We start from the raw sequence: 89213 nt of genomic DNA, 5'->3' as shown, positions 1-89213 counted from the left end.
AATACTGGCGAAGCTGCACAGACTTTGGAGGCCGAGGACACTTGGAAATATTGGAACGGGCTCTGCATGATGAGGTGCGCCATCAAGCGCAGAGCTTAGGGTAAATTTGTGGGGATTCCTCAGGGTCAGACCACATTTAGTGCTCCGCCAGAAAAATAGTGATCTGACCCCATTTTCCTTTTCCCCTTAATGAAGCTGAAGGCTGCCCAGTGGACGTCGAAGACGGATAAAATCGGCATGTTTTATCCATTGATTTGATAGCGCTGCGCCCCCTTTTTCACCGATTTAATTCAATAGTTTTTCTATGAGTCCTGGCAAACCAATAGATACAAAACCTCGCTCACGATCATCAAACTCACCGACCTGCTTAATAAGCAACCCTTTTTGTTCACACACACAACAACAAAGACCGAAATCCTCAGACAAATTTCCAGACCATCCAATATTAAGAGCACTTTGCACCTTAAAATTCTTTGGCAATGCTACGATATACGAACAACGTTCATCAACAACCACATCAATTACAGTTGCGATAGATAGCTCTGAAAGGCGTAAAGCTCCAAAAAATTTTAGCTTCCCAGCAGCCTCAACGACAGATTCATATGAATCATTGCCCAAAACTACATTTCCTCGAAATTTCAGCGCTCCCCACAATTTTCGATAGCGCACGATTCTCATGTCAGGCTGCCAAGCAGAGTTACCTAAAAACAACCAAACATTATAATCAGGCATGTTCTTATTGATCAGACTATAAACAAAGCCCAGCACACCAATCAGCGCCCCCTTTAAAACATCACTTACTAAAAAGCTAGCTGCCGATAGTACTAACTCAGAATACTCTGACGCATAAATAGTGCCAATCACTTCGTTAATCATCGAAATATCTGGTGTACTTACAACTTTAATATTAGTAGTCATAGTGTTTTCCAGAAAAACAGGAAAAATAGGGGTCAGACCACGTTTAGTACTCCGCCAGAAGAATAGTGGTCTGACCCCATTTTTCGGAAAATTTATTTTGACGGGTTTTTGAAAAACGTGATCTACCCACTACTTCATCGTAAAGACCAGTCATGTATTGATATGAAATTGATAACTTGTTCTGGCGCATCTTCCAAGGAAGCCCTGTAATCTGTAACAAAACTAATCCCCATCAATATGCTCCCATTTTTTTAAAAGGAAGTCATCATCTGCATCATTAAACAAAACATCAAACTCCATTTCTAATACCCGAAGATCATCCCCCACGCTGACACTATTAAATTTTCCACGATACCCTTCACCTACGGGAGTTCTATAAAGCCTCCCACTACTTTCGAAGTACAGCGAGACCGCCTCATTCATAAATCGATATGAAGATATAAACTCGTTACCGAAACCGACCCTTCTCCTAATTCCGACCCAATAGTTATTTTTAAGAAGAAATGTCACGAACAGCTACTTCCGGACCATACCACTCAACTTCCCCAATTTTTTCGCTAACACTGGAAAACGATTCACCTAAAGAGAATCCTGCTGCTGACACACCTGAAACAATGTCAGAGTACAAATCAGGGAATAAATTTCTCATAAATATCGCCTGCTACCTTTCCAGCAAAACCTGTTGTTTTTGCACAAACTAAACCTTTAGCGAAACAGAAAAAGCCGGACCGAGTTCGCTTCTCAAACTTTCAGCTAATCGCTCTCCCTCTCGCTTGAATTCTCGCTCTAATTCTTCACTCTTGAATCCAGAGTTTGGAGGGTAATCTGCATCCAATGTTTCATCGTACATATTGGCCCACTTTGATAGACGCAGCTGGAGCTCTTTAGAGATAGGAAGGTCGCAAGGATCTATGTCCCCATACTCGTCAGGGGACATATTCCAAAGTGGGTGACACTGATAATCAGCCATCAACTTTATCTTTTTCACTTAGCACTCCCTCTTGGATTTGCACCGACAACAAAGCCGTTGTCGCCAACAGTCACAGCAATTCGTTGCGGCTGTCCATTAATGATTAACTCATAAACTGGGCGCCCAACTCCTGAGCCTTGATAACCAACAAGCTTACCCTCAGAAACCGCCTTCATTACCACGCCCGGAATCTGAGCCTCAGACACACCCATCTGAGCAAATTGGCTGCCATGCTCCTCAATAATGTGCTGCAACCCAGCTTTTGAGTTTCCAGTCTCTAGAAATACAACTTTCCCGCTAGAGCTGCGAGTCGTTGCAATGACATTCTCTGGGATAAATTTCACACTATTAGCAGTTAACTCATCAAGCAAGGGTGTGTTCAGTGTGCCTTTTGCCCCCCCCCACCACAAGCCGACCTAATACAGCCGCCAGCCCCGCACCTGTGAGCTCACCGGCCATAAAATAGGCCCAAGCCTTGACGAACTCATTAGCCGGTTGAACCCCTTCAAAACCTTGCCCTCGGGCCAGCTCCAGCTGTGCTTGGGCAATTTGGTCGTTAGTGGCACCTTTTTCTACCATGTCCTTTGCCAGAGTAGTCGCCGCTGATCCGTATTCACTTAAACCTGGTGGCAGATGCTCCAGAAAATTGTATTGCGTCAGGTTCTGCGCAACCCAAGCCCCAGTTTGCAAGCTCTGCGCATCAGCATCGCCCTGTACCGATGCAGCAAGTACACCGACCACCTGCGAATTCATGACCAGCAAACGTTTCTTCTGGTCATCGGGCATGTCGGCGTAGTTCTTGTAGAGGCTATCTACCAATGCCTCATTCACGCCAGCTGCCAGAGCGCCCGTGCGGAAATCCCCTCCCGAGGCCTCAGCCGCCAACCCGCCCATCACTGCATGTAGCCCGATCTTGGCGATGCCCCCATCGGCCAAGTGACCTCTGGTGGTATCGCCAATCAGGTTGAAACCGTAGGCAGCGAATGCATTGGCCAAGCTATTTTGCAACGCATCACCCAGGCGGCCCTCCCCTCCGAGCGCTCGATCCAGCAATACGGACGTACCGTTTTGCAGTACCTGGTTAGTCGTGAACTGCCCCACGCCTTGCCAAGTGCTCAACGGACTTACGGTCGCAACCGCACCTGAGTTGGGTAGTGCTGTGGAAGTACCGGTCTGAGTGCCGGTCCATTTGTCATATACACCAGCAGTCAAGCCAGCCGTGACGCCGGATACTACATAGCCCCTCATCGCGTCGCTGGAAGTCACATCCTTGAAGACGGTGCTCAGGTTGCCCCGGTTATTGATGGCGCTGATCGTAGCGTTACTCGCCATGCCACCAGCCACGACGCTGCCCGCAGCATTGGCCCAGCCTGCAGCAGACACGGCGGTAGAAGCAGCCGTGGCACTAGCCATCGACGTCCCCACCCCCGCAGAGGCAATTACACCGCTGGCGGCCCCCATCGTGAAGTACGTAACAATGATCGCAATGATGATTTGTGCGCCGGCGCCTAAGCCTGAATTGCTATATTTGAAACTGTCGTGCAGTTCTTTAACCTGGCGCCAATCCACGTCCCCACGCTTCTCGGCCTCTTTTAACCAAGCCAGTTGCGGGTCGGCCTTGACCATCACATCAATCGTCTGGCTAACCGTACTTTGATCGATCTGCTTGATGTCAATTTTCAAGCCATCGACGGCTTTGATCACGACGCTACCTTCTGCAATCATCTGCGTCTGGCGTAACGTCTCGTCGGTGTTGCCCTTGCCTTTGGAACTCGTCCACGCCAAGTCACCTTTGCTCTTGGTGTGGCTCTCATCATGCAGATCCTTCACCGCCTCAAACGTCACCGCCCCACCACTGACAATCGCAATATCACCGCCACTGTCGAGCTTCGCCGCCTGATACTTCTGATCCCCACCACTTTCCAGTGTCAGGTCACCCCCCGTCTTGATCTCGCTGCCGACATTCTTCACATCGGTCACTTCATCCCGTTGGGTCTTCTTGCTGCCCCACCCGCCTTTCTTGCTCATGTCATACAGCGAGTAGTTACTGTCTTGCGCGGCCAGCAGTTGCAGTTCGTTGTCGGCGTGCACGTAGGCTTCGTTACCTGCGCTGATTTTGCTCGCGACCAGGGTCAGGTCGGTGCCGGCCACGGCGATCAGGTCGCCGCCGGCTTTGAGTTCGGCGCTTTGTTGGGTGACGCTGTCCAGTTGGGTGGTGGTTTTGGTCTGGCCTTTTTTGCCTTTGGAGTAGTCGTGCTGTTCGTTGGCGGCAGCGGCCAGGGTCAGGTTTTCGCCGGCTTTGACGCTCAGGTCTTTGGCCGCGCTGACGGTGCTGGCGACCACGGCGATGTCGCGTCGGGCATCGATGGCCAGATTGCCGCCCACCTCCACGCTGGAGCCGTGTTGCAGCAGGGTTTGTTCAGTGCTTTTGACCCGGCGGCGCTGGTAGGCGGCGCTGTCTTCTTCGGTCTGGCTGGCGATCACTACGTCGCGGCCCGCGGTCACGCTGGCGTTGCCGCCAGCCTTGAGATTGCTGCCTACGTTGAGCACATCCCGGCCGGCGTTGAGCCTCAAGGTATCGGTAGCTTCGAAGCGCGAGGCGTCGCTGACCACGTCGTCGCGCAGTTGGAATCGCTCGCCGTCACGCTTGAAGGTGGTGACGGTGCGCTCGTTGATGATGTCGCCGGTCGCGGCCGTGGCGCTGATGTCGCGGCCGGTGATGATGCCGCCACGGCTGTTGCGGATCGAGTCGGTGGCGAGCATTTCCAGGCGGTTGCCGGCTTGCATCAGGCCGCTGTTGTCGATGTTGCCGGCGACCATGCTCAGGTTGTTGGTGGCGCGCAGGGTGCCGCTGTTGTGCAGGTCGCCGCCGCTGATCAGGCTCACGTCCTGGCCCTGGATCAGCGCGCCGTTGGGGGCCAGTCGGTTGTTGGCCTGGGCCAGGTAGAGCACCGGGGTCAGGACTTTCTCGCCGTTGACCTCGGCCTCTTCCATCCAGACGATGTCGTGGGTCAGCGCCGCTACTTGCTCGGCGGTCAGCGATACGCCGAGTTGCAGGTTGAGCGAGTCCTTGTAGGAGATGGCGTTGTCCATCAGGTAGCGGAACAGCGCGTCGTCGCTGGCGAGACCGTTGATGTAGCGCTGGCCGGACGGTCGGAAAACTGGATCATTTTTGAAGACGTATTGCCGTGATCACGAGCTTCGGACTTTTCCCACGAACTGACGAGGTTGAGCCATAGGAACTAACTTGGCTAGGATTCCCCGTCGCAGTAAATCCTGTGGCCGGGTGTCGCAACCTGAAGTAGTCTGAGGCGCGGTAGCGCCATAGCTCTGTAGCAGGCGCTTTTTTTATGCCTGCTTACCGCATCTATGGTGGACCGTGTGAGGCGGGCTTTTGCCCGGCCGGTACCCTCGGACACCGGTTTGCGACCCTCGCACGGTCCACCACCCACTCGTGTCGCAACGAAGGTGGTGGCTCTTAACTGTCTGAGGATCGAGTGGATGTTTTCTACAAATCGAAACTGTCGAGTTATTGAAGTAAAAGTCGTGATGAGATGTTCGCGCTCTGCCGTTAACGCTCGTTCAATGTGTGGTGCATAGGAGTGTCGCTCATGAACACGCAAATATATGATGACGATTTTCCTACCAGTGTTTTCAATGTGAGGCCAGGCTTGAGCTCCGAAGAAGCATTAGTGAATGCGAGTGAGCTTTTGGCTTCGGCATCAGCAATGGCGAATGAACAAGCGTTTTCCTCAAGCGGATCACAGCGACTTCAAACCTTTGGTTTGGCCCAGCTAATCGAAAGCGCGCACCTTCTAGTGAACGATGCTTTGAAAAAAGCAAACCCAGTAACCCCCTGATTATTAATAGAGAAAAAGAGATGAGGGTAGGTTACCCAGTTTTACTCGACATCGTGACCTACCCCATCCTCCACTTAAACTTAAACAATTGAATCACTTACAAAAAAATGTCGTCTTATAGACTATCCGCCTTGGCTAACCATCAGCTAGCAGGCACAAAAAAATAAACCCACGTTATTAAAGAGCTAATCGCCAACAAACCAACCAAATAAACCCGTCCACTTTCTCGTTATTAAACCTATATACACGAATAGTAACTTTCCACACCAACAAGTAAATTCTTAATTTTATTTTTCTCAACAAACGCCTCTTTTATATCAAAATTCACTATTCGCTCCCAATGACACCCACCCTTTCCGTCTTGCTGCAACTTACTGTGCCTTGCACCAAGAACCCTGACCAAGTCATTATTCGAAACAGCAAAAACAACACATCCGGAGTCATTTATATTCTCCGTTGACGCTTGAAATTTGTAATCCTGCTCAAACTCCTCAGACTCATCTTCACCTATTAGTTCTGGGGCGATCATTCCGAGCATGCAGCTGAAAGCAGATTTAATATCTTTTTCAAAAATATCTTTATTATCCTGAAATAAATACAACGGATTCGAATCGTCAAGCAGCGAATAAACATCAACCCAAAGTGTTGACGTGTTTATTTCTTCCGGAAAAAAACACCCATCAATACAGAAATGAAATACTCCATTTTTGGATGTACTATCGCCCCACTCTGGAACGTACTGTATCAGAATCGCAAAGTTATGCGGGTCACCAAATATCATTTCCTCACCTCCCCTTACCGCCGACACCTAGCTGCTTTTTAATGTCATTCGGAATATCACTTTTATTGAGCGGATTTCTCAAGTCACCTGTGCTGCCATTCCAATGAAACTCCCCGTTCGTACCTTCAAATCGATGAACGCCCCCAACGTCATCCACACCATATCGAACTTCTTTATTATTGTAAACTTTCGAGCTCGGAATAGAACTCTCAAAAATATCAATCGAGTTCTTTGGTTCGATTCCCGCATTTGCTCTATTACCGTCGCCACCTAGAGTGTGTTTAGGGTTTGATTTATAGTTCAAGCCATTGGATGCGACCTTTGAGTCCGGTACTGGCAAAGCACTCCCTTTACCTTTTCCAGCCCCAGGCTTAATAGCCACCACACCGACACCGGCTTTAACACCTTCAGCAGCCAGAGTTTCCAAAGCTCCGCCGTCTGCAGCCTTTATCTCCGCCGCAATTATGTTCGTCGCAGACAAATTACTGTCAATAAAGCTACCAACCGCAAGCGCCGCCCCTCCTTTCCCCTGCGCTCTTAACTGACTGACTAATTCAACTAGCTTTTGATCATCGCTTACAAGCGATGCAGAAGTAGACTTACAAACATCTGGTGTCTGAGTACAAATTGCACTCAACTGTTCGTTTCGCTCCTGATCGAGTTGAATATATCGGTTCCGAACCTCTCTTTTCTCTTCTTCTGTTTTCTTGCTATCAACCTCCTCAAGCATCTTTTCTACTTCGTGATGAAGCAGATAGTTGTACTGCGTAGCATTCTTCGCAACCCAACTACCTTTCTCCAGCTTGGCCGCATCTGCATCCTTCTGCCCTGCCGCAGCCAGCACACCGACGATCTGCGAACTCATCGTCAGCAATTCATCGTTACCTTTGACCAGCGTATCCAGATGAGTAACCAGCGCCTCATTCGCCCCCGCTGACAGCGCACCGGTTTTGAAGTCGCCGCCCGTAGCCTCAGCCAGCAAACCACCCACCATCGCGTGAATCGCAATCTTGGGCGCCGAACCATCGGCAACTACATTTTGGGTGTAATTCCCCACCAGGTTGAAACTGGCTGCCGCCAACGTGTTGAAGAGCGCACTTTTCAGCGCATCGCTGGCACTGCCACCCTGCCCCAGCGCCTTGCTCAACAGCATGGATGTGCCGCTTTGCAGTGTTTGGTTGGCGGCAAATTTACCAACACCGCTCCAAGTGTTCAGTAGACCCGGTGTCGTAACTTTCCCGGTAATTGTGTTTGTTTGAGTACCAGTCCAGTCACCAAAATAAGCAGCGGTCATGCCAGCAGTGACGCCAGCAATCACATACCCCTTCATCGCATCCGAAGAAGTCACGTCCTTGAGCACCGCGCCCAAGTTGCCACGGTTGTTAACAACACTGACCGTAGCGTTAGTCGCCGCTCCCGCTGCCACCGCCCCAGCTCCGGCGGCCACCCCTACGCCCGCCCCTGCACTGGCAGCCGCACCAGCAGCCAACGGCCCAACCACCGCCGCCATCACAATCGCAATAATGATCTGCGACGCCGGCCCCAACCCCGAGTTGCTGTACTTGAAGCTGTCATGAATCTCCTTGACCTGCCTCCAGTCCACATCCCCACGCGCTTCGGCCTCTTTGATCCAGGCCAACTGCGGATCAGCCTTGACCATCGCATCAATCGATTGGCTGACGGTTTGCTGGTTGACCTGCCTGACGTCGATCTTCAGACCTTCCACCGCCTTGATCGCGATATTTCCCTCAGCCACCATTTGGGTCTGGCGCAGGGCCTCATCGGTATTGCCTTTACCTTTTGACGATGTCCAGAACGCATCTCCCTTGCTCTTCTCATGACTCTCCTGATGCAGATCCTTCACCGCCTCAAACGTCACCGCCCCACCACTGACAATCGCAATATCACCGCCACTGTCGAGCTTCGCCGCCTGATACTTCTGATCCCCACCACTTTCCAGCGTCAGGTCACCCCCCGTCTTGATCTCGCTGCCGACATTCTTCACATCGGTCACTTCATCCCGTTGGGTCTTCTTGCTGCCCCACCCGCCTTTCTTGCTCATGTCATACAGCGAGTAGTTACTGTCTTGCGCGGCCAGCAGTTGCAGTTCGTTGTCGGCGTGCACGTAGGCTTCGTTACCTGCGCTGATTTTGCTCGCGACCAGGGTCAGGTCGGTGCCGGCCACGGCGATCAGGTCGCCGCCGGCTTTGAGTTCGGCGCTTTGTTGGGTGACGCTGTCCAGTTGGGTGGTGGTTTTGGTCTGGCCTTTTTTGCCTTTGGAGTAGTCGTGCTGTTCGTTGGCGGCAGCGGCCAGGGTCAGGTTTTCGCCGGCTTTGACGCTCAGGTCTTTGGCCGCGCTGACGGTGCTGGCGACCACGGCGATGTCGCGTCGGGCATCGATGGCCAGATTGCCGCCCACCTCCACGCTGGAGCCGTGTTGCAGCAGGGTTTGTTCAGTGCTTTTGACCCGGCGGCGCTGGTAGGCGGCGCTGTCTTCTTCGGTCTGGCTGGCGATCACTACGTCGCGGCCGGCGGTCACGCTGGCGTTGCCGCCAGCCTTGAGATTGCTGCCTACGTTGAGCACATCCCGGCCGGCGTTGAGCCTCAAGGTATCGGTAGCTTCGAAGCGCGAGGCGTCGCTGACCACGTCGTCGCGCAGTTGGAATCGCTCGCCGTCACGCTTGAAGGTGGTGACGGTGCGCTCGTTGATGATGTCGCCGGTCGCGGCCGTGGCGCTGATGTCGCGGCCGGTGATGATGCCGCCACGGCTGTTGCGGATCGAGTCGGTGGCGAGCATTTCCAGGCGGTTGCCGGCTTGCATCAGGCCGCTGTTGTCGATGTTGCCGGCGACCATGCTCAGGTTGTTGGTGGCGCGCAGGGTGCCGCTGTTGTGCAGGTCGCCGCCGCTGATCAGGCTCACGTCCTGGCCCTGGATCAGCGCGCCGTTGGGGGCCAGTCGGTTGTTGGCCTGAGCCAGATAGAGCACGGGGGTCAGGACTTTTTCGCCGTTGACCTCGGCTTCTTCCATCCAGACGATGTCGTGGGTCAGCGCCGCCACTTGCTCGGCGGTCAGCGATACGCCCAGTTGCAGGTTGAGCGAGTCCTTGTAGGAGATGGCGTTGTCCATCAGGTAGCGGAACAGCGCGTCGTCGCTGGCGAGGCCGTTGATGTAGCGTTGGCCGGTGCGCGCCACCACGGCTTCGCGGATCAGGCGTTGCTCGTAGAGGCCGTCGCCCAGGCGCTTCCAACTGGCGTCGGGGTTGTAGCCGAGTTTGCCGAGCAGGTAGTCGGAGCTCATGAACTGCTTGAGGTCAGTGAGCGCCGGGTTGGTTTCGATCAGGTATTTATGGCTGTTATCCACCGGGGCAATGTCCGGCACACCCTGCACGCGGGTGACCGAAGGCGCGCGGCTGTCCAGCACCAACGGGCCCTGGCCACTGACCGCGCCGCTGACCGGCTGGCCATCGAGGCTGAAGCCGCGTTCTTGCACGGCGCTGTAGTCGAGGGTTTTCTCGCGCTCGGCGGCGCTGACCACTCGCCCGTTCACGCTGAAGTCAGCGCTGCCGGTGGCGGTTTTACCCGCTGCGCCGGCCTTCGCGGCCTGGCCGCTGAGGCGGAACAAACCGTTCTGACTGGTCGGCAAACTGAAGCCCGGCAAGGTCACCGGATTGACCTGACGCTGGGCCAGGTCCGGCGGCAGTTGCGCAGTAATCGCCGGTTTGACCGTGGAGGCAAATACGTCGGAGTTGGTGTTGCGGTTTTGCGCCGGCGTATTGATATCCGTGGCGTTGGCGCGGATCACGCTGTTGTTGATTTGCTGCGTGGCGTTAACGGTGACGGAACCGGCCGCCTGAATAACAGCGGCGGCAATCACACGTCCGGCGGTGGCGACGACATAGCTGGAGTCGTTGTAGAAGGTACCGATCCCGTCCCTCAGCTTGGCGATGGTCATTTCGCCGGGACGGTAGTCGGCCGAGTTGGGGTTGTTGTAGAGGTTGAACTGATCCCTGCGAGTGATAAACGTGTTGTAGACGCTGTCGTTGCGGGTATAGAACTCCGAGTCGAAGTGGCGATCTTCGCCACCTGCCGCGCCTGTGTTGTTCAGTACACCGGTATCGATCTGGATATTGCCCGCAGCCGAGATTGAGCTGTAGAGGTTGTCGACGGTTTGCGCGCCAACGGTCAGGCCTGCACCCGATGAGATGTACGCCGTGGGGGAACTGCCGGTGACGACGTCCTCGTAGCGCTCAACCGAGCGGAAGTGCACTTCACAGCCCTTGCCGTCACAGAAGTCGTCGTAGTAGGTGTCGAAGCTGCCCGACACCAGTTTCATTTCGGTGCTGAACTGGTCGCGGCGGTTGCTCAGGGTGTCGGCCAGCAAACGCATGTTGCCGGTGCTTTCCAGGGTGCCGGAGACGTTTTCGATCAGGACGCTGCGCCCGTTGGCGTCGTCGCGGGCGATGTCGAGGCCGCCCAGGCTGTAGACGTCGCCATAGCGGTTGCTGAAATCATTGACGCGCAACGTCATGTCGTTGCCGCTGAAGACCAGGCCCTTGTCGTTGAGCAGGTGAGTGGCGTTCAGGCGGACCTTTCCAGCGCCGCCCAGGGTGCCGTAGTTGTTCAAGGTGGTGGCGTTGACGGTCAGGTCGCCGATGGCGGTCAGGCGCCCGCGATTGTTGAGGGTGGTGCTGTTGATCTGGGTAAGTGCGCCGCCGGCAATGCGTGCGTTATCGCCTAGGTCCATGCGGGCGCTGGTGAGGCTCATGGCGCCCAGGCTGCTGACCCGGCCGTTGCCGCTGTAGCCACCGGTCAGTGTCAGGTTGAAGGTGCCATCGCTGGCCAGCAAGCCTTCGTTGGTCCAGGTGCCGCCGACGCCGGTCAGGCTTTGTGCGCCCAGCAACTGGCCGCTGGCGGTCTGGGTGAACTCGCCGATGTCGAGGTTCAGGCGGGCGGCCTGAATCACGCTGCTGTTGGTCCACTTGGCGGCCGTGATGTCCAGTTGGCCGCTGGTGACGAAGCTGCCGCCGGCACGGGTGACCTGGTCGGACGTCAGGTCGAATGTGCCGCTGCCGGTATGCACGATGCGCCCGCCGTTGTTGTCCAGGCTGGCCGCTTGCAGGTCGAGCGATTCGTTGGCGCTTTCCAGCGCACCGAGGCGGTTATCGAACAGCCCCAGTGTGCTGATGCGGGTGGAACCGGTGCGGCCCATGGCCCGCAGGGTACCGCCCACGTTGCTGATGGTTTGCGCGGCGAGGCCCAGGGTATCGTCGCTTTCGATCAGGCCAAAGCGGTTGCTCAGGGCGCCTGTCAGGCCGAAGTCGATAGTACGCGCGCCGACCTTGCCGCCGTTGCCGGCAGCCGTGCCCTGGTTATCGAAATCCTGGGCCGTGACTTTGAGCAAGGTGTCGGCATACACACCGCCACCCTGGTTATTCAAGGTGCTGGTGACGATACGGTTTTCACCGCCGAGGGCCGACAGGTGCCCCAGTTGGTTGAGCAAGCCGCCGTTGGCGGTGATGTCCAGCGATTGCGCCTGGGTGATCCCGCTGCCGTTGTCGAACAGGCCGCTGACCAGTTTGATCCAGCCCTTGCTGCTGTTGAGTATCCCGCCGGCGCTGTTGACCACACTTGCGGTTTGCAGGTCCAGGTTGCCACTGAGGCTGTCGACCCGGCCACCCTGGTTGTTCAGGTCGCCACTCAGACGTAGCCGGTTATCGACTTGGCTTTGCAGCGTGCCCTTCTGGTTATTCAGGGTACGGGCAGCCAGATCGAGCTTGCCCTTCTGGCTGAAAATCAGGCCGTCCTGCTGGTTGTTGATGTCACCGGCCAACAGCTTGATCACCAGGTCTTTCTGGCTGGCGAGGGTGCCTTTATCGCGGTTATCCAGATCGTCGGCGAGGGTCAGGTCGAGTCGGTCCTGGCTGACCAGTTGGCCGCCCCGGTTATCCAGGCTCGACGCGTTCAGCAGCAAGGCTGCGCCACTGGCCAGACGGGCGTTGTTGGCGTTGATCAGCGCACCGCTGAGGGTGCCTTCCAGGGTGCCCTGGCTGATCAGTTGACCGGCGCTGTTGTCCAGGCTTTGGCCAACCAGGGTGATGCTGGCAGCACTGATCTGGCCGCCACGGTTGAGGATTTCACTCTGGGCATGGTTGAAACCCAGGTGCTGACCGGCGGAAATCAAGCCGCCGTTGCTGTTGTCCAGGCGCCCGGCGACGGTGAGGCTGACATCCGCCTGGCCTGAGATGATCCCTTGATCATTGTTCAGGCCGGCCGCGCTGATGGTTTGCTTGCCCTGACTGACCAGGGCACCTGCCGCGTGGTTATCCAGCGTGCCGGTGAGCGTGGTGAGCAGGGTCCCGCTCTTGCTCGACAACGTACCCTCGGCGCTGTTGTCCAGGCTGCCCCCGACGACCGTCAGGCCATTCCAGCCGGAGATCAAACCCTTGTCAGCGTTGACCACGGCATCCGCTTCGAGACGCAATTGATCGGCACTGAGGATGACCCCGCGATCACCGTTATCAATGCGCTTGGCGGCCACGCTGAACGCCGTCTGGCTGGAGATTTCGCCTTGTTCACGGTTGGTCAGGTTGGCCAGGCGCGCGAAGGTCAACGGTCCATTGGCGCTGATCAAGCCCCCACTGTTGTCCAGATCGCCGCCTTGCAGGTCGAGGCTCACGGCGCGTTCGCCGATCAAGCGGCCCTGGCGCTGGATCAGCTTCTGGATCGTGAGTTTCAAGTCGCCCTTGGACGAGATTTCTCCGCCCTGGCTTGAGTCCACACGCTGGCCTGCCAGGGTGAGATCGCTTTGGCTGTTGATCAGGCCCGCACTGTTGTCGAGGTTGCCGACGGTCAGGTTCAAGGCTTGCTGGCTGCCGATCACGCCACTGCGGTTATCCACATCGGCAGCGGTCACCGTCAGGCTGCCATCGCTGACCAGTTGCCCGCCCTGGCGGTTATCCAGCGCGCCGGTATTGAGAGTCTGCAGCGTGCCGGCCGAGAGACGGCCCTTGTCGCTGTTGTTCAATGAGCCTGAGGTTGTAGTAAGCGCAGTGGCAGCGGAAATCAGCCCCTGATTATGGTTGTCCAGAAGGCCTGTGACCTTCAGGTCCAGCGCGCCACGGCTGGCGAGGGCGCCACCGGCCTGGTTGTCCAGGCTATCGGCATCCACCTGCAAGAGGTGCTTGGCTGACAACACACCTTCGACGCTGTTATCCAGCGCCTTGGCGATGCGCACCTGAAGGCTGTCGCCACTGATGACTTTGCCGCCCCGGTTGTTCAGCGCGTCGGCCGTCAACAGGAAGGATTGGGTGCTGGAAATCTCGCCGCCCTGGCTGTTGTCGACGCTGCCCAGGTTGCTCAGCAGCAATTGGCCGGGGGTCGCAATCAACCCGTGGTCGCGGTTGATCAGTTGCCCATGGTTCAAGTCCAGGTCGATGCTGGTATTGCTGACCAGCTCGCCACGGTCATGCTGGTCGAGCCCGGTCAGGGTGGCCTTGACCGTGGACTTGGCAAAGATCGAACCTTGCTGGCTGTTGTCCAGTTGCCCGGCATTGAGGGTGATGCCGGCGTCACTGCTGATGCTGCCGCGCTGGCTGTTGTCCAGACCCGCGCTGCGCAAGTCAACCTGTTGCTTGGCGCTGATCACACCGCCCTGGCTGTTGTTCAGCACAGCGCTCACCAAGGTGGCCGTGCCATCGGCCAGCAGTTTGCCCGCCTGATTGTTCAGTTGGCCGTCCGTTGTGATCGACAGCGCGTTGGCGGCGGACAGAATGCCGCCCTGGCGGTTGTCCAGCGCGCCAGCCTTCACCGTTAACGCGCCTTCACTGAGCAAGGTGCCTTGGTCATGGTTGAACAGGTCACCGGTCAGGTTGATGTTCAGGTCTTTCTGGCTGGTGATGCGCCCGCCCAAGCTGTTATCCAGTTGACCGCCGTTCAGTACGAGGCCCTCGCGTCCCGCCAGCAGGCCTTTGCTCTGGTTGAGCAGGCGTTGCACGGTCAGGCTCAAGCCGCTGTCACCAATCACCTTGCCGGCGTTGTTGTTCAACTGGTCGGCCACCAGCAGCACCTTGGCCTGGCTGGAGATCTCGCCTTGCTGGTTGAGCACGGTTTGGCTGCGCAAATCAACGCCGTTGGTGGCGGCAATGAGACCGCCGTTGCGGTTGTCCACCGAGGTGCCAGTAAGGCTCAGCACGCCTTCGCTGACCAACTCACCCGCTTGCTGGTTGAGCACGCCGACGGTGGCCTGCAGATCACCCTTGGCACTGATTCGACCTGCGCCGTTTTCCAGATGGTTGGCATTGAGCGTCAACCGGCTATCACTGCTCAGTTGGCCGCCATTGCTGTTGTCGACGCTGCCACCGGTCAGGGTCAACGCCCCATCAGCGATCACCAGGCCGCCCTGGTTGGCCAGGGTATCGCCGTGCAGCGCCAGGGTGGTTTTACTCGATACCAGCCCAGCCTGGGCGTTGTTCAGCTGACCGACCTGAACCTGCTGGGCCGCTTGGCTGACCAGGTTGCCTTGATTGTGATTGTCGAGCAGCCCGGCGATGGTCGCGGTCAGGTTGCCCTGGCTGGCGACGGAGCCTTGGTCGCTGTTGTCCAGGCTTGCGGCTTGCACCGTCAGCAGGCTGGTGGCGGAAAAAATCCCCAGGCGGTTATCAATGGCGCCACTGGCGGTCACGTTGAGTTGGCTGCCCAGCAGTTTGCCGGAACGGTTATCCAGCGACGTGGCGCTAAGGGTGGTTTGCCGGGCGGAGATTTCGCCCGCCCGGTTGCTCAATGGCCCGGCGGTTAGCTGGGCCTGCTGTTGGCTCGCGACCAAGCCGTTATCGTTGGTCAATTGCCCGGCTTTGAGCGTCAGGTTGTTGAGGCCTATGACTCGGCCGTTCTGGTTATCCAGTGCAGCTGTCACCGTGACGTCGGTGCTGTTATCGCTGTGCACCAAGCCAGCCGCGCGGTTATCCAGGCCGGTGGCATTGACCTTGAGCGCGTCGGCGCCCAGAACCCGGCCGCCCCGGTTATCGAACTGGCCTGCGCTGGCCACGGTTTTCACACCGCTCAAGGTGCCGCCCTGGTTATCCAGGGTTTGTGCAGCGGCGACCGTCAGGGTGCGACTGGCAACCACGCTTTGGCTGTTTTTCAGGCTCGCCGTCGTCAGGTTGACGTCGCCGCTGGTATTGCGGCTTTCATCGGCATTCACGCCGGCCTCGATGATGCCGTTGTTGATCACCTGCCCGCTGCTGGTCAGGCTGATGCTGTCGCGTGCGGCGAGGCTTTTCTGGTTGCTCAAGCCTGTGGTCGTTTGCGCATCGATTCGGGTACCGGCATACACCGCGCCCGTGGCGTCAAGCTGGTCGGCCTTGATCACCACCGCTTCGCTGGCCTTGGCATTGACCAGGCTCAAGCGCCCATTGGCATCGAGCTGGATGTCGCCACCACTGGCGGCCAGGGTGCCGTCGAGCTTCACGCCCACACCGGCTTCGGTGCCCACCAGTTTGATCGCGCCGGCATACATGCCGCCCAGGGCCGACGAGTCGATCGCCAGCTCGGGTTTGGCGCTGCCGTCGTCGGCGCGCGGCGTGGTGTTCAGGCTTTGTGCATCGACGTCGTTGCGCCCGGCGATGACGTTGAGTTCGCGGGCGTTGATTTGTGCGTTGATCTTGGCCGAGCGGGTGATGATGTCGAAGCGGTCGACGTTGCTGGCGTTCAAGCCTTCGCCGTCAATGGTCACGGCGCCGCCATCGACCTGGTAGCTTTTCAGCTGGCCGGTTGGGTCGATGATGGGTTTGCCGGTGGTGAGGGTGACGTTGGGCGTGTTGATAAAGCCGCAACCGGCGCAGGTAATCCCGTACGGGTTGGCGACGATAACTTTGGCCGACTGCCCCGCCACTTCGGTGTAGCCGCGCAACTGACTGGCGCTGCCGCCGTTGACTTCGTTAAGAATGACGCTGGCCGCGCCGCCCTTGAGGTTGGGGTTGCCGACAATGATCCCGCCCAGTTGGGTGTTTTGCAGCGCGCCGTTGGCGTTGTTGAGAATCACGCCGTTGGGGCCGACGTTGTACTGCTGGAACTGGTTATGGGACAGGCCCGCGCCGTTCGGCGTGGCAATGTTCACCACCGGCACGCCGTTGCCCGCCGCGCCCACGGTAGTGCCCGGCGCGCTGACCACAATGCCCTCGGCCTGGGCCAGCAGCGGCTGCCAGAACAGCGCGTTGGCGAGGATCAACGCCAGCCCGCGCTTGGGCAAACCGAAGAACGCGTTTCGCGGCTTCAGCGCGGCGGAAGGTTGGCGGGCCAGGAAGGCAAATTGTCGAACGTCCATTTTCAGTTTCTCGCTGCGGCGCAACGTTGAATTACAGGAAGAAATCCAGGCGGAAGTAGATCGGCGCTTCGCGCTCGGTGACGACTCCGGGTCTTTCCAGCGAGTGGGCAAAGGTCACGCTGGTGCTGACGTTCTTGCCACGGGCGAACAGCTCCAGTGAGTTGCTGGACACGCGGCCGTGAACGTTGTCGTTGTAGCGGTCGTTGCGGATCACGCCCTGGTCGTAGCCGACGCTGGCGCCGTATTCGAAGAAGGCCGGGCGCATCCAGTCGAGGGTCACCGGGCGCGCCCAGCGCACTTCGTTGCGCCAGTAGCCGCCGCTGTCGCCGGTCAGCAACTGGTCTTTGAAACCGCGCACCGAAGCCGAGCCGCCGAGGCTCATGCGCTGGGGCGAGAACAGCGGGTCTTCACTGCGTTGGCCGGTGGCCAGGCTGCTGAAGCTGAACGACTCGCCCCACAGGCTGAACGGTTGCAGGTAGCTGACGGTGGCGGTGTATTTGCGGTAGCGCGAGTTCGGCTGACGGCGGCCGAAGGCGTCGCGCTCTTCCTGCGACTGGGCATCGAGCAGGCCGATCCCGCTTTGCATGCCCAGGTCCAGGTTGACGAAGGCCGTACCGATACGCCGACCGTGGTTGACGCCCAGTTGCAGTTCGCTGAGGCGGTTGCTGCTGGGCGCGGTGCGCACGTCGAGGATGTAGTTGTTGGTGCGCAGGTGCGCCAGGCCGACGTTGACCGAGGTCTTGCTCACGTCATCGCGGTGAATCACCCGTTCGGCGCGCAGTTGGTGGTTCTGGTTGTCGCCGTCCTGCTTGTATTTGAAGTCGTCGGTCACGCCGAAGGTGCGGTAATCGCTCTCGCTGTAGGTGTAGCTGAAGTTCCACCAACCCCACGGCACGTTGTAATAGAGCATGGTGTTTTTCGAGGTTTTCTGGTGGTCGCTGATGGCGTCGTGGCCACCGCGCAGAATCAACTGGTCGCCCAGGCCCAGCGGGCTGTCCCATTCAAGGCCGGCGCCCCATTGCTGTTCGCCGGTGCTCTTCTGGCCATCGTTATTGCGCGACAAGCTGGCGCGCCAGGGCTTTTGCGCGGCGTTCTTGACCACCACGTCGCTGCCGCCGACTTGCTTGCCGGGGGTCAGTTCCATTTGCGCCTGTTTGGACGGCAGGCGGTTGAGCTGGTCCACCAGTTGCTCGATTTCGCGCAGGTTCAGCGCTTCGCCGACCTTGCCGGGAAAGGCCATGGCCAGTTCGCGTTCGGTCACGGTGCTGCCTTCGGCGCTGCGCAAGGCTTCGAGCTTGCCTTCCACCACCAGCACTTGCAGGTGACCGGTGGAGAGGTCTTGCTGCGGCAGGTAGGCGCGGCTGGTGACGCGGCCTTTGCCGAGGTAGTAGTCGGTGATGGCTTTAAGCAGGTCGTTGAGCTGGGACACGCCCAGGCACTGGCCGATATAAGGCTTGAGCAGGCGCTCGCGCTCGGAGGCCGGCAGGCTGTCGGCGCCTTTGAGTTCGATGTCCTTGATCGGGAAGCAACGGGTGTCGGCGGGCGCGCTGGGCGCCTCGGGTTTGGCCGCTTTGCCGGGCAGGTCCTTGAGTTCTTCAAGGCGCCGCTGTTGCTCTTCGAGCAGGCGGTTCTGCCGATCGCGGATCAGGTCCTGGTCCCCGGGCGTGGGGGCGGCGAATGCGCTGTTCAGGCTCAGGCAAGTGAGCAGGAAGGCGCCCAGCAGCCGAGTCCATGGCAGGAGGAAATACATGTTCGATCCGTCGATTTACAAAGGGTGGCAAATTAACATCGAAGCATGCGTCAGCCAATATCCCGACTGTTTTATCGGTAGATGCCTTGAACCCAACTAACGAACTGATTTTTAAGCGAAATTTTATAAAGTATGGGTATTTTTCCTTACGATTCCGATAGACGGTAGCGATGAGCTAACTGAATGAGCAACGCTAACGCGCTGAGCGTCGTATCAGATGCTTTCTAAAAAGGGCTTCTCAGTTAAGCAAAAACACCATCAACGCATTGTCATTCAACCGCCCCTGAAAGCTCGGCGCCAGCGGCTCGAGGGGCGATTCCTTCAACAACGCCGCGTCCTTGCGCGGCACAATCACCCAGGATGGCCGGGGCAATGCAGCGAGCTTTTCCAGTTCATTACGCCCGACGAAAAACGGTTGCTCATCGTGATCCAGATTCATCATGTAGCGCACCGCCCAGGTGTCCCGACCCAGGTCGACAAAGACCAGAGGGCCCGGCTGCGCATCCCTTAGCGCCTCCACCTGGCTGACAAACTGCCGGGTATCGAACTGAAGATCCTTGGCCGGTTCGACTACGGTGATCAGTAGCAACCACTGCGCCGCCAGGGCGATCCCACTGAGCCAAATCAACCGCCCGGGCCGACGCCACGCCAGCAGCGCCGCCACTTGCATCAGTACCAGCACACCGATCAATAACGGCATCGAAACATCAGGCCAGTAGCCATGCTTGTGCCAGGCATGCCGGCACGCAAACAGCACCACCACGCCCAGCGCCGGCAGCGCCACGACCAGCCCCTCGTAGCAGCGGCGCACGCCAACCAGCCAGCCTTGCGCCTGGAGCAGGCCATAGGCCGCGACAGCGGCAAACATCGGCACCATGGGCAGGATGTAATAGGCACGCTTGAAATGCGGCACTGACAGGCCGAGCAAAATCATCAAGCCGCACGCGCCGAGGCGCATCAGCAATTGCACATCATCACTGACCCAGCGCTGCGCCCAGCGATGACGCAGTGCGATCAACGTCGCCAGGGCCAACGGCACCACCGGGAAGTACCGGTACAAACTCAGCTGGAAGTAGAAGTAAAACGGCTCGCCGGACTCATCCAGCCGCCCGCCGACCTGCATCTTGAACACCTCATCGGCAAAGGCATCGCCACCACTGATTCGGGCGAGCTTCATCAGCACCCACCAGCACGCCGCCAGCAACACCAACCCGACAACGCCGTGAACCAGCACCTGACTGACCCGCTCCCCCGGCCGGCCCAGCGCCCAGTACACACATGTCACGCCACACACCTCGATCAACCCCAACGGCCCACGAATCGCGAAGGCCAGGACAAACAAGGGGAAAACCGCGAGCTGCCTGAACCGCGAGCCCAACCGTTCACCACTGTGCAACAGGTAGAAACTGCCGACACACAGCAGCGCAACCATCTGGTCCAGGCACACCGAGCGCGACTTTTCGAGCAGTTGGGTGGTGAGCAGAGTAAGCAGCACCGTCAGTAATGCCCAAGGCCGGCTGGACGGTGCCAGCAGGCGATAGATCAAGGCAACCACCCCGGCCGAAGCGAGCGCGGTGGGCAGCACATTCGCCAGATGGTTCGGCGCGTCAAACAACCGGGCGAAGACAAAACTGAAGAACGTCGCGGTGCCGGGATAATCCGCGTACGGCTGGCCGTAAGTGGTGGGAAAAAGACTCGCGCCGTGGCGAAACATTTCCTGCAGGAACAACGCCCATCGCCCGTCGAAGCCCTGAGGCTGCTGATCCCAGATACCCAGGGTGAACAGCAATAAGGCGATCAGAAAGATGCCCAGTGACTCCAGGCGAAAGCGGTTGCGATGATCCATCGGGTGACCTGTCAGGTGGGAAGCGCGGGCTTATGGTGCCGACCGCGCCCCTGAACAGCGTCTGAACAAACCTGCAAATTCATGCGTTACCGACTGGCGGGCCATACCAGGGCCGGGATCAGGCGGATGTAGATCAACTGCGCAACCAGTTCGACCAATGTTTGCAGGATGACCGCCGTCGCGGCCAACCCGCGCACGCCTTCAGGCAAAGCCAGCGCCAGGGGCAGCACCACCAGTGAATTGCGGGTGGATGCGCTGAACGTCACCGCACGCGCCGTTGCCGCCGGCAGCGCGAACAGCCGCGCGGCCAACATGCCCATCAGCGGCGCCAGCAGCACAAAGCCCGCATAGATGGGCAGCACCGGCAGCAATGCGCTGATATCCCGGATCACGGATGCGATCTGCGACCCAATCACCACAAACAGCACGAGGACCATCGCCGGGACCGGCAACCAGGCCCATACGCTGTTCCACCGGCTGATCAGCGTTGACCTTCGTGCGAAAAATGCAGTCGTCGCAGCCAGCACCATCGGCAGCGCAATCAACAATAGGAACGCTTCGATAAACGGCGCGGCCGCAATCACCACCGTTGATTGCGCTCCCAACATCAAACCCAGGTACACCGGCAGCAGTGCCAACTGCACCAATAACAGTAACGGCGTGGCCGCCAGCATCAACCGCGAGTCACCTTTGCCAATGTGGGTAAATACCACCACGTAATCGATACACGGCGTCAGCAATACCAGCAACGCGCCCACCAACAGCGCGGGATGCCCCAACAGGCCACGAGTCAGTGTCCATACCAGCAAGGGCACCAAGATGAAATTGGCCAGCAGCAACGCCAGCATAAAGCGCTGGCTACCCCAGCCGCGGCGCAGGTCGAGAAAAGGGATTTGCAGGAACATCGCGTACATCAATACCGCGATGCCGGGCGTGACGAGCGCGCTGAGGCCCTGGACAAAAGACGGCGCGAATACACCACAGAGCGCGGCCAGCAGGATGGCTGCAACGTAGAGAGGAATCTGGTTGTGCTCAAGGGTGTCGCGGGTCATGAAGACGCTCTGGCAAGTTGCAAAGGCCAAGCCTATTCATCTATTGCCCGGTGGTCGAGTTGGATGCGCGAGCAAACCTGCTTGGGATTTCTCCCAACCTGCGCTTCAATAACTGCCCCAACCCCAAGGACGTTACGCCCATGGCCTCGCCAAACAAGCAGCAAAAACGCGCCCAGCGGGCAAAAACCAAGGCTAAGCAAAACCGTACCCAGCGTGCCGTCGCAACCAAGCCGGATGCATTTGCCGGCGACGACAGCCGTATCGACCTTGAGTCAGTGGACTTGACCGAACTGTTCGTCGAGATGCGCACCGCCGGCGAAATCAGCCAGCAGGCGCTGTGCGCGGTATTCCTGGCACACCCGCTGCTGGCGCTGGTGCTGGAGCAGGAAGGCGAAGAGGAAGCGACCGACTTTATCCTGGCGGCGCTGATTGAATATCGGCAATGGGCCACTGACAGCGATGACGAGGCCGCCGCGTTGGCGTGGATCGAATCGCCGCAGTTCCAGGCGGACTACGTAGCAGCATCCCAAGCGCTGACAAATTCAGCAGACTGACACATACAAAATGTGGGAGGGGGCTTGCCCCCGATAGCGGTGGGTCAGTTAACAAATGATTGACTGACACACCGCCATCGGGGGCAAGCCCCCTCCCACATTTTGATCTACATTTTGTCAGTTCAGTACGGGAGCGCCGACTCTCCGGGCCTTGCGGCGACTGGCAACAAACAACCCCGCCAACACCACCAGCAAGCTCAGAATGCCCGTCGCGATGATTTCGACCCAACGGGCTTCCAGGAACAGCTCACCCGCCGCCGTACATTGGCGTGGATCGAATCGCCGCAGTTCCAGGCAGACTACGTCGCCGCATCCCAGGCGCTGACAAATTCAGCAGACTGACACATACAAAATGTGGGAGGGGGCTTGCCCCGATAGCGGTGGGTCAGTTAACAAATGATTGACTGACACACCGTCATCGGGGGCAAGCCCCCTCCCACATTTTGATCTACATCTTGTCAGTTCAGTACGGGAGCGCCGACTCTCCGGGCCTTGCGGCGACTGGCAACAAACAACCCCGCCAACACCACCAGCAAGCTCAGAATGCCCGTCGCGATGATTTCGACCCGATGGGCTTCCTGGAACAGCATGATGGTCAACGTGCCGACGATAAACACCATCACCGCGTAGGTCAGGCCCGGGAACAGCCACATCTTGAAGACGATCTTCTCACCCGCCGCCGTACGCTTCTGACGCATGCGCAATTGCGACACTGCAATCACCAGGTACACCAGCAAGGCAATCGCGCCGGAACTGGCCAGCAGAAATTCAAACACCGCCGCCGGTGCCACATAGTTGGCAAATACCGCCAGGAACGCAGCGCCGGTGGACAGCAGCACCGCCCAGTAAGGCGTACCGCTTTTATTGGTGCGCTTGGCCACAGCCGGCGCATCACCACGACGACCCAGGGAGAACAGCATGCGCGAGGCGGTGTACAGCGCCGAGTTGAGGCAACTGGTCACGGCCACCAATACCACCAGATCGACGATCAGCTTGGCATTCGGAATGCCCATGCGCTCGAGCACGGTCTGGTAGGAACCTACGGCAGCCAGTGTCGGATCATTCCAAGGCACCAAGGACACAACGATGAAGATCGACAAGAGATAGAACAAACCAATCCGCCAGATCACCGAGTTGGTGGCCTTGGTGATTTGCTGGCCGGGGTTCTTCGACTCCGCGGCGGCAATGGTGACGATCTCAGTGCCCATGAACGAGAACATGGTGGTCAGGATCGCCGCCAGCACCGCGCCCATGCCGTTGGGCATAAAGCCCTGGGTGTCGAACAGATGCGATACGCCGCTGACCTGGCTGGTGGGCAAAAAGCCGAAAATCGCCGCCAGGCCAAGGATGACGAAGCCCACGATCGCCACGACCTTGATCAGCGCAAACCAGAACTCGAACTCACCGTAGTTCTTCACGCTGAACAGGTTGGTTGCGGTCAGCAGCAAGGTAATGATCAGGGTAAAGGCCCAGATCGCCACGTCGGGGAACCAGGCATTCAGGATGGTCGCCGCCGCGTTGGCTTCCAGCGGAATCACCAGCACCCAGAACCACCAGTACAACCAGCCGATAGTGAAACCGGCCCAGTGGCCGATTGCCCGGTCGGCGTACGTGGAGAACGAGCCTGTGTCCGGCGACGCAACCGCCATTTCGGCGAGCATGCGCATCACCAGTACCACCAGCGTACCGGCAGCCGCATAGGCCAACAGCACGGCCGGGCCGGCGGCGGCAATCGCGTGGCCGGAGCCGACAAACAAACCGGCGCCGATGACGCCGGCAATCGACAGCATGGTGACATGCCGCGGTTTGAGCCCCTGTTCGAGGTCATTGGAGCTTTGCGTACTACTCATTGACACACCTTTGCGAGGAATTGCGAAAACGGTTCGCCTGGCCTGCGGTCTTTCTCGTGAAAAGAAACCAACAGCGCGTTCTTTATTTTTTACGCAAGATTTGCGCCAAAATGTAACAGAGGCACAGTTGACGCGGGCTGTAGGAAAGTTCGGCAGTGATCGCAAGTCTTTGAGAACAATGGCATTCCGCTATAGCGTTACCGTGCGACTCACCCTGCAGACGAAAGGGCGCACCAAAAACACACACAAAAAGTGCGTGACGCTCCATAAAAGCGCTGATAGGCGCCGTTTGCCCGGTTAACCCTTCCAACCCCTGCCCAAAGCTGGCACCATCGCGCCCTTTTTACGCGAAGCCTGTGGATGCCCCGGGTTCAAACGTCTGTTCGGTTGTTGATGGCGCGACACGCCGCTGTGCCGATGCGACACCCTGCCGCAGACCACCCATTAACCGTCCGCAGCGCTGTTGGCTGTCATCCAAACGCTATGCTAGCTTGGCGCCTCGCCAGGAAGGCGGCCCAACAGCGAAGATCGCAACGAACACAATGAGGACCGCACATGGCCGAGGCCACGCCCGCGCTTGAAATCCGCAACTTGCATAAACGCTATGGTGAGCTGGAGGTACTCAAAGGTATCTCGCTGACCGCTCGCGACGGCGATGTGATCTCGATCCTGGGTTCCTCAGGCTCCGGCAAGTCCACCTTCCTGCGCTGCATCAACCTGCTGGAAAACCCGCACCAGGGGCAGATCCTGGTGGCCGGTGAAGAACTCAAGCTCAAGGCCGCGAAAAACGGCGAATTGTTTGCCGCCGACGGCAAGCAGATCAATCGCCTGCGCAGCGAAATCGGTTTTGTGTTTCAAAATTTCAACCTGTGGCCGCACATGAGCATCCTCGACAACATCATCGAGGCCCCCCGCCGTGTACTCGGCCAGAGCAAGTCCGACGCAATAGAAGTGGCGGAGGCCCTGCTGGCCAAGGTGGGCATCGCTGACAAGCGCCACGCCTACCCGGCGCAACTGTCCGGCGGTCAGCAACAACGCGCCGCCATTGCGCGTACGTTGGCCATGCAGCCTAAAGTCATTCTGTTCGATGAACCGACGTCGGCGCTTGACCCGGAAATGGTCCAGGAAGTACTTAATGTGATCCGCGCGCTGGCCGAAGAAGGCCGCACCATGCTGCTGGTCACCCACGAAATGGGCTTCGCCCGCCAAGTGTCCAGCGAAGTGGTGTTTCTGCACCAGGGCCTGGTCGAAGAGCAAGGATCGCCACAGCAGGTGTTCGACAACCCGCTTTCGGCGCGCTGCAAACAATTCATGTCCAGCAACCGCTAACGGAGCAACATGCATGCAGACCTATAAAAAATTCCTTCTGGCCGCGGCCGTCTCGATGGCGTTCAGCGCCACGGCCATGGCAGAAACCTTGAAGATGGGGATCGAAGCGGCCTACCCGCCCTTCAACAATAAAGACGCCAGCGGCAACGTGGTCGGTTTCGACAAGGACATCGGCGACGCCCTGTGCGCCAAGATGAAAGTCGAGAAGTGCGAAGTGTATGTGTCCGACTGGGACGGCATCATCCCGGCCCTGAACGCCAAGAAGTTCGACTTCCTGGTGTCCTCGCTGTCCATCACCGATGAGCGCAAGCAGGCCGTCGACTTCACCGACCCCTACTACTCCAACAAACTGCAGTTCATTGCGCCCAAAGCCACGGCGGACTTCAAGCCCGACGCCGCCTACCTCAAAGGCAAGGTGATCGGTGCACAACGTGCCACGCTGGCCGGTACCTACTTGGAAGACAAACTGCCGGACACCGAGGCCAAGCTGTATGACACCCAGGAAAACGCCTACCTCGACCTGACGTCCGGCCGTCTCGACGGCATCCTGGCCGACAAATACGTGCAGTACGAGTGGCTCAAGAGCAAAGACGGTTCGGCCTATGAATTCAAGGGCGACCCGGTTGTAGAGAGCGACAAGATCGGTATCGCCGTACGCAAGGGCGACCCGCTGCGCGAGCGCCTGAACAAAGCCCTGGCAGAGATCAAGGCAGACGGCACCTACAAGAAGATCAACGACAAGTACTTCCCGTTCAGCATCGAATGATCTGAACGGCCTGCCCGGCGCGCTCACCTGAGCGCGTCGGCTTTCAGCAATGCCTGCCGCGATATGAAAACACCATGAATTTCGATCTCTACGGATTCGGCCCGGCGCTTGCCGCCGGCGCGCTGATGACCGTCAAACTGGCGCTCACGGCCCTGTGCCTGGGGCTGGTGCTGGGCCTGGCCGGCGCCTTGGCCAAGACTTCGCCGTACAAGCCGCTGCAATGGCTGGGCGGTGCTTATTCGACCATCGTTCGCGGCATTCCCGAATTGCTGTGGGTGCTGCTGATTTATTTCGGCACCGTCAACCTGATGCGTGCCCTCGGGGAGTTCTTTGGTAACCCTGACCTGTCCCTGAGCGCCTTTGCCGCCGGCGTCATCGCCCTGGGCCTGTGCTTTGGCGCCTATGCCACGGAAGTGTTCCGCGGCGCGATCCTCGCCATTCCCAAGGGACACCGCGAAGCCGGTGTGGCATTGGGGCTGTCGAAAATCCGGATTTTCACGCGGCTGATCATGCCGCAGATGTGGCGCATCGCCCTGCCGGGCCTGGGCAACCTGTTCATGATCCTGATGAAGGACACTGCGCTAGTGTCAGTGATCGGCCTGGAAGAAATCATGCGCCACGCGCAGATCGGCGTGACCGTGACCAAGCAGCCGTTCACCTTCTTCATGGTCGCCGCATTCATGTACCTGGGCCTGACCGTGCTGGCCATGACCGGCATGCACTTCCTGGAAAAACGCGCCGCCCGCGGCTTTGCAAGGAGCGCCCAATGAGCGGTGATTACAGCTGGCTGTCGCATTTTGACCTGGGCCTGAACTGGGCCGTGATCATCAAGTGGCTGCCCAAATTGGCCCAAGGCGCAACCCTGACCCTGGAGCTGGTGGCGATCGCCGTGATTGCTGGCCTGTTGCTGGCAATCCCGCTCGGCATCGCTCGGTCTTCGCGCCGCTGGTATGTAAGCGCCCTGCCCTATGCCTACATTTTCTTCTTCCGTGGCACGCCGCTGCTGGTGCAGTTGTTCCTGGTCTATTACGGCCTGGCGCAGTTTGACGCCGTACGCCACAGCTTCATGTGGCCCTACCTGCGCGACCCGTTCTGGTGCGCCACCGCCACCATGACCCTGCACACCGCCGCCTATATCGCTGAAATCCTGCGCGGTGCGATCCAGGCCATTCCCCCGGGCGAGATCGAAGCCGCTCGCGCCCTGGGCATGTCCAGGCCCAAGACGCTGTTCTATATCATCCTGCCCCGCGCCTCGCGAATCGGCCTGCCGGCCTATAGCAACGAAGTGATCCTGATGCTCAAGGCCAGCGCCCTGGCCAGCACCGTGACCTTGCTGGAACTGACCGGCATGGCCCGGACCATCATCGCGCGCACCTACCTGCCGGTGGAGATCTTCTTCGCGGCCGGGCTGTTCTACCTGTTGATGGCCTATGTGCTGGTGCGCGGTTTCAAACTGCTGGAAAAATGGCTACGCGTCGATGCGTGCCAAGGACGTTGAGGCACGCTTCCAGGCACTGGATGCGTTCCTGATCGAGCATCAAGGGCTGTGGCGACCACGGCCCTTTACCCATCTGCAATTACCCTGGGAAACCGAGCACCCCGCGTTATCGCAGTGGCTACGCCAGCGCTCGCTGGACGATGCCGAGGCCAGTCACAATCATCCCCACGACCTGTCGGCGCCCGCACCTTTTCCACAACTGGCGGCCCAGGCCCTGCGGCTCAGTGCTGTGGATAAGTTGCCGACACACGCGCTTGCACCCGCAGGCCATCGCCTGAATGTCGACGTTCCGGGCCGTAAATGGCAGCAGATCGAAGCCTTCGGCGCCGCCCTGAATTTTGCCGTAACGCCCAACCACTGGCTGGACTGGTGCGCCGGCAAAGGCCACCTCGGCCGCCGCCTGCTGCAACCCGGCCAACAGCTGACCTGCCTGGAATATGACCCGGCCCTGATTGCCTCAGGCAAAGCCTTGAGTGACCACCACGGCTTGCCCGCCACCCATAGCCTGCAGGACGTGATGGCAGAGGTGGCGATCAGTCTCGAACACACGCCAGTTGCCCTGCATGCCTGCGGCGAACTCCACGTGCGCATGCTCCAACTGGCCAGCGCTGCCGGCTGCAAACAACTGGCGCTGGCGCCGTGCTGCTATAACCGCATCAACGCCGACCACTATCAAGCGCTGTCCGCCCCCGGGCGCGCCTCCGGCCTGCAGCTGTCAGTCGATGACCTGGGCCTGCCACTGAGCGAAACCGTCACCGCCGGCAACCGCGTACGCCGGCAACGCGATACCTCCATGGCCCGGCGCCTGGGCTTCGACCGCCTGCAACGGCAACTGCGCGGTTGCGACGACTACCTGCCCACACCCTCCCTGCCCGCCAAATGGCTGGAAAAATCCTTCGCTGAATATTGCCGGGAACTGGCAAGCCTCAAGGGTTTATCCACAGGCGATCAGGATTGGCTGGCGCTGGAAGCCCACGGCTGGCGTCGCCTGGCCGAAGTGCGAAACCTGGAATTGGTCAGGGGCCTGTTTCGTCGTCCGCTGGAATTGTGGCTGGTGCTGGATCGGGCCCTGTTCCTGATGGAGCAAGGCTACAACGTCGAGTTGGGCAGCTTCTGTGAACCGACACTCACACCACGCAACTTGATGGTGCTGGCCCAGCGCGATTAAGGGGCAAAAATTCCTACAGCGCCCTGTGGATAACTCTGTTGATGAATTCTTTACGGAGGCTGTAATTATCAGCGCTACAGACCAAAAGCAGCACTGGTCATTTTTTGTTCACACAATAAAACGCACACAAAACAGGCAGTTGCAGCGTGTTGAGAACGGCTCAACAAATTGGCTGTGGCGTGAGTACTGTTACCAACCGATTGTGCATAAGCATCTGGGCTAAACCGTATAAACCGCGCTTTCATGCAGTTTTTTCGGCGCTTTCAACAGGAGGCATAGCGCATTGAGATCGTCACTGGCGAGCCGCTTTGTCACGTTACCCAAACAGGTCTGCCGCAAAGGCCAACGCCTGCTGGCGAGAAATTTTGGGTGAACGGTGATTAGTCAATTTTACGACCTTTCGACGTACCTCTTCTGTGCGGCTTTCAAGCGGTGAAAATGTGGAAAAACTACGGGGATCACAAAAAACCGCCGTGTTTGCAAAAATAGTCAGAATTCAGGGGTTTACAGAACCTTTTCAGTCGCTATAATCGTCGCCCTAACACGCCGGTATAGCTCAGTTGGTAGAGCAACTGACTTGTAATCAGTAGGTCCCGGGTTCGACTCCTGGTGCCGGCACCATATAAGACGAAGCCCCTGCAGAAATGCAGGGGCTTTGTTGTTTCTGGGATATTCATCCTCGATCCCCCCTTCCCGCTTCACCTCCCGTCCCTTTGAATCCCCCCTTTTTGCGCCACAATTTCAGATTTCATCCTTTATGCTAAATTATGTGCTGGCAATAATTATGGCGTATCCATAAAAAAGGATAATTGCATGAGCAGCATATTTCAGCGCCCTGAACTGGCCGAGTCGATGGCAAACCAGCTTCTCAATCCAGGCGTATTAGATGAAGGTCTGCGCTCGGGTCTCTTTCTGTCCGGCCTGCGCCGTACAGGTAAAACGACCTTCCTGCGCAGCGACCTCATCCCCGCTCTGGAAGCAGCAGGCGCACTGGTGATTTACGTCGACCTCTGGAGCGACACGCTGGCCAACCCGGCGACGCTCGTGCACAACGCCATCCACAAAACCCTCAAAGAACTGCAAACGCCGGGCTCTTCAATCCTGGAAACGCTCAAGCGCGTCAGCAATGTCGATCTAGGCGCAGCAGGATTCAAGTTCGGTTTCAAACTCGACAGCATCGGCAACCCCGACGGCCCCACATTGGCGCAAGCACTCACAGAGGTTGTCGACCAAGCGAAGACCGATCTCGTGCTGATCATCGACGAGGTGCAACATGCCATTTCCTCCGACGATGGCAACCAACTGCTCCTGGCACTCAAAGCTGCGCGTGATGCAATCAACCCACGCCCGAATACGCCGGGCTACTTCCTCTTTATCGGCACAGGCTCCCACAGAGCCCAGTTCAGCGAGCTGACCGCCAAACGCAACCAAGCGTTTTCCGGTGCGACATCGGCCGCGTACCCGCTGCTAAAGGGCGACTACGTGGAATTCCTGCTCAACCGACTGGCAATGCCGGTGAAGAAGGAAAAGCTCCCCTCACTTGGGGCCGCAGTCGAAGCCTTCAATACCCTAGGCAATCGACCTGAAGAAATGCTCAAGGCATTGCGTCAACTCTTGCAGCAGGACGGTGAACCCGATGTTTTCCTACCCGTAATCGCCAGCACCTTACGCTCGGCAGCAGCGAGTATTGAACTTGAAAAAGTCGAACAACTGGGCAGCCTGGCTCAGGCGATTTTCAACAAGATCGCGTCTGCGGAACGCGATGCTCGGGGGATTTTCTCTACTGATGCGGCGGCGGAATATTCCAAGACGGTAGGTCGCGAAGTGCGGGTTGAAGAAATTCAACCCGTGGTGATTGCGCTGGTGGCGGAGAACATCATCATGCGGCGCGGGCATGGGATTTATGCGATTACGGATCAGTTTGTTCAGGAAATTTGGTTGGAGGAGCGGGCGTTGATTGAGGGGCGGTAGGGATAAGAAAGTGGAGCTGTCACCTTTAGTCCCCAGCAAAGTGAGCGTACGTTCTCGAAATCTCGCTGGCCCGCTTGCCCAAGAGACTCCGTCCAAGCAGGGCTGTAAAGGCGCCATGCTGAATGGACCTCACCTAATCTAAAGCCCACGCAACTGTCTGTGGAAAACTACAGATTTCCATCGCTGAGTAATTTAATCCACAGCTGCAGAACTCCCAAAAGTTCGAGCCTTAACTCGAATTATCCACAGGCGTAGAAAAGATCGGGCAAAGCGCTGTCGTTGACAGCAACCCAGGTAGCCAGAACCTTTAAGGCTACGCCACACCGTGGTGGTTCTCCCAAAGTGCGATTAGCGTCCGGCGGCTCGCACGGTCACAGCGATGTGATGGATGCCTACTTCTACCTGAGTGCCACTGCGGCAACTCATCCCCCTTCATCGCTGCCCTGCAGCAACCTATCCACTTGGCCATAGCGATGCAGATGATGGTGCCGCGGCCCACGGAATGGACTGCACCTGACTGACAGTCAGGCATGTCCCGGTCATCGCACCACTGCCTTCACCCGACTCAGGATCTCGCGGCGTTGGTCTCGTCAGCCAATGCAGCCTCCACCCGCCCACTTCTTCGCAAGTGTTCAGGAGGCCAGATCATGAGATGCCCAAGCTCCCGGTCGTAAAGAGCCGTCAGTCCCGCGTTAGTGGACAACCCTCACAGGTCGCAGGGGCCTTGATCCCTGATAACACTCAACATCCGTGGCGGGATGACGTGGGGAAGATTTTAAAAGTTTTGGCTTCGAGAGGAGTTCGATCATGGCGTTGGTCGGTAGACGGGATGGGCGCAATTTTGGCTATGGACGGCAACTGAGTTATGCGGGGCCGCAAGCGCTGAAAGATCTGTTTGGCGGTGGGCATTACGGGACGGTCAAAGCGCACAGTGATCGCTGGCAGGCGTTTGTTCGGTGGTGTCGGTCGGAGGATGGACCAGGATTTAACGGTGCACGACAAATTGATCGGCAGACCTTGCTGGACTACGCCAGGTATCTGCGGCGGCAAGTCGAACAAGGAGCTATCGGCATCGCGACCGCGCAAAATCGATTGTCCAGCGTGAATCGAACCATGGCCGCGCTTCGCGGTGATCAGTCCGTGAAAGTACCGAGCCCAAGCAAGGCATTGGGAATGCAACGGGCGAGTGTTCGTCGCTCAGTGCCGCAAGGCCAAGACCGCAAATACGTTAAGCGGATCGTTGAAGAGCTTCGCGAACATCAGCAGCCGCGCGCTGCCGCCATCGTTCAGTTAGCGCGAGCCTCCGGCATGCGTTTGCGTGAGGCGATTTTGGCCGATCTTCCTCGACTGAAACGCGAAGCAGAGAAACACGGGAGGATCAACATCCAGGACGGCACAAAAGGTGGGCGCAGCGGAGCCAAAGCAGCTCGCTGGATCATGGTGGATGACCATGTACGCGAAGCACTCAGATATGCCGAGCAGGTCTTACCGCATGGCAGCCACAACCTACTGGCACCGAACGAGAGCTACCTCGATTTCCAGCAACGCGTCGTACGCCCCGCCCGAGACGTCCTCCATACGCACAACCTCAAAGGCTTCGACGTTATCGACCAACAGTCACAGAACGTGTCGTTGCTCATCACTAGCCAGCACCCCAAAGAGAAATGTTATGACTTGTTTTCCGACCCAACAATTGCCGACGCGATTCTTGACCGTATCGTTCACAAATTTCACGTCATCGAGCTAAAAGGCGAATCGATGCGAAGGATCAAAAGTCGTAGACGCACGTAAATGACTCTGACGCGAGCCTTTACTGGTCAACGTGAATGCAAATGGGTAAGTCGAATGCAAAAGTTTGGTCAAATACAATGCAATTGATTGTTTTTAATGAATTTTTATTTAAGATGGAGCCATCTTTGCCATGGTATTTCTGGTCTCATCGTCCGTTTTTGCGGCGTTATCAGAACGGATCAGGGCCACCTTCAACGCCAGTAAAAGTGATTTCAGGTGGTTCTCCCTCTCTCTGCCATCCGAACTGATAAAGCAGCCATTGGTAAATGCCTTCCTGACGATCAGCTATGAGCAAAAGCGTCCATCCAACCCGTAGCAGTAGGTTCGCGTTTTCTTCACTGCGGATACTGGTGAATTTAGTCGTCTTGTCGATGCTCATCTGGCACCCTCATACTGAGACCATTGATGAAAGATAGCCTTGAACCCGCCTGAGCACATCCTAGCGGTTCGGGTTATGAGTCCATCCTCCGTCGTTAGCAGTTCGGTTACGGGGCACATAATTCAAACCGCTTAAAAATAACTATCACTTAAAATTTGGAGTTTTATGATAGCAGTCATTACAGGGGCCACTGGGGGCTACGGAAATGCACTATGCCGCCAAGCAAAGCTTTGTGGATATACCGTCGTCGGCATAAGCAAATCACCAGAAAAACTTTCTCAACTGAAAAATTCAAATTTAGCAGATGAAACATTCACGCTGGATTATTTGTCGAAAGACTTGGACGGCAATCTTATTAAACTAGAAAACTTCCTAATTAGTAGAAGCTTCACAAAAATAGACTTACTGATTAATAATGCCGGCATAGGAAGCAAACAGCACTCAATATTCAAAGAAACGACTGAAGAAATAAGAAAAGCATTAGAGGTCAATTGCCTGGGCCCAGCACAATTAATTAAACGATTAGCTGCTTCCTTTTCACTCGCGACGGTGGTCAATATTTCCTCGCGTCGAGGATCCATCGCGCAAAATGCAGACGGAAACATTTCTAAAACGGGGTGTTCTTACACCTATCGAATTTCTAAGTCAGCACTCAATATGCTATCGCTCTGCATAATGAACGAACTGGGAAATAGTCTGCTGAGCTATACAGTCCATCCTGGTCGATTAAGCACTGGGATAGGTGTAAATGGTGCTACGCTTTCAGCAAAGGACTCTGCTGAGCGACTATTCAAATTCATTGAATCACGGCCAGACCCATCTCAGTTTTATAGTTTGGAACAAGAGCAGGTTCAAATTCTTCCTTGGTAAGCGAGCCATCTTAGGAGTAGAATTTTACTCAATAGTATTATAGCCCCTAACTAAAACAGACAAACGAAGCGACAGCATAGGTAGGGGCTATTATAAAAATTCTGGTCTTTACTATGGAATACAATATCTAGCTTGTGCTAGCTACAGGAAATAGGCTCCAGCCACTAACTCAAGCTTCTCTTGCAGGTACTGTATTTCTATCGCTTACTGATAGCTTTCACAGCTTCAACACCAACGTCGCCTTTTGCATCATTTCCAAAATTCGTCCGAATATAATTCACAACACTCTGTATCTGCTCATCGCTTAAATAGTCTTTGAATGCAGGCATATTACCCATACCCTCCACGACTATATAGATCGGATATGCTGCAGCGTAGAGTTTTTGATCATGAGCTAAAGCAGGATAGTAGCCAGCTCCTTTCGCGCCAGCGGCATCGCTCATGTGGCACCCCTTGCATACTGAATCGAATATCTGTTCACCCGTAACTTCTTTAAATTTTGGCTTTTCGTGAAGGATAGAATACTCACTCAAAAAAGGCTCTGCGTATAACCCCGAGCTGAATACAGCTAGCAACATAGCGCTTACGACAAACGTCACTATTCTAGGCATTTGTTACGATCCGCTAAGGATTTTAGTGTGAAGTCGCTTTACGCAATCAAGCGCAGACAGTATCGCACCTTCCTGCCAAGCGGGGATATATGAGGCATGCTCTCCAGCCAGTACTACACGATTATCAATATCACAGATTGCATCATAATGTTTAGCGCGTAATTCATTACTCCATTGGCCATAGCAACCATTGGTCCATGGATTGCGATGCCAGCTAACAGAAACCCCAGAATCAAACTCCGCTAAATATTGTGGATGAAGTTTCGAACCGTAATATAATGCTTTTTCAATACGTTGAGCTCCTGACATGGCGGAGAACTCATATGCATTCGGCCCCCAAATATAGCCGCCAAGAAGTATGCCTTTTCCAGTCGCACCATAATCACAGCTTGGATAACTTATTTTCGAAATCGGTAAGTCCGTATAAGATATACCGCCATAAATATGATTATCTGACTCCCAAAAGCGTCGATTGAACTGCAAACCAATTTTTACAGAGGGTGCATAGGGTACTGCCTGTATAGCAGCAGATAAACGCGAACTAAAGTTGTTGGGGATTTTATTTAGAATAGAAAGAGGCAGGGTACAAATACACCAGTCTGCCAACTCTGTTTGAGTTGAATTAGGAGAACGCGTGCTTTGCCATGTAATTTCTACTCCGTTACTATTTTGATGAATGCTTTTAATGTTCGCATTATATTGAATTAAGCCCGGAAGCCTTTTTGCGAATGCGTGGGCAAGCATATCCATCCCCCCGGTTGGCTGGAAAAGGGTGGGTTGAAATTCATAAGCCCCCCCATCCAGTAAAAAGCGCCAAAGGCCGGAATTTAGAAGCGCTCCTTTTTCAAGGGTTTCAGAATATTGAGCCTGTGGCATAAGCCCCCCACCTGGCTGAATTGAAAACCCCCGACGAAGACTGCTTTCTAAGGATTTCTTATACTGCGCGCTTTTATCAAGCCCCCCCCAAGCTCTTAGAGCTTCAAGGAGTTTTTGCCTATCCTCTAAGGATAAATCGTCATCAAGTCCTTTCTGATCTATAGATTTGCTGAGCAGTTCTGAGATGTTGCCATGAAAGTCAGCTTGGACCTCCCGCATGCTCTGTGGCACACCTCCAAAAGCCGCTGCTGAATGAAGTAAGGTGTTATGGTTTACTTGGATAAATGGCTCAAGCTTTACACCAAATCCTTTGCAATAACTTAGCATTGCATAGTGATGATAAGGGATTCTCCATGGGCCTGGATTAAAATAGAGTCCTGAATCAAATTTACAAAGCTGCTTCTCGCCCCCAAGCTCTAATATTTGGTCTCCACCCCTTATCGTCCAACTCCGCCCACCAGCAACAGGGCGGTATTCAAGTATTTTTACGCAATATCCTGCCTTACGCAGCTCATACGCTGCTGTCATCCCAGAAAGACCCGCGCCCAAAATAATGACCTTAGTTCCAGCCCCGCCCCCTGAGAGTGAAAAATCACTGTCGTAGTTTGACTCCGATGCAAATGCTAAAGAGTTCAGTGCTTGATACATTGCGGAGGCGCCAGCTGTATTCCCAATCCAACTGAGTACGCGGCGCCTACTTATGGTGTGATTATCATCCATCTCAAGTTTCTCTAATCAAGTAGAAGTAGCTACAAATAAATCACTGCATAAGCAGTTATTCAATGCATTAAAGACATTACACAGCGAGCTAAAAACGCATGCTTATTCAGCTCTCAGCAGATCGTTCAAGCTCGTCTTGGAGCGCGTTTGAGCATCAACCCTTTTTACGATGATAGCTGCATATAAACTATACTCTCCGTTATCTCTTGGTAGACTACCGCTGACCACTACTGAGCCAGCTGGAACACGACCGTAACTTATAGTGCGAGTAGCGCGGTCGTATATCGGTGTACTTTGACCAATGTAAACCCCCATCGATATAACGGAATTTTCTTCTACAATCACTCCCTCTACAATTTCTGAGCGAGCACCAATAAAGCAATTATCTTCAATAATGGTCGGATTGGATTGCAAAGGCTCTAATACGCCACCTAAGCCAACTCCACCCGACAGATGAACATTCTTACCTACTTGCGCACATGACCCTACGGTTGCCCAAGCATCCACCATTGTGCCCTCATCAATATATGCGCCTATATTCACAAAACTTGGCATTAAGATCACGCCCTTAGCAATATAGCTGCCTTGTCTCGCTACAGCCGGCGGAACAATCCTTACACCTGTCAATTGGATTTCATCCGCGCTCAAATTCGCATACTTCGTTTTTACTTTATCGTAAAAGTTAAGATCACCCGCCGCTATCACTTCATTTGCGTTTAACTTAAAGGATAAGAGAATAGCTTTTTTCATCCACTGATTAACTTTCCATTGTCCAACCGCTTGCTTCTCTGCAATTCTATATACTCCAATATCCAGTTGATGCAACGTATACGCTACCGCATCAATCTGATCCTTGCTTATATCAAGGTGCGAGGACGAATTAAGCGTTTCCCAAGCTGATTCAACAGTACGCTTCAGATCGTCTATCATTTAAATCACCAGTCAGAATGGACATTTTTATAACATTTTCAAGACAGCGCTTTTATTCTTTCAATATTCCCTTTGGATTTTTCGATGTACACTTGAGTACCAGCTGTATAAACCAACATAGCAAGGCATGACAACATCAAATACCACCAAACAAAGTAAACATCTTGGGTTTTTAGTGCGAATCCGGAATAGCTAAGCCCAAGCGCCTTTCCACAATTGAAAGCAGCGCTGGATGCAGAGCTAAATCTTTTAAAATCTGATGATGAAGAGGCTTTGCTGATGTACGGGTAATAGGCAGAAGAAAAAAGACACTGGCCGACACCACTAATTATTGAGAACACAACAAGAATCATGGTCGGTTGGCCTGGCACTAAACATATTCCAATTAAGCACCATAAATAGGAAATAACCCAAAGTACCGCGCTCAACGTTAGAACCTTACCTTCACCTATATGACTAGAAATTTTTGAAACATACGACTGAAAAAATACAACAGTTAGCGTATTGGCGACAATAATTGTTGAGAACTTAGCCACATCGACATGCATAAGCTCGGTTGCTATTAAAGGCAAAACCGTGTCAATTTGACCGACCACAATCATTGTGGCTAAAAAATTAAATAAAAGTGCAAAAAAAATCATCGACATATTGCTTTTTCTATCATCGATATCACTTTTAAAACTTTCTTTTATCTCATTCAATATTCCGACATCTGAGTTGAATTTCACCCAGCAAATTACTCCAAAAAACAGCATGCAAAATAGCTTGTAAATTAGAAAATAGTTTGCAATAGCGTTGCCAAAAAAATAAATCATAGACCCTATTAATAACGAACCTATACATTGGCCAGCGTTGACATATAGGTTTCTCTGTGAGAACACCGTACGTCTTGTAGCATCTGTTGATAGATCGTTGAGAAACCCTATTAGTGCAGAAATGTAAAGCGACATACCCGCACCACAAATCATCCCGGGAATAGATATAAATCCACTGCTGTTGACTAATAAAACCATCGGATATCCGACGGCCAATAAAATCGTTCCTACACATGCTCTTTTCATAATAGATATATTTCCCACAGAGCTCGTGGTCAGCAACGAGATAACCACACTTGAAACTCCAAAGGATGTGTAGAAAACCGATACACCTCTAAAACCCATTCCTTTTACATCAGATATATATACAGCTAACGAAGTCATCAAAGAACCATCACAGACTCCATTTAAAAACAAAAAAAACAAAAGTAGTCTTATTATTTTTGATGAGTCAATACTCTCTTTTTGCTGTGCGACGCCGGACATGTTCTACACTCCAAAGCCTTATAACCAAACCAAGCTCGCTCTTAAATCATTAGTGATAATATCCCATCGAAAGCGAATAAAATACGCTGCCATCAGCTGCGCCCTATTTACGGCGGATGAACATCTACTGCTCTCATCTTCTTCATTAAACGAAAAACCCCATTACTTTTATTATGAGAAAGCACCCCGAAATCAAATACTAATACTCAACGTTGCTCGTTCGTGCATTGATGCTTTATGCAGACTACTCGCAGCAACCACATGTATCGGTTCATGTCTTGTAAATAGATTTTTAAATTCGCTTACTGAAGGAGCTAGAATTTTAATTGTTAATGCGTAGTACTTGAGAATATCAATAGATATCTCTTCACTCTCGCAAGTGGCGGATATCCATTTAGCATACTTTAATGTCTCTTCAAACTCGCCTGGAAAGAGAGAGGCCAGGTGTTGAATCACCCAAAGCGCTGATATATCCTCATTGATAGCCCTACTATTTTTTAGCGCATCAAGATCTGTAGGCGACGAAGACTTATATACATTTTTGCACTCTGACAGAGTATCAAACAGAGATGCACCAACTTTTACATTGTACTGCCTGCCAAGAGTTTCTTTAAACGGCATCACTGCCGCCCCAAATTTTTGTGCCAATCGCACCCGCTCTTGATCTAGCACCTCCAAGTGAGCACAAAGCTCTTCATTAATGCCCTCTATATAGTGATTGTAAACTATGCCTGCTTTTGTCTTCTCCAAGTTAGGCCCATACAATATAACTGCCGTATGAACAATGTACCCTAACGCATCGAACATAAGCCCTACAGGCGTGACCTCCACTAAACTCGGCCAGTTTGGATGTGAAATATTACATAGCAGGTCTTGAATTTGATTAATACTATCTAGTGGGTCGGCACCTAGCAACGCCACATTAACTGAGTACTTCCGTTTATAAGATATCTGATTTTTTACAAAACGACAGCCGTACAAGGAGTCTTCGACCATTAAGTAACTGCAATTTTGCGGATTATAACGAACTTCTAACTGAGTGGCCAAATATGGAATCCATCCCTGCCCCCCACGAATGAAGATAAATCGCTTGTTATGCAGATTTAAATTTTTGATTTTCTGGAGTATCTCTAACCTTAACTTAGGTATATCAGGCACGCAGATAAAAATATTCTCGCTCTCTTTGAATTCTTCGTTTATCTCGCTACCGTGAAACATTATTAAATTTAGCCCATGGATATCCCCAGACTCAACCTCATCAGTCAGCTCATTTTTAAGAGTTAACTTCAGCTTTTTAACTGACCTTATATCTTCATATGAATTGATAGATAGCGTTGCAAGCGTTGTCTTCTCCCCGTTCTTAAGAAGATCGTAAGCAAGCATTTTCCCCACGTGGCCACCGCCAATGATTAAATTATTTGTCATTTTATCGCTCATAATAAATTAAGTTGAAAAAACCTAATGCATAGTGTGCTTTTCAGAGGTTGTCTTTTTTACAGCTGATTAAACGTCAGACGGTGAGTTTGGATGTGGGGAGCAGTTAATGTGTCGCAGGGGGAGATGGGTCGAGACTGGCGAGTGATGGCTTATCGATTTCATGTGAACTCCTGTAATTTTATATTTTTCAATATTCCTCAGTTGCGACTTATAAATAATTCTCGTACTGAATCATGTCAATTAATTTATTTATCTATGCTTATTCATAAATTAGCGTTAGAAAAATATCTTTTTTTTCCTGTTTATTTGGTGTAAGGCGAGCTGACTACGCTAAAAATATTTGGCGTCATCCTATATTTTTCAATGAGTTATATTCTTAAAGTAATGAATAGATTCGAATTTAAACAGCGAAGACAGCAGCGTGTCGTAGTCCAGGGTTGCGCTGCTAGATAAGGCAAAGGTTGTTTAGATAAGAATTTAATACAGAACCAACCAACATTAAATTTTCTTCATAAACTAAATATTGATCAAGCAGTAGCGCGGCTTCATGAGGTCGTCCTGGTAAACCGCAATGCAGAACTGTCTACAAATAGACTGAATAGCTGCTTTGTAAGCGGATGGTAAACACACCTAGCCGCAGCATCGTGTCGATGATGCAGGAAGACGGTGAGCAAATCGGACGGTTCAAGGTGCGTGGCGTGATGCGGGAGTTGGAGTTGGAGTTGGAGTTGGAGTTGGAGTTGGAGTTGGAGTTGGAGTTGGAGTTGGAGTTGGTTAGCAAACAACCTGGATCACATGCCTACAAACAAGTGACGGTTGGGCGGCCTGACATTCCGAACATCTTGAATCGAGCGTTTGATGTGCTGGCGCCGAATCAGGTCTGGTGCGGCGACATCGCCTACATCTGGGCTCAAGGGAAATGGAATTAACCGCCACTACGTATCGCAGCAAGGCGCAAGACAGCGGCGACGACTTCACCCAAAAAAGGATAGACGACGGGTTTCAATTTCCGGCGATTCCGATGGTCAAGCGTTGATGATCACTCCCACGCTCTGAGTGGGAATGCCGCTCTGGACGCTCTGCGTCCGGCCGTTGCACAGGCTTTATCCCGTGCCATGGTGACGATCCCACCGCGTCCCCTTCGGGTTGAATTTAGCCAGTCATGGATACGATGTGCACTGGTTAAATCGAATGCAAATGGGTGGTCAAGGCCATGCAATTACGCAATCAACAAGCAAGCGCTCTTGAGGTAGTTTTAGAGGTAGAAAAGCGCAGTCTCATAGATAATAACGAACGTCATCAATAAGTTATTGATTGGTTCGACTCCTGGTCCCGCACCATACGCACATTGAAAGAGGCTCACCGAAAGGTGGGCCTTTTTTGTGCGCGTTTGGTTTTTGCAGGAGCGGTCAAAAGCTACGAAGGCTTCATCCAATACAGCGGCACCGCCAGCGAGACTCTCTCTGTAAGAACCGAGCTTGCTCGCGATAGCAATATCAAGACAAATCGAGCAAACACTGGCATGAACGCCGTTGCAGCATGCAACCAGGCGCGTTCAAATCTCGGTGAAAGCAACGAAGCCTCAACCAAACAGCATACGCTGCCAATGACTCTCACCAACAATGGCTATCGGCGCCCCCGCTTCGCGAAGCTCCACCGCCTTCATGATTTTGGTGCCATAACTGCTGTGGCGCCATTGCTCGTTACCGACGCTGCCAACGACTAGATAATGCACTTTCTTACTCACCCCTCCAGCAATCAGCGCCCCGCGCTCTTCTATCAGCGCTTGGCAATCCTTGCGAGGTCCGTAAGCCATGATCCCGGTGAAAACGAACATCTTGCCGTCCCAGATCAGATCAGGCTCAGGTGCATTGAAAGGCAAATCGTTAGGCGCGACAAAACCCGGCTCAACACCCTTAGGACGTTGTAAAGGCAGGCCAGAGAAACTGCGCAAAAGACTAAGCAGCTCTTGGGATTCGTCAGCGTCCAAGACGTTGTCTTGAAGCATGCTCGATAAGCGGGAGTACAGAAGATTTATTACTGGATCATCAAGATGAACCAGATTGGTGTCCAGCCACTGTTTTAGAAATAGAGCTTCGCCAGTGGTCACTACACCATCAGCCGTCAAACCAGCGGCCAAGCCGACCAATGCGTCGGCAGAGCGGCGGTCGATCCGGGCACTATGAAAGAATTTACTTTTTTCGAACTCGTTGTGTAGATCCATTACGACCTTCCTTGTCATACGGTTGCTGATATCTCCAATACTAGCCTAGAGACATCAACCGATATAGGCGCTGTAGTGACCATTACCGTCCGCCTCCGCAGCGCCTCCCACTCTACGACTCAATCGACAACGCCCCACCCATCCGCGCCCTACACACCTCCAAAATCTCATCCGCCAACGCCGAATCATCCGGACAAGCCCGCGACAACATAATCGCGCCCACCGCACGCGCGAGCAGATCAATCATTTTCGCCCGCGCCTCTTCCGGCGCCTCATCCGAACCGGTCGGGCATTTTTCGCCGAGCGTCTGCAACATGTGCTCGATGCCCTGCGCAAAGGCCGATTTCAATTCCCCCGACTGACGCGCCGCATCACCGCACAACGCCGCCATGGTGCACCCCGTGGCGCGGCTGTCGCGATGTTCCCTGGACACATACATATCCACGAAATCCTTCACGCTCAACTTTTCGGCGCCGGCCAGGGAGTGCGCGAGGCTGTTGGCCGAAGCTTCGGCCATCAGGTCGGCCTTGGAGCCGAAATGTTTGTAGAAGCCGCCATGGGTGAAGCCGGCGGCGGCCATCAGGTCGGCCACGCCGACGCCGTCAAAGCCGCGCTCGCGAAACACGACTGAAGCCGTTTCGACGATGTGCTCCCGGTTTGCCTGGGCCTGGGCCTTGGATACGCGCATGTTCGATAACCTCGCTACCGCTGAAATTCATTGGCCAATGATACATAGATGTCATTCATAATCAAAACCGTTGACAGTTTAGATTTCGGTCATCATCCTAATCCCAAGCGCTATGACTTTCACCCACGGGCACGGAACAAACACCCATGAGCGATCTGAATCTGTTTACTCCCTACACACTGGGCAACCTGACGCTGTCGAACCGTATGGTTCTCGCGCCACTCACGCGCAATCGCGCCGGCAAGGGTCTGGTGCCGAGTGAGTTCGCGGCTGCCTATTACAGCCAGCGGGCCAGCGCGGGCTTGCTGATTTCCGAAGCCTCGCAGATCTCGCAGCAAGGCCAGGGTTATCAAGACACGCCAGGCATTTACACGCAGGCGCAGATAGAAGGCTGGCGCAAGGTGACCGATGCCGTGCATGCCACGGGTGGGAAAATGTTCCTGCAGCTGTGGCATGTGGGCCGTGTGTCCCACGTGGATCTGCAGCCCCAAGGCGCGGCGCCGGTCGCGCCTTCCGCGCTTCGGCCCGCGACCAAGGTGTTCGTCAACAATCGCTTCGAGGACGTTTCCGAGCCGCGAGCGCTGGAGACCGACGAGCTGCCGGGCATCGTCAATGATTTCCGCCAGGCGGCGGCAAACGCCATCGCCGCAGGCTTCGATGGCGTGGAGATCCACGGTGCGAACGGCTATTTGCTGGATCAGTTCATCAAGGATGGCGCCAACCAGCGTACGGATGCCTACGGCGGTTCGATCGTAAACCGTGCGCGGTTGTTGCTGGAGGTGACGGCGGCGGTGGTCGCCGAGATTGGTGCCGATCGCACGGGTATTCGCCTTTCGCCGGTGTCGCCGGCCAATGGTGTGTCGAGCAGCGATCCACAGGCGCAGTTCGATTACATCGTCGATCAACTCAATGCGCTGGACATCGTTTATCTGCACGTCGTCGAAGGCGCGACCGGCGGGCCACGTGACGTGGCGCCCTTTGATTTCGACGCCTTGCGCCAACGCTTCAGGAACACCTACATCGCCAACAACGGCTATGACCTTGACCTGGCCGAGGCGCGCCTTGCGCATGACAAGGCCGACCTGATCGCCTTTGGTCGCCCATTTATCGCCAATCCCGATCTGGTGGAGCGGTTCAAGGCCGGCGCGTCACTGTCCGCCTTCGACCCCGCCACGCTCTACGGCGGCGGTGCGACGGGCTACATCGACTACCCGACGCTGGCCGAATCAAGCGCTGCCGCGAACTGACCGAGCCTGTTTTATCTGCATCCATCCCACTCCCTGTCCCTGATAAAGAGCTGACATCATGACCACTCGCCCTACCGTTCTAATCACTGGCGCTTCCACCGGCATCGGCGCGGTTTATGCCGAGCGTTTCGCTCAACGCGGGCATGACCTGGTGTTGGTCGCCCGCGATCACTCACGCCTGGAAACGCTCGCCGCCACCTTGCGCGACAAACACAACGTCGCCATCGAGGTGCTCCAGGCCGACCTGACGCAAATCACCGACCTGCACACCGTCGAAGCGCGCCTGCGCGATGACGCGCATATCGGCATCCTCGTCAACAATGCCGGCGCCGCGCAATCGGGCACCTTTATCGAGCAAAGCACCGACAGCGTTGCGCAACTGGTGGCCCTCAACACCACCGCGCTGGTACGGCTCGCAAGCGCCATTGCACCGCGCCTGGCCAAGGCAGGTGAAGGCTCGATCATCAACATCGGTTCGGTGGTGGGGCTGGCGCCTGAGTTCGGCATGTCGGTGTATGGGGCGACCAAGGCGTTTGTGCTGTTCCTGTCCCAGGGCTTGAGCCTGGAACTGTCGCTTCAAGGTGTTTACGTGCAAGCCGTACTGCCCGCTGCCACCCGTACGGAAATCTGGGATCGCGCCGGTATCGACATCAATACCTTGAGCGAAATCATGGAAGTGGATGCGCTGGTGGATGCCGCGCTGCTGGGCTTCGACCGTCGCGAACCGGTGACCATCCCGGCGCTGCAGGAAGGCGAGCGTTGGGATGCGCTGCAAACCGCGCGTCAGGGACTTTTGGCGCAGATCAAGCAGTCCACCGTGGCGCAGCGCTATCTACCATGAAGGCATTTTTTATCGACCGCTACGGCAAACAGGACGGAAGGATTGGCCAAGTGCCCGACCCTGCGGTCGGTGTGCATGACGTGCTGATCCAGGTGCATGCAGCGAGCGTGAACCCGCTGGACTCGAAGATCAGCACGGGGGAATTCAAACTGATCCTGCCCTACAGGTTTCCATTGATATTGGGCAATGATCTGGCCGGGGTGGTCGTTCGCACAGGAGCGGCGGTCACGCGCTTCAAGCCGGGAGACGAGGTCTATGCGCGTCCTCCCGAGTCGCGGATCGGCACGTTTGCCGAGTTGATCGCCGTGAATGAAAATGCGCTGGCGTTCAAACCGGCGAACCTGAGCATGGCCGAAGCAGCTGCCATGCCCTTGGCCGCCTTGACGGCCTGGCAGGTGCTGGTTGAAACCGCCCAGGTGAAAAAAGGCCAGAGGGTGTTGATTCATGCCGGTTCCGGCGGTGTCGGCACGCTCGCGATCCAGCTCGCCAAACACCTCGGCGCCTTTGTTGCGACCACCACCAGTACCGCGAATGTCGAATGGGTGAAAGCACTTGGGGCGGATGTGGTCATCGATTACAAACAGCAGGACTTTGCCAACGAGTTGCGCGATTTCGACGTGGTGTTGAACAGCCTCGGCAGTGATGTACTGGAGAAATCGCTCAAGGTGCTCAAGCCTGGCGGACAGCTTATTTCCCTGTCGGGGCCGCCGACCGCGCAGTTTGCCCAAGCGCAAGGCTTGCCCTGGGTGCTGGGGCAGGTCATGCGTCTGCTGAGCAGCGGCATTCGCAGAAAAGCCCGCAAGCGCGGGGTGAGCTATGCATTTTTGTTTATGCATGCCGACGGCATGCAACTGCAGAACATCACCGCGTTGATCGAGGCGGGCGTTATCAAACCGGTTATCGATCGCTCTTTCCCGTTTGAATCGACCGCAGAGGCGTTGCGGTACGTCGATCAGGGCAGGGCAAAAGGCAAAGTCACCATTACCCTCCAATAAGTTTGCTTCTCAACCATAAAAAAACCCCGAACCAGTCGGGGTTTTTTTATTGCCTGGCATCAGGCGCGACGCGCGATCAATCAGAAAACATTGATCGGGTAGTCGGCGAACAGGCGCAGCTCGTTACCGCCTACGTTGTAGTTGCTGGCGTTGTTGGAAACGCGCAACCAAGAGGCACGCGCACGCAGGCTCAGGTCTTTGGCCGGACCGCTCTGGACCACATACTTGAACTGGTTCCAGATTTCACGCTCGGTGCCATCGCCACGGCCGGTGCCGTCGTCGATGTTGGTACCGCGCACGTAGGCAACGTTGTAGGTCAGGCCCGGTACACCGAAGGTGGTGAAGTCGATGCCGTAACCGGCTTGCCAGGAGCGCTCGTCCTTGCCGTTGAAGTCGGACCAGTAGGAGTTGGCCAGCAGGATGGTATTGCCGCCGTCGCCGACACCGCCTGCGTTGCGGTAGCCGCCGTACAGGTAGCCGGTGTCGCCGGTGCTGCGCTGGTGGGCGACGGTGAAGCTGTGCGGGCCAACAGCCCAGGTAGCGCCCAGGCTCCAGATCTTGTTGTCGCGCGCGTCCGCATCACCTTGGTTTTCCAGGGCGAAGCTGCGGTCCAGCTTGGTTTTGTAGCCGTTGAAGTCAAAGGTCAGCGACTGCTTCTCTGGCAGCGCCAGCACGTAGTTGACGTTGACGTATTGCTTCTTCAGCACGTCCTGCATATCGGAGGCGTACAAGGCAGCCGACAGGCTTTCGGTGAATTTGTAGCTGCCACCAATGTAGTTGATGCTCTTCAGGCGGCCGCTGTCGCTGCCCTCAGCGCTCTTGCGGGCTTCCTTGGTGAAGTGCCCGGCGTCCAGTTGCAGGCCGGCGATTTCCTTGGAAACGATCGAGGTGCCCTCGTAGGTTTCCGACAACAGGCGCGAGTTGTCGTACTGCAGGACCGGCACGGCCGGCATCTGCTGACCGTATTTGATCACGGTGTTGGAAATGCGCGCCTTGACGGCTGCGCCGCCTTTGGCCAGGTCGTTGGCCGCTTCGCCGCTGTCGCCTTGCTTGAAGAAGTCGATACCGCCGGCGCCGCTGCGACCTTTACCACCGTCCAGACGGATGGCGTATTGGCCGATCACGTCCACACCCACCCCGACAGTGCCCTGGGTGAAGCCGGACTCGAACTTGCCGATGAAGCCCTGGCCCCACTCGGCCTTGTCCTGCTTGCCGTTCTTGTAGTCACGGCTGATGTAGGCGTTGCGTGCTGCAATGTTCAGGTGGCTGTCTTCAACGAAACCCTTGGATTGCTCCTGGTCGTTCGCCATCGCCGTCGATGCGCTCAAAATCCCCAGAGCGATCAGACTCATCCGTTGCTTCAACATGTTCTTATATTCCTTATTACTGGTTGAGTACGCGCTATGACACCAGGCCCCAAATCACTTTCCGGTGTCGACTTTCTCCAGAAAAAACAAGGCCCGCGGACGACTGAACTGCCGCGGGCCTTTTCTTATTGGATGAGTCATGGCTGTTAGCCACAGGCGTTGCACGCAATCCTATGCGCGCGTTGAACTATGTGTCAATTTCGTGAACCACCTGTATTTAGGCTAAATAATTCTAAGCACTGACCTATTGCGCTTGGGCAAACGTTCAAAAATCCCAGCCCCCCTTTAAAAAAACACACTAAGTAACAAATTAGCAGTCGATACGTTTGGGAATAGATGCCGCAAGCAAATGCAAAGCATTACCATTCGCGCACTTTCCCGTCCCTGACAATTCGGATACATTTCCCCATGCCCGCCCCTCGCCTGACGCCCATTTTCCTTGGGCTTTCTGTTGTGCTGTCTGCCGGTTTTGCCTGTGCCGCCACGGTCTTGCCCGCCACCTCGATCAGCGCCGAAGTCGATGAAGACGATCCACGCGTCAAGCAAAGCAACACCGCCACGCGCACCGCAACTGCCGTGCGTTATGTGCCGCAGGCGATCGATTCGGTGAAAACCGACAGCTTGCGCGCCTATGGCACCAACGAGCTGGGCCAGGCGTTGAGCGGTATTCCCAACGTCAGCAGCGGCGCCGACACACGCTTCGACAGCCTGCGTATCCGCGGTTTTGACGCGAGCAATGACTTCTACCTGGACGGCATCCGCGACGACAGCCAATACGTGCGCGACCTGCACAACATCGAGCGTATCGAAGTGCTGAAGGGCCCGGCCGCCGTGCTCTATGGGCGCGGCGGCCAGGGCGGCATCGTCAACCGTGTAAGCAAACTGCCCACCCCCGGGCGCAGCTCCAGCCTCGAAGCCCAGGGCGGCAGCAACGATATGCGCAGCCTGTACGCCGACCTGAGTACCGACCCCAGCGATAACATCAGCCTGCGCCTGAACATGGGCAACCAGGACAGCAACAGCTTTCGCAATGGCGTCAGTGGCAACCGCCAATTGTTCGCACCGTCGATGAGCTGGCAACTCACGCCCGAGCTGAACTGGCTGGTGCAATACGAATACAGCCGCTACAACCGCACGCCGGACCGTGGCATCCCCGGGGTCAATGGGCGCCCTGCGGAGGTGAGTCGCAGCACCACCTATTTTTCCAGCGGCGATTACATCGATGACACCTCCCAGTCCCTGCGCTCCAAGCTGGCCTATGAGCTCAACGACAACTGGCAACTGCGCCATACCCTGGGCGTGTTCAAGCTCGACAGCGATTTCGACAACACCTACCAGACCGGCTACGACGCAAGAACCAACACCGTCAGCCGCCAGCACTGGCAGCAGGACCTGACCACCCGCAATGTGTTCAACAACCTCGAGCTGGAAGGGGGTTTCGATACCTTCGGGCTGGAGCACCGCCTGCTCACCGGGATTGAACTGGGCAGCCAGCGCCGCGACCCGACACTCTACACGGCCACCGCGCCCAATCGGGGCGGCCAGGCTGTACCCAGCCTTGATCTGAACCAACCCAACCGTCACCTCAGCCACACCGGGCGGATGAGCGTTTCGAGCGACAACCACACTGAAGTCGAAAGCCGCGCCTTGTACGTGCAGGACCAATTGCGCCTGAACGACCAGTGGCAACTGCTGGGCGGGCTGCGTTATGACCGCTTCGACGTGGACACCACCAACAAGCTGCTCAACACTCAACAGGACGTCGAAAGCCACAGCACCAGCCCCCGCGTCGGCCTGGTGTGGACGCCGCTGGAGCATCACTCCTTCTACGCCTCGTGGAGCAAGACATTCTCCCCGGCAGGCGGCGGTTTGATCGGCATCACGCCGAACGCCGCCGGCAGCGTCAACGACCTGAGCCCCGAGCTGACCAAACAGAAGGAAATCGGGGTGAAAAGCGACTGGCTCGACGACCGCTTGAGCACCACCCTGGCCGTGTACGAACTCGAACTCTACAACCGCCGCACCAGCGACCCGCTCGACCGCACCATTACCCTGCTGACCGGCAAGCAACGTTCGCGCGGCATCGAGCTGACCGCCACCGGCAAGCTCGTCGGCAATTGGTATGTGCGCGGCGGCGTCGGCCTGCAGGACGCCAAGGTCGAGGAGGACAACAATGGTTTCGAAGGCAAGCGCATCAGCGACGTGGCCAAGCGCAATGCCAGCGTGTTCATCACCTGGAAACCACAGATGGGCTGGTATGCGGAAACCGGCCTGACCCTGGTCGGTGATCGTTATGCCGACAACCTCAATACCGTGGTGTTACCCGGTTATGGTCGCTGGGACGCGCTGGCCGGGTTCCGTCAGAAAGAATGGGACGTGAGGGCTGCGCTGAACAATATTGCCGACAAACGCTATTACGCCTCGGCCACCAGCGTCGCGCAGATTCAGCCGGGTGAGCCGCGCAGTGTGGTGGTGACGGGCACCTACAGTTTCTAGTGTTTCTCCTGTGGTGTGGGCGCTCCTCAGTGACTCATCAGCTCGCACAACACCTGCACCTCATCCTCCGTGAACAAACCCGCCGGGTAGCGTTCACTCATCACGCTGCGCAAGTCAGGCTGTTGCCTGACTTGCCGCGAGCCGTTTTCCTTCAACCAGAGCCCCAGCGCGTGGATCGCATCGCCATCGACCCGCACCGGGTGGAACGTGCGCATGTACATCGGGTTGATTTCGGCATTCATTTCAGCGCTCTCTCCTGCTGCGTGAGCGGCTAACTTACTCAAGGTATGTGACAGAACCATGCGGTCATGACCTGGGTGCCCTGTCATTTCTCTGCGATACAAGAGCTATGCCAATGTCCCGTACTCACAGGTATCCAGACGCAAAAAAGCCCGCGACCTTGCAGGGCTGCGGGCTTGCCTGGAACACCGCTATCGCGCGGTACTCACTCGTCATCAAGTCACTGTTACAACTGCACTCAATTTCTCTGCGGGGCGGGTTGCTGCTGGGTCAGGCAGTGAATATTGCCGCCCCCCAGTAACAGTTCGCGGCCCGGCACCATCACCACTTCGTGTTGCGGGAACAGGTTCTGCAGGATCTGCTTGGCCTGGTGATCCAGCGGGTCATCGAAGCTCGGCGCGATGATGCCGCCGTTGACGATCAGGAAGTTGACGTAGGAACCGGCCAACCGCACGCTCGGATTACGCTCCTGGCTGCCGTCCACCGGATCGACACCGGCGCATTCTTCCTCGGTGGCATACAGCGGCCCCGGAATCGGCATCTTGTGCACCGTGAACGAGCGACCCTGGGCGTCCGTGCTGCTTTGCAGCACGTCCATGGCGGCATGGCAGCGTGCGTAGTTCGGGTCTTGCGGGTCATCGGTCCAGGCCAGCAGCACTTCACCCGGGCGCACGTAGCAGCAGAAGTTATCCACATGGCCGTCGGTTTCGTCGTTGAACAGGCCATCGGGCAACCAGATGATCTTATCCACAGCCAGGTTGGCGCTGAGTACCGCCTCGATGGCTGCACGATCCAGGTGCGGGTTGCGGTTGCGGTTCAACAGGCATTCTTCGGTAGTGATCAGGGTGCCTTCGCCGTCGACGTGAATCGAACCGCCTTCCAGCACAAAGCCTTCGGTGCGGTAACGCGAGGCGCGCTCGATCTCGAGGATCTTGCCGCCCACCTGTGAGTCGCGGTTCCACGGCGCATACAGACCGCCGTCAAAACCGCCCCAGGCATTGAAATCCCAGTTCACACCGCGCACTTCGCCACTGTCGTTGATCACGAACGTCGGGCCGGTATCCCGTACCCAGGCGTCGTCGCTGGACATCTCCACCACGCGGATATTCGGCACGTCGAGGCGGCTGCGGGCGTTTTCGTACTGGCCGGCGGAAACCGCGACGGTCACCGGTTCGAACCGTGCGATGGCCTTGGCCACGGCCACGTGGGCTGCCTGCGCAGGCTTGCCGCCCAGGCGCCAGTTGTCCGGGCGCTCGGGCCAGATCATCCAGGTCTGGGTCTGTGGCGCCCATTCGGCGGGCATATGAAAGCCATCGGCGCGAGGCGTGCTGTGCAGGGTGGTCATGACGATCAAGGCTCCGAATGGGGTGAAAGCCGACTTTATAACGGATAAATATCGGCTTTAGTAGCTAAAGAACAGGACTGAAAACAAATCTGATCAAATGCAGTCGATAACAATCGATTTGTTACAACTGTTCGTCGAGCACCTTCGACAGCATGTCGACGAAAAAATCCACACTGCGCCGGGTAGTGACCATCGGCGGCTTGATCTTGAGGATGTTCAGGTAGTCGCCGGTCGGCTGCATGAAAACCCCCAGTTCGCGCAGACGGCCACATAACAGCGTCGTCTCCTGGGTCGCAGGTTCCAGGGTTTGTCGGTCGCGTACCAGCTCCAGCCCCAGATAGAAGCCCGAACCGTGCACCGCACCGACTAACGGATGGTGCTCGATCAACGCCTGCAGGCGCGTCTTGAAATATCCCCCCACCTCCTTGGCGTTTTCCCACAGTTTTTCTTCCTCCATCACATCCAGTACCGCCATGCCGATACGGCAACTGACCGGGCTTCCGCCCGATGAGGAGAAAAAATAACCCTCGGCTTCCAGGGCTTCGGCAATGTCGCGACGGGTGATCACCGCACCCAGTGGCTGCCCGTTGCCCATGCCCTTGGCCATGGTGATGATGTCCGGCACAACGCCTTGCTCTTCAAAGCCCCAGAAAAAATGCCCCATGCGGCCATAGCCCACCTGCACCTCATCGGCAATACACACGCCGCCCCGGGCTCGGACCAATCCATAGACTTGCTGCAAGTAGCCCGGCGGCAACGAAATACCGCCGGCGTTGCCATAGACCGGCTCGCAGATGAAACCCGCCAGCTGACGTTGGCTCGCGGCGATTTTCGCCAGGTTATGTTCCACGCTTCGTACATAGTCAGGCGCACTGTCCGGCCCGCGAAACTCACCACGGTAGGTATTCGGCGCCTTCACCGGGTGTACCCAGTCCGGGCGGCTACTCAACGCCTGGGGATTATCGGCAATCGAGGTAGACACCGCGTCCGCCGCCACCGACCAGCCGTGATAGGCCTCCAGCACACTGAGCATGTCGCGCCCGCCGCTGTAGGCCCAGGCCAGGCGGATCGCCAGGTCATTGGCCTCGGTGCCGCTGTTGACCAGGAACACCCGGTCCATGCCCTTCGGCGCCAGCGCCAGCAGGCGTTCGGAAAACTCGGCAATCGCCGCGTAGTGAAACCGCGAGTTGGTGTTGAGCAGTGACCACTGCCGCGCCGCCACCGCCGCCATGCGCGGGTGACCGTGGCCCAGCACGGCCACGTTGTTGAGCATGTCCAGGTAGGAGCGCCCCTGCATGTCGATCAGATGATTGCGCCAGCCCCGCTCGATACGCGGCGGGTCGACGTAGTAATGCTTCTGCGAGCGGGCGAAGCTGGCGTCGCGCCGGGCCAGCAGCGCCTCGGGGTCCAGCTCCGGCTCGGCGTCACAGGCCAGCCCGAGCAGCGCCGCCGGTGAAGGGCATAACGCCTGCCACGCCGCCGCCCTGGAAGGAACACAGAACAGCGGGGCCTCAAGGTCGGCACGACACAGTTGCACGGTCAACGGCCCGTGGACTTCACCGAGTATCTGCCCTTTGACTACCACCGCACCGGGATTGAGCAGGGTTTTAACGCCCCACACACGCAGGTTCAGTCGCTCGTCATGCACACACAGCAAGCCGTCAGCACCCTCGCGCAGGGTCCCGGCGAAAGGGGCTTCAACCACTGTGCCGTGGGGCAGATGCAATTGGACGTGAAGGGCAAACGTGTCCGGCTCCACAGCGCTGTCCGGACGGGTACGCGACAACCGGTATTGCCCATAACGGCTGGCCGCCAGCCCGTGCACCGCCGCCGCTTCGTCCAGCAGTCGCCGATCGATGCCAGGCGTCTCCCAGTTGCCCGCCTCGAAATGCGGGCTGAGCACGCCCAGGTCGATCAGTGCGAATTCTCGCCCGACCAGCCCCGGCAGCAATGGGGCGAAATCCTGGCTGGCCAAGGCCGGCAAGGCCTCGCCGACAGCACTGAGGATCGCCGCCTCCATCAATTGGAACGGCAACGATGTCGCGACGTGGAAGATTTCCCACTCGTGCTCGGCGTTCTTCAACAGGTAGGTGTTATCAGGGTCCAGGCGTTGCTGCTGCTCGCTGCTCAGCACCAACACGGCGGCGCGGGCAACGATCAACGGCCACAGCGCGCGCAACTCTTCGCGCAGCAACGGCGTGACCGCGTGACAGGCCCGGATCGCCGGCAGGATGGCAAACGGGTCGCCCTCGGCATGGTGCAGCAGCGCGGCGCAGGTGACCGACAGGTCGGCAATGCGCCAGGTATGCACCAGGTCGCCGAAGTCGATCACGCCCTGGACCTGCCAGTGCCGCTGCGCATCACGCTGCCACACCACGTTGTCGTCGGTGATGTCCATGTGCACGGCCTGCCAGGGCAAGTGCGCAGCCAAAGGGCCGATATGCGCCTCGACCTGCCCGGCGACCTGTTCCAGCGCGGCGCGATGGGCGACGTCGGGCAAGGTCGCCAGCAGATGCTTGATCAAGGCCTGCGCGTGGCGCGGGTCCCATTGCAGGGTGCGGTCCAGGCCGGCATGGGTAAACGTCGCCAGCGCCAGGCTCATGCGCCCGCACAGCTCGCCGAAGCCTGCGATCACGTCGCGACCCAGATGAGGCAAATGGGTCAGGGGTTGGCCGTCGATGTAGTCCAATAGCCGCAGGTGCAGGGGTTGTCCGTCGACGCTGACAGTCAGCAGATCCTCGCCATTGAGGGCCTTGATCACCTTGGGCACCCGCACCTGTACGTTTGCCTGCAGCGCGTTGAGGGCGGCATGCTGGGCCTCGAGCTCGATTGCCTCGTAGTCACCGCGGCAGATTTTCAGAACGAAGCGGCCCGGGGCGCTGTCAATCCTGAAGTTAAGGTCTTGTTGACTGCCCAATGACTGCAATGTGCCGCTAAGGCCGTAATGTTGCTCAAGCAGCTGGGCCGCCTGCTCAAGGCTCAACTGGGGGCACGGCAGACTGGCACGATGGATCAATGTGGCAAGCAACATTGTGACGACCTCGGTTTTATCAGGCGTCTATATCGCCATTGTTCGGGGGCGTTAATCAACCCCTCCCGCTCGCCGCGCTTGCGCCCGCTCGATTCACAACTCAAGCTATGCTTCTTTCGCTTAATGTCCGTCTAAGGAAAAGGCCCTCGACATGCGCATTCTTATCACCGGCGGTGCCGGATTTATTGGCTCGGCCCTGATCCGGCACCTGATCCAGCACACTGAGCATGAAGTGCTCAACCTGGACAAGCTGACTTACGCCGGCAACCTTGAGTCGCTGGCCAGCATTGCGTCCGACAGCCGCTATGAGTTCGTCCAGGCCGATATCATCGACCAGGCCACCGTCAGCGCCGTACTGGCGCGCTTTGAGCCGGACGCGATCATGCACCTGGCGGCAGAGTCCCATGTGGACCGTTCCATCGACGGCCCGTCGGATTTTATCCAGACCAACATTGTCGGCACCTACAGCCTGCTGGAAGCCACCCGCGCCTATTGGCAGAAGCTGGCTGAACCGGCCAGAAGCGCGTTCCGTTTCCATCACATCTCCACCGACGAGGTGTACGGCGACCTGCACGGCGTGGACGATCTGTTCACCGAAACCACGCCCTACGCCCCCAGCTCGCCGTACTCGGCCAGCAAGGCGGCCTCCGACCATCTGGTCCGCGCCTGGCAGCGGACCTACGGCCTGCCGGTGCTGTTGACCAACTGCTCGAACAACTACGGGCCGTTCCACTTCCCTGAAAAACTGATCCCACTGGTGATTCTCAACGCCCTCGCAGGCAAGCCGCTGCCGGTGTATGGCGATGGCCTGCAAGTGCGCGACTGGCTGTTCGTCGAGGACCACGCCCGTGCGCTGCTCAAGGTGGTGACGACTGGGGTGGTGGGCGAGACCTACAACATCGGCGGCCATAACGAGCAGAAAAATATCGACGTCGTGCGCGGCATCTGCGCCCTGCTCGAAGAGCTGGCGCCACAGCGTCCGGCCGGCGTGGAAAAATTCACTGACCTGATCACTTTCGTCAAGGACCGTCCGGGCCACGACCAGCGCTATGCGATCGACGCCAGCAAAATCGAGCGCGAGCTGGGCTGGGTCCCGGAAGAAACCTTTGAGACCGGCCTGCGCAAGACCGTGCAGTGGTACCTCGATAACCTGGAATGGTGCCGCAGGGTCCAGGATGGCAGTTATCAGGGTGAACGACTTGGCAATACTGACGTAAAGGATCTGATCGCATGATGAAGGGAATTGTATTGGCCGGCGGTTCCGGCACCCGTTTGCACCCCATTACCCTGGGCGTGTCCAAACAACTGTTGCCGGTGTATGACAAGCCGATGATCTACTACCCGATCTCGGTGCTGATGCTGGCGGGAATCAAGGACATCCTGGTGATCTCAACGCCAGTGGACCTGCCGCAATACCGCAACCTTCTGGGTGACGGCAGCCAGTTCGGCGTGCGTTTCAGCTATGCCGAACAGCCTTCGCCCGATGGTTTGGCCCAAGCGTTCATCATTGGCGAAGAGTTCATCGGTGATGACCCGGTGTGCCTGATCCTGGGGGACAACATCTTCCACGGTCAGCACTTCGGTGATCAGTTGCGCAATGCCGCAAAACGCCCATCCGGCGCCACGGTGTTCGGCTACTGGGTCAAGGACCCGGAGCGTTTCGGCGTGATCGATTTCGACAAGGAAGGCCGTGCCCTGTCGATCGAGGAAAAACCGACGCAGCCTAAATCCAGCTATGCGGTGACTGGCCTGTATTTCTATGACAACGACGTGATCAAGATCGCCAAGGCCGTCCAGCCTTCGCCACGCGGCGAACTGGAAATTACCGACGTCAACAATGCCTACCTCAAGCGCGGCGACCTGCACGTTGAACGTTTCGGTCGCGGCTTTGCCTGGCTCGACACCGGCACCCATGACAGCCTGCTGGAAGCGTCCACTTACGTGCAGACCATCGAGCACCGCCAGGGCTTGAAAGTCGCCTGCCTGGAAGAAATCGCTTACGAAAACGGCTGGATTGATCGTGACTATTTGCTGGAACGCGCCAAATATTTCGGCAAAACCGGCTATGGTCAGTATTTGTACACGCTGGCCGGGAACCCTAAATGAATGTAAGCGCCACTGAGCTGCCTGGTGTATTGGTCATCGAACCGAAGGTGTTCGGCGATGACCGCGGCTTTTTTTATGAGAGCTTCAACGCCCGCGAGTTTGAAAATGCCAGCGGCTTGAAACTCCAGTTTGTGCAGGACAACCACTCACGCTCGCTGAAAGGCGTGCTGCGTGGCCTGCACTACCAGGTCGAACACGCCCAGGGCAAACTGGTGCGTGTGACGGCTGGGGAAGTCTTGGATGTAGCGGTGGATATCCGCCGCAGCTCTCCTCACTTCGGTAAATGGGCCAGCGTGCGCCTGTCTGCCGAAAACAACCGACAGCTGTGGATACCACCGGGTTTCGCCCACGGTTTCCTTGTGCTGAGCGACTACGCCGAATTCCTCTACAAGACGACGGATTACTACACCCCGTCGGCAGAGCGTTGCATTCGCTGGGACGACACGGACCTCAATATCGATTGGCAGCTCGATGGCCCACCGACCCTGTCCGCCAAGGATCAGGTCGGTAAAAGCCTGAGGGATGCGGACCTGTTCCCGTGACAGCGCCCCTGAAGATATTGATCACCGGTCAGCACGGCCAGGTCTCCCAGGCGCTGCAACAACGCCTTCAGGGCCTGGGCGAGCTCGTCGTGCTGGGCCGCGACCAGCTTGATCTGGCTAACGCCGAGCAGATTCGCCAACAGGTGCGCGCTCAGCGTCCCGACCTGATCATCAACGCCGCTGCCCACACTGCGGTCGATCAGGCCGAAAGCGAGCCGGACGCAGCCTTCGCCATCAATGCCATCGCCCCCGCCATTCTCGCCGAAGAAGCCAAGACCCTTGGCGTCCCGCTGATTCATTACTCCACCGACTACGTGTTCGACGGCAGCAAACCTGCCCCCTACACCGAAAATGACCTGCCCAATCCTTTGGGTGTGTACGGCCAGAGCAAACTGGCGGGTGAACAGGCGATTGCGGCCGTGGGCGGCAAGTACCTGATTCTGCGCACCAGTTGGGTGTATTCGAGCCACGGCAAGAACTTCCTGCTGACCATGCAGCGCTTGCTGCAGGAGAAACCGCAGATGCGTATCGTCGCCGACCAGATCGGCGCGCCGACGTGGGCCGGGACCATCGCCGACAGTACGCGTGCACTGATCGAGCGCTGGCAAGCCGGCGACGCCGGGGAATGGGGCGTTTATCACCTGACTGCCCAGGGTGAAACATCGTGGTTCGGCTTTGCCCAGGCCATTGGCGAAGCCCTGCGCGTGGCAGGCAAACCCTGCGCTGAGCTGGAAGCGATCCCGTCCAGCGCCTATCCAACACCTGCCAGGCGCCCGTTGAACTCGCGCCTCGATTGCAGCCGCCTGCAGCAGCAATGGCACGTCAGCCAGCCGCACTGGCAGGACGCATTGCACGAGTGTCTTGCCAGGCAGCACTAGGCATAATGCGCCTGTACCCACAGGCGCACGATTCCCATGACCCCACCTCTTCCGCGAAGACCCCGCTGGCGCAGCCTGGCCCTGTTGGCGTTGTGCCTGGCGCCGCTGCTATGGCCGCTGGAGCACTTGGCCGAGCGCTACTACCGCAGCGAGCTGGCCGGGCAGAACCGTCAGACCCTCGACCTGTACGTCGCCAACCTGCTGGGCACCCTGCATCGCTATGAAGTGCTGCCGCAGATCCTCGGCGACCTGCCGGCCCTGCGCACCGCGCTGGATGCGCCGCAGATCAGCACCAACCTGGTCAGCGCCAACCTGCTGCTCAAGGACGTCGCCGCCCAGGCCGGGGTGGAGGTGATGTACCTGATGGACACCACCGGCAAGACCCTCGCCGCGTCCAACTGGGACAAACAGGACAGCTTTGTCGGGCGCAACTTTTCCTTTCGCCCCTATTTCAGCGAAGCCATGGCCGGGCGCCTGGGGCGCTTTTTCGGGCTGGGCACCACCTCGGCCAAGCGCGGCTATTTCTTCGCCGCCGCCGTGCGCGATAACGAAAAAATCATTGGCGTGCTGGTGGTCAAGGTCGACCTGGACCACACCGAGAGCCTGTGGGGCAATACACCGGAACAACTGCTGGTGACCGACCACAATGGCGTGGTGATCCTCACCTCGCGCCCGCAATGGCGGTTCCGCGCCACGCGGCCGCTGACCGCCGAAGAACGCCAGGCCATTATTGCCATCCAGCCCTATCCGACCCGTGATCCACAGCCACTGAACCTCAGCAGCAGCGCCTGGCTGCGCCAATCCACCGCCATTGCCGAAACCGGCTGGAACGTGGAAATTCTTGCGCCCCAGTCCCTGATCAACCGCCCGGTGCGTACCGTGGTGGCCGTCGGCGGCGCGACGTTGCTGGTGCTGATGCTGCTGCTCGGCTTGCTGATGCAGCGCCGTCGCCATTACCTGGAGCGCATCGCCTTCGAAGCCAAGGCCCGCCGCGAACTGGAAATGCGCGTGGCCGAGCGGACCAGCGACCTGGAGGGCCTGAACCGGCGCCTGAAACAGGAAGTGCTGGAGCGCGAACACGCTCAGCAGGAGCTGGTACGTGCCCAGGACGACCTGGTGCAGGCCGGTAAACTCTCGGCGCTGGGCACCATGTCGGCCAGCATCAGCCATGAACTGAACCAGCCCCTGGCAGCGATTCGCAGCTACGCGGAAAACGCGGAAATCCTGCTCGACCACGAGCGCACCGCCGATGCCCGCGGCAACCTCAAGTTGATCAGCGAACTGACCGGGCGCATGGCGTCGATCATCGCGCACTTGCGCGCGTTCGCCCGCCGCGACCGCCATGCGCCGGAAAGCGTGGCGCTGCAACCTGCGCTGGATGATGCGCTGGCCTTGCTGGGCAAACGGCGGCGCTCGATGGAAGTGGAACTGATCCGTGACTTGCCCGAGGCCACCCTGTGGGTGCAGGCCGGTGAAACCCGTCTGCGCCAGGTACTGGGCAACCTGCTCGCCAATGCCCTCGATGCCCTCACCGAAAAAGGCCCGCCACGCAAACTGTGGCTAAGTGCCCAAACCACCGACCAGGGCGTCAACCTGTACATCCGCGACAACGGCCCGGGCTTTTGCATGGAAGCTTTGGGCCGCGCCAGCGAGCCGTTCTACACCACCAAGACGCGCACCCAGGGCCTGGGCCTGGGCCTTGCGATCTGTGACACCCTGATGCGTGCCTTCGGCGGCGAACTGCTGTTTGCCAACCACAAGGAAGGCGGCGCGCTGTTAACCTTGAAACTGCGTGCCGGCTCGCCGGGCGTCAGTGTGCAACCGTCCGAGGACCGCAGTGTATGAGTATCGATAACCAGATTCAGGTGGTGCTGATCGACGACGATCCCCACTTGCGTCAGGCGCTATGCCAGACCCTGGACCTCGCCGGGCTGAAAGTGCTGCCCCTGGGCGAAGCCAGCGGCCTCACCGCGCGCCTGTCGCGGGACTGGCCGGGCGTGGTGGTCAGCGATATCCGCATGCCCGGCATGGACGGCCTGGAGCTGCTCGCCGAACTGCACGGCCAGGACCCGGACCTGCCCGTGCTGCTGATCACCGGCCACGGCGACGTGCCGCTGGCGGTGCAGGCCATGCGCGCCGGCGCCTACGACTTTCTTGAAAAACCCTTCGCCAGCGACGCTTTGCTCGACAGCGTACGCCGCGCCCTGGCCCTGCGCCGCCTGGTGCTGGACAACCGCAGCCTGCGCCTGGCCCTCAGCGATCGCCAGCAACTGAGCACACGCCTGGTCGGGCATTCGCCGCAGATGCTGCGCCTGCGCGAGCAAATCGGTGCGCTGGCGGCGACCAAGGCCGATGTGCTGATCCTCGGCGAAACCGGCGCCGGCAAGGAGGTCGTCGCCCGCGCCTTGCATGATCTTTCGAACCGGCGCAGCGGCCCGTTCGTGGCGATCAACGCCGGCGCGCTGGCCGAGTCAGTCGTGGAAAGCGAACTGTTCGGTCATGAACCGGGCGCGTTTACCGGCGCGCAGAAGCGCCGGATCGGCAAGTTCGAATTCGCCAACGGCGGCACGCTGTTTCTCGATGAAATCGAAAGCATGAGCCTGGACGTGCAGGTCAAGCTGCTACGGCTGTTGCAGGAGCGCGTGGTGGAGCGCCTGGGCGGTAACCAGCTGATCCCGCTGGACATCCGCATCATCGCCGCCACCAAGGAAGATCTGCGCCAGGCCGCCGACCAGGGCCGTTTCCGCGCCGACTTGTATTACCGTCTCAACGTCGCGCCGCTGCGCATTCCGCCGCTGCGCGAACGGGGTGAAGACGCGTTGATGCTGTTCCAGCATTTTGCCGACGAAGCCAGCAGCCGCCACGGCCTGCCGCTGCACGAACTGCAACCGGGGCAACGCGCCCTGCTGTTGCGCCACAGCTGGCCGGGCAACGTGCGCGAGCTGCAAAACGCCGCCGAACGCTTCGCCCTGGGCCTGGAACTGGCCCTGGACAGTACGCCGGACAATCCATCCGCCAGCACACTGACGTCCACGCCAGGCGGTTTGAGCGAGCAAGTCGAACACTTCGAAAAAAGCCTGATCGCCGCCGAACTGACCCGCCCCCACAGTTCACTGCGCAGCCTCGCCGAAGCCCTCGGCGTGCCACGCAAAACCCTGCACGACAAACTGCGCAAGCACGGCCTGAACTTCGCCGACAGCGCCAGCCACAGCGCAGATGACGAATGACCCTGCCCACTCGCCAAGAGACCGCCATGAGCCGCGACAGCCGTTACCTGGAATCCGTCCTCCACCACGACATCCCCCTCACTCGAGAAATGGGGCTCAAGGTGCTCGACTGGCAACACGGCCAGTTGCAACTGCATCTACCCCTGCAGGCCAATATCAACCACAAGAGCACCATGTTTGGCGGCAGCCTCTACTGCGGCGCCGTGCTGGCGGGTTGGGGTTGGCTGCACCTGAAATTGCACGAAGACGGCATTGAAGACGGGCATATCGTGATTCAGGAAGGGCAGATCAGTTATCCGTTGCCGGTGACCCAGGATGCGACGGTGATTTGCGCAGCGCCCGAGGAAAAGGTATGGAAGCGCTTTGTGGCGACCTACACACGCCATGGCCGGGCGCGGTTGGCGCTGCAGACGTGGATTGTGAATAAGGGCAGTGAAGACCGCGCAGTAACCTTCACCGGCCAATACGTCCTCCACCGCTAGCCGCCATCACACAAATCAAAATGTGGGAGGGGGCTTGCCCCCGATTGCGGTGGATCAGTCACTTGGATATCGACTGACACACTGCCATCGGGAGCAAGCCCCCTCCCACATTTTTAATTTGCGCAGGGCTTAAGATCTGGCCAGGCTCAACAAGCGCTCCCGCCATTCAGCCTTGGCCGGCAACGCCAGAAAGAACGGGTTCAACAACGATTCCCGCGCCGGGTAGCTGAACGGCTTGCCGCTCAATTCCAGCACCTCGCCCCCCGCCCCTTCCAACACACCTTGTGCTGCCGCAGTATCCCACTGCGACGTCGGCGCCAGGCGCGGATAGCAATCGGCACTGCCCTCGGCCAGCAGGCAGAACTTCAAGGAGCTGCCGATATTCGCCAGTTTCAGCTCGCCCAATCCCTGACTCAGCCCCTCCAACAGACGCTCTTGCTCCGGGCTGGTATGACGGCGGCTGGCGACCACGGTAAAGGCTTCACCTGCGGCCGGAGTCTGGCGCACCTGGATCTGCCGGGGCGCGGCATTCACATCCGAGCGCCAGGCTCCCAGGCCCGCGCCGCCGAAGTAGCAACGGCCGCTGGTAGGCATCGAGACCACGCCGAACACCACGCGGCCCTGCTCGATCAAGGCAATATTGACCGTGAACTCTTCACTGCCGCTGATGAACTCCTTGGTGCCGTCCAGCGGGTCAACCAGCCACCAACGCTGCCAGCCGGCACGTACGCTCTGGTCGATATCGGCGTCTTCTTCGGACAGCACCGGAATGCTCGGGTCCAGCGCCGTGAGCCCTGCGAGAATCAGATGATGGGCGGCCAGATCGGCAGCCGTCACCGGTGAATCATCCGCTTTGGAGGTCACCGCCACATCAGCACGCCAGTACGGCAGGATGGCTTCACCGGCCTGGCGCGCCAATTCAATGACCGGCGCGATGAACGGATGGCCCAGGAACAGCTCGCTCATACGCTGAACACCCCACGCTGGGTCAGCAGGTCCCGCACCAGGTACAGCGCGGCCAGCGCCCGGCCCTCGCTGAACTGCTCATTCTGCGCCAGCGCCGACAGCTCACGCAGGTTGACCCGCTCCACGCGCATCGGCTCAGGCTCATCGCCTTCCAAACGCTCTTCGTACAGATCGGTGGCCAGCACCACCTGGATTTTCTGGCTCATATAGCCGGGCGACAGCGACAGCTCGGTGATATGTTCCAACTGACGCGCGCCATAGCCGGCCTCTTCCTTGAGTTCGCGGTCCGCCGCCGCCAGCACATCCTCGCCGGGCTCGATCAAGCCCTTGGGCAAGGACAACTCATATTCATCGGTACCGCCGCAGTACTCTTCCACCAGCAATGCATGATCTTCGTCGATCATCGCCACAATCATCACTGCGCCATAACCGGCACCCCGGCCCACCAGACGTTCGTAGGTCCGCTCAACGCCATTGGAAAAGCGCAATTGCACTTCCTCCACGCGGAACAAACGGCTACTGGCGACTATTTCGCGGGCGAGGACGGTGGGTTTCTGGCGCATAAAGGGCTCCTTGGCGTGATCGGGTTACTATACCGTGGCTTTTCCGATTGTCTGTGTCGGATATCTTTACTTACATGAGAACGCCCCATGCCCTCTTTGCCCTGGCACGCCATCGACACCGTCCTGCTGGACATGGACGGCACCCTGCTCGACCTGCATTACGACAACCACTTCTGGATGGAGCACCTGCCGCAACGCTACGCCGAGCTGCACGGCGTGAGCCTGGCCATGGCGCACATGGAACTGCAGCCGCTGTTCGAGCGTAACGCCGGACAGTTGCAATGGTATTGCCTGGATTTCTGGAGCGCCGAGCTTGCAATCCCGGTGCGCGAACTCAAGTTGGAAACCGCCCACCTGATCGCCCTGCGCCCGGACGCCGATACGTTCCTGGCGGCGATCAAACAGGCCGGCAAGCGCGTGATCATGATCACCAATGCGCATCGCGATTCGTTGTCATTGAAATTGGAGCGCATCGAGTTGGCGCCGTATTTCGAACAACTGATCAGCTCCCACGATTACGGCTTTCCCAAGGAAAACCGGCAGTTCTGGGAAGCGCTGCACGCCGATATCCAGTTCGATCCGGCCCGTAGCCTGTTTATCGACGACACCTTGCCGATTCTGCGCAGTGCCAGAGATTTCGGCGTGGGCCATCTGCTGGCAGTCAAAGAGCCCGACAGCAAAAAGGGGCCAAAAGACACCGCAGAGTTCGCAGCTGTCGGGAATTATCGAGAACTTATTACCGGGCTTTGAGCGAGTGTGGGAGGGGGACACGCCCTAATACCAATCTGTAGGAGCGAGCTTCCTCATTTTATCCTGCGTATTACTCTGGGATACGCAGGGACTGGCCTGGGTAGATCTTGTCCGGGTGCGACAACATCGGCTTGTTAGCCTCGAAAATCTTGTTGTACTGGTTGGCGTTGCCGTACACCGCCAGGGAGATCGCGCTGAGGGTGTCGCCTTTTTTCACCACCACGAAACGCGCAGCGGCAACCACCGGGCCGGAGACGGTGATGTTGTCTTCAACACTGCCGACACCTTCGATATTGCCCGCCGCCAGGATGATTTTTTCTTTCTCTTCCTGAGTTGCGACTTCACCCGTCAGCGTGACCTTGTCACCCTCAACGGTCGCCTGCACATTCGGATTTCCAAGGCCAACCTTGGAGATGTGGTCCTTCAACTGCTCACTGGCGTTTGCATTACCCGGCGTCAGCAGATCAATCAATTTCGCGCCTGCTTCCTTAACAAAACTGAAAATACTCATGGTGCGCTCTCCTTGGGTTTAAGTGCCTGATGCCCAAGACTAGACCAGTCCCGAGGATTTGGGTTCCAGGTCACTTCCTGACTAAAAACGAACCTTGATCGACGCCATCTATCAATACATCAATACTGGCGATTAGACGCGACCCTTTGTCGCGCCTAGTCTGAACATTGATCAATCCGCCGGTGGTACTGCCCCCTATGAACGCCAAGCGCCCCACCTGCGCGGCGCCCGCCCTCGAAACGCCCGCGTCCGCCGCCAGCCAGAGCTATCAGTACAGCAATCTGGAACACACCGACGTCGGCAGTACTGCGCTGGCCGAAGAGGTGGCGTTGGCGATTGCGTATAACGACATCAGCCAGGCCGTCATGCTGGTGACGCCGACCGACCTTGAAGACTTCATCGTCGGTTTCAGCCTTGGCAGCGGCATTGTCACCGACGTCAGCGACATCTATGACCTGAAGATCAGTGGTGCGGGCTCGACCCAGTACGCTCAGGTACAGATCTCCAGCCGTGCGTTCTGGAACCTCAAGCAGCAGCGCCGCCAATTGGCAGGTTCCAGCGGCTGCGGCCTGTGCGGCGTCGAGGCCGTGGAGCAGGCCTTGCCTGATCTTCAGGTGCTGCCCGGAGCGCCCTTGCCACCGGCCGAATGGCTCGATGGCCTGCGCCAGCGCATCGGTGCGTTCCAGCCCCTGGGCCAACACAGCGGCGCCGTGCATGCGGCGATCTTTATGAACAATCAGGGCGAATTACTGATGGGCCGCGAAGACATCGGCCGGCATAACGCCCTGGATAAATTGATTGGCGCCCTGATACGCCAAGAGATTCCGACCGACGGCGGCGTGGCGATTGTCACCAGCCGCTGCAGTCTCGAATTGATCCAGAAAGTCCTGCGCGCGGGCATCCAGACCCTGGTCAGCCTGTCGTCGCCCACCGGCCTGGCCCTGCAATGGGCGCGCCGGCATAACCTCAATCTCATCCACCTGCCGCAGAAAAGCGCGCCGCGGGTCTACAGCCCTGCGATGGAGTACCAGCCATGAGCCTTCACCACCAAGCCGACCAGACCCCGACCCCACGCTACAAGCCCTATAAAGGCCCGGCCGGCGGCTGGGGGGCGTTGATCAGCGTGGCGCAAGCCTGGCTGACCAGCGACAACGCGCTGAAAAACCTGCGCATGATGCTCAAGACCAACCAGAACGGCGGCTTCGACTGCCCGGGCTGCGCCTGGGGCGACTCGCCGGAAAGCGGCATGGTCAAGTTCTGCGAAAACGGCGCCAAGGCGGTCAACTGGGAGGCCACCAAGCGCCGCGTGGACGCCGCATTCTTCGCCAAGCACAGCGTTACCGCGCTGCTGGAGCAAAGCGATTACTGGCTGGAGTACCAGGGCCGTCTCACCGAGCCGATGCGCTACAACGCCGAGACCGATCGCTACCAGCCCATCAGTTGGGAAGCCGCATTTGACCTGGTCGGCAAGCATCTCAATGCCCTGCCGAGCCCGGACATGGCCGAGTTCTACACCTCGGGCCGCGCCAGCAACGAAGCCGCCTACCTGTATCAGTTGTTCGTGCGCGCCTACGGCACCAACAACTTCCCCGACTGTTCGAACATGTGCCACGAAGCCAGCGGCGTCGCCCTGGCACAGAGTGTGGGCGTGGGCAAAGGCACCGTAACCTTTGATGACTTCGAACATGCCGACGCGATTTTCGTCTGGGGCCAGAACCCCGGCACCAACCACCCGCGCATGCTTGAGCCACTGCGCGAAGCGGTGAAACGCGGCGCCCAGGTGGTGTGTATCAACCCCCTGAAGGAACGCGGCCTGGAACGCTTCCAGCACCCGCAACATCCGCTGGAAATGCTCACCAACGGCGACAAGCCGACCAATACGGCGTATTTCCGCCCGGCGCTGGGCGGCGATATGGCCATCCTGCGCGGCATGGCCAAGTTCCTGCTGCTATGGGAGCGCCAGGCCCTGGCCGAAGGCAAGGAAGCCGTGTTCGATCATGACTTCCTCAACGAACACACCGTGAACGTACTGGACTACCTGGGCCAGATCGACGACACCTCATGGGAGGAAATCGTCGAGCAGTCCGGCCTGACGCTGGTGGAGATCGAGCAAGCCGCACGCATGTATGCCAAAGGCAAGAACGTGATCATGTGCTGGGCGATGGGCATCACCCAGCACCGTCACTCGGTGCCGACCATCCAGGAAATCGCCAACCTGATTTTGCTGCGCGGCAACATTGGCCGCCCGGGCGCGGGCCTGTGCCCGGTGCGCGGCCACAGCAACGTGCAGGGCGACCGCACCATGGGCATCAACGAGCGCCCACCGGTGGCGTTCCTCGACTCGCTGGAGCGTCGCTTCCAGTTCCAGGTGCCGCGTACCAATGGGCACAACGTGGTCGAAGCCATCCACGCAATGCTCGAAGGCCGCGCCAAGGTGTTTATCGGGCTGGGCGGCAACTTCGCCCAGGCCACGCCCGACAGTACCCGCACTTTCGAGGCGCTGCGCAACTGCGACCTGACCGTGCAGATCAGCACCAAGCTCAACCGCAGCCATCTGATGCACGGTAAAGACGCCCTGATCCTGCCGTGCCTGGGCCGTACCGACATCGACATTCAGGCCGACGGCCCGCAAGCGGTGACGGTGGAAGACTCGTTCAGCATGGTCCACGGCTCCAACGGCCAATTGCAGCCACTGTCGAAGCTGATGAAATCCGAGCCTGCGATCCTGGCCGGTATCGCCGCCGCGACCCTGGGCAGCAAACCGGTGGATTGGAACTGGCTGGTCGCCGACTACGGACGCATCCGCGACCTGATCGCCGATACCATTCCGGGCTTCAAGGACTTCAACGAGAAGATCAAACACCCTGGCGGCTTCTATTTGGGCAATTCGGCCGGCGCACGCCGCTGGAACACCCCGTCGGGCCGCGCCAACTTCCGGCCGAACGTGCTGCCCAAGGACCTGATTCATGAGCGCACCCATGCCACAGGTCGGGTGCCGGACCTGATCATGCAGTCGATGCGTTCCCACGATCAGTACAACACCACCATCTATGGCCTGGACGATCGGTATCGCGGGGTCAAAGGGCAGCGGGACGTGCTGTTCGTCAACGAAGCCGACATCATCCGCCTGGGCTTCAAGCCGGGGCAGAAGGCCGACATCATCTCGTTGTGGGAAGATGGCCGTGAGCGCCGTGTGAAAGGCTTTACCTTGCTGGCATTTGATATTCCGGCCGGGCAGGCAGCGGCTTACTATCCGGAAGTGAACCCTCTGGTGCCGCTGGAAAGCACGGGCGACGGTAGCCATACGCCAACGTCGAAGTTCGTCGCGATTCGTCTGGAAGCGGCGAGTGACAATGGGCTGATCATGGCGCGCTCGGCCTGACTTGCCCTAATGCCAGTCAGTTAAGCGTAGACCGCCCTCTGTAGGAGCGAGCTTGCTCGCGAAAAACGTCGACGATAACGCGTGCTTCCTGAATGAACGCGGTGCCTGTGAGTTTTTCGCGAGCAAAGAGCTAGGCGCCCCCCCCTCGCTCCTACAAAAAGCCTTAACTGACAGGCATTGGGGCTAGCCCCGCGAAGAGGCCAGCACTTTCAGCACACATTTTGCGGGCACAAAAAAGGCCGCTTTTACCTAAAAGCGGCCGTTCCGAAGTAACTAAAGACTCGTAAAAACAACTTAAGTTCCCCATACAAAACAGTAACTTAGCAAATTGTATACAACTGCTGCCGCCGGTCGGATTTCGATTGTCAGCGTCTCGATACAACCTCAGGATCGCGCCGTCATCCCCTTGAGGTTTCCCTGAATGAAGTTCTCCTCGATTCTCTTGTTGTCCCTTGGCCTGGTCAGTGGCGCAGCCCTGGCCGGTGGCACCACCGAAGCCGGTGTGGGCGGCGCATTGGGCGGGGTTCTAGGTTCGGTTGTCGGCCAGCAGTTGGGCGGCAACACCGGTTCGACCATCGGCGCCGCGCTGGGTGGCGCGGGCGGTAGTGCAGTCGGCGCCGACAAGCGCAGCCGTGGCGAAGCCGCCATTGGCGGCGCACTGGGCGCAGCCGGCGGCAACGTGGTAGGCCGCAGTGTCGGCGGCGGCACCGGCGCACTGATCGGCTCGGCGGCCGGCGGTGGCGCAGGTGGCGCGCTGGGCAACTACATGGGCAACAAGAGCGATGACGATGACCGCCGTTATCGTGGCCGTGACGACCGTCGCTACTATCGCGATGACCACCCAGGCCGCGGTCATGCCTATGGGCACCGCAAGAACAAACACAAGCGCCACCATCGCTATGACGACTAAGGCCTGACGAAAATCCCATGTGAGAGGGGGCTTGCCCCCGATTGCAGTAGATCAGTCAATGTATACGGTGACTGATCCACCGCTATCGGGAGCAAGCCCCCTCCCACATTTGGTCAGACAACCAACCGCTGCAACGCCTCGCGCAACAGTTCCGGAATCGTCACCGGCTGGTTCGACGCCCTATCCACAAACACATGCACAAAGCGCCCCGCCGCGCAGGCCTCCTCCTCGCCTGCCTTGAACACCGCCAACTCATACTGCACCGAACTGTTGCCCAACTTGCCCACCCGCAGGCCGATCTCGATGCGCTCGGGAAAAGCGATCGAAGCGAAATAATCACACGCCGAACTCACCACAAACCCAACCACTTCACCGTCATGGATATCCAGCCCGCCCTGTTCGATCAGGTAGGTATTCACTGCCGTGTCGAAGAAGCTGTAGTAGGTCACATTGTTCACATGGCCATACACGTCATTATCGTGCCAGCGCGTGATGATCGGCTGGAAGTGAGGGTAATCGGCACGTTGTGGCACTGAGTCAGGCATGGGCACCTCGGGTGAAAGTGGGTTTACAGATCATTCAAATGGGCCTCGGCCCACTCGCGTACCTCGGCGTAGGGGTAGTCCTCCAGCGCGGCGAAACCGGGGATACCCCGCGCCTTCAACTTGGTGAACAACGGCACGCTGATGCCACCCAAAAAACGCGTCAGGCGGTCGGCACCCGGTAACTGGCCGGTGTGCTCATGATGCCTGTGGATAAAATCACCGCACAGCCCCATGAAATTTTTATCCACAAGCGGCGGCAAGCTCGGCGGCGCCGGCAAGTGCGCTATATGCCCGTGGCACACCGAGCAGTGCGCGCAATGCTGCGGCGCGTTTTCATCGCCAAAATACTGCGCCAGACGTTGCCCAAGGCAGCGCTCGGTGGCGAAAAGATCGAGCATGGCGTGAATCCGCGCCACTTCCGTCAGCTCGTGCCGCTTGAAGCCTGTGTATAACTCGGTGCTCAATACCTGCGCATCAAAATCGGTGTCCAGCAGACTGTAAACCTCGGTCATCTGTTTGCTTTCCAGCTCGATCAGGCCCTGCTCCTGGAAGTAATCCAGCGCCTTCACCACCCGGTTGCGCTCGGCATTGTGCTGCTGATACAGCGCGTCAAAATCCACCGTGGCCCAGGTTTTTGCACGCTTGCACGCCTGGATGATCGCCGCAACAAATTGCTGCCGCTCGCCGGAGAAACGGGCGAGCAACGCCTCGGGTTCGACCAGGTACTTGAAACGGTATTCAGCATAAAACGCGTAGCGCGGCGCGATCACACCTTTGAGCTCCAATTGCACCAGCAACGTCTTCAACGGCAGCTCGCGAATATTGCTGTGGTCCGACAAAGACCTCAGCAAAAACTCCCACTGGCCCTCGCCCCGCGCGGCCTGCAACTCTTCCAATACCCGACGAATACCCTCCTGCTCCGGCGTGTCGCCGTACACAAAGTTCTCCAGCACATTGAGGCTGTCGCGGTTGGCCAGCACCAGGCAGTCAGACGGCTGCCCATCCCGCCCCGCACGGCCGATTTCCTGGCTGTAGTTCTCGATGGATTTGGGCAGGTCGAAGTGCACCACATTGCGGATGTCACTTTTGTCGATGCCCATGCCAAACGCGATGGTGGCAACGATGCAATTGGAGCGTCCGCCCATGAAACGCTGCTGGATGCCCTCGCGCTTATCGTGGGGCAACCCGGCGTGATACGCCTCGGCCTGGATGCCATTGCGGTTCAGGTGTTCGGCAATCTGCTCGGCGGTTTTCTGCAGGGTGACGTAGACGATGCTCGGCTGGTCGGCTCGCTCGTTCATCCACTGCACAAGACGGCGGCGCTTGTCCGGGCCGCTCACCGGTTCCACCAGCAAGTTGAGGTTGGGCCGGTAAAAGCCGGTGGTGACCACATCGTCCGGCGCAATGGCGAACTTCGCCTGCATGTCGGCAATCACCTTGGGCGTCGCCGTAGCCGTCAGCAGCAATGCTTGCGGGATATTGAACTGACGTTGGTAGTCCGGCAGCTTCAGGTAGTCCGGGCGGAAGTTATGGCCCCACTCGGAAATACAGTGCGCCTCGTCCACCACCAGCAGCGAGATCTGCACACTTTGCAGGAAGTTTCGAAAGCGCTCGTTCTTCAAGCGCTCCACCGAAATCATCAGGATTTTCAGCTCACCGGAACGCGCACGCGCCATCACGTCATTGGCGTCCTCGCGGCTTTGGGCCGAATCGATGCTGCCGGCTGAAATGCCGTGGCGCTTGAGGAAACCCAACTGGTCCTGCATCAACGCCAACAGCGGCGACACCACCAGCGTCAGGTGCGGCAGCAATACGGCCGAGAGTTGATAACACAGTGACTTGCCAGACCCGGTCGGGAAAATCGCCGCCGCCGAACGACCGGCCAGTACGGCGCTGACCGTTTCTTCCTGGCCCGCACGAAACTGCGGATAACCGAAGACCTGCTGGAGGGTGTCGTGCATAGGCTGTCACTCCATTGACCGTTGAACATGGCTTGAAAACGTAGCCCAGTAAGTTCAGCGAATCGAGAAAGGTCGCATGGAAAAAAGAGACAGGATGATACACAGGCTGGGAGATGGCCCAGGGCCGAGATAGGAATATTCCAAAGTAATCGCAGGAAAAACACAGATCCAAATGTGGGAGCGGGCTTGCTCGCGAAGGCGGTGTATCAGTCAGCATATTTGATACTGACGGACCGCATTCGCGAGCAAGCCCGCTCCCACAGTTTAGCGTTTCACTCAGGCAGAATCAGCGGTTCTGCACCCGCTCGATCGCCGTGTCGTACACCGGATTGGCTTTCTGTTCCCTGGCCAACTGGTAGTGACGCAACGCATCGGCAAACTGCCCCGCCGCTTCGTAGATCCGTGCAATGTTGTAGTAGGCACCCGCGCGTACGGTTGCCGCATTGGCACCCGTCGCCAGGGCAATGGCCTTGCGGTTGGCCCAGATCGACTCGGCGGTATTGCCTGCCTTCTGATACGCCAGGCCCAGGTTGCCATAGGCCTTGCCGAAGCCATTGTCCAGCTCGATGGCCTGGCGGAACAGGTCGATGGCCTGGTCAAGGTTCCCGGCCTGATAGGCCGCTTCGCCTTGAACATTCAGACGCTTGGCATCGGTTTGGGCCGAAGAGCTGACCGCGACAGCCGTCACCGCAACACTGTCATCCAGCAACGGTTTGACTTCATTGAGCACATTCGCGGCATCCACCGTCACACCGTTGAAGGTGTTGATGTCCTGGAAATCGCCGCTGCCGGTCATGCGAAACACGGTCCACAGGTTACCGCTGCGGTTTTTCGGCACGTAGTAGGTGCGCACCAGGGACTGGCCCATGTACACGAACACCTTGGCTTCGCTGTTGGACAGTTGGCGCGAACCTGGATTGTCACCGTTGCTGTAGTCATGCACGGCGTAGACATAGCTTTCGCCGTAGTGCTTTTTCTGCAGGGTGATGGTTTCCGGGCCGTAGCTGTCGGTGTCATCCACGTCCAGCTCGGCGTCGTCGCCCTTTTGACTATCGAAGTAGATGTTGTTACCGGGGAAAATCATATGGGAGTCGAGGTCTGCCGGGGTTTTGCCCCAGCTCAGCACCACGCGCAGGCCATCGAGGTTTTCCATGACCGGGCTGACGGCGTAGGTCATGCCCTTGCACGGGCATTTCACCACCAGGTTGGAGTAGCCCGGTTTCTTGATGATCAATAGATTGCTGGCGTCGTCAGCCGCCTCGCTGGTCAGCGTCACCTGCCCCTGGGCGTTGGTGCGGCCTACAACGTTCTGCGCACCGTTGCGTTGCAACAGCACCTCGGCGTCGGCGATTTTCTGGTCCTTGACCACCGCGCTGAGCACCTCGATCGGCAACTGCTCGGCCTGGATCGAAAAAGCCACCGCACACAATGACACCGCCGAAGCGACACGAAGCAAACCCATGCTTAACTCCCTTTAAGTAGAAGGCGGAATCGCCCTACAAGATTTTGCGGTGAAACATACGCTGAATTCGGAGCTCTGGCGGTTTTTTTATAAAGAATGTGACGTAGTTATAGCGAACACTCGCTGCACGATGAAACCAGCCTTTGTCTTGGAGAACTGCGCCGTGGACGAGATGACGTTTAAGCAGAAACAGACTTACTACAAGCAGATACAACGCTCCAACTATCTCGCCAGCTTGCGTCTGGCAGGCTTCGACACCAAACCGTCCGATGTCGACAATGCTCTGCCGACGAGAGCCACCGTCCTTGCCAAGTACCTGCCTTGCGAACTCGACACCTCCATCAGTACACGGCTTGAACCTCAGGATTGGTGACGCAGAGCGTCACGGGCTGCATTCCCACGCAGGAGCGTGGGAACGATCCGGGTCCTCGGGGGTTTGAGGGCGATTTTTGAGCGATGTATGAGTAGGCCGCGCTAACATCGTTTTGCCCGTATTGCACCACTACACCGCACCCACCTATAGTGCGCCCCTCGCTGCAAAATCAGCGATCGGGTTTGGTCACCCGATGACAGAGATCGCATACGCACCCTCAGATGTCGTAGGCACTTCCGTGCCCACACGCTTCATGGCGGCTGTGTTTGGGACGCCTTCGGGCGTGCCGGGTGATCCCTGCCGGTTGACCAACCTGGACACAGTCCGCCACCCATCGCTTGGTCACGATGATGGCGGTCTTCTAACTACACAGAGATCGAAATCAATGAACACTATAAATCCATCTGAAAATCGCTATCGTCTTCTGCGCACCAACTTCACCGACACCCACCCACTTCTCATCGACACCGAAGCCAAAGCCGAAGACATCCAGTCCGCCGCCCACCAACGCATCCGCGCAGCCACGGACTTGCTCGAAACTTTCTCCTGCCTGACTTTCGAACACGCCGACGTCAAAGACATTTCCCACATCATCAACGCCTTGTACCTGCTGGTTCAGGACGGCTGTGATTTGCTGGAAGCCACGCAACACGTACAGCTGCAACCGGCGGCCGATAATCCAACACAAACTAACCAGACATACAGCTAACCCTGTGGGAGCTGGCTTGCCTGCGATAGCGGAGCGTCAGGCGACATTTTCATACCTGACACACCGCCATCGCGGGCAAGCCCGGCTCCCACATTTTTGCCGGTTCAGCCTTCCAAATAAGCATCAAGCCGTAAAACTGTAAGAAGCCACCAAACGGCGCGTCGTCCATTTCTGAAACGGCCTAAAACACTCGTCCAGCCCTCTACAAATCCACGTTTTCCTGGCCGAGACTGGACCCCCTTCAACTGCCCCAACAAAAAAACTTGAACATCGAAAGGACTCAATATATCGGCCACTACGGCATCACTTTCACAGTGATTCGACTCACCGTGATGCCAAACAATCGACAGGAGCTAGCCACTCTTTGCTTGCTGGAAGCAAAAGCATCAGCGATAGAGGTCCGCTTGCGACTTCAGAAGTTGTACGAAAAGATGCTCGCCCGAGATCTACCTTGCGTCATGACAGTGGCCGTCTCAAAGCCATTGACCAGGAAGCAGGCAAATAGCTTGAACAATCGAAACAACCTCATCAAAGAAATCATTTCTGGCGCAATTGCATCCCCTGTCGGGGTCATATCCAGCAAAGCAGAATCGATCGTCGAGAATGCTGTCAGCGATTTGATTTCTCGCGCGCTTCGCAACTTTCATAGCGCAGACATCATCATTGGCCTGGATGCCCAGGTCAGTGGTGGCATAGGCCCGCAGCGCTCAAGCGTCTCAATGCATGTGTACTCAAATGAACCTTGATCAATGGCTTTATCTGCAAACAGCGCTGTTATTCGCTCTCCATCTACTGCTGTATTACAAAATCACTGACTGCACATTAAGAAGGCGTTTCGCCGTTACCTTCATCGTAACGGGACTGGCTCTGTTGCTCTGGCTGCCCTACGTCGCCATCATCCTGAACATTCAACTCCTTCCCCTGGCCCTGTTCTTGATAGGCTTGGCACTTTTCATCAGCCGAAACAAATACCGCCTAAAACGCAAAAGCCCCCCTCACCCACTCCTGCGGGCCCCCACCATGAACCTCGCCTCCCACTTCCCCGATGACCCCGTCATGCAGCACCTCCTGCAACTGCTGCACGAAGAAATCGGTCTGCCGAAACACAAGACCATCCGCCTGCAAACCTCGCTGAACTTCGACCTGGGCTGTGATGGCAGCGAGGCCAAGCAACTGATGGAAGCGCTGGAACAGGAATTCGCGCTCGACTTGGGCGACTTCGACACTTATCGTTATTTCAACACGCCGGTGTTTGATGTGTTTCTCAAACGTCGGGCCAAGGGGCGCGGCGAAAAAGTGCCACTGACTATCGGCATGCTCTACCTGGCGATCAAGACCCACAGCTGGGATACGCAGACACTGGAAAACCTGAGCTGACCTGAAGTACACCGAGAATCAAGTGTGGGAGGGGGCTTGCCCCCGATAGCAGTGTGTCAGGCGGCCCACCTTTGACTGGTACACCGCAATCGGGGGCAAGCCCCCTCCCACATGGGAACTGCGCAAACCCGGCGAGCGGGATACAACCTGTCGCGCACAAAAAAGCCGCCCACTCGGGGCGGCTTTTTCACACCATACGAACCTTACAACTTAGGCCCTGCAGCCTTGATCGCATCGCTCACTTCAAACTTCTTGAAGTTCTCGATGAACAACCCGGCCAGCGCCTTCGCCGCTTCATCGTAGGCAGCCTGGTCAGCCCAGGTGTTACGTGGGTTCAACAGGCCGGTCTCAACGCCTGGCACAGCCAACGGCACGTCGAGGTTGATGGTATCGAGGTGCTCGGTCTCTGCACCGATCAACGCGCCGCTCTGGATCGCTGCGATCACGCCGCGAGTGGTCGGGATGTTGAAGCGTTTGCCGACGCCGTAGCCGCCACCGGTCCAGCCGGTGTTGACCAGGTAGACCTTGGAGCCAAAGCCGCGGATGCGCTTGATCAACAGCTCAGCGTATTCACCGGCCGGGCGCGGGAAGAATGGTGCGCCGAAGCAGGTGGAGAAGGTCGACTTGATGCCGCTGCCCGAACCCATTTCGGTCGAGCCCACCAGTGCGGTGTAGCCCGACAGGAAGTGGTAGGCCGCTTGTTCTTCGCTGAGGATCGACACGGGCGGCAGTACGCCAGTCAGGTCGCAGGTCAGGAAGATCACCGCGTTGGGCTCGCCGCCCAGGTTCTTCTCGGAACGCTTGGCAACGTGTTCCAGCGGGTAGGCGGCGCGGCTGTTCTGGGTCAGGCTGACATTGGTGTAGTCAGCGTGCCCGGCCTCGTCGATGACGACGTTTTCCAGCACGGCGCCGTGCTTGATGGCCTTCCAGATAACCGGTTCGTTCTTCTCGGACAGGTCGATGCACTTGGCATAGCAACCGCCTTCGATGTTGAACACCACGCCTTCGCCCCAGCCGTGTTCGTCGTCACCGATCAGGTAACGGCTTTCGTCAGCGGACAGGGTGGTCTTGCCGGTGCCCGACAGGCCGAAGAACAGGGTCACGTCGCCTGCTTCGCCGATGTTGGCGGCGCAGTGCATTGGCAACACGTCGGACGCCGGCAGCAGGAAGTTCTGCACCGAGAACATGGCTTTCTTCATTTCACCGGCGTAACGCATGCCGGCGATCAGCACTTTTTTCTGGGCGAAATTGAGGATCACGCAACCGTCGGAGTTGGTGCCGTCACGCTCTGGCACGCACTCGAAGTTGGCCACGTTGAGCACTTGCCACTCGTCACGACCGGCCGGGTTGTACTGGGCCGGGTTGATGAACAGGCAACGACCGAACAGGTTCTGCCAGGCAGTCTGGGTGGTCATTTTCACGGCCAGGTAGTGGTCTTCGGAAGCCCCTACGTGAACGTGGGAAACGAAGTGCTCTTGCGCGTTGTTGAACGCTTCTACGCGCGCCCACAAGGCATCGAACTTGTCGGCCGGGAACTTGCGGTTGATCGGGCCCCAGGCGATTGCGTCCTGGGTAGTAGGCTCTTCGACGATGAAGCGGTCGACCGGCGAACGGCCGGTGCGGTGACCGGTTTCTACGACCAGCGCGCCAGTATCGGCAAGCACGCCTTCACCGCGCTGCAGGGCTTCTTTGACCAGATCGTCAACACTCAGATCGGTGTATACGGCGTTATTGGCTTGCGTCATGAGGTTCCCCGTCGGCCTGTGGCCGAGTGCTCCAAACGTTTTGTAGTAGAAGGTTGCGCACTACTACCGCGAAAAAAGTGGGCCGGATTATGCCAGAAAAGCCCAAAAAGAGTAGGGCCCTCCCGTCAGAACGCCTCTAATCCGGCATTCGGCAGGTAATTTACCTGTGCTTAAACGTTTTAGTGACGGGTGTCGGAAGGGGTGTCGCTGCCTGCGCCGGCGAACAATTGGGCTACATCGGCCGCGTCGAACAGGTAGCGCTGGTTGCAGAACTGGCAGTCAATCTCGATATGCCCACCATGTTCCACGACCAATTCCTGCGCATCTTCCAGACCCAGGCTGACCAGGGCATTGGCGGAACGCTCGCGCGAGCAACTGCAATTGAAGCGCAGGCCCTGCTCGTCAAACAGGCGCACCGCCTCCTCGTGGTACAGGCGATGCAGGATGGTTTCGTTGTCCAGGCCCAGCAGTTCCTCGGCGGTCAGGGTACCGGCCAGGGCGGTCAGCTTGCGCCAGCTGTCGATGCGCTCATCGTCGTCCCTGATGCGGTCGGCCGGCAATTGCTGCAGCAGCAGGCCGCGGGCGCGCTTGCCGTCGGCGTTGAGCCAGAACTTGGTGCCGACTTGCTGGGACATGACGAAATAGTTGGTAAAGCAGTCCGACAGGGTTTCGCCGTCCAGATCGACGATGCCCTGGTAGCGCTGGCCTTCCGTCGGGTCAACAGTGATTGCCAGCACACCGTCAGCCATCAGGTCGGCCAGGGTAGCGTCAGGCGCGATCCGCTCGGCGTCGTAACGGGCCAGGCCACGGATTTCACGCTCGCTGGAACACTCGATCATCAGCATCGGCACCGGGCCTTCGGACCGTGCCTGCAGGATCAGCAAACCGTCGAATTTCATCGTGCCTACCAGCAACGCAGCCGCCGCCATCAACTCACCGAGCAGTTGCGCGACCGGTTCCGGATAGGCGTGTTTGGCGAGAACTTCGGCGTAGCTGCGCTCCAGGGAGACGAGTTCGCCACGGGCGTCGTTCTCGTCGAAGATGAAGCGTTGGGTGAAGTCGGTGTCCGGTAGATCAGTCATAGGTCTGGGTATCTGAAGTGATGACAAAATGATTACAACGTTTATAAAATTAAACGCTTTAGCACCACATTGGTGCGATTTCTCCTGAAAACAAGGAGCTTGATGAGCGATGAGGGACAGTTTATGAACAATCCGGGTTTGTTCCAAGCGAACTGGAACCTCCGGCGATGGGCTCTTTGCAATCTGGTCGCTGTCGGGCTGCTGTGTTTCTGGCTGTGGCCCACGGGCCAGATGCTGTGTGTGATTTTCGACGAGTGGCTGTTTCATCTGCTCAATGGCCCGCTGGCGAGCAACTCCACCTGGTTACACGTTTGGGCCGTGGCAAGCCTGCGGCCGTTTGATGCGATCGTTGGGGTGATTCTGCTGGCACTGCTGATTCGCGGCGACTGGGTGTTCAAGGCCGTGCAGGTGCGCCAGGCGTTCTTTGGCTTCCTCGGTATTCTGCTGCTGTTGCTGTTTATCCGGATGTTGTTTTCCAAGCTCGCGGCACACATGGGTTGGCAGCACAGCAGCCCGTCGATGGTGATCGACGGCGCGATTCAGATGAGTGATTTTTTCCCCGGGCTTGAGAAAACCTGGGAATTGAAAGACCGTTCGAGCCAGAGCTTCCCGGGTGATCATGCTTCTGTGTTGTTGATTTGGGCGATGTTCATGACCGTGTTCGCCAAGCGCATCGGCCAGGTGCTGGTGATCTGGGGCCTGGCGCTGTTGTTCATGATGCCGCGCCTGGTGGCGGGCGCGCATTGGGGGCAGGACGATTATATCGGCGGGGTGTTGCTGGCGCTGTTGGCCTTGGGCTGGGGTTATTACACGCCGTTTGCGGCGAAGGTGTCGGGGTTTCTGTTGCGAGCAACCGCGCCGGTGTTCGGGGTGCTTGGCAAACTGCCGGTGATTGGGCGCTTGAGCGTCATGCGCACGAATCCTTAACACCGCAGCCAAATGTGGGAGGGGACTTGCTACCGATAGCAGTGGGTCAGTCAGCTAATCTGTGGCTGACACTCCGCCATCGGGGGCAAGCCCCCTCCCACATTTTTGATCTCATTCGGGCTGGAGATTGTGCAATCAATCATCGCTGCCGCTGCCGCGAAATTTGAACAGATCGCGGCGCTGCTTCTTGCTTGGCTTGCCGTCGGTGGTCAGGCCTGAAGCCCCCGCCTTGCGCATGGCCGCAGCGTTTTCCCGCTTGGCGATACTGGCTTCGGTTTCGGCGTACAACGTCTGCGCTTCAGGCGCGCCCCGGCGCACGATGGAGAGCGCTTGCACCACGACAGTCTTTTCATCAAAGCCTGTACGAATCTGGAACTCATCGCCGACGCGCGGTTCCTTTCCAGGCTTGCAGCGCTCGCCGCGATGGTGCACCTTGCCGCTCTCGATGGCGGCCTTGGCCAGGGCACGGGTTTTGTAGAAGCGCGCGGCCCACAGCCACTTGTCCAAACGGACCTTTTCTTCCTCTTCCTGCTTTTGAGCCACTTGAATTCCTCGCTCTGAAAAATGTCGCAACCTTACCGTTGAAACCCTTCGACGCATAAACCCCAAGGCTCACCTAAGATACGCCAGGTAGCACCCTGTTTTTCGCGAGGATACACCGTGACCGACTTTCCCGTTTCACTCACCTCGCCCAACCAGCGGTGCGTGGGTTGCCAGCAAAGCGAGCCGCTGGGGTTCGATTTTGCTTTCGCCTACCAGCCTATCGTAGACCTGCGTGACCGTTCGATATTTGCCAATGAAGCCCTGGTACGCGGCATACAGGGCGAAGGCGCGTTGTCGGTGCTGGCGCAAGTCAACGAAACCAATCGCTACCGCTTCGACCAGCGCTGCCGCACCCAGGCCATAGCCGGTGCCGCCGCCCTGGGCATGCAGACTTATCTTTCCATCAACTTCATGCCCAATGCCGTATACCGTCCGGAACTGTGTATCCGCAGCACCCTGGAGGCCGCTCGCGCGCACAATTTCCCGCTGGACCGCCTGATTTTCGAGACCCTGGAAAGCGAGCATGTAGATAACTATCGCCATTTGACGAATATTCTGCGTGAATACCGCGAATTCGGCTTCAAGACCGCCATCGATGATTTCGGCGCGGGCTATTCGGGGCTGAATCTGCTGGCCGATTTTCAACCTGATCTGATCAAGCTCGACATGGCGCTGATACGCGATGTCGACCAGGACCGTGTCCGCCAGGTGATCGTCCGGGGGATTGTCACAATCTGTGAGCAGTTGGGGGTTACTGTCATCGCCGAAGGCATCGAAAGTGCCGGCGAGCGGGACTTCCTTTCCGACTGTGGAATATTTCTGATGCAGGGCTACTGGTTCGCCAAGCCCGCATTCAATGCCCTGGCCAAGGTCTCCCCTCAAGCCTGGGCAAATTGACGGTACCCATATTGAAGACATTTGACCATTTGACCGTTGTGGGCCTGCGTGAGTGGGTGGCCCTTCCCGACCTGGGAGTGGCTGGCCTGCGCGCCAAGATCGATACTGGTGCCAGCACCTCAAGCCTGCACGCCACCGACATCGAGCCGTTCGAGCGCGACGGCGAGAAGTGGGTGCGCTTTACCGCGCATCTGGGCAGCGTGGTGCAACTGCGTCACCGGCGCTGCGAAGCGCCCCTGGTAACGATGAAAACCATCAAGAGCTCCAACGGCCATGCGCAGGTGCGCTACGTGATCAGCACCACCCTGGCGTTGGGCGATCGGGTGTGGCGAGTGGAGTTCACCCTGGCCTGTCGCAAAGCCATGCGTTATCGCCTGTTGCTGGGCTCCAAGGCGCTGATTGACGGCCAGTTGGTGGTCAGCCCAGCCGTAAAATACGTACAAGACAAGCCGGTGTTCCCGGTCTCCACTATTTCTGCCCCAGGTGCTGCATGAAGATTGCTGTGCTGTCGCGAAACCCGCGTCTGTATTCCACCCGCCGCCTGGTCGAGGCCGGCACCGAACGTGGCCATGAAATGGTGGTGATCGACACGTTGCGGGCCTACATGAACATTGCCAGCCACAAGCCGCAGATCCACTACCGTGGCAAACCGCTGGAAGGCTTTGATGCGGTGATCCCACGCATCGGCGCCTCGGTGACCTTTTATGGCTGCGCGGTGCTGCGCCAGTTTGAAATGATGGGCGTGTTCCCGCTGAACGAGTCCGTGGCCATCGCCCGCTCGCGGGACAAGCTGCGCTCGCTGCAACTGCTGTCGCGCCGGGGTATCGGCCTGCCGGTCACCGGCTTCGCCCACTCCCCGGATGACATCCCCGACCTGATCGAAATGGTCAATGGCGCGCCGCTGGTGATCAAGGTGCTGGAAGGCACCCAGGGCATCGGCGTGGTGTTGTGCGAAACGGCAACGGCTGCGGAATCGGTGATCGAGGCGTTCATGGGCCTCAAGCAGAACATCATGGTGCAGGAGTACATCAAGGAAGCGGGCGGTGCGGATATTCGCTGCTTCGTGGTGGGCGACAAGGTCATTGCCGCGATGAAGCGCCAGGCCAAGCCGGGCGAGTTCCGCTCCAACCTGCACCGAGGCGGCAGCGCCAGCCTGATCAAGATTACGCCGGAGGAGCGCATGACCGCGCTACGTGCGGCCAAGGTCATGGGGCTGGCCGTGGCAGGTGTGGATATCCTGCGTTCCAATCATGGCCCCCTGGTCATGGAGGTGAACTCATCGCCGGGCCTGGAAGGGATCGAGACCACCACCGGCAAGAACGTGGCAGGGATCATCATTGAGCATCTGGAAAAAAATGGTGGGCCGAATATGACTCGGACCAAGGGCAAGGGCTGAAAAACTTTGCCCCTGACACAACGTAAAATCAAATGAGGGAGGGGGCTTGCCCCGATAGCAGTGGGTCAGTCAATGCAGATGTGACTGACCCACCGCTATCGGGGGCAAGCCCCCTCCCACATTGATTCATGTTGTTTGTCAGACTGCGTCTCTGGGCAACATCAACCCAAGCGGCAAGCGCACCCGAGCTTCCAGCCCGCCCCCTTCACGGTTGCGCAGTTCAACGTTGCCGCCATGCATCGAAGCAATCCGCCGCACAATCGCCAGCCCCAAGCCGGTGCCTTTCCCGCCTCGGGCGCGGTCGCCACGGGTGAACGGGTTGAAGATGGCTTCCAGTTCAGCCGGGTCGATACCGGTGCCGCGGTCCATCACGCTCAGCACGACATAGGGCGCAGCGCTGTCACCCGACACGTACGCCGCCACTTCCACATCCGAACCGGCATGATGCAGGGCGTTGCCGATCAGGTTGTTGAGCAGACGCTTCATCGACACCCTGCGCAAGGCAAACGGCTGAATCGGCTCCAGGCGCATGCGTACCTGCTCACCGCTCTGGTTGTAGGGCGCGACCACTTCACGCACCAGATCGGTCAGGTCGACCTCCTCCACGACCTCGTCACGCCCATCACGGATGAACGCCAGGAACTGGTCCAGAATCGCGTCCATGTCCTCGATGTCGCGCACCATGTCATCGGTGAGGTCGGTATGGTTGCCCATCAATTCCAGGGACAAGCGCAATCGCGTCAACGGCGTGCGCAGGTCATGGGACACCCCCGCCAGCATCAGCTCGCGCTCGCGCCCGGCCTGCTCGACATCCTCCGCCATCTGGTTGAATGCGCCGTACACCTCGGTCATCTCGCTGGGCGTATCGCTGACCGGCAGGCGCACGCTGCGCCCCTGGCCCAGTTGGCGGGCGGCAAATACCAGGCGCTTGAGCGGTTGATTGAGCTGGCGCACAAAGATCCAGGCGGACGCGGTTGAAAGCAGGCCGATGGCAAGGAACCAGCCCAATACGTTCCAGATTTTTTGCCCGCGCAGCGGATGCGGATACAGCGGAACCTTGATCCAGGCATCGCCCAGACTCGGCGCCCGCACCCACAGCGCAGGTGAAACGTGCATGCGCAGGCGCACCTCGGTGTCGTCGCCCAGTTCCGCCTGCATCTGGCGCTGGTAGATCTCACTGTAGGGCCAATGCTGCTCGCCCTCGGGCACGCCGGCACCATCGACACGGATCAACGTTGAGGCCTTGGCTACCTTTTCACGGTTCTCGGGGTCTACGGCCCAGTAGGCACGCAACGTCAAGGCGACGCCGTGGCTGTACTGCCGATCCACCAGCACGTCCTCGTTCATCAACAGATAAACCAGGGTAAGTGCCTTGGAAAACAGAACGACGATCAGCACCAGCCAGAGGGTGCGGGAGAAGAAACTTTGCGGGAACCACAGCGGGGTTTTCATAGGAGACAGCTAGACACCTTGCAGGAACGAGCGGCGCTCGCAGAAGTGCAGACGCCGGGCACCCCGTTGATCCTCGTGGAATCAAACGCCGGATGCCCGCCCCTGCAAATCATCGGTCACTTGGTTGCGGTGCCATCCGGCACAAACACATAACCCACACCCCATACCGTCTGGATATACCGCGGCTTGGAAGGGTCCGGTTCGATCATCCGGCGCAGTCGGGAGATCTGCACGTCGATGGAGCGCTCCAGGGCGTCCCATTCGCGGCCACGGGCCAGGTTCATCAGCTTGTCGCGGGTCAGCGGCTGGCGAGCGTTCATCACCAGGGCCTTGAGCACCGCGAATTCGCCGGTAGTGAGCATATGCACTTCGTCACCGCGCTTGAGCTCGCGGGTGGCCAGGGACAATTCGTAGTCGCCGAACGTCACGCTCTCGTCTTCGCTGCCCGGCGCACCCGGTACCGGCGGTGCCTGGCGACGCAGTACGGCCTTGACCCGCGCCATCAACTCGTCAGGGTTGAACGGCTTGGCCAGGTAGTCATCGGCGCCCAGTTCGAGGCCCTTGATGCGACTCAGCTCATCGCCCTTGGCAGTGAGCATGATGATCGGAATCTGGTTGTTCGCGCCGCGCAGACGCTTGCAGGCGGTCAGGCCGTCTTCGCCGGGCAGCATCAGGTCGAGCACGACCAGATTGAACACTTCGCGCCCCAACAGGCGGTCCATCTGCTCGGTGTTCGGCACCGCGCGCGCCCGGTAGCCTTTGGAGTTGAAAAAACGCTCCAGCAGGCTGCTCAGCCCCGGATCGTCGTCAACGATGAGAATTTTTTCGCCTTCAGCAGTTTGTGCAGTGCTGCTCATTAGATGCTCCTCTTATCTCGGCGCGCATTATGGCCTAGCTGCCGTTATACGCACCGTGTGCATTGTTAGCAGATTTTTCCTCTACTGCCAGTCAAGCCGCGTCCGGCGCAGTAGCCCCCAAGGGTAGAACGCTGGTTATAATGCGGCGCCTTTGCGCAGGGCAACGTCAGATCGTTACCGTTTACTGCCGGGCTTTTTTTAACCCGCTTGTGGTGTTTTTTCGATTTCGAGGGTCAACAGGCAGCCTCTTGACCCAGGCAGCGGCGCCGGTCGGGCCGCTCAACCAGCCTCGCAAGGCCTTGTTTTCCGGGCGTGCGAACTGCTTTTCAGAATTTCAGGTGGTTTTATGGACAGCATCAACAGCCGCATCGCCGAGGAACTCGGTGTACGCCCACAACAGGTCGAAGCGGCCGTCGCGCTACTGGATGAAGGCTCCACGGTGCCTTTCATCGCCCGTTACCGAAAAGAGGTGACCGGCAGCCTTGACGACACCCAACTGCGGCACCTGGAAGAGCGCCTGCGCTACCTGCGAGAACTCGACGAGCGGCGTATCAGTATCCTCGCCAGCATCGAGGAACAAGGCAAATTGACCCCGCAGCTGGAACGCGACATCAAGCTGGCCGACACCAAGACCCGCCTCGAAGACCTTTACCTGCCGTATAAACAGAAACGTCGTACAAAGGGCCAGATCGCTTTGGAAGCTGGCCTGGGCGACTTGGCCGATGGCCTGTTCAACGACCCGTCGCTGACGCCTGAAACCGAAGCCGCGCGTTTTATCAACGCAGAAAAAGGCGTCGCCGATGTCAAGGCCGCCCTTGACGGCGCCAAGTACATCCTGATGGAACGCTTCGCGGAAAACGCCAGCCTGCTGGAAAAGCTGCGCACCTACCTGAAGCAGGAAGCCATCCTCAGCGCCCGCGTCATCGCCGGCAAGGAGGAAGAAGGCGCCAAGTTCCGCGATTACTTCGAACACGACGAACCGCTCAAAAGCATGCCGTCCCACCGCGCCCTGGCGATCTTCCGTGGCCGCAACGAGGGCATTCTCAGCTCTGCGTTGAAAGTCGGTGACGAGCTGCCGGGCACCATGCACCCGTGCGAAGGCATGATCGGCCAACAATTCGGCATTCAGAATCAGAATCGTCCTGCGGACAAATGGCTCGGTGAAGTCGTGCGCTGGACCTGGAAGGTCAAGCTCTACACCCACCTGGAAACCGACCTGCTCGGCGAGCTGCGTGAAGGCGCCGAAACCGAGGCGATCAACGTATTCGCCCACAACCTGCATGACCTGTTGCTGGCCGCACCGGCGGGCCCACGCGCCACCCTGGGCCTGGACCCGGGCCTGCGCACCGGGTGCAAGGTCGCGGTGGTCGATGCGACGGGCAAGCTGCTGGACCACGCCACCGTCTACCCGCATGTACCACACAACAAGTGGGACCAGACCCTGGCTGTCCTGGCCGCCCTGTGCGCCAAGCACGCCGTGGACCTGATCGCCATCGGCAACGGTACCGCCAGTCGCGAAACCGATAAGCTGGCCGCCGAGCTGATCAAAAAGTACCCGGCGATGAAGATGACCAAGGTCATGGTCTCCGAGGCGGGCGCTTCGGTGTACTCGGCCTCGGAACTGGCGTCCAAGGAATTCCCGGACCTCGACGTGTCCATCCGCGGCGCCGTGTCCATTGCCCGCCGCCTGCAGGACCCGCTGGCCGAGCTGGTGAAGATCGATCCCAAATCCATCGGCGTTGGCCAGTACCAGCACGACGTGTCGCAGCTCAAGCTGGCGCGCGGCCTGGATGCGGTGGTGGAAGACTGCGTGAACGCCGTGGGTGTGGACGTGAACACCGCCTCCGTGGCGCTGCTCGCCCGTATCTCCGGACTCAACGCTACCCTCGCGCAGAATATCGTCAACCACCGCGACGAGAACGGCGCCTTCAAAACCCGCGCCGCGCTGAAAAAAGTCGCGCGCCTGGGCGAGAAAACCTTCGAGCAAGCTGCAGGCTTCCTGCGCGTAATGAACGGTGATAACCCGCTGGACGCCTCGGCGGTTCACCCGGAAGCCTATCCGCTGGTCCAGCGCATTGCCGCCGAAACCGATCGCGACATCCGCTCGCTGATCGGCGATGCCGCGTTCCTCAAGCGCCTGGACCCGAAAAAGTACACCGACGAAACCTTCGGCGTGCCCACCATCACCGACATCCTGCAAGAACTGGAAAAACCCGGCCGCGACCCTCGCCCCGAATTCAAGACCGCCGAATTCCAGGACGGTGTCGAAGACCTCAAGGACCTGCAGCCAGGCATGATCCTCGAAGGCGTGGTAACCAACGTGACCAACTTCGGCGCGTTCGTGGACATCGGCGTGCATCAGGACGGTTTGGTGCATATCTCCGCGCTTTCGGAGAAGTTCATCAAGGACCCGCGCGAAGCGGTGAAGGCCGGTGACGTGGTCAAGGTCAAGGTGATGGAAGTCGACATCCCGCGCAAACGCGTTGGCCTGTCGATGCGCATGAGCGACACCCCCGGCGAGAAAATCGACGGTGCCCGTGGCGCTCGCCCCGGCTCGGCACCGCGCCCGTCGCAGCACACTGCGCCGCGCAAGGAGACCGCGACAGCGGCACCGAGCAACAACGCCATGGCCTCGCTGTTCGCCAACGCCAAGCAGTTGAAGAAGCGCTGATGGATATTCCGGCCGGTTTGACCCAGAGCGCGTTCAGCGAATTGATCGGCTGCCGCCTGCAGCGCCTGGATGCAGGCGTTGCCGAGGTGGCCCTGAGCCTGGCGCCGCAGTTGCGCAATCGCGGGGGCAAGCTGCACGGCGGCGCGATTTTCAGCCTGGTGGACATCACCATGGGACTGGCATGCTCCAGCGCCCATGGGTTCGACCAGCAGAGCGCCACCATCGAGTGCAAGATCAACTATATCCGCGCGGTTGAAGACGGTGACGTGCTGTGCACCAGCCGGGTGATACACGCCGGCAGGCGCACCCTGGTGGTCGAGGCCGAGGTGTACCAGGACGAAAGACTTGTCGCAAAAGCACAGGGCACGTTCGCTGTCCTATAGCTCCCTGCCCCTGATTTGAGTTAATTTCGGCGCTGTGACAACAGCGTCGGAATTTTCTCGCTGCGCTGTAGCCCAATTCATGGAGTGAAGTAGGCATATTCAGAGCGGGTCATATCGACTCAGAACCAGGCGATCACGCCAGTTTCAACTTCACCCTTGTAGACCGTCTTGCCCACCCCCATATTGGGGCGACTGACGCGTGAAGGAATCCAACTTGAGCGAACTTCTCAACCGCCGCCTGGCTCTGCTCGGCAAGCGCGAACACCTCTCCCTGCTAGAGCACTGCCTGCATGGCATCGAGCGTGAATGCCTGCGCGTCACCAGTGAGGGTCGCCTGGCCCAGACGCCGCATCCGGAAGCCCTGGGCGCCGCGTTGACGCACGAACAGATCACCACCGACTACTCGGAATCGCTGCTGGAGTTCATCACTCCCGCGCTGCCCAACCCGGCCGATACCCTGAGCAGCCTGGACAAGATCCATCGCTTTGCCTACACCAAACTGGGCAGCGAATACCTGTGGAGCCCCTCGATGCCGTGCCCGCTGCCGGCCGAGGAAGATATTCCGATTGCCTACTACGGCACCTCCAATATCGGGCAGCTCAAGTACGTTTACCGCAAGGGCCTGGCCCTGCGCTATGGCAAGAGCATGCAGTGCATCGCCGGCATTCATTACAACTTTTCGCTGCCGGAACAGCTGTGGCCGTTGCTCAAGCAAGCCGAAGGCTTTGTCGGCACAGACCGCGACTATCAATCCACCGCCTATATCGCGCTGATCCGCAACTTCCGGCGCTACAGCTGGCTGTTGATGTACCTGTTCGGCGCCTCGCCGGCCCTGGATGCAGGCTTCCTGCGCGGCCGTTCGCACCAGCTTGAAGTGCTCGACGCCGACACCTTGTACCTGCCGTACGCCACCAGCCTGCGCATGAGCGACCTGGGTTACCAGAGCAACGCCCAGGCCGGCCTGACGCCGTGTTACAACGACCTGGCCAGCTACACCGACAGCCTGCGCGAAGCGGTGGCAACGCCCTACGCGCCCTATGTCGAAGTCGGCACGCACAAGGACGGTGAGTGGGTGCAGCTCAACACCAATATCCTGCAGATCGAAAACGAGTACTACTCCAACATCCGCCCCAAGCGCGTGACCTATACCGGCGAGCGGCCGATCCAGGCGCTGATGGCTCGTGGCATCCAGTACATCGAAGTGCGCTGCCTGGACATCAACCCGTTCCTGCCGATGGGCATCGATCTGCCGGAGTCACGCTTTCTCGACGCGTTCCTGCTGTACTGCGCGCTGAACGACAGTCCGCTGTTTGCCAATAACGAGTGCGGCAATGCCACGTCCAACTTCCTCAGCGTGGTCAAGGAAGGTCGCCGTCCGGGCCTGCAATTGCAGCGCCAAGGCCAGGCCGTGGACATGAAAGAGTGGGCCGCCGAGCTGCTGGAGCAGATTGCGCCTCTGGCCGCCCTGCTCGATGAGAGCCATGGCATCACCGAACACAGTGAAGCGCTCGACGCCCAATTGGCCAAGGTCAAGGACCCGTCCCTGACGCCATCGGCCCAGGTGCTGGCGGCAATGGCCGAACGCAAGGAAAGCTTTGCCCAATTCTCGCTGCATCAGAGCGAGGTGCATGCCGAGTACTTCCGCAAGGAACCGCTGCCGGCCGAGGAACAAGCGCGCTTTGAAGAACTGGCGCGTACGTCGCTGGCTCAGCAGGCCGAGCTTGAGCAGAACGAAGTGGGTGATTTCGACGTGTTCGTCGGGTCGTACCAGGCGAGCATTCTAGCCATCAGCAACTGAGCTTTATGTGGGAGGGGGCTTGCCCCCGATAGCAGTGTGTCTGCCACTCAATCAGTGACTGAACCACCGCCATCGGGGGCAAGCCCCCTCCCACATTTGAACCCCCACCAGGCTCGCGACTCGCTTCACCTTCTTCTCATAAGCTAATTCGAAAATGTTATTTATTTTCGGATTCTTAGATCATTTAGTCTCCTCACTCGCCGCCCTCCCTGGCCGCCTGATTGAGGAGCTTCCCCTTGAAACTGTCTTCCCCACTGCGCTTGCTGGCGGCGTTGTCCCTGGCCGGTGCCAGCCTGTTTGCCCAGGCGGCGGATGTGACCGTCGCGTACCAGACCACCGTGGACCCGGCGAAAGTCGCCCAGGCCGACGGTGCTTATGAAAAAGCCACCCACGCCAGTATCGACTGGCGCAAATTCGATAATGGCGCCGATATCATTGCCGCCATCGCCTCGGGTGACGTGCAGATCGGCTACCTCGGTTCCAGCCCGCTGACCGCTGCTATCACGCGCAACGTGCCGGTGCAGACCTTCCTGATCGCCACCCAGATCGGCGGCGCCGAAGCCCTGGTGGCGCGCGATGGTTCGGGGATCAACAGCCCTCAGGACCTGGTCGGCAAGAAGATCGCCGTGCCGTTCGTGTCCACCGGTCACTACAGCCTGCTCGCCGCGCTGAAGCACTGGAACATCGACCCTTCG

71 protein-coding genes, 1 tRNA gene and 2 pseudogenes (1 of these 74 cut by a window edge) are annotated in these 89213 nt (G+C 57.9%); 39 read left to right on the top strand and 35 right to left on the bottom strand.

Features of this window, described 5'->3' with window-relative positions:
• Nucleotides 1-285: 285 nt before the first annotated feature.
• The 6 genes and pseudogenes from TU82_RS28255 to TU82_RS22700 all read right to left on the bottom strand — a co-directional run.
• Complete coding sequence (locus TU82_RS28255) at nucleotides 286-918, bottom strand: hypothetical protein (RefSeq protein ID WP_082632066.1); 633 nt, start codon at nucleotides 916-918, stop codon at nucleotides 286-288.
• Nucleotides 919-1140: 222 nt separating this feature from the next.
• Nucleotides 1141-1428, bottom strand: coding sequence for a hypothetical protein (locus TU82_RS28765; RefSeq protein WP_156421688.1), 288 nt, complete (start codon nucleotides 1426-1428; stop codon nucleotides 1141-1143).
• Complete coding sequence (locus TU82_RS28760; RefSeq protein ID WP_156421687.1) at nucleotides 1412-1567, bottom strand: hypothetical protein; 156 nt, start codon at nucleotides 1565-1567, stop codon at nucleotides 1412-1414. The genes TU82_RS28765 and TU82_RS28760 overlap by 17 nt, the downstream gene beginning before the upstream one ends.
• 48 nt (nucleotides 1568-1615) lie before the next feature.
• On the bottom strand, nucleotides 1616-1906 hold the full coding sequence (locus TU82_RS28250) for a hypothetical protein (RefSeq protein ID WP_231982725.1): 291 nt from the start codon (nucleotides 1904-1906) through the stop codon (nucleotides 1616-1618).
• Nucleotides 1903-2259, bottom strand: a complete 357-nt coding sequence (locus tag TU82_RS28755; protein WP_084794884.1) for a hypothetical protein — start codon at nucleotides 2257-2259, stop codon at nucleotides 1903-1905. Before TU82_RS28755 ends, TU82_RS28250 begins: the two co-directional genes overlap by 4 nt.
• A pseudogene (locus TU82_RS22700) lies at nucleotides 2252-5056 on the bottom strand (DUF637 domain-containing protein); the annotation flags it as partial. The gene TU82_RS28755 and the pseudogene TU82_RS22700, both read right to left, overlap by 8 nt.
• 443 nt (nucleotides 5057-5499) lie before the next feature.
• Between TU82_RS22700 and TU82_RS28245 the strand changes: the two are divergent.
• On the top strand, nucleotides 5500-5748 hold the full coding sequence (locus TU82_RS28245; protein WP_082632065.1) for a DUF6124 family protein: 249 nt from the start codon (nucleotides 5500-5502) through the stop codon (nucleotides 5746-5748).
• 238 nt (nucleotides 5749-5986) lie between these two features.
• Here the strand turns inward: TU82_RS28245 and TU82_RS22695 are convergent, their stop codons facing one another.
• The 5 genes from TU82_RS22695 to TU82_RS22675 form a co-directional block, all read right to left on the bottom strand.
• Nucleotides 5987-6529 (bottom strand): immunity 42 family protein, encoded by a 543-nt coding sequence (locus TU82_RS22695; RefSeq protein WP_057725481.1) that lies wholly within the window; start codon nucleotides 6527-6529, stop codon nucleotides 5987-5989.
• Between the two features lie 4 nt (nucleotides 6530-6533).
• The gene (locus TU82_RS22690) at nucleotides 6534-16850 is read right to left on the bottom strand and encodes a two-partner secretion domain-containing protein (RefSeq protein ID WP_231982724.1); all 10317 of its coding nucleotides are present in this window, start codon (nucleotides 16848-16850) and stop codon (nucleotides 6534-6536) included.
• A gap of 31 nt (nucleotides 16851-16881) precedes the next feature.
• Nucleotides 16882-18600 (bottom strand): ShlB/FhaC/HecB family hemolysin secretion/activation protein, encoded by a 1719-nt coding sequence (locus tag TU82_RS22685; protein ID WP_057725480.1) that lies wholly within the window; start codon nucleotides 18598-18600, stop codon nucleotides 16882-16884.
• Between the two features lie 238 nt (nucleotides 18601-18838).
• Nucleotides 18839-20446, bottom strand: a complete 1608-nt coding sequence (locus TU82_RS22680; RefSeq protein WP_057725479.1) for a hypothetical protein — start codon at nucleotides 20444-20446, stop codon at nucleotides 18839-18841.
• An 86-nt stretch (nucleotides 20447-20532) separates the two neighbouring features.
• Complete coding sequence (locus tag TU82_RS22675) at nucleotides 20533-21498, bottom strand: arsenic resistance protein (RefSeq protein WP_057725478.1); 966 nt, start codon at nucleotides 21496-21498, stop codon at nucleotides 20533-20535.
• Between the two features lie 140 nt (nucleotides 21499-21638).
• On the opposite strand from TU82_RS22675, the gene TU82_RS22670 reads away from it, so the two are divergent.
• Nucleotides 21639-22052 (top strand): hypothetical protein, encoded by a 414-nt coding sequence (locus TU82_RS22670; protein ID WP_057725477.1) that lies wholly within the window; start codon nucleotides 21639-21641, stop codon nucleotides 22050-22052.
• Between the two features lie 458 nt (nucleotides 22053-22510).
• Here TU82_RS22670 and gabP read toward each other — a convergent pair whose 3' ends face one another.
• A complete protein-coding gene (gene gabP, locus TU82_RS22665; protein ID WP_057725476.1) occupies nucleotides 22511-23902 on the bottom strand; it encodes a GABA permease in 1392 nt (463 codons plus the stop codon).
• A gap of 555 nt (nucleotides 23903-24457) precedes the next feature.
• Between gabP and TU82_RS22660 the strand changes: the two genes are divergently transcribed.
• From TU82_RS22660 to TU82_RS22625, 8 genes are all read left to right on the top strand, one after another.
• Complete coding sequence (locus TU82_RS22660; protein WP_057725475.1) at nucleotides 24458-25231, top strand: ABC transporter ATP-binding protein; 774 nt, start codon at nucleotides 24458-24460, stop codon at nucleotides 25229-25231.
• A 13-nt stretch (nucleotides 25232-25244) separates the two neighbouring features.
• The gene (locus tag TU82_RS22655) at nucleotides 25245-25997 is read left to right on the top strand and encodes an ABC transporter substrate-binding protein (protein WP_057725474.1); all 753 of its coding nucleotides are present in this window, start codon (nucleotides 25245-25247) and stop codon (nucleotides 25995-25997) included.
• Nucleotides 25998-26071: 74 nt separating this feature from the next.
• Nucleotides 26072-26767, top strand: a complete 696-nt coding sequence (locus TU82_RS22650) for an ABC transporter permease (RefSeq protein ID WP_057725473.1) — start codon at nucleotides 26072-26074, stop codon at nucleotides 26765-26767.
• 38 nt (nucleotides 26768-26805) lie between these two features.
• The gene (locus TU82_RS22645; protein WP_057725488.1) at nucleotides 26806-27495 is read left to right on the top strand and encodes an ABC transporter permease; all 690 of its coding nucleotides are present in this window, start codon (nucleotides 26806-26808) and stop codon (nucleotides 27493-27495) included.
• On the top strand, nucleotides 27476-28663 hold the full coding sequence (locus tag TU82_RS22640) for a methyltransferase (RefSeq protein ID WP_057725472.1): 1188 nt from the start codon (nucleotides 27476-27478) through the stop codon (nucleotides 28661-28663). Before TU82_RS22645 ends, TU82_RS22640 begins: the two co-directional genes overlap by 20 nt.
• 545 nt (nucleotides 28664-29208) lie before the next feature.
• Nucleotides 29209-29284: transfer RNA gene (locus TU82_RS22635), tRNA-Thr, on the top strand.
• 192 nt (nucleotides 29285-29476) lie between these two features.
• Nucleotides 29477-30634: an AAA family ATPase gene (locus tag TU82_RS22630; protein WP_057725471.1), complete on the top strand. Its 1158-nt coding sequence runs from the start codon at nucleotides 29477-29479 to the stop codon at nucleotides 30632-30634.
• A gap of 807 nt (nucleotides 30635-31441) precedes the next feature.
• Nucleotides 31442-32425, top strand: coding sequence for an ATP-binding protein (locus tag TU82_RS22625; RefSeq protein ID WP_082632064.1), 984 nt, complete (start codon nucleotides 31442-31444; stop codon nucleotides 32423-32425).
• Between the two features lie 169 nt (nucleotides 32426-32594).
• Here TU82_RS22625 and TU82_RS22620 read toward each other — a convergent pair whose 3' ends face one another.
• A complete protein-coding gene (locus TU82_RS22620; RefSeq protein ID WP_057725470.1) occupies nucleotides 32595-32804 on the bottom strand; it encodes a hypothetical protein in 210 nt (69 codons plus the stop codon).
• Between the two features lie 165 nt (nucleotides 32805-32969).
• On the opposite strand from TU82_RS22620, the gene TU82_RS28240 reads away from it, so the two are divergent.
• On the top strand, nucleotides 32970-33674 hold the full coding sequence (locus tag TU82_RS28240) for an SDR family NAD(P)-dependent oxidoreductase (RefSeq protein WP_082632063.1): 705 nt from the start codon (nucleotides 32970-32972) through the stop codon (nucleotides 33672-33674).
• Nucleotides 33675-33871: 197 nt separating this feature from the next.
• Here TU82_RS28240 and TU82_RS29365 read toward each other — a convergent pair whose 3' ends face one another.
• The 5 genes from TU82_RS29365 to TU82_RS22610 form a co-directional block, all read right to left on the bottom strand.
• The gene (locus TU82_RS29365; protein ID WP_276307143.1) at nucleotides 33872-34252 is read right to left on the bottom strand and encodes a c-type cytochrome; all 381 of its coding nucleotides are present in this window, start codon (nucleotides 34250-34252) and stop codon (nucleotides 33872-33874) included.
• A 36-nt stretch (nucleotides 34253-34288) separates the two neighbouring features.
• Entirely contained in the window at nucleotides 34289-35881 is a 1593-nt protein-coding gene (locus tag TU82_RS28235; protein WP_248842643.1) for a flavin monoamine oxidase family protein, read from the bottom strand.
• Nucleotides 35882-35983: 102 nt separating this feature from the next.
• Nucleotides 35984-36811 (bottom strand): 2,3,4,5-tetrahydropyridine-2,6-dicarboxylate N-succinyltransferase, encoded by an 828-nt coding sequence (gene dapD, locus TU82_RS28230; protein WP_072024064.1) that lies wholly within the window; start codon nucleotides 36809-36811, stop codon nucleotides 35984-35986.
• A gap of 38 nt (nucleotides 36812-36849) precedes the next feature.
• Entirely contained in the window at nucleotides 36850-38112 is a 1263-nt protein-coding gene (locus TU82_RS28225; protein WP_082632061.1) for an MFS transporter, read from the bottom strand.
• A gap of 192 nt (nucleotides 38113-38304) precedes the next feature.
• Nucleotides 38305-39537 (bottom strand): NAD/NADP octopine/nopaline dehydrogenase family protein, encoded by a 1233-nt coding sequence (locus tag TU82_RS22610; protein ID WP_057725468.1) that lies wholly within the window; start codon nucleotides 39535-39537, stop codon nucleotides 38305-38307.
• Between the two features lie 644 nt (nucleotides 39538-40181).
• Between TU82_RS22610 and TU82_RS22605 the strand changes: the two are divergent.
• Nucleotides 40182-40475, top strand: a pseudogene (locus TU82_RS22605) (hypothetical protein); the annotation flags it as partial.
• A gap of 656 nt (nucleotides 40476-41131) precedes the next feature.
• On the opposite strand, the gene TU82_RS22600 reads toward TU82_RS22605, so the two are convergent.
• Both TU82_RS22600 and TU82_RS22595 read right to left on the bottom strand, forming a co-directional pair.
• A complete protein-coding gene (locus tag TU82_RS22600) occupies nucleotides 41132-41773 on the bottom strand; it encodes a BRCT domain-containing protein (protein ID WP_057725466.1) in 642 nt (213 codons plus the stop codon).
• 112 nt (nucleotides 41774-41885) lie between these two features.
• Nucleotides 41886-42461, bottom strand: coding sequence for a TetR/AcrR family transcriptional regulator (locus TU82_RS22595; RefSeq protein ID WP_057725465.1), 576 nt, complete (start codon nucleotides 42459-42461; stop codon nucleotides 41886-41888).
• 146 nt (nucleotides 42462-42607) lie between these two features.
• Between TU82_RS22595 and TU82_RS22590 the strand changes: the two genes are divergently transcribed.
• The 3 genes from TU82_RS22590 to TU82_RS22580 are packed head-to-tail and all read left to right on the top strand — an operon-like array spanning nucleotide 42608 to nucleotide 45544.
• Nucleotides 42608-43708 (top strand): alkene reductase, encoded by a 1101-nt coding sequence (locus TU82_RS22590; RefSeq protein ID WP_057725464.1) that lies wholly within the window; start codon nucleotides 42608-42610, stop codon nucleotides 43706-43708.
• Nucleotides 43709-43766: 58 nt separating this feature from the next.
• Nucleotides 43767-44549 (top strand): SDR family NAD(P)-dependent oxidoreductase, encoded by a 783-nt coding sequence (locus TU82_RS22585; RefSeq protein ID WP_057725463.1) that lies wholly within the window; start codon nucleotides 43767-43769, stop codon nucleotides 44547-44549.
• Complete coding sequence (locus tag TU82_RS22580) at nucleotides 44546-45544, top strand: NADP-dependent oxidoreductase (RefSeq protein ID WP_057725462.1); 999 nt, start codon at nucleotides 44546-44548, stop codon at nucleotides 45542-45544. The genes TU82_RS22585 and TU82_RS22580 overlap by 4 nt, the downstream gene beginning before the upstream one ends.
• 80 nt (nucleotides 45545-45624) lie before the next feature.
• On the opposite strand, the gene TU82_RS22575 is transcribed toward TU82_RS22580, so the two are convergent.
• Nucleotides 45625-46911 carry an OprD family porin gene (locus TU82_RS22575; protein ID WP_057725461.1) on the bottom strand — a complete coding sequence of 429 codons (1287 nt, stop codon included), beginning with the start codon at nucleotides 46909-46911 and terminating at the stop codon, nucleotides 45625-45627.
• A 408-nt stretch (nucleotides 46912-47319) separates the two neighbouring features.
• Between TU82_RS22575 and TU82_RS22570 the strand changes: the two genes are divergently transcribed.
• Complete coding sequence (locus TU82_RS22570; protein WP_057725460.1) at nucleotides 47320-49407, top strand: TonB-dependent receptor; 2088 nt, start codon at nucleotides 47320-47322, stop codon at nucleotides 49405-49407.
• A gap of 26 nt (nucleotides 49408-49433) precedes the next feature.
• On the opposite strand, the gene TU82_RS22565 is transcribed toward TU82_RS22570, so the two are convergent.
• The 3 genes from TU82_RS22565 to TU82_RS22555 form a co-directional block, all read right to left on the bottom strand.
• Nucleotides 49434-49649: a hypothetical protein gene (locus TU82_RS22565; RefSeq protein WP_057725459.1), complete on the bottom strand. Its 216-nt coding sequence runs from the start codon at nucleotides 49647-49649 to the stop codon at nucleotides 49434-49436.
• Between the two features lie 236 nt (nucleotides 49650-49885).
• Nucleotides 49886-50992, bottom strand: a complete 1107-nt coding sequence (gene aguA, locus TU82_RS22560; RefSeq protein ID WP_057725458.1) for an agmatine deiminase — start codon at nucleotides 50990-50992, stop codon at nucleotides 49886-49888.
• Between the two features lie 121 nt (nucleotides 50993-51113).
• A complete protein-coding gene (locus TU82_RS22555) occupies nucleotides 51114-54023 on the bottom strand; it encodes an aminotransferase (RefSeq protein WP_057725457.1) in 2910 nt (969 codons plus the stop codon).
• 151 nt (nucleotides 54024-54174) lie between these two features.
• Here TU82_RS22555 and rfbB point away from each other — a divergent pair, with 151 nt between their 5' ends.
• Genes rfbB through TU82_RS22520 form a run of 7 tightly spaced genes read left to right on the top strand, consistent with a single transcriptional unit; the run spans nucleotide 54175 to nucleotide 61258 of the window.
• Entirely contained in the window at nucleotides 54175-55257 is a 1083-nt protein-coding gene (gene rfbB, locus TU82_RS22550; protein WP_057725456.1) for a dTDP-glucose 4,6-dehydratase, read from the top strand.
• Nucleotides 55254-56129, top strand: coding sequence for a glucose-1-phosphate thymidylyltransferase RfbA (gene rfbA, locus TU82_RS22545; RefSeq protein WP_057725455.1), 876 nt, complete (start codon nucleotides 55254-55256; stop codon nucleotides 56127-56129). Before rfbB ends, rfbA begins: the two co-directional genes overlap by 4 nt.
• The gene (gene rfbC / locus TU82_RS22540; RefSeq protein ID WP_057725454.1) at nucleotides 56126-56671 is read left to right on the top strand and encodes a dTDP-4-dehydrorhamnose 3,5-epimerase; all 546 of its coding nucleotides are present in this window, start codon (nucleotides 56126-56128) and stop codon (nucleotides 56669-56671) included. Before rfbA ends, rfbC begins: the two co-directional genes overlap by 4 nt.
• Nucleotides 56668-57549 (top strand): dTDP-4-dehydrorhamnose reductase, encoded by an 882-nt coding sequence (rfbD, locus tag TU82_RS22535; RefSeq protein ID WP_057725453.1) that lies wholly within the window; start codon nucleotides 56668-56670, stop codon nucleotides 57547-57549. Before rfbC ends, rfbD begins: the two co-directional genes overlap by 4 nt.
• Nucleotides 57550-57585: 36 nt before the next feature.
• On the top strand, nucleotides 57586-59394 hold the full coding sequence (locus TU82_RS22530) for a sensor histidine kinase (protein ID WP_057725452.1): 1809 nt from the start codon (nucleotides 57586-57588) through the stop codon (nucleotides 59392-59394).
• On the top strand, nucleotides 59391-60776 hold the full coding sequence (locus TU82_RS22525; protein WP_057725451.1) for a sigma-54-dependent transcriptional regulator: 1386 nt from the start codon (nucleotides 59391-59393) through the stop codon (nucleotides 60774-60776). The genes TU82_RS22530 and TU82_RS22525 overlap by 4 nt, the downstream gene beginning before the upstream one ends.
• Nucleotides 60777-60802: 26 nt before the next feature.
• Nucleotides 60803-61258, top strand: a complete 456-nt coding sequence (locus TU82_RS22520; RefSeq protein WP_057725450.1) for a YiiD C-terminal domain-containing protein — start codon at nucleotides 60803-60805, stop codon at nucleotides 61256-61258.
• A gap of 129 nt (nucleotides 61259-61387) precedes the next feature.
• On the opposite strand, the gene cysQ is transcribed toward TU82_RS22520, so the two are convergent.
• Nucleotides 61388-62224: a 3'(2'),5'-bisphosphate nucleotidase CysQ gene (gene cysQ / locus TU82_RS22515; protein ID WP_057725449.1), complete on the bottom strand. Its 837-nt coding sequence runs from the start codon at nucleotides 62222-62224 to the stop codon at nucleotides 61388-61390.
• Nucleotides 62221-62787, bottom strand: coding sequence for an ADP compounds hydrolase NudE (gene nudE, locus TU82_RS22510; protein WP_057725448.1), 567 nt, complete (start codon nucleotides 62785-62787; stop codon nucleotides 62221-62223). The genes cysQ and nudE overlap by 4 nt, the downstream gene beginning before the upstream one ends.
• An 87-nt stretch (nucleotides 62788-62874) precedes the next feature.
• Between nudE and yrfG the strand changes: the two genes are divergently transcribed.
• On the top strand, nucleotides 62875-63537 hold the full coding sequence (yrfG, locus tag TU82_RS22505) for a GMP/IMP nucleotidase (protein ID WP_057725447.1): 663 nt from the start codon (nucleotides 62875-62877) through the stop codon (nucleotides 63535-63537).
• Nucleotides 63538-63607: 70 nt separating this feature from the next.
• Here yrfG and lysM read toward each other — a convergent pair whose 3' ends face one another.
• A complete protein-coding gene (gene lysM / locus TU82_RS22500; RefSeq protein WP_057725446.1) occupies nucleotides 63608-64048 on the bottom strand; it encodes a peptidoglycan-binding protein LysM in 441 nt (146 codons plus the stop codon).
• Nucleotides 64049-64245: 197 nt separating this feature from the next.
• Here lysM and fdhD point away from each other — a divergent pair, with 197 nt between their 5' ends.
• The 3 genes from fdhD (at nucleotide 64246) to TU82_RS22485 (ending at nucleotide 68340) form a co-directional block, all read left to right on the top strand.
• Nucleotides 64246-65085: a formate dehydrogenase accessory sulfurtransferase FdhD gene (fdhD, locus tag TU82_RS22495; protein ID WP_057725445.1), complete on the top strand. Its 840-nt coding sequence runs from the start codon at nucleotides 64246-64248 to the stop codon at nucleotides 65083-65085.
• Entirely contained in the window at nucleotides 65082-67430 is a 2349-nt protein-coding gene (locus TU82_RS22490) for an FdhF/YdeP family oxidoreductase (protein ID WP_057725444.1), read from the top strand. The genes fdhD and TU82_RS22490 overlap by 4 nt, the downstream gene beginning before the upstream one ends.
• A 421-nt stretch (nucleotides 67431-67851) precedes the next feature.
• Entirely contained in the window at nucleotides 67852-68340 is a 489-nt protein-coding gene (locus tag TU82_RS22485; protein ID WP_057725443.1) for a glycine zipper domain-containing protein, read from the top strand.
• 113 nt (nucleotides 68341-68453) lie between these two features.
• Here TU82_RS22485 and TU82_RS22480 read toward each other — a convergent pair whose 3' ends face one another.
• From TU82_RS22480 to TU82_RS22470, 3 genes are all read right to left on the bottom strand, one after another.
• Nucleotides 68454-68885, bottom strand: a complete 432-nt coding sequence (locus tag TU82_RS22480; RefSeq protein WP_057725442.1) for an acyl-CoA thioesterase — start codon at nucleotides 68883-68885, stop codon at nucleotides 68454-68456.
• Between the two features lie 23 nt (nucleotides 68886-68908).
• Nucleotides 68909-70846, bottom strand: coding sequence for a RecQ family ATP-dependent DNA helicase (locus tag TU82_RS22475; RefSeq protein ID WP_057725441.1), 1938 nt, complete (start codon nucleotides 70844-70846; stop codon nucleotides 68909-68911).
• A gap of 286 nt (nucleotides 70847-71132) precedes the next feature.
• A complete protein-coding gene (locus TU82_RS22470; RefSeq protein ID WP_057725440.1) occupies nucleotides 71133-72308 on the bottom strand; it encodes a tetratricopeptide repeat protein in 1176 nt (391 codons plus the stop codon).
• Nucleotides 72309-72480: 172 nt separating this feature from the next.
• On the opposite strand from TU82_RS22470, the gene TU82_RS22465 reads away from it, so the two are divergent.
• The 4 genes from TU82_RS22465 (at nucleotide 72481) to TU82_RS29265 (ending at nucleotide 74767) form a co-directional block, all read left to right on the top strand.
• The gene (locus tag TU82_RS22465) at nucleotides 72481-72681 is read left to right on the top strand and encodes a YhfG family protein (RefSeq protein ID WP_420893028.1); all 201 of its coding nucleotides are present in this window, start codon (nucleotides 72481-72483) and stop codon (nucleotides 72679-72681) included.
• 385 nt (nucleotides 72682-73066) lie between these two features.
• Nucleotides 73067-73390 (top strand): hypothetical protein, encoded by a 324-nt coding sequence (locus TU82_RS22460; RefSeq protein WP_057725439.1) that lies wholly within the window; start codon nucleotides 73067-73069, stop codon nucleotides 73388-73390.
• A gap of 263 nt (nucleotides 73391-73653) precedes the next feature.
• The gene (locus tag TU82_RS22455) at nucleotides 73654-74136 is read left to right on the top strand and encodes a hypothetical protein (protein WP_057725438.1); all 483 of its coding nucleotides are present in this window, start codon (nucleotides 73654-73656) and stop codon (nucleotides 74134-74136) included.
• A complete protein-coding gene (locus TU82_RS29265) occupies nucleotides 74126-74767 on the top strand; it encodes a DUF1493 family protein (protein WP_231982720.1) in 642 nt (213 codons plus the stop codon). Before TU82_RS22455 ends, TU82_RS29265 begins: the two co-directional genes overlap by 11 nt.
• A 203-nt stretch (nucleotides 74768-74970) precedes the next feature.
• Here the strand turns inward: TU82_RS29265 and TU82_RS22445 are convergent, their stop codons facing one another.
• Entirely contained in the window at nucleotides 74971-76512 is a 1542-nt protein-coding gene (locus tag TU82_RS22445; RefSeq protein WP_057725437.1) for a phosphoenolpyruvate carboxykinase, read from the bottom strand.
• A 179-nt stretch (nucleotides 76513-76691) separates the two neighbouring features.
• Nucleotides 76692-77594: an Hsp33 family molecular chaperone HslO gene (gene hslO / locus TU82_RS22440; protein ID WP_057725436.1), complete on the bottom strand. Its 903-nt coding sequence runs from the start codon at nucleotides 77592-77594 to the stop codon at nucleotides 76692-76694.
• Between the two features lie 123 nt (nucleotides 77595-77717).
• Between hslO and TU82_RS22435 the strand changes: the two genes are divergently transcribed.
• Nucleotides 77718-78521 (top strand): phosphatase PAP2 family protein, encoded by an 804-nt coding sequence (locus TU82_RS22435; protein WP_057725485.1) that lies wholly within the window; start codon nucleotides 77718-77720, stop codon nucleotides 78519-78521.
• A gap of 135 nt (nucleotides 78522-78656) precedes the next feature.
• Here the strand turns inward: TU82_RS22435 and TU82_RS22430 are convergent, their stop codons facing one another.
• A complete protein-coding gene (locus tag TU82_RS22430; protein ID WP_057725435.1) occupies nucleotides 78657-79064 on the bottom strand; it encodes an RNA-binding S4 domain-containing protein in 408 nt (135 codons plus the stop codon).
• A gap of 117 nt (nucleotides 79065-79181) precedes the next feature.
• Here TU82_RS22430 and rimA point away from each other — a divergent pair, with 117 nt between their 5' ends.
• From rimA to rimK, 3 genes are read left to right on the top strand one after another with little or no spacing between them, the layout of a single operon-like run.
• Nucleotides 79182-79961: a S6 modification regulatory phosphodiesterase RimA gene (gene rimA / locus TU82_RS22425; RefSeq protein WP_057725434.1), complete on the top strand. Its 780-nt coding sequence runs from the start codon at nucleotides 79182-79184 to the stop codon at nucleotides 79959-79961.
• 11 nt (nucleotides 79962-79972) lie between these two features.
• On the top strand, nucleotides 79973-80455 hold the full coding sequence (gene rimB / locus TU82_RS22420) for a retropepsin-like aspartic endopeptidase RimB (protein WP_057725433.1): 483 nt from the start codon (nucleotides 79973-79975) through the stop codon (nucleotides 80453-80455).
• The gene (gene rimK, locus TU82_RS22415; protein ID WP_057725432.1) at nucleotides 80452-81357 is read left to right on the top strand and encodes a 30S ribosomal protein S6--L-glutamate ligase; all 906 of its coding nucleotides are present in this window, start codon (nucleotides 80452-80454) and stop codon (nucleotides 81355-81357) included. Before rimB ends, rimK begins: the two co-directional genes overlap by 4 nt.
• Before the next feature lie 138 nt (nucleotides 81358-81495).
• On the opposite strand, the gene TU82_RS22410 is transcribed toward rimK, so the two are convergent.
• Nucleotides 81496-82809, bottom strand: coding sequence for an ATP-binding protein (locus TU82_RS22410; protein WP_057725431.1), 1314 nt, complete (start codon nucleotides 82807-82809; stop codon nucleotides 81496-81498).
• Nucleotides 82810-82925: 116 nt separating this feature from the next.
• Nucleotides 82926-83666: an osmolarity response regulator transcription factor OmpR gene (ompR, locus tag TU82_RS22405; protein ID WP_015373500.1), complete on the bottom strand. Its 741-nt coding sequence runs from the start codon at nucleotides 83664-83666 to the stop codon at nucleotides 82926-82928.
• Between the two features lie 346 nt (nucleotides 83667-84012).
• On the opposite strand from ompR, the gene TU82_RS22400 reads away from it, so the two are divergent.
• The 4 genes from TU82_RS22400 to tauA form a co-directional block, all read left to right on the top strand.
• The gene (locus TU82_RS22400; RefSeq protein ID WP_057725430.1) at nucleotides 84013-86337 is read left to right on the top strand and encodes a Tex family protein; all 2325 of its coding nucleotides are present in this window, start codon (nucleotides 84013-84015) and stop codon (nucleotides 86335-86337) included.
• Nucleotides 86337-86720, top strand: coding sequence for a PaaI family thioesterase (locus TU82_RS22395; RefSeq protein ID WP_057725429.1), 384 nt, complete (start codon nucleotides 86337-86339; stop codon nucleotides 86718-86720). The genes TU82_RS22400 and TU82_RS22395 overlap by 1 nt, the downstream gene beginning before the upstream one ends.
• Before the next feature lie 214 nt (nucleotides 86721-86934).
• A complete protein-coding gene (gene gshA, locus TU82_RS22390) occupies nucleotides 86935-88518 on the top strand; it encodes a glutamate--cysteine ligase (protein WP_057725428.1) in 1584 nt (527 codons plus the stop codon).
• 236 nt (nucleotides 88519-88754) lie between these two features.
• A protein-coding gene (tauA, locus tag TU82_RS22385) for a taurine ABC transporter substrate-binding protein (RefSeq protein ID WP_057725427.1) crosses the window boundary here: on the top strand, nucleotides 88755-89213 show its start. It continues 519 nt past the right edge of the window; only the first 459 of its 978 coding nucleotides appear in the window; it begins with the start codon at nucleotides 88755-88757; the stop codon falls past the right edge of the window.

This window comes from Pseudomonas orientalis (genome assembly GCF_001439815.1).
Taxonomy (GTDB): Bacteria; Pseudomonadota; Gammaproteobacteria; order Pseudomonadales; family Pseudomonadaceae; genus Aquipseudomonas; species Aquipseudomonas orientalis.
This window is presented reverse-complemented; position numbering and strand designations above follow the sequence as displayed.

What these genes read in the sequence shown, in the direction of transcription:
- gabP (WP_057725476.1), bottom strand. Translation starts at nt 23,902, where the DNA reads ATGAGTAGTACGCAAAGCTCCAATGACCTCGAACAGGGGCTCAAACCG.
- rfbB (WP_057725456.1), top strand. Translation starts at nt 54,175, where the DNA reads ATGCGCATTCTTATCACCGGCGGTGCCGGATTTATTGGCTCGGCCCTG.
- TU82_RS28240 (WP_082632063.1), top strand. Translation starts at nt 32,970, where the DNA reads ATGATAGCAGTCATTACAGGGGCCACTGGGGGCTACGGAAATGCACTA.
- dapD (WP_072024064.1), bottom strand. Translation starts at nt 36,811, where the DNA reads ATGATAGACGATCTGAAGCGTACTGTTGAATCAGCTTGGGAAACGCTT.
- TU82_RS22690 (WP_231982724.1), bottom strand. Translation starts at nt 16,850, where the DNA reads ATGGACGTTCGACAATTTGCCTTCCTGGCCCGCCAACCTTCCGCCGCG.
- TU82_RS22695 (WP_057725481.1), bottom strand. Translation starts at nt 6,529, where the DNA reads ATGATATTTGGTGACCCGCATAACTTTGCGATTCTGATACAGTACGTT.
- yrfG (WP_057725447.1), top strand. Translation starts at nt 62,875, where the DNA reads ATGCCCTCTTTGCCCTGGCACGCCATCGACACCGTCCTGCTGGACATG.
- TU82_RS22610 (WP_057725468.1), bottom strand. Translation starts at nt 39,537, where the DNA reads ATGACAAATAATTTAATCATTGGCGGTGGCCACGTGGGGAAAATGCTT.
- TU82_RS29365 (WP_276307143.1), bottom strand. Translation starts at nt 34,252, where the DNA reads ATGTTGCTAGCTGTATTCAGCTCGGGGTTATACGCAGAGCCTTTTTTG.
- ompR (WP_015373500.1), bottom strand. Translation starts at nt 83,666, where the DNA reads ATGAGCAGCACTGCACAAACTGCTGAAGGCGAAAAAATTCTCATCGTT.
- TU82_RS28225 (WP_082632061.1), bottom strand. Translation starts at nt 38,112, where the DNA reads ATGTCCGGCGTCGCACAGCAAAAAGAGAGTATTGACTCATCAAAAATA.
- TU82_RS28235 (WP_248842643.1), bottom strand. Translation starts at nt 35,881, where the DNA reads ATGGATGATAATCACACCATAAGTAGGCGCCGCGTACTCAGTTGGATT.
- hslO (WP_057725436.1), bottom strand. Translation starts at nt 77,594, where the DNA reads ATGACTGATCTACCGGACACCGACTTCACCCAACGCTTCATCTTCGAC.
- TU82_RS28255 (WP_082632066.1), bottom strand. Translation starts at nt 918, where the DNA reads ATGACTACTAATATTAAAGTTGTAAGTACACCAGATATTTCGATGATT.
- TU82_RS22575 (WP_057725461.1), bottom strand. Translation starts at nt 46,911, where the DNA reads ATGTTGAAGCAACGGATGAGTCTGATCGCTCTGGGGATTTTGAGCGCA.
- TU82_RS22445 (WP_057725437.1), bottom strand. Translation starts at nt 76,512, where the DNA reads ATGACGCAAGCCAATAACGCCGTATACACCGATCTGAGTGTTGACGAT.
- fdhD (WP_057725445.1), top strand. Translation starts at nt 64,246, where the DNA reads ATGAACGCCAAGCGCCCCACCTGCGCGGCGCCCGCCCTCGAAACGCCC.
- rfbA (WP_057725455.1), top strand. Translation starts at nt 55,254, where the DNA reads ATGATGAAGGGAATTGTATTGGCCGGCGGTTCCGGCACCCGTTTGCAC.
- TU82_RS22400 (WP_057725430.1), top strand. Translation starts at nt 84,013, where the DNA reads ATGGACAGCATCAACAGCCGCATCGCCGAGGAACTCGGTGTACGCCCA.
- TU82_RS22660 (WP_057725475.1), top strand. Translation starts at nt 24,458, where the DNA reads ATGGCCGAGGCCACGCCCGCGCTTGAAATCCGCAACTTGCATAAACGC.
- rimK (WP_057725432.1), top strand. Translation starts at nt 80,452, where the DNA reads ATGAAGATTGCTGTGCTGTCGCGAAACCCGCGTCTGTATTCCACCCGC.
- TU82_RS22410 (WP_057725431.1), bottom strand. Translation starts at nt 82,809, where the DNA reads ATGAAAACCCCGCTGTGGTTCCCGCAAAGTTTCTTCTCCCGCACCCTC.
- TU82_RS22470 (WP_057725440.1), bottom strand. Translation starts at nt 72,308, where the DNA reads ATGGGTTTGCTTCGTGTCGCTTCGGCGGTGTCATTGTGTGCGGTGGCT.
- TU82_RS22685 (WP_057725480.1), bottom strand. Translation starts at nt 18,600, where the DNA reads ATGTATTTCCTCCTGCCATGGACTCGGCTGCTGGGCGCCTTCCTGCTC.
- TU82_RS22580 (WP_057725462.1), top strand. Translation starts at nt 44,546, where the DNA reads ATGAAGGCATTTTTTATCGACCGCTACGGCAAACAGGACGGAAGGATT.
- TU82_RS22675 (WP_057725478.1), bottom strand. Translation starts at nt 21,498, where the DNA reads ATGACCCGCGACACCCTTGAGCACAACCAGATTCCTCTCTACGTTGCA.
- TU82_RS22600 (WP_057725466.1), bottom strand. Translation starts at nt 41,773, where the DNA reads ATGGATCTACACAACGAGTTCGAAAAAAGTAAATTCTTTCATAGTGCC.
- TU82_RS22620 (WP_057725470.1), bottom strand. Translation starts at nt 32,804, where the DNA reads ATGAGCATCGACAAGACGACTAAATTCACCAGTATCCGCAGTGAAGAA.
- TU82_RS22570 (WP_057725460.1), top strand. Translation starts at nt 47,320, where the DNA reads ATGCCCGCCCCTCGCCTGACGCCCATTTTCCTTGGGCTTTCTGTTGTG.
- TU82_RS22460 (WP_057725439.1), top strand. Translation starts at nt 73,067, where the DNA reads ATGAACACTATAAATCCATCTGAAAATCGCTATCGTCTTCTGCGCACC.
- TU82_RS22630 (WP_057725471.1), top strand. Translation starts at nt 29,477, where the DNA reads ATGAGCAGCATATTTCAGCGCCCTGAACTGGCCGAGTCGATGGCAAAC.
- TU82_RS22565 (WP_057725459.1), bottom strand. Translation starts at nt 49,649, where the DNA reads ATGAATGCCGAAATCAACCCGATGTACATGCGCACGTTCCACCCGGTG.
- TU82_RS22670 (WP_057725477.1), top strand. Translation starts at nt 21,639, where the DNA reads ATGGCCTCGCCAAACAAGCAGCAAAAACGCGCCCAGCGGGCAAAAACC.
- TU82_RS28760 (WP_156421687.1), bottom strand. Translation starts at nt 1,567, where the DNA reads ATGAGAAATTTATTCCCTGATTTGTACTCTGACATTGTTTCAGGTGTG.
- cysQ (WP_057725449.1), bottom strand. Translation starts at nt 62,224, where the DNA reads ATGAGCGAGCTGTTCCTGGGCCATCCGTTCATCGCGCCGGTCATTGAA.
- TU82_RS22480 (WP_057725442.1), bottom strand. Translation starts at nt 68,885, where the DNA reads ATGCCTGACTCAGTGCCACAACGTGCCGATTACCCTCACTTCCAGCCG.
- TU82_RS22640 (WP_057725472.1), top strand. Translation starts at nt 27,476, where the DNA reads ATGCGTGCCAAGGACGTTGAGGCACGCTTCCAGGCACTGGATGCGTTC.
- nudE (WP_057725448.1), bottom strand. Translation starts at nt 62,787, where the DNA reads ATGCGCCAGAAACCCACCGTCCTCGCCCGCGAAATAGTCGCCAGTAGC.
- TU82_RS22555 (WP_057725457.1), bottom strand. Translation starts at nt 54,023, where the DNA reads ATGTTGCTTGCCACATTGATCCATCGTGCCAGTCTGCCGTGCCCCCAG.
- TU82_RS22485 (WP_057725443.1), top strand. Translation starts at nt 67,852, where the DNA reads ATGAAGTTCTCCTCGATTCTCTTGTTGTCCCTTGGCCTGGTCAGTGGC.
- TU82_RS22395 (WP_057725429.1), top strand. Translation starts at nt 86,337, where the DNA reads ATGGATATTCCGGCCGGTTTGACCCAGAGCGCGTTCAGCGAATTGATC.
- TU82_RS22520 (WP_057725450.1), top strand. Translation starts at nt 60,803, where the DNA reads ATGAGCCGCGACAGCCGTTACCTGGAATCCGTCCTCCACCACGACATC.
- TU82_RS22530 (WP_057725452.1), top strand. Translation starts at nt 57,586, where the DNA reads ATGACCCCACCTCTTCCGCGAAGACCCCGCTGGCGCAGCCTGGCCCTG.
- TU82_RS22655 (WP_057725474.1), top strand. Translation starts at nt 25,245, where the DNA reads ATGCAGACCTATAAAAAATTCCTTCTGGCCGCGGCCGTCTCGATGGCG.
- TU82_RS22490 (WP_057725444.1), top strand. Translation starts at nt 65,082, where the DNA reads ATGAGCCTTCACCACCAAGCCGACCAGACCCCGACCCCACGCTACAAG.
- TU82_RS22680 (WP_057725479.1), bottom strand. Translation starts at nt 20,446, where the DNA reads ATGGATCATCGCAACCGCTTTCGCCTGGAGTCACTGGGCATCTTTCTG.
- TU82_RS22590 (WP_057725464.1), top strand. Translation starts at nt 42,608, where the DNA reads ATGAGCGATCTGAATCTGTTTACTCCCTACACACTGGGCAACCTGACG.
- TU82_RS22650 (WP_057725473.1), top strand. Translation starts at nt 26,072, where the DNA reads ATGAATTTCGATCTCTACGGATTCGGCCCGGCGCTTGCCGCCGGCGCG.
- TU82_RS22525 (WP_057725451.1), top strand. Translation starts at nt 59,391, where the DNA reads ATGAGTATCGATAACCAGATTCAGGTGGTGCTGATCGACGACGATCCC.
- TU82_RS22435 (WP_057725485.1), top strand. Translation starts at nt 77,718, where the DNA reads ATGAACAATCCGGGTTTGTTCCAAGCGAACTGGAACCTCCGGCGATGG.
- TU82_RS28245 (WP_082632065.1), top strand. Translation starts at nt 5,500, where the DNA reads ATGAACACGCAAATATATGATGACGATTTTCCTACCAGTGTTTTCAAT.
- TU82_RS22585 (WP_057725463.1), top strand. Translation starts at nt 43,767, where the DNA reads ATGACCACTCGCCCTACCGTTCTAATCACTGGCGCTTCCACCGGCATC.
- lysM (WP_057725446.1), bottom strand. Translation starts at nt 64,048, where the DNA reads ATGAGTATTTTCAGTTTTGTTAAGGAAGCAGGCGCGAAATTGATTGAT.
- TU82_RS29265 (WP_231982720.1), top strand. Translation starts at nt 74,126, where the DNA reads ATGAACCTTGATCAATGGCTTTATCTGCAAACAGCGCTGTTATTCGCT.
- rfbC (WP_057725454.1), top strand. Translation starts at nt 56,126, where the DNA reads ATGAATGTAAGCGCCACTGAGCTGCCTGGTGTATTGGTCATCGAACCG.
- TU82_RS22475 (WP_057725441.1), bottom strand. Translation starts at nt 70,846, where the DNA reads ATGCACGACACCCTCCAGCAGGTCTTCGGTTATCCGCAGTTTCGTGCG.
- TU82_RS22625 (WP_082632064.1), top strand. Translation starts at nt 31,442, where the DNA reads ATGGCGTTGGTCGGTAGACGGGATGGGCGCAATTTTGGCTATGGACGG.
- aguA (WP_057725458.1), bottom strand. Translation starts at nt 50,992, where the DNA reads ATGACCACCCTGCACAGCACGCCTCGCGCCGATGGCTTTCATATGCCC.
- TU82_RS22595 (WP_057725465.1), bottom strand. Translation starts at nt 42,461, where the DNA reads ATGCGCGTATCCAAGGCCCAGGCCCAGGCAAACCGGGAGCACATCGTC.
- TU82_RS22465 (WP_420893028.1), top strand. Translation starts at nt 72,481, where the DNA reads ATGACGTTTAAGCAGAAACAGACTTACTACAAGCAGATACAACGCTCC.